The 110,707-nt window shown below is 69.7% G+C and carries 114 protein-coding genes, 1 tRNA gene and 1 pseudogene (1 of these 116 running past the window's edge); 70 read left to right on the top strand and 46 right to left on the bottom strand.

Annotation, left to right across the window (positions count from 1 at the left end):
- The 5 genes in view from BLW00_RS04005 to BLW00_RS03985 are tightly spaced (at most 49 nt apart) and all read left to right on the top strand, a layout consistent with a single transcriptional unit that may run on beyond the window.
- Window positions 1-760, top strand: partial view of an aldehyde dehydrogenase gene (locus BLW00_RS04005; RefSeq protein WP_092549493.1) — the end only. Its footprint begins 788 nt before the window's first position; the window shows 760 of its 1,548 coding nt (coding positions 789-1,548); its start codon lies off the left edge, out of view; it ends in the stop codon at window positions 758-760.
- Between the two features lie 36 nt (window positions 761-796).
- On the top strand, window positions 797-2,167 hold the full coding sequence (locus BLW00_RS04000) for an MFS transporter (protein WP_092549490.1): 1,371 nt from the start codon (window positions 797-799) through the stop codon (window positions 2,165-2,167).
- 3 nt (window positions 2,168-2,170) lie between these two features.
- The gene (locus BLW00_RS03995; RefSeq protein WP_092549487.1) at window positions 2,171-3,406 is read left to right on the top strand and encodes an FAD binding domain-containing protein; all 1,236 of its coding nucleotides are present in this window, start codon (window positions 2,171-2,173) and stop codon (window positions 3,404-3,406) included.
- 49 nt (window positions 3,407-3,455) lie between these two features.
- Window positions 3,456-3,881 (top strand): cupin domain-containing protein, encoded by a 426-nt coding sequence (locus BLW00_RS03990; RefSeq protein WP_217634276.1) that lies wholly within the window; start codon window positions 3,456-3,458, stop codon window positions 3,879-3,881.
- The gene (locus tag BLW00_RS03985; RefSeq protein ID WP_092549484.1) at window positions 3,878-4,873 is read left to right on the top strand and encodes an amidohydrolase family protein; all 996 of its coding nucleotides are present in this window, start codon (window positions 3,878-3,880) and stop codon (window positions 4,871-4,873) included. Before BLW00_RS03990 ends, BLW00_RS03985 begins: the two co-directional genes overlap by 4 nt.
- A gap of 274 nt (window positions 4,874-5,147) precedes the next feature.
- On the opposite strand, the gene BLW00_RS03980 is transcribed toward BLW00_RS03985, so the two are convergent.
- The 5 genes from BLW00_RS03980 to BLW00_RS03960 form a co-directional block, all read right to left on the bottom strand.
- Window positions 5,148-6,473 (bottom strand): MFS transporter, encoded by a 1,326-nt coding sequence (locus tag BLW00_RS03980; RefSeq protein WP_092549481.1) that lies wholly within the window; start codon window positions 6,471-6,473, stop codon window positions 5,148-5,150.
- Window positions 6,470-7,210: a VOC family protein gene (locus BLW00_RS03975; protein WP_092549478.1), complete on the bottom strand. Its 741-nt coding sequence runs from the start codon at window positions 7,208-7,210 to the stop codon at window positions 6,470-6,472. Before BLW00_RS03975 ends, BLW00_RS03980 begins: the two co-directional genes overlap by 4 nt.
- Window positions 7,211-7,388: 178 nt before the next feature.
- A complete protein-coding gene (locus BLW00_RS03970) occupies window positions 7,389-7,886 on the bottom strand; it encodes a MarR family winged helix-turn-helix transcriptional regulator (protein ID WP_092549475.1) in 498 nt (165 codons plus the stop codon).
- Between the two features lie 134 nt (window positions 7,887-8,020).
- A complete protein-coding gene (locus tag BLW00_RS03965; RefSeq protein ID WP_092551936.1) occupies window positions 8,021-9,205 on the bottom strand; it encodes a 4-hydroxybenzoate 3-monooxygenase in 1,185 nt (394 codons plus the stop codon).
- Between the two features lie 114 nt (window positions 9,206-9,319).
- The gene (locus tag BLW00_RS03960) at window positions 9,320-10,072 is read right to left on the bottom strand and encodes an IclR family transcriptional regulator (RefSeq protein ID WP_092549473.1); all 753 of its coding nucleotides are present in this window, start codon (window positions 10,070-10,072) and stop codon (window positions 9,320-9,322) included.
- A 108-nt stretch (window positions 10,073-10,180) separates the two neighbouring features.
- Between BLW00_RS03960 and pcaH the strand changes: the two genes are divergently transcribed.
- Genes pcaH through pcaC form a run of 5 tightly spaced genes read left to right on the top strand, consistent with a single transcriptional unit; the run spans window position 10,181 to window position 14,072 of the window.
- Window positions 10,181-10,990 (top strand): protocatechuate 3,4-dioxygenase subunit beta, encoded by an 810-nt coding sequence (gene pcaH, locus BLW00_RS03955; protein ID WP_092549469.1) that lies wholly within the window; start codon window positions 10,181-10,183, stop codon window positions 10,988-10,990.
- 2 nt (window positions 10,991-10,992) lie between these two features.
- Window positions 10,993-11,553, top strand: a complete 561-nt coding sequence (gene pcaG, locus BLW00_RS03950) for a protocatechuate 3,4-dioxygenase subunit alpha (RefSeq protein WP_092549466.1) — start codon at window positions 10,993-10,995, stop codon at window positions 11,551-11,553.
- Entirely contained in the window at window positions 11,543-12,874 is a 1,332-nt protein-coding gene (locus BLW00_RS03945; protein WP_092549463.1) for a lyase family protein, read from the top strand. Before pcaG ends, BLW00_RS03945 begins: the two co-directional genes overlap by 11 nt.
- Window positions 12,871-13,650, top strand: a complete 780-nt coding sequence (locus BLW00_RS03940) for an alpha/beta fold hydrolase (RefSeq protein WP_092549460.1) — start codon at window positions 12,871-12,873, stop codon at window positions 13,648-13,650. The genes BLW00_RS03945 and BLW00_RS03940 overlap by 4 nt, the downstream gene beginning before the upstream one ends.
- Window positions 13,647-14,072: a 4-carboxymuconolactone decarboxylase gene (gene pcaC, locus BLW00_RS03935; protein WP_092549457.1), complete on the top strand. Its 426-nt coding sequence runs from the start codon at window positions 13,647-13,649 to the stop codon at window positions 14,070-14,072. The genes BLW00_RS03940 and pcaC overlap by 4 nt, the downstream gene beginning before the upstream one ends.
- A gap of 223 nt (window positions 14,073-14,295) precedes the next feature.
- On the opposite strand, the gene BLW00_RS03930 is transcribed toward pcaC, so the two are convergent.
- Entirely contained in the window at window positions 14,296-14,724 is a 429-nt protein-coding gene (locus BLW00_RS03930) for an Hsp20/alpha crystallin family protein (RefSeq protein ID WP_092549454.1), read from the bottom strand.
- 149 nt (window positions 14,725-14,873) lie between these two features.
- Here BLW00_RS03930 and BLW00_RS03925 point away from each other — a divergent pair, with 149 nt between their 5' ends.
- From BLW00_RS03925 to BLW00_RS03905, 5 genes are all read left to right on the top strand, one after another.
- Window positions 14,874-15,929, top strand: a complete 1,056-nt coding sequence (locus BLW00_RS03925) for an alpha/beta fold hydrolase (protein WP_092549451.1) — start codon at window positions 14,874-14,876, stop codon at window positions 15,927-15,929.
- 70 nt (window positions 15,930-15,999) lie between these two features.
- Window positions 16,000-16,680, top strand: a complete 681-nt coding sequence (locus BLW00_RS03920) for a class I SAM-dependent methyltransferase (protein ID WP_092549448.1) — start codon at window positions 16,000-16,002, stop codon at window positions 16,678-16,680.
- A gap of 10 nt (window positions 16,681-16,690) precedes the next feature.
- On the top strand, window positions 16,691-17,053 hold the full coding sequence (locus BLW00_RS03915) for a PadR family transcriptional regulator (protein ID WP_245741255.1): 363 nt from the start codon (window positions 16,691-16,693) through the stop codon (window positions 17,051-17,053).
- A 60-nt stretch (window positions 17,054-17,113) separates the two neighbouring features.
- Window positions 17,114-17,299 carry a hypothetical protein gene (locus BLW00_RS03910; protein WP_092549445.1) on the top strand — a complete coding sequence of 62 codons (186 nt, stop codon included), beginning with the start codon at window positions 17,114-17,116 and terminating at the stop codon, window positions 17,297-17,299.
- 91 nt (window positions 17,300-17,390) lie between these two features.
- Window positions 17,391-19,928 (top strand): LuxR family transcriptional regulator, encoded by a 2,538-nt coding sequence (locus tag BLW00_RS03905; RefSeq protein WP_092549441.1) that lies wholly within the window; start codon window positions 17,391-17,393, stop codon window positions 19,926-19,928.
- Window positions 19,929-19,942: 14 nt separating this feature from the next.
- Here the strand turns inward: BLW00_RS03905 and BLW00_RS03900 are convergent, their stop codons facing one another.
- The 3 genes from BLW00_RS03900 to BLW00_RS03890 all read right to left on the bottom strand — a co-directional run bounded on the left by BLW00_RS03900 (window position 19,943) and on the right by BLW00_RS03890 (window position 22,743).
- Window positions 19,943-20,623: a hypothetical protein gene (locus BLW00_RS03900; RefSeq protein WP_092549438.1), complete on the bottom strand. Its 681-nt coding sequence runs from the start codon at window positions 20,621-20,623 to the stop codon at window positions 19,943-19,945.
- On the bottom strand, window positions 20,620-21,366 hold the full coding sequence (locus tag BLW00_RS03895) for an alpha/beta fold hydrolase (RefSeq protein ID WP_139256612.1): 747 nt from the start codon (window positions 21,364-21,366) through the stop codon (window positions 20,620-20,622). The genes BLW00_RS03900 and BLW00_RS03895 overlap by 4 nt, the downstream gene beginning before the upstream one ends.
- 456 nt (window positions 21,367-21,822) lie before the next feature.
- The gene (locus BLW00_RS03890) at window positions 21,823-22,743 is read right to left on the bottom strand and encodes a helix-turn-helix transcriptional regulator (RefSeq protein WP_092549433.1); all 921 of its coding nucleotides are present in this window, start codon (window positions 22,741-22,743) and stop codon (window positions 21,823-21,825) included.
- 102 nt (window positions 22,744-22,845) lie between these two features.
- Between BLW00_RS03890 and BLW00_RS03885 the strand changes: the two genes are divergently transcribed.
- Window positions 22,846-23,889 carry an NAD(P)-dependent alcohol dehydrogenase gene (locus BLW00_RS03885; protein ID WP_092551930.1) on the top strand — a complete coding sequence of 348 codons (1,044 nt, stop codon included), beginning with the start codon at window positions 22,846-22,848 and terminating at the stop codon, window positions 23,887-23,889.
- 83 nt (window positions 23,890-23,972) lie between these two features.
- Here BLW00_RS03885 and BLW00_RS03880 read toward each other — a convergent pair whose 3' ends face one another.
- Together BLW00_RS03880 and BLW00_RS03875 are read right to left on the bottom strand one after the other, a co-directional pair.
- Complete coding sequence (locus BLW00_RS03880) at window positions 23,973-24,956, bottom strand: aldo/keto reductase (RefSeq protein ID WP_245741254.1); 984 nt, start codon at window positions 24,954-24,956, stop codon at window positions 23,973-23,975.
- 70 nt (window positions 24,957-25,026) lie between these two features.
- Window positions 25,027-25,371: a cupin domain-containing protein gene (locus tag BLW00_RS03875; protein ID WP_092549427.1), complete on the bottom strand. Its 345-nt coding sequence runs from the start codon at window positions 25,369-25,371 to the stop codon at window positions 25,027-25,029.
- A 295-nt stretch (window positions 25,372-25,666) separates the two neighbouring features.
- On the opposite strand from BLW00_RS03875, the gene BLW00_RS03870 reads away from it, so the two are divergent.
- On the top strand, window positions 25,667-26,098 hold the full coding sequence (locus BLW00_RS03870; protein ID WP_092549424.1) for a hypothetical protein: 432 nt from the start codon (window positions 25,667-25,669) through the stop codon (window positions 26,096-26,098).
- 64 nt (window positions 26,099-26,162) lie between these two features.
- On the opposite strand, the gene aqpZ is transcribed toward BLW00_RS03870, so the two are convergent.
- The 3 genes from aqpZ to BLW00_RS03855 all read right to left on the bottom strand — a co-directional run bounded on the left by aqpZ (window position 26,163) and on the right by BLW00_RS03855 (window position 28,049).
- The gene (gene aqpZ, locus BLW00_RS03865) at window positions 26,163-26,945 is read right to left on the bottom strand and encodes an aquaporin Z (RefSeq protein WP_407650944.1); all 783 of its coding nucleotides are present in this window, start codon (window positions 26,943-26,945) and stop codon (window positions 26,163-26,165) included.
- 139 nt (window positions 26,946-27,084) lie between these two features.
- Window positions 27,085-27,360, bottom strand: coding sequence for a hypothetical protein (locus BLW00_RS03860; RefSeq protein WP_092549418.1), 276 nt, complete (start codon window positions 27,358-27,360; stop codon window positions 27,085-27,087).
- A gap of 185 nt (window positions 27,361-27,545) precedes the next feature.
- Entirely contained in the window at window positions 27,546-28,049 is a 504-nt protein-coding gene (locus BLW00_RS03855; protein WP_092549415.1) for a tetratricopeptide repeat protein, read from the bottom strand.
- A gap of 207 nt (window positions 28,050-28,256) precedes the next feature.
- Between BLW00_RS03855 and BLW00_RS03850 the strand changes: the two genes are divergently transcribed.
- Together BLW00_RS03850 and BLW00_RS03845 are read left to right on the top strand one after the other, a co-directional pair.
- The gene (locus BLW00_RS03850) at window positions 28,257-28,421 is read left to right on the top strand and encodes a hypothetical protein (RefSeq protein ID WP_245741253.1); all 165 of its coding nucleotides are present in this window, start codon (window positions 28,257-28,259) and stop codon (window positions 28,419-28,421) included.
- A 142-nt stretch (window positions 28,422-28,563) separates the two neighbouring features.
- Entirely contained in the window at window positions 28,564-28,827 is a 264-nt protein-coding gene (locus tag BLW00_RS03845; protein ID WP_217634275.1) for a hypothetical protein, read from the top strand.
- A gap of 94 nt (window positions 28,828-28,921) precedes the next feature.
- On the opposite strand, the gene BLW00_RS03840 is transcribed toward BLW00_RS03845, so the two are convergent.
- The 4 genes from BLW00_RS03840 to rlmC all read right to left on the bottom strand — a co-directional run bounded on the left by BLW00_RS03840 (window position 28,922) and on the right by rlmC (window position 31,827).
- The gene (locus tag BLW00_RS03840) at window positions 28,922-29,218 is read right to left on the bottom strand and encodes a hypothetical protein (protein WP_092549406.1); all 297 of its coding nucleotides are present in this window, start codon (window positions 29,216-29,218) and stop codon (window positions 28,922-28,924) included.
- 133 nt (window positions 29,219-29,351) lie between these two features.
- Entirely contained in the window at window positions 29,352-29,717 is a 366-nt protein-coding gene (locus BLW00_RS03835; protein WP_245741252.1) for a tryptophan synthase subunit alpha, read from the bottom strand.
- Window positions 29,718-29,783: 66 nt separating this feature from the next.
- Window positions 29,784-30,656: a KPN_02809 family neutral zinc metallopeptidase gene (ypfJ, locus tag BLW00_RS03830; protein ID WP_092549403.1), complete on the bottom strand. Its 873-nt coding sequence runs from the start codon at window positions 30,654-30,656 to the stop codon at window positions 29,784-29,786.
- 40 nt (window positions 30,657-30,696) lie between these two features.
- A complete protein-coding gene (gene rlmC, locus BLW00_RS03825; RefSeq protein WP_092549400.1) occupies window positions 30,697-31,827 on the bottom strand; it encodes a 23S rRNA (uracil(747)-C(5))-methyltransferase RlmC in 1,131 nt (376 codons plus the stop codon).
- A 223-nt stretch (window positions 31,828-32,050) separates the two neighbouring features.
- Here rlmC and BLW00_RS03820 point away from each other — a divergent pair, with 223 nt between their 5' ends.
- The 7 genes from BLW00_RS03820 to BLW00_RS03790 all read left to right on the top strand — a co-directional run bounded on the left by BLW00_RS03820 (window position 32,051) and on the right by BLW00_RS03790 (window position 39,961).
- Window positions 32,051-33,430: an ATP-binding protein gene (locus BLW00_RS03820; protein WP_245741251.1), complete on the top strand. Its 1,380-nt coding sequence runs from the start codon at window positions 32,051-32,053 to the stop codon at window positions 33,428-33,430.
- A gap of 219 nt (window positions 33,431-33,649) precedes the next feature.
- Window positions 33,650-34,357, top strand: a complete 708-nt coding sequence (locus BLW00_RS03815; RefSeq protein ID WP_092549397.1) for a GntR family transcriptional regulator — start codon at window positions 33,650-33,652, stop codon at window positions 34,355-34,357.
- Complete coding sequence (locus tag BLW00_RS03810; RefSeq protein WP_092549393.1) at window positions 34,354-35,862, top strand: MmgE/PrpD family protein; 1,509 nt, start codon at window positions 34,354-34,356, stop codon at window positions 35,860-35,862. Before BLW00_RS03815 ends, BLW00_RS03810 begins: the two co-directional genes overlap by 4 nt.
- Window positions 35,862-36,767, top strand: coding sequence for a methylisocitrate lyase (gene prpB, locus BLW00_RS03805; protein ID WP_092549390.1), 906 nt, complete (start codon window positions 35,862-35,864; stop codon window positions 36,765-36,767). The genes BLW00_RS03810 and prpB overlap by 1 nt, the downstream gene beginning before the upstream one ends.
- 51 nt (window positions 36,768-36,818) lie before the next feature.
- The gene (locus BLW00_RS03800) at window positions 36,819-37,937 is read left to right on the top strand and encodes a bifunctional 2-methylcitrate synthase/citrate synthase (RefSeq protein ID WP_092549387.1); all 1,119 of its coding nucleotides are present in this window, start codon (window positions 36,819-36,821) and stop codon (window positions 37,935-37,937) included.
- Window positions 37,938-38,054: 117 nt separating this feature from the next.
- On the top strand, window positions 38,055-39,275 hold the full coding sequence (locus BLW00_RS03795) for a cation:proton antiporter (RefSeq protein ID WP_092549384.1): 1,221 nt from the start codon (window positions 38,055-38,057) through the stop codon (window positions 39,273-39,275).
- A gap of 161 nt (window positions 39,276-39,436) precedes the next feature.
- On the top strand, window positions 39,437-39,961 hold the full coding sequence (locus BLW00_RS03790) for a nucleoside deaminase (RefSeq protein ID WP_092549381.1): 525 nt from the start codon (window positions 39,437-39,439) through the stop codon (window positions 39,959-39,961).
- Between the two features lie 55 nt (window positions 39,962-40,016).
- Here the strand turns inward: BLW00_RS03790 and BLW00_RS03785 are convergent, their stop codons facing one another.
- Window positions 40,017-40,544 (bottom strand): gluconokinase, encoded by a 528-nt coding sequence (locus BLW00_RS03785; protein ID WP_245741249.1) that lies wholly within the window; start codon window positions 40,542-40,544, stop codon window positions 40,017-40,019.
- A 20-nt stretch (window positions 40,545-40,564) separates the two neighbouring features.
- The gene (locus BLW00_RS03780) at window positions 40,565-41,086 is read right to left on the bottom strand and encodes an Lrp/AsnC family transcriptional regulator (RefSeq protein ID WP_092549375.1); all 522 of its coding nucleotides are present in this window, start codon (window positions 41,084-41,086) and stop codon (window positions 40,565-40,567) included.
- A 142-nt stretch (window positions 41,087-41,228) separates the two neighbouring features.
- Between BLW00_RS03780 and ald the strand changes: the two genes are divergently transcribed.
- Window positions 41,229-42,350 carry an alanine dehydrogenase gene (gene ald / locus BLW00_RS03775; protein ID WP_092549372.1) on the top strand — a complete coding sequence of 374 codons (1,122 nt, stop codon included), beginning with the start codon at window positions 41,229-41,231 and terminating at the stop codon, window positions 42,348-42,350.
- Here the strand turns inward: ald and BLW00_RS03770 are convergent.
- Window positions 42,311-43,183 (bottom strand): hypothetical protein, encoded by an 873-nt coding sequence (locus BLW00_RS03770; RefSeq protein ID WP_092549369.1) that lies wholly within the window; start codon window positions 43,181-43,183, stop codon window positions 42,311-42,313. The genes ald and BLW00_RS03770 overlap by 40 nt on opposite strands.
- Before the next feature lie 272 nt (window positions 43,184-43,455).
- Here BLW00_RS03770 and BLW00_RS03765 point away from each other — a divergent pair, with 272 nt between their 5' ends.
- The 5 genes from BLW00_RS03765 to BLW00_RS03745 all read left to right on the top strand — a co-directional run bounded on the left by BLW00_RS03765 (window position 43,456) and on the right by BLW00_RS03745 (window position 46,228).
- Window positions 43,456-43,989, top strand: coding sequence for an NADPH-dependent FMN reductase (locus tag BLW00_RS03765; protein WP_175494116.1), 534 nt, complete (start codon window positions 43,456-43,458; stop codon window positions 43,987-43,989).
- Window positions 43,986-44,519 carry a flavin reductase family protein gene (locus tag BLW00_RS03760; RefSeq protein ID WP_092549366.1) on the top strand — a complete coding sequence of 178 codons (534 nt, stop codon included), beginning with the start codon at window positions 43,986-43,988 and terminating at the stop codon, window positions 44,517-44,519. The genes BLW00_RS03765 and BLW00_RS03760 overlap by 4 nt, the downstream gene beginning before the upstream one ends.
- Window positions 44,520-44,654: 135 nt before the next feature.
- Complete coding sequence (locus BLW00_RS03755) at window positions 44,655-45,182, top strand: RNA polymerase sigma factor (protein WP_245741247.1); 528 nt, start codon at window positions 44,655-44,657, stop codon at window positions 45,180-45,182.
- Window positions 45,183-45,311: 129 nt separating this feature from the next.
- On the top strand, window positions 45,312-45,689 hold the full coding sequence (locus BLW00_RS03750) for a YybH family protein (protein WP_092549360.1): 378 nt from the start codon (window positions 45,312-45,314) through the stop codon (window positions 45,687-45,689).
- Window positions 45,690-45,721: 32 nt separating this feature from the next.
- Window positions 45,722-46,228, top strand: coding sequence for a hypothetical protein (locus BLW00_RS03745; RefSeq protein ID WP_092549357.1), 507 nt, complete (start codon window positions 45,722-45,724; stop codon window positions 46,226-46,228).
- A 1-nt stretch (window position 46,229) separates the two neighbouring features.
- Here the strand turns inward: BLW00_RS03745 and BLW00_RS03740 are convergent, their stop codons facing one another.
- Together BLW00_RS03740 and BLW00_RS03735 are read right to left on the bottom strand one after the other, a co-directional pair.
- A complete protein-coding gene (locus BLW00_RS03740; RefSeq protein WP_092549354.1) occupies window positions 46,230-49,232 on the bottom strand; it encodes a DEAD/DEAH box helicase in 3,003 nt (1,000 codons plus the stop codon).
- A 49-nt stretch (window positions 49,233-49,281) separates the two neighbouring features.
- The gene (locus BLW00_RS03735; RefSeq protein WP_092549351.1) at window positions 49,282-49,671 is read right to left on the bottom strand and encodes a VOC family protein; all 390 of its coding nucleotides are present in this window, start codon (window positions 49,669-49,671) and stop codon (window positions 49,282-49,284) included.
- 220 nt (window positions 49,672-49,891) lie between these two features.
- Here BLW00_RS03735 and BLW00_RS03730 point away from each other — a divergent pair.
- A tRNA-Arg gene (locus BLW00_RS03730) sits at window positions 49,892-49,965 on the top strand.
- 57 nt (window positions 49,966-50,022) lie between these two features.
- Here the strand turns inward: BLW00_RS03730 and BLW00_RS03725 are convergent.
- From BLW00_RS03725 to BLW00_RS03705, 5 genes are all read right to left on the bottom strand, one after another.
- The gene (locus BLW00_RS03725) at window positions 50,023-50,661 is read right to left on the bottom strand and encodes a DUF5701 family protein (protein ID WP_217634274.1); all 639 of its coding nucleotides are present in this window, start codon (window positions 50,659-50,661) and stop codon (window positions 50,023-50,025) included.
- A gap of 145 nt (window positions 50,662-50,806) precedes the next feature.
- Complete coding sequence (locus BLW00_RS03720) at window positions 50,807-51,145, bottom strand: hypothetical protein (RefSeq protein ID WP_092549348.1); 339 nt, start codon at window positions 51,143-51,145, stop codon at window positions 50,807-50,809.
- Between the two features lie 46 nt (window positions 51,146-51,191).
- Entirely contained in the window at window positions 51,192-51,398 is a 207-nt protein-coding gene (locus BLW00_RS03715; RefSeq protein WP_092549345.1) for a hypothetical protein, read from the bottom strand.
- 75 nt (window positions 51,399-51,473) lie between these two features.
- Window positions 51,474-52,694 carry an alpha/beta fold hydrolase gene (locus BLW00_RS03710; RefSeq protein WP_217634273.1) on the bottom strand — a complete coding sequence of 407 codons (1,221 nt, stop codon included), beginning with the start codon at window positions 52,692-52,694 and terminating at the stop codon, window positions 51,474-51,476.
- Between the two features lie 79 nt (window positions 52,695-52,773).
- The gene (locus tag BLW00_RS03705; protein WP_245741245.1) at window positions 52,774-53,205 is read right to left on the bottom strand and encodes a YchJ family protein; all 432 of its coding nucleotides are present in this window, start codon (window positions 53,203-53,205) and stop codon (window positions 52,774-52,776) included.
- Between the two features lie 126 nt (window positions 53,206-53,331).
- Between BLW00_RS03705 and BLW00_RS03700 the strand changes: the two genes are divergently transcribed.
- The gene (locus tag BLW00_RS03700) at window positions 53,332-54,087 is read left to right on the top strand and encodes an alpha/beta fold hydrolase (protein ID WP_139256610.1); all 756 of its coding nucleotides are present in this window, start codon (window positions 53,332-53,334) and stop codon (window positions 54,085-54,087) included.
- 12 nt (window positions 54,088-54,099) lie between these two features.
- On the opposite strand, the gene BLW00_RS03695 is transcribed toward BLW00_RS03700, so the two are convergent.
- On the bottom strand, window positions 54,100-54,840 hold the full coding sequence (locus BLW00_RS03695) for a GntR family transcriptional regulator (protein ID WP_092549337.1): 741 nt from the start codon (window positions 54,838-54,840) through the stop codon (window positions 54,100-54,102).
- A 61-nt stretch (window positions 54,841-54,901) separates the two neighbouring features.
- Between BLW00_RS03695 and BLW00_RS03690 the strand changes: the two genes are divergently transcribed.
- Complete coding sequence (locus BLW00_RS03690) at window positions 54,902-56,161, top strand: MFS transporter (RefSeq protein ID WP_245741243.1); 1,260 nt, start codon at window positions 54,902-54,904, stop codon at window positions 56,159-56,161.
- A 6-nt stretch (window positions 56,162-56,167) separates the two neighbouring features.
- On the opposite strand, the gene BLW00_RS03685 is transcribed toward BLW00_RS03690, so the two are convergent.
- Window positions 56,168-56,791 carry a TMEM175 family protein gene (locus BLW00_RS03685; protein WP_092549331.1) on the bottom strand — a complete coding sequence of 208 codons (624 nt, stop codon included), beginning with the start codon at window positions 56,789-56,791 and terminating at the stop codon, window positions 56,168-56,170.
- A 96-nt stretch (window positions 56,792-56,887) separates the two neighbouring features.
- On the opposite strand from BLW00_RS03685, the gene BLW00_RS03680 reads away from it, so the two are divergent.
- On the top strand, window positions 56,888-58,414 hold the full coding sequence (locus tag BLW00_RS03680) for an MFS transporter (RefSeq protein WP_281242374.1): 1,527 nt from the start codon (window positions 56,888-56,890) through the stop codon (window positions 58,412-58,414).
- A gap of 36 nt (window positions 58,415-58,450) precedes the next feature.
- On the opposite strand, the gene BLW00_RS03675 is transcribed toward BLW00_RS03680, so the two are convergent.
- Window positions 58,451-59,383, bottom strand: a complete 933-nt coding sequence (locus BLW00_RS03675) for an aldose 1-epimerase family protein (RefSeq protein WP_245741241.1) — start codon at window positions 59,381-59,383, stop codon at window positions 58,451-58,453.
- 148 nt (window positions 59,384-59,531) lie between these two features.
- Here BLW00_RS03675 and BLW00_RS03670 point away from each other — a divergent pair, with 148 nt between their 5' ends.
- The 6 genes from BLW00_RS03670 to epsC all read left to right on the top strand — a co-directional run bounded on the left by BLW00_RS03670 (window position 59,532) and on the right by epsC (window position 63,701).
- On the top strand, window positions 59,532-59,990 hold the full coding sequence (locus tag BLW00_RS03670; protein WP_092549325.1) for a DUF4190 domain-containing protein: 459 nt from the start codon (window positions 59,532-59,534) through the stop codon (window positions 59,988-59,990).
- Between the two features lie 129 nt (window positions 59,991-60,119).
- Complete coding sequence (locus BLW00_RS03665; protein WP_092551909.1) at window positions 60,120-60,710, top strand: NADPH-dependent FMN reductase; 591 nt, start codon at window positions 60,120-60,122, stop codon at window positions 60,708-60,710.
- A 35-nt stretch (window positions 60,711-60,745) separates the two neighbouring features.
- Entirely contained in the window at window positions 60,746-61,300 is a 555-nt protein-coding gene (locus BLW00_RS03660) for a YbaK/EbsC family protein (RefSeq protein WP_092549322.1), read from the top strand.
- A gap of 119 nt (window positions 61,301-61,419) precedes the next feature.
- A complete protein-coding gene (locus BLW00_RS03655) occupies window positions 61,420-62,022 on the top strand; it encodes a hypothetical protein (RefSeq protein WP_092549319.1) in 603 nt (200 codons plus the stop codon).
- A gap of 85 nt (window positions 62,023-62,107) precedes the next feature.
- Entirely contained in the window at window positions 62,108-63,046 is a 939-nt protein-coding gene (gene cysK / locus BLW00_RS03650; protein WP_092549316.1) for a cysteine synthase A, read from the top strand.
- A 55-nt stretch (window positions 63,047-63,101) separates the two neighbouring features.
- A complete protein-coding gene (gene epsC / locus BLW00_RS03645; protein WP_092549313.1) occupies window positions 63,102-63,701 on the top strand; it encodes a serine O-acetyltransferase EpsC in 600 nt (199 codons plus the stop codon).
- On the opposite strand, the gene BLW00_RS23320 is transcribed toward epsC, so the two are convergent.
- The 3 genes from BLW00_RS23320 to BLW00_RS03635 form a co-directional block, all read right to left on the bottom strand.
- Window positions 63,692-63,853 (bottom strand): hypothetical protein, encoded by a 162-nt coding sequence (locus BLW00_RS23320; protein ID WP_175494114.1) that lies wholly within the window; start codon window positions 63,851-63,853, stop codon window positions 63,692-63,694. The genes epsC and BLW00_RS23320 overlap by 10 nt on opposite strands.
- Window positions 63,843-64,250: a hypothetical protein gene (locus tag BLW00_RS03640; RefSeq protein WP_092549310.1), complete on the bottom strand. Its 408-nt coding sequence runs from the start codon at window positions 64,248-64,250 to the stop codon at window positions 63,843-63,845. The genes BLW00_RS23320 and BLW00_RS03640 overlap by 11 nt, the downstream gene beginning before the upstream one ends.
- Window positions 64,251-64,354: 104 nt before the next feature.
- Window positions 64,355-65,014, bottom strand: a complete 660-nt coding sequence (locus tag BLW00_RS03635; RefSeq protein ID WP_092549307.1) for a TetR/AcrR family transcriptional regulator — start codon at window positions 65,012-65,014, stop codon at window positions 64,355-64,357.
- Window positions 65,015-65,139: 125 nt separating this feature from the next.
- Here BLW00_RS03635 and BLW00_RS24360 point away from each other — a divergent pair.
- The 3 genes and pseudogenes from BLW00_RS24360 to BLW00_RS03625 form a co-directional block, all read left to right on the top strand.
- Window positions 65,140-65,355 (top strand): annotated as a pseudogene (locus tag BLW00_RS24360) (SDR family NAD(P)-dependent oxidoreductase); the annotation flags it as partial.
- A gap of 1 nt (window position 65,356) precedes the next feature.
- Complete coding sequence (locus BLW00_RS23935) at window positions 65,357-66,100, top strand: SDR family NAD(P)-dependent oxidoreductase (RefSeq protein ID WP_407650943.1); 744 nt, start codon at window positions 65,357-65,359, stop codon at window positions 66,098-66,100.
- Between the two features lie 20 nt (window positions 66,101-66,120).
- Window positions 66,121-66,696, top strand: a complete 576-nt coding sequence (locus BLW00_RS03625; RefSeq protein ID WP_092549304.1) for a GNAT family N-acetyltransferase — start codon at window positions 66,121-66,123, stop codon at window positions 66,694-66,696.
- Window positions 66,697-66,726: 30 nt separating this feature from the next.
- On the opposite strand, the gene BLW00_RS03620 is transcribed toward BLW00_RS03625, so the two are convergent.
- Both BLW00_RS03620 and BLW00_RS23315 read right to left on the bottom strand, forming a co-directional pair.
- Window positions 66,727-67,557 carry a hypothetical protein gene (locus BLW00_RS03620; protein WP_092549301.1) on the bottom strand — a complete coding sequence of 277 codons (831 nt, stop codon included), beginning with the start codon at window positions 67,555-67,557 and terminating at the stop codon, window positions 66,727-66,729.
- Between the two features lie 154 nt (window positions 67,558-67,711).
- A complete protein-coding gene (locus BLW00_RS23315; RefSeq protein WP_092549298.1) occupies window positions 67,712-67,909 on the bottom strand; it encodes a hypothetical protein in 198 nt (65 codons plus the stop codon).
- A gap of 207 nt (window positions 67,910-68,116) precedes the next feature.
- Between BLW00_RS23315 and BLW00_RS03610 the strand changes: the two genes are divergently transcribed.
- Window positions 68,117-69,616 (top strand): FAD-dependent oxidoreductase, encoded by a 1,500-nt coding sequence (locus BLW00_RS03610; RefSeq protein ID WP_245741239.1) that lies wholly within the window; start codon window positions 68,117-68,119, stop codon window positions 69,614-69,616.
- 92 nt (window positions 69,617-69,708) lie between these two features.
- On the opposite strand, the gene BLW00_RS03605 is transcribed toward BLW00_RS03610, so the two are convergent.
- From BLW00_RS03605 to BLW00_RS03595, 3 genes are all read right to left on the bottom strand, one after another.
- Window positions 69,709-72,117 carry a glycoside hydrolase family 2 TIM barrel-domain containing protein gene (locus BLW00_RS03605; protein WP_092549292.1) on the bottom strand — a complete coding sequence of 803 codons (2,409 nt, stop codon included), beginning with the start codon at window positions 72,115-72,117 and terminating at the stop codon, window positions 69,709-69,711.
- Window positions 72,118-72,180: 63 nt separating this feature from the next.
- Window positions 72,181-72,801 (bottom strand): TetR/AcrR family transcriptional regulator, encoded by a 621-nt coding sequence (locus BLW00_RS03600; protein WP_092549289.1) that lies wholly within the window; start codon window positions 72,799-72,801, stop codon window positions 72,181-72,183.
- Between the two features lie 10 nt (window positions 72,802-72,811).
- The gene (locus tag BLW00_RS03595) at window positions 72,812-73,444 is read right to left on the bottom strand and encodes a TetR/AcrR family transcriptional regulator (RefSeq protein WP_092549286.1); all 633 of its coding nucleotides are present in this window, start codon (window positions 73,442-73,444) and stop codon (window positions 72,812-72,814) included.
- A gap of 93 nt (window positions 73,445-73,537) precedes the next feature.
- Between BLW00_RS03595 and BLW00_RS03590 the strand changes: the two genes are divergently transcribed.
- On the top strand, window positions 73,538-74,143 hold the full coding sequence (locus tag BLW00_RS03590; RefSeq protein ID WP_092549283.1) for a TetR/AcrR family transcriptional regulator: 606 nt from the start codon (window positions 73,538-73,540) through the stop codon (window positions 74,141-74,143).
- Here BLW00_RS03590 and BLW00_RS03585 read toward each other — a convergent pair.
- Window positions 74,140-75,177, bottom strand: a complete 1,038-nt coding sequence (locus tag BLW00_RS03585; protein ID WP_092549280.1) for a Gfo/Idh/MocA family protein — start codon at window positions 75,175-75,177, stop codon at window positions 74,140-74,142. The two genes, BLW00_RS03590 and BLW00_RS03585, sit on opposite strands and share 4 nt — an antisense overlap.
- 110 nt (window positions 75,178-75,287) lie before the next feature.
- Between BLW00_RS03585 and BLW00_RS03580 the strand changes: the two genes are divergently transcribed.
- The 13 genes from BLW00_RS03580 (at window position 75,288) to BLW00_RS03520 (ending at window position 93,380) form a co-directional block, all read left to right on the top strand.
- On the top strand, window positions 75,288-75,755 hold the full coding sequence (locus BLW00_RS03580; protein ID WP_092549278.1) for a heme-degrading domain-containing protein: 468 nt from the start codon (window positions 75,288-75,290) through the stop codon (window positions 75,753-75,755).
- Entirely contained in the window at window positions 75,755-76,654 is a 900-nt protein-coding gene (locus BLW00_RS03575; protein ID WP_092549275.1) for a TolB family protein, read from the top strand. Before BLW00_RS03580 ends, BLW00_RS03575 begins: the two co-directional genes overlap by 1 nt.
- An 83-nt stretch (window positions 76,655-76,737) precedes the next feature.
- Complete coding sequence (locus BLW00_RS03570) at window positions 76,738-78,267, top strand: ABC transporter substrate-binding protein (RefSeq protein ID WP_245741237.1); 1,530 nt, start codon at window positions 76,738-76,740, stop codon at window positions 78,265-78,267.
- 71 nt (window positions 78,268-78,338) lie between these two features.
- Entirely contained in the window at window positions 78,339-79,280 is a 942-nt protein-coding gene (locus BLW00_RS03565; RefSeq protein WP_092549269.1) for an ABC transporter permease, read from the top strand.
- On the top strand, window positions 79,277-81,109 hold the full coding sequence (locus BLW00_RS03560) for a dipeptide/oligopeptide/nickel ABC transporter permease/ATP-binding protein (protein ID WP_092549266.1): 1,833 nt from the start codon (window positions 79,277-79,279) through the stop codon (window positions 81,107-81,109). The genes BLW00_RS03565 and BLW00_RS03560 overlap by 4 nt, the downstream gene beginning before the upstream one ends.
- Complete coding sequence (locus BLW00_RS03555; RefSeq protein WP_092549263.1) at window positions 81,106-81,966, top strand: ATP-binding cassette domain-containing protein; 861 nt, start codon at window positions 81,106-81,108, stop codon at window positions 81,964-81,966. Before BLW00_RS03560 ends, BLW00_RS03555 begins: the two co-directional genes overlap by 4 nt.
- A 52-nt stretch (window positions 81,967-82,018) precedes the next feature.
- Complete coding sequence (locus BLW00_RS03550; RefSeq protein WP_092549260.1) at window positions 82,019-84,484, top strand: glycoside hydrolase family 3 protein; 2,466 nt, start codon at window positions 82,019-82,021, stop codon at window positions 84,482-84,484.
- Window positions 84,481-85,971, top strand: a complete 1,491-nt coding sequence (locus BLW00_RS03545; protein WP_092549257.1) for a glycoside hydrolase family 43 protein — start codon at window positions 84,481-84,483, stop codon at window positions 85,969-85,971. Before BLW00_RS03550 ends, BLW00_RS03545 begins: the two co-directional genes overlap by 4 nt.
- Entirely contained in the window at window positions 85,968-88,778 is a 2,811-nt protein-coding gene (locus BLW00_RS03540) for an alpha-L-rhamnosidase (protein ID WP_092549254.1), read from the top strand. Before BLW00_RS03545 ends, BLW00_RS03540 begins: the two co-directional genes overlap by 4 nt.
- Complete coding sequence (locus BLW00_RS03535; RefSeq protein WP_092549251.1) at window positions 88,771-90,522, top strand: DUF5605 domain-containing protein; 1,752 nt, start codon at window positions 88,771-88,773, stop codon at window positions 90,520-90,522. Before BLW00_RS03540 ends, BLW00_RS03535 begins: the two co-directional genes overlap by 8 nt.
- Window positions 90,519-91,283, top strand: a complete 765-nt coding sequence (locus tag BLW00_RS03530; RefSeq protein ID WP_092549248.1) for an SDR family NAD(P)-dependent oxidoreductase — start codon at window positions 90,519-90,521, stop codon at window positions 91,281-91,283. The genes BLW00_RS03535 and BLW00_RS03530 overlap by 4 nt, the downstream gene beginning before the upstream one ends.
- 36 nt (window positions 91,284-91,319) lie before the next feature.
- Entirely contained in the window at window positions 91,320-92,903 is a 1,584-nt protein-coding gene (locus BLW00_RS03525) for a carboxylesterase/lipase family protein (RefSeq protein WP_092549246.1), read from the top strand.
- Between the two features lie 27 nt (window positions 92,904-92,930).
- Entirely contained in the window at window positions 92,931-93,380 is a 450-nt protein-coding gene (locus BLW00_RS03520) for a VOC family protein (RefSeq protein WP_092549243.1), read from the top strand.
- Between the two features lie 82 nt (window positions 93,381-93,462).
- Here the strand turns inward: BLW00_RS03520 and BLW00_RS03515 are convergent, their stop codons facing one another.
- Window positions 93,463-94,482: a LacI family DNA-binding transcriptional regulator gene (locus tag BLW00_RS03515; RefSeq protein WP_175494113.1), complete on the bottom strand. Its 1,020-nt coding sequence runs from the start codon at window positions 94,480-94,482 to the stop codon at window positions 93,463-93,465.
- Window positions 94,483-94,589: 107 nt separating this feature from the next.
- On the opposite strand from BLW00_RS03515, the gene BLW00_RS03510 reads away from it, so the two are divergent.
- The 7 genes from BLW00_RS03510 to BLW00_RS03480 all read left to right on the top strand — a co-directional run bounded on the left by BLW00_RS03510 (window position 94,590) and on the right by BLW00_RS03480 (window position 103,509).
- Window positions 94,590-96,119: an MFS transporter gene (locus BLW00_RS03510; RefSeq protein ID WP_092549237.1), complete on the top strand. Its 1,530-nt coding sequence runs from the start codon at window positions 94,590-94,592 to the stop codon at window positions 96,117-96,119.
- 27 nt (window positions 96,120-96,146) lie between these two features.
- Window positions 96,147-97,145 carry a Gfo/Idh/MocA family protein gene (locus BLW00_RS03505; protein ID WP_175494112.1) on the top strand — a complete coding sequence of 333 codons (999 nt, stop codon included), beginning with the start codon at window positions 96,147-96,149 and terminating at the stop codon, window positions 97,143-97,145.
- Window positions 97,142-99,604 (top strand): glycoside hydrolase family 2 TIM barrel-domain containing protein, encoded by a 2,463-nt coding sequence (locus BLW00_RS03500; RefSeq protein ID WP_092549231.1) that lies wholly within the window; start codon window positions 97,142-97,144, stop codon window positions 99,602-99,604. The genes BLW00_RS03505 and BLW00_RS03500 overlap by 4 nt, the downstream gene beginning before the upstream one ends.
- Before the next feature lie 89 nt (window positions 99,605-99,693).
- Window positions 99,694-100,362, top strand: a complete 669-nt coding sequence (locus tag BLW00_RS03495) for a trimeric intracellular cation channel family protein (protein ID WP_092549228.1) — start codon at window positions 99,694-99,696, stop codon at window positions 100,360-100,362.
- Window positions 100,363-100,542: 180 nt separating this feature from the next.
- Window positions 100,543-101,046: a hypothetical protein gene (locus BLW00_RS03490; RefSeq protein ID WP_092549225.1), complete on the top strand. Its 504-nt coding sequence runs from the start codon at window positions 100,543-100,545 to the stop codon at window positions 101,044-101,046.
- A 13-nt stretch (window positions 101,047-101,059) separates the two neighbouring features.
- Window positions 101,060-102,001, top strand: coding sequence for an FAD:protein FMN transferase (locus BLW00_RS03485; protein ID WP_092549222.1), 942 nt, complete (start codon window positions 101,060-101,062; stop codon window positions 101,999-102,001).
- Window positions 101,998-103,509, top strand: coding sequence for an FAD-dependent oxidoreductase (locus tag BLW00_RS03480; RefSeq protein WP_092549219.1), 1,512 nt, complete (start codon window positions 101,998-102,000; stop codon window positions 103,507-103,509). The genes BLW00_RS03485 and BLW00_RS03480 overlap by 4 nt, the downstream gene beginning before the upstream one ends.
- Before the next feature lie 4 nt (window positions 103,510-103,513).
- On the opposite strand, the gene BLW00_RS03475 is transcribed toward BLW00_RS03480, so the two are convergent.
- A complete protein-coding gene (locus BLW00_RS03475; protein ID WP_092549216.1) occupies window positions 103,514-104,425 on the bottom strand; it encodes a DMT family transporter in 912 nt (303 codons plus the stop codon).
- An 87-nt stretch (window positions 104,426-104,512) separates the two neighbouring features.
- The gene (locus BLW00_RS03470) at window positions 104,513-105,940 is read right to left on the bottom strand and encodes a cryptochrome/photolyase family protein (RefSeq protein ID WP_092549213.1); all 1,428 of its coding nucleotides are present in this window, start codon (window positions 105,938-105,940) and stop codon (window positions 104,513-104,515) included.
- 173 nt (window positions 105,941-106,113) lie between these two features.
- On the opposite strand from BLW00_RS03470, the gene BLW00_RS03465 reads away from it, so the two are divergent.
- On the top strand, window positions 106,114-107,019 hold the full coding sequence (locus BLW00_RS03465) for a DMT family transporter (RefSeq protein WP_092549210.1): 906 nt from the start codon (window positions 106,114-106,116) through the stop codon (window positions 107,017-107,019).
- Window positions 107,020-107,021: 2 nt separating this feature from the next.
- On the opposite strand, the gene BLW00_RS03460 is transcribed toward BLW00_RS03465, so the two are convergent.
- Window positions 107,022-107,465 (bottom strand): MarR family winged helix-turn-helix transcriptional regulator, encoded by a 444-nt coding sequence (locus tag BLW00_RS03460; RefSeq protein WP_092549207.1) that lies wholly within the window; start codon window positions 107,463-107,465, stop codon window positions 107,022-107,024.
- Between the two features lie 63 nt (window positions 107,466-107,528).
- Complete coding sequence (locus tag BLW00_RS03455) at window positions 107,529-109,139, bottom strand: amidohydrolase (RefSeq protein WP_092549204.1); 1,611 nt, start codon at window positions 109,137-109,139, stop codon at window positions 107,529-107,531.
- Between the two features lie 99 nt (window positions 109,140-109,238).
- Here BLW00_RS03455 and BLW00_RS03450 point away from each other — a divergent pair, with 99 nt between their 5' ends.
- The gene (locus BLW00_RS03450) at window positions 109,239-109,433 is read left to right on the top strand and encodes a hypothetical protein (protein ID WP_092549201.1); all 195 of its coding nucleotides are present in this window, start codon (window positions 109,239-109,241) and stop codon (window positions 109,431-109,433) included.
- Window positions 109,434-109,671: 238 nt separating this feature from the next.
- Here the strand turns inward: BLW00_RS03450 and BLW00_RS03445 are convergent, their stop codons facing one another.
- The gene (locus BLW00_RS03445) at window positions 109,672-110,235 is read right to left on the bottom strand and encodes a TetR/AcrR family transcriptional regulator (protein WP_092551906.1); all 564 of its coding nucleotides are present in this window, start codon (window positions 110,233-110,235) and stop codon (window positions 109,672-109,674) included.
- Between the two features lie 87 nt (window positions 110,236-110,322).
- Here BLW00_RS03445 and BLW00_RS03440 point away from each other — a divergent pair, with 87 nt between their 5' ends.
- Window positions 110,323-110,631 (top strand): YdhR family protein, encoded by a 309-nt coding sequence (locus BLW00_RS03440; protein WP_092549198.1) that lies wholly within the window; start codon window positions 110,323-110,325, stop codon window positions 110,629-110,631.
- Window positions 110,632-110,707: the final 76 nt, after the last annotated feature.

Here is a 110,707-nt window from a genome sequence, read left to right as displayed (position 1 = left end):
CGACGACGTCGAGGCCAAGGAAGCGGCCGAGGGTGCCGCGTTCTCCGCCTTCGTCGCCGCGGGCCAGTCCTGCGTGGCCGGCTCTCGCTTCCTCGTGCAGCGCGGCATCTACGACGAATTCGTCGAACACCTCACCGCGCGGGCGAAGGCGATCCGGGTCGGCGACCCGACGCATCCCGAGACGCAGATGGGCCCGCTGATCAGCGCCCGGCAACGCGACAAGGTCTCGGCCCTGGTGGAGTCAGGTCGCGAGGAGGGTGCAACGGTCACGGCCGGCGGCGGCGTGCCCGAGTTCGGCTCCGACGCCGCGACGGGCACGCCGGATGCCGCAGGCAGCGACGCCCTCCGCGGTGGCTACTTCTACGAGCCCACCGTGCTCGCCGACGCGAGCATGGACATGCGCGTCGCCCGCGAGGAGATCTTCGGCCCCGTCGCCGTCGTCATCCCCTTCGACGACGAGGAGCACGGCATCGCGATGGCCAATGACAACCCCTACGGCCTCGGCGCCGGCGTCTGGACACGGGATGTCGCCCGCGCTCATCGCGTCGCCGACCGCATCAAGGCCGGAATGGTCTGGATCAACGACCACCACCGCCTCGAGCCCTCACTCCCCTGGGGCGGAATCAAGGAGTCGGGCATCGGGAAGGATGCCGGGGTCGAGTCGTTCGACGAGTTCTCCTGGCTGAAGACCGTGGTCACCCGCATCGCGCCCGACTCCGTCGACTGGTACGGCGGCGCGGGCACGGAACGCCTCAACTGAGAAACCCGCACCACCTAAACGAAGGAGAGTACGTCGATGGTGACGCAGACTCGTAACACGCGCAACGAACTCCGTTCGGGTTGGCGCCAGGAGATCACGAAGGCGCAGTGGCTCGTGCTCACCGGCACCATGCTCGGCTGGGGACTCGACGGCTTCGCCGGCAGCCTCTACACCCTCGTGCTCGGGCCGGCCATGACCGAATTGCTTCCGCACAGCGGCATCGAGGTGAGCCCGGCCGCGATCGGGCTCTACGGCGGCCTGACCGTCGCCCTGTTCCTCGGTGGCTGGGCGCTCGGCGGCATCGTGTTCGGCGTGCTCGCCGACTATCTCGGGCGCACCCGCATCTTGGCCATCGGCATCCTGACCTACGCCGTGTTCACAGCGGCCGCCGCGTTCGCGGACACCTGGTGGCAGCTCGGCATCCTGCGCTTCATCGCCGGCCTCGGCTCGGGCGTCGAGGCGCCCGTGGGGGCCGCTCTCATCGCCGAGAGCTGGAAGAACCGGTACCGGGCCCGCGCGGGCGGTGTGATGATGTCGGGCTATGCGGCGGGATTCTTCGTGGCCGCGATCGTGTTCGCGCTCGCCGGCGGTTTGGGTTGGCGGTTCATGATGTTCCTCGCGGTCATCCCGGCCATACTGGTCTGGTTCATCCGCCGGTTCGTGAAGGAGCCCCCGGAGTCGGCCGAGGCCATCCGCGCCCGCCGGGAACGCAAGCGGGAGGGCCGAGCCCTCGCCCACGACGACTTCGTGTTGAAGCGCCTGTTCCGCAAGCCCCTGCTGCGACCCACCCTGGTCTGCACCGCGATCGCGACGGGGGCCCTGATCGCCTTCTGGAGCGTGACCACCTGGTACCCGCAGATCATCCGCCAGATGGGCGCCGCCGAGGACTGGGCACCGGATCTCATCGCCTCACGCGTGGCCCTCGCCTCCATCCTGTTCAACGCCGGCGGGATCGTGGGCTACGCGGCCTGGGGCTTCATCGCCGACAAGATCGGCCGGCGCCCCACCTTTCTCATCACCTTCGGCGTCGCGGCGGTGGCGATCGCATTCCTCTTCCCCTTCCAACGCGACTTCACCACCTACATGATCGTGATGCCGGTGCTCGGCTTCGCGCTGTTCGGCTCGCTCTCGGGGGCGTTCATCTACAGCCCCGAGGTCTTCCCGACCAGCGTCCGTGCCTCGGCGATCGCGTTCTGCAACAGCGTCGGCCGCTTCATCACGGCCGCCGGGCCGCTCGTGGCCGGCGTGATCGCGGCCTCGGCGTTCGGCGGCGACCTCGGCATCGCCACCGCGGTGATCTCGGCGATCGGCCTGATCGGTCTCGTCGGCGTCGCCTTCGCCCGCGAAACCAACGGCCGGGCGCTGCCGACCGACGAATCCCTCGCCGCATCCACCGGAAAGGCCTGATCCATGAACGACTCCTCCTCCCGCTACCGAGGCTCGCGCGCCCTGGTGATCGGCGGCTCGATCGGCGGCCTCACGGCGGCCCTGGTGCTGAAGGACCTGGGCTTCGAGGTCGACGTCTACGAGCGCACCGCCACCCCGTTGCACGGGCGCGGCAGCGGAATCGTGCTGCAACCCGACACCCTTCGCTGGTTCGTCGAGCGCAGTGACACCGACCCCACAGGCCTCTCGACCTCGACCTCGTGGGTGCAGTACCTCGACCGCGAGAATCGCGTCGTCTCGCGAGACGAACGACGTTGGGGCTACACCTCGTGGGGCACCTTCTACCGGGCGCTGCTCCACGACTTCGGCACCGAGCACTACCACCTGGGGGCGTACGCCTGCGGCTTCGACGACTCCGGCGAACGCGCGACCGTGCGCTTCGCCGACGGCAGCACCGAGACCGCCGATCTCGTGGTGTTCGCCGACGGCATCAACTCGCCGGCGCGTGAGCGCTTCGACCCGGATGCCGTGCCGTCGTACTCCGGCTACGTGGGATGGCGCGGCACGGTGCCGCTCCGCGACCTGAGCCCGGTCACGCGCCGGATGATGGGCGACTCGATCACCTACTCGGTGGCGCCGAACTCGCACATCACCCTCTACCCGATCCCGGGCGAAGAGGGGGTGGATGCGGAGCACCAGCTGATGAACTACGTCTGGTACCGAAACGTGCCCAAAGGCCCCGAGCTCACCGAACTCCTCACCGGAAAGAACGGGTTCGTGGGTGCAGTGTCGCTTCACCCCGGCCAGGTGCAGGACCGCTTCGTCGCCGAGATGCGCGAGACCGCCGTCGCCACGCTCGCGCCGGCCGCCGCCGAGGTGGTCCTGGCCACCGAGGAGCCGTACCTCCAGGTCGTGCTCGACGTGCGGTCGGACAGAATGGCGCTGCACCGAGCAGCCCTGATCGGCGATGCGGCTTGCAGCGCGCGCCCGCACGCGGCCGCCGGAACCGCGAAGGCCGCGGCCGACGCCTGGGCCCTCCGAGACGCGCTCCTCGCGGCCGACGGCGACATCCCGGCCGCACTCACCGCGTGGGAGCCGGGTCAGCTCGAACTCAGCCGTCAGCTACTCGACCGGGTGATGGAGATGGGGGACCGTTCGCAATTCCTCAACACCTGGCTGCCGGGCGACCCGTCGTTGCGCTTCGGGCTGTACGGTCCCGGCGTGCTGTATCCCGAAGACCGGCGGCCGGTTGTCGCCTGAGGCGCCCGATCCGCACCCCGACACCATTCCGAACGAACGGAGAATCACCATGAGCAACTTCCTCGCCGACCTGCCCCTCGCCGGCGCCTTGGTCGGAACCGATTTCGAAGGCTGGAGCGATGCACTCAAGCAGGAGTTCGCCGATCACGCCTTCGACGGCGCGGTGGGCTCACGTCTGCTCAGCGAGAACGACCGCGTGCGGGTGTGGGAGATCCGGCTCGCACCGGGAGAGCGCTGGCACGCGCACCGTCACGTGCTGGACTACTTCTGGACGGCGGTCAACGCCGGTACGAGCCGGCAGCACACCTTCGACGGCACCACCCGCGACGTCGCGTACGATGCGGGGGAGACCCGCCACTTCCACTTCGGACCGGGAGAATACCTTTTGCACGACATCGAGAACGTCGGCGAGACCGACCTGGTGTTCACCACCGTCGAGCACCTCGACAGCGACAACGGCGCGTTGCCGCTGTGAGCTGGGAACTGCGCCGCGGTCCGATCGACGTGCACGCCCACTGGCTGCCGCGCGAACTCTTCGGGTTGCCGCCGGGCGCTCCGTTCGGCGGAATCGCCGACCGCGACGGGCGGATGTTCATCGGCGACACGCCTCTCTCGATCGACACCCGTCTGATGAGCGATGTCGGCGCCATCCGCGCCGACATGGAGCGGGCCGGAGTCGGCGCACGGGTGCTCTCGGCACCGCCGTTCGCGTTCGCGCTCGGCACCGCGGAGGGAACGACCGACTACGTCGAATCGTTCAACGCCCAACTCACGCAGGTCGTCGCCGACGGCGAGGGATGGTTCGCCGGTTTCGGCTGTGTCAGCCTCGCCGATCCGGATGCCGCGGGCCGGCAGCTGCAGGAGCTCGCGGCCACTCCGGGCATCCTGGGCGTCGCCATCCCACCGCTGCTCGGGGCCGGCTCGCTCGATTCGGAGCCGCTCGAGGGCGTGCTGCGCCGGGCCTCCGCGCTCGGGCTCGCGGTGCTCGTGCACCCGATGCAGCTGCCGTCGCCTTCGCTCGCGAAGCACTACCTGGTCAACCTCATCGGCAACCCTGTCGAGTCGGCGACGGCGATCGCATCGGTGCTGCTCGGCGGTGTGCTCGAGCGCATCCCGGAATTGCGCATCTGCTTCGTTCACGGCGGCGGCTGCGCGCCCGACCTGCTCGGTCGCTGGAGTCACGCCTGGCATGCCCGCCCCGACGTCTCGGCAGGTTCCGGCGTGCCTCCCGAGGAGGCTTTCCGCTCGCTCTGGCTCGACACCGTGACGCACGACGCCGATGCTTTCGACCTCCTTGCGAAGAAGGCCGGTGCGGGTCGTGTGCTGCTCGGCAGCGACTACCCCTTCGACATGGCTGACCCCGACCCCGTGGTGCACGCGATCGAGCGGGGCCTGAGCGCTGAGAGCCTCGACCACGACGCGCGCGGCTTTCTCGGACTCGACGCACCCCACCAGGATGCCGCCTAGCCGCCAATGGTCTCGGTGTGGGTGTTGTGATCTGAGGCGAGCGCGGCCTGCTGGCCGGACCGAATGGTCTGAGGAGCGAGAAACGTCGTAGGCCGAATCCGCGCAGATCGGGAACAACCACATCGGTTCCGCTTGCCGCGAGCAGAGAGGCTACGTCGTCGTAGCAGCGAGGATCGTGGGGGAATCGGTCCGCTCGGGCCGGTGCACGGTCCGAGCGCCGTGACACCGGGACGGTCACGCCTCAGGCTCCCACGATCCACCTCTCGCACCCCGTTCAGCCCTGGAGGCGCCGCTCGCCGAGCAGCTGCTTCGAGACGCGGAAGGTCTCGGGTGCGAACACGGCTACCGCGGAGGAGATCAGCGATGCCGCCCCGCAGAGCACGATGGCGGGCAGCCAGTTCGTGCCGCCGGCCCCCAGCCCCTGGGCCACCGCCGGCGCGAATCCCGCGAGCAGGATTCCGAGCATCAACCCCACGGCCATTCCCGTGTAGCGGCACCGGGCCGGGAACTGCTCGGGGTACCAGGTCGCCCCCACCGTGATCGGGATGCAGTAGAAGACGCCGATTCCGACGATTCCGCTGAGATAGATCATCGGGATGTCGCCGGCATCGATTGCGATGAAGAGAAGGGTGATGAACACGCTCGCCCCGAGCGATCCGATGATGAACAGCGGGCGCCGGCCGAATCGGTCGGAGAGCCGGCCGGAGACCGGCGCCATCACGACGGCGACGAGGTTCCCCAATGAGACGACGGCGAGCATCACGGCGCTCGGAACGCCGTTCTGCGTGCCGTAGGCCAGGGCGAACACGTTGAAGATGGTGCCGACGATGTTGATGGTGCTGAGGAACAGCACCCGGATCGTCGTGCGCCAGTGATCCTTCAGCAGGACCGCGATGGGAAGCTTCGCGCGGGTGCCTTCTGCTTGCATCTCGGTGAAGGTGTCGGGCTCGTCGAGCTTGCGACGGAGCAGGTAGGCGATGATCGTCAGAACGCCGCTGGCGAGGAACGGGATGCGCCAGCCCCAGCTGAACAGCGCCTCCTCCGGCAGCAGGGCCACCGGTATGAACACGAGACTGCCGAGTGCGATGCCGAACTGCATCCCGCTCATCGTGAAACTCGTGTACCAGGCGCGATGGCGATCCGGGGCGTGCTCGACGGTGAGGGAGGTCGAGCCCGGCGACTCGCCACCCGCAGAGAGCCCCTGCAGCAGTCGCAGCAGCACCAGCAGAACGGGTGCCACCCAGCCGATGGTCGCGAAGGTCGGCAGCAATCCGATGCAGAACGTCGCCACACCCATCAGGGCGATGGTGAGCACGAGGGCGAGCCGGCGGCCGAATCGGTCACCGATGTGGCCCCAGAGCACGGCTCCGAGCGGGCGCACCACGTAGGCGACGCCGAAGGTCGCGATGGAGAGCAGTGTGCCGGCAGCGCCCGTCTCCGCGAAGAAGAGCTGGCCGAAGATGAGGGCCGAGGCGGAGCCGTAGATGAGGAAGTCGTAGTACTCGAGTGCGCTGCCGAAGAAGCCCGAGACGGCGGCACGCCGCACGCGGCGGCGCGAAGCCGAATCGGTGCCGGCCTGGGTGGTGGCGATGGTGGTCATGAGGTCTCCGAGAGAAGGGTCTGCGCCGCTCGAGAGCGCGCGGCCGGAAGGGTGATGGGAGGGAGGCGGATCTCCTGCGGGCCCGCTGTCGAGTCGAAGCCCACGGCGTAGAGCCCGTCGGCGAGCCCGTTGTAGCGGATGTCGAGACCGAGTTCGGCCGGATCGAGTTCGCCGAGCCAGGAGCGCAGCGATGCCTCCGAGCCGCCGAGCTCGATCGAGGTCACGCCGAGGCCGACGACGTCGCCGGTTCCGGGCTGAGGAGGAAGGATGCTCGAGTGGTTCTCGAGACCCTCGACGTAGTAGATGTTCGGCTTGCCTTTCAGCCACGAGTTGAGGAAGTCGGGGGCGTGCGCGGCCCGGCCTCGCTTCTGGCCGGGCACCATGAGTGCTTTGCCGCCCGCGATCTCCGCCGAGACCTCGACGCCGCGGTGCGCGGCGAAGGCTTCGATCTCGGTGAGTTCATCGCTGCGCAGGCACAGTCCGGCAAAGCAGTCGCCGGAGTCGGTCTGCCGCTCGAGTTCGAGCGCGACCGGATCGCGCTCGAGGATCATCCGGTGATCGACGATGCTCTCGATCTCGAGGTACACGCCCCCGCCGAGCGAGATGATCTTCTGTCCGAGTCCCAGCCCCGGGAAGTAGCCGCCGTCGGCGCTGCCGATGCCGGTCAGCCGGCTGAGCTCGATGGTGGTCCGGTAGAGATTTCCGGACCAGATGGCGATGTGGTCGAGTGCGATCATCCATGCTCCTCACGGCAGCGGAAGTCGCGGGATTCCGGCACGTGGCCGACCTCGAGCACTCGAGGGCGCCGTCGCCCGGAACCTCGGACTTATTACAAATTCGAAGTTATATCGGGCACATTACCAGCAAGGGCGCTATTTGTTTCAAATTTGTAAAACTCGAGAGGAGGTCGATCGATCAGGGATCGATCCCGCCCGGTGCATGGTCGGGAAGGATCCCGCCGGTCTCCTCGCCCCGGAGGTGCAGCTGTAGAGCGCCGAGGGCTCGGTGGGTGGCCTCGACCTGACTGCGTGTGAGGGGTTCGATCGTCGCAGCGCGGATCATGTCGTTCTGGGCCTGTGACACGTCGCGGAGGAGTTGCCGGCCGGCGTCGGTGATGCGAGCCAGGACTCCACGCTCGTCGCCCGGGGCGACGACGCGCTCCACCAGAGACGCCTTCTCCAGCTGTGCCACCTGATAGGTCAGGGCGCTCGGAGTGCTGACGAGTTTGTTGGCGAGCTCCGTCATGCGAATCTCGCCCCCGGCGTTGCGCAATCGGATCAGCACCTCGTATTGCGTGTACTTGATTCCGGTGTGCTCTCGTGTGGCACGGTCGGCGCGTCGCTCGAGGAGCTTTCCCACATCGATCAGCCTCTCGAAGAGCGCGAGCTCCGTGGAATCGAGTTTCTCGGACATCCGCACTCACCTCCCGATCGACGAACCATCAGACATGGTATCCAATGGGTGTCGGGTATCGACCGGGCCCTGCTGCGCCCAGCTGCGCAATCGGTTCGGTTCGGCCGTCTCAGCTCGCGGTCTGCCGTGCTGCGCTACCGCCCGGGCATCGGCCACCCGGTGTAGCCCTCGGCGAGGTAGGCCCGCCCCGCCTCCGACTCCACCACCGACCGCAGCTCGCCGAGCTGGCGGCGGCGGTCGAAGTCGCTCGCACCCGGCGCGACGTGGAGCATGTTCGTCATCCACCACGAGAAGTGCTGCGCCTTCCAGATGCGCGACAGGGCGCGCTCCTCGAAGCTGTCGAGCGGACGTTCGTCGGAGACGCCGAACAGTGCTTCGAGCGCATCGGCGAGCAGCACGACGTCGGCGATGGCGAGATTCATGCCCTTCGCCCCTGTGGGAGGCACGGTGTGCGCGGCATCGCCCACGAGTGCGGTGCGGCCGGCCCGCAGCCGACGCGCCACGGAGCTGCGGAAGCGCAACACGTCGCGTTGGAAGATCGGGCCCTCGTGCAGCTCCGTGCCCGGCACGCGGGACTGCAGGGTGCGCCAGATCTCCGCGTCGTCGAGGGCCGCCGGATCGGTGTCGGGATCGCACTGGAAGTACATCCGCTGCACCTCGGGGCTGCGCTGGCTGATCAGAGCGAAACCCTCGGCCGAGTTGCTGTAGATGAGCTCGTCGGCACTCGGGGGAGCTTCGCAGAGGATGCCGAACCAGGCGAACGGGTACTCGCGGAAATACCCGCCGTCGCGCGCTCCGCTCACCGTCGCGCGCACGACGCTGCGCGATCCGTCGGCGCCCACCACGAACCCTGCGACGATCTCGAGGGGCTCGCCCTCCGCATCCGTCGCGAGCACCCGCGGCGACTCGCTCTCGGCGTCGTCGACCCGATCGGCCGTGACTCCGAAACGGATGTCCTGCCCGAGCGAGAGGCGGAGCGCCAGCAGGTCCTTCAGCACTTCGTGCTGCGGGTGGAGCCAGACGCTGCGGCCGACCAGTGCGGAGAAGTCGATGCGATGCCCTTCTCCGTCGAAGCGCAACTCGATGCCGTCATGGCGCTGACCCACCGTGTCGACCCGGGTGGCGGGATCGATGCGTCGCAGCAGCTCGACGGTGTTCTGCTCCAGGATGCCGGCCCGGATGGTGGACTCGATCTCCTCACGGGTGCGCCGGTCGATCACGATCGACTCGATGCCCGCTTCTGCCAGCAGATGGGAGAGTACGAGGCCCGCGGGTCCGGCGCCCACGATGGCGACCTGGGTGTGGACGGTGGTGCTCATGGCGTCTCCTTCGACGGTGCATCGGTGCATCGGTGCATCGGTGCGTCGGTACGCCGCCAGTGTGCGGTGCAGCGGGCCCTGCACGGCCGAGGTTCCCGATGAACGGGAATCTTCTCAGTGCCGGAAGCCGAGAGAACGCGCGATGTCCTGGGCGGCGCGATGCAACTCCACGACGGCGAAATCGGTCTCGGCGTCCCGGGGGAGCACGACCGAGAGCGCCGCCACCACGCGGCTGGTCTCGTCGCGCACCGGAACCGCGATGCCCGTCGAGACCTCCTCGATGTAACCCGGCGCGATGGCATGCCCGATCGCTCGCACCTCGGCGAGTTTGCGCCGCACGGCCGCGGGGTCGGAGAGCGTGGCGCGGGTGAGCGGCGCGAGCGGAGACGACAGCACGCGCTCCTGCAGATCGACGTCGCCGAAGGCGAGCAGGACGAGGCCGGAGCTCGAGGCGTGCAACGGCAGCCTGCCCGCGACCCGGGTGATGTTGGCCCCGGAGTCGGGGCTGCTCAGACGCTCGAGGAAGAGCGCCTCGTCTTGCTCCAGGATGGCCAGTTGCGTGTGCTCGCGCACTCGCGACTGCACCCGCTCCATGAACGGCATCGCCGCCTGCCGCAGGCGGAGCGCGTGCGACGACCGCGTGGCGAGCTCCCACAGTCGCATGCCGATCCGCACCCGGCGGTCCTCGTCGCGCTCCAGCAGACCGGCCTCGACCAGCTCGGTGACGATGCGATGCGCCGTGGAGCTCGGCAACCCGGAGCGACGGCCGATCTCGGTGGCCGTCTGCACGGTTCGGGTGGGGGTGAAGGTGTCCAGGATGCGCACCAGCCGGTCGGTCGCGGAGTCGCCGGTGGGGGAGTTGGCCATGACCCATCATCCCACTCCGCCGATCGGATTCCCGTTGAACGGGAGCACTGCACCACGGTCGGTTCTCATCTCGCAGCATGGAGGACAGGCCCCGTCGAAGGAGACACCGTGACAGTACCGACCGCTACGGCGCCGGAGACGCTGCTCGCCGCGCCCGATCAGGCGAGTCAGCGACAGATCACCGGCGAGATCGAGTCCCTGCACGCCGAGCTCGCGCGTCGCGAGCGCGCCGGCGAGGACCTGCCGGCCACGGTTCACGATTTCCCGCCCTACCGCTCCAGCATCCTGCGGCATCCGACGAAGAGCCCGAAGCTCGTCGACCCGGAGACCATCGAACTGCTCTCGCCCGCGTTCGGGCAGCGCGACGTGGCGGCCGTCGAATCCGACCTCACCATCCAGCATGCCGGTGAGCCGCTCGGCGAGCGGATCACGGTGCAGGGGCGACTCACCGACTCCTGGGGCCGCCCGGTGGCGAACCAGCTGATCGAGATCTGGCAGGCCAACTCGGCCGGACGCTACATCCACCAGCGCGACCAGCATCCCGCTCCCCTCGACCCCAACTTCACCGGGGCCGGACGAGCGATCACGAACGAGGCGGGTGAGTACGCCTTCACCACCATCAAGCCCGGCCCCTACCCGTGGAAGAACCACCTGAACGCCTGGCGGCCCGCGCACATCCATTTCTCGGTCTTCGGCAGTTCGTTCACGCAGCGCCTCGTGACGCAGATGTATTTCCCCGGCGATCCGCTGTTCGCGCTCGACCCGATCTTCAACACGATCTGGCGCCAGAAAGACCGCCAGAGCCTCATCGGCGTCTACGACCACGAGCTCACCGCGCCCGAGTGGGCCACCGGCTACCGTTTCGACATCGTGGTCGACGGCCCCGACGCCACCTGGTTCGAGAACGAGAGCGAGTGACCATGGCCGTTCCCCCGCGCACCCTGCGCGCGACACCCGGGCAGACCGTCGGGCCGTTCTTCGCCTACGGCGTCGGCTACGACCGGATGCACCAGGTCGCGCACCCGCACGCCCCCGGCACCGTATTGCTCGGCGGAACCGTGTACGACGGCGTGGGAGCGCCGGTGCCCGATGCCTTCGTGGAGATCTTCGGCGCGGATGCCGACGGGGTCGTGCCGCGGCGACGCGGATCGTTCCGGCGCGACGACCACACGTTCACCGGCTTCGGGCGGGCGTTCACGAACGACGACGGACACTTCGAGTTCTTCACCCGCGACCCCGGAGCGCGGCCCGGGCGTGCAGCCTTCTTCGCCGCCATCGTCTACGCCCGAGGGCTGCCCGATCGCCTCCACACCCGCATCTACCTGCCCGACGACGCCGCAGCGCTCGCCGCCGACCCGCTCCTGCGCGACCTCGCGGCCGACGACCGGGCCACCCTCGTCGCGGAACGGATGCCCGACGGCTCTCTCCGGCACGACATCCGGCTGCAGGGGGAGAAGGAAACGGTGTTCCTTGTCTTCTGACGCATTGCTGTCGCCGCTCACGGTGGGGCAGGTGGACGCGGTCTCCGAGGAGGCCGTGCTCGAAGCACTCGTGCGCGCCGAGATCGGCCTGGTGCGGGCGTGGGCCGAGGTCGGCGCCTTGAACGACGACGCCGCCGCCTCGATCGCCGTCGCCTTGGGCTGGAACGCGGGTGCCGGGCGAGCCGGCGACCACGGGATCGATGCCGCCGCGCTCGCCGAGGACAGCGTCGCAGGCGGCAACCCCGTCATCCCGCTCGTGCCTCTGCTGAAGAGGAGACTTCCGCCGGAGCAGCGGAGCTGGGTGCATCGCGGCGCCACGAGCCAGGACATCGTCGACACGGCCCTCATGCTCCTGGCACGCGCCGCCGTCGATCAGGTGCTGGCCCGCGTCGAGGCCACCGAAGCGGTGCTCGGCGCCTTCGCGCGCGAACACCGCGATCTCGTCGGCGCGGCCCGCACGCTCGGCCAGCACGCGGTGCCCACCACCGTCGGGCTGCGTGCGGCCGTGTGGCTGGCGGGACTGCGCCGCGCGAGTGCCCGGCTCCGCGGGCTCGTGCTCCCGGCCCAGCTCGGCGGCGCGGCGGGAACACGCGCCTCCTTCCATGAACTCGGCGGCGGCGACGCCGCTGCAGAGCTTCCCGCCCGCTACGCCCAGGTGTTGGGGCTCGACGACGCCGGAGCCCCGTGGCACACCACTCGCTGGCCCGTCACCGAGCTCGGTGACGCCCTCACCCAGGCGACGGATGCTCTGGGCGTGTTCGCGACCGACGTCGTGACGCTCACGCGCACGGAGATCGCCGAACTCGCGGTGAGTGACGGCGGAGGATCGTCGGCGATGCCGCAGAAGCAGAACCCCGTGCGGGCGGTGCTGATCCGCTCCGCAGCATTGCGGGCGCCCCAGCTTGCGGCCACGCTCCATCTGGCCGCAACCGATGCCGCCGACGAGCGGGCCGGGGGTGCCTGGCATACCGAGTGGCCGACCCTGCTCGACCTGCTCCGGCTCGCTCTGGGCGCCAGTGCCCACGCGGAACGGCTCGCGTCGTCGTTGCGCGTCGACAAGCAGGCCGTGAAGCGCAATCTCGCTCTGTCGCGCGGGCTGATCCTGGCCGAGCGGCTGTCGCTCGTGCTCACCCCGCTGATCGGCGGTGACCGGGTGTCGCAGCTGGTCGCCGCTGCGGCGGCGGGCGCCGATCTGGGCGAGCTCGTGCGAGCGCTCCCGGAAGCGCGCTCGCTCGACGTCGATGCGCTGCTCGATCCTGCCGCGTACATCGGCGAATCCGGTGCGATCGTCGACCGGCTCACGCGTGAGGATCCGGCATGACCGTCCCTCCCGTCGCCGTGCGTGCTCTGGGCGGGGCCGAGGGCCTCCCGCTTCTCGTGCTCGGGCCGTCCCTCGGCACGTCGAGCATCCTGTGGGAGAGCACGGCTCCCCTCCTCGCCGACCGCTTCCGGATGCTGGCCTGGGATCTGCCCGGACATGGCGCATCGGCGCCGGCAACGGAGCCGTTCGGGGTGGCGGAACTCGCCGACGCCGTCGCCGACGCCGTCGACGCTTCCTCCTTCTTCTACGCCGGCGTCTCCCTCGGCGGAGCGACCGGACTCGAGCTCCTGTTGAGGCATCCCGCCCGGGTGCGGGCCGCGGCGATCCTCGCCTCGGGAGCGCAGCTCGGCGATCCCGACGCCTGGCGTGACCGAGCCGCTCAGGTGCGGGCCGAGAGCACGTCGAGCGTGATCATCGGATCGGCGCAACGCTGGTTCGCCCCCGACTCGATGGCGCGGCATCCGGATCTCTCCGGTCGCCTGCTGCATGCCCTGCAGGACGCCGACGACGAGTCCTACGCCCTCTGCTGCGAGGCGCTCGCCCGGTTCGACGCGCGCGATCAGCTCGGCGGCGTCGAGCCGCCCGTGCTGGCGCTGTGGGGCCGACACGACACGGTGGCCCCCGAGTCGAAGGCCGATGAGGTGGCGGCAGCGGTCAGGCACGGTTCGATCGGTGTCATCGAGGGCGCCGCGCACCTTCCGCCGGCCGAGCAGCCCGAGGCGACGGCGGCCGCAGTACGGGACTTCTTCACCCGGCTCGAAAGGACCAGCCCATGACAGAGCCTCAGGACGACCTGACCGACGCCGACCGGCGGGAACAGGGGTTCCGCGTGCGCCGAGCTGTGCTCTCCGACGAGCACGTCGACCGCGCCATCCGCTCCACTACCGCGCTGACCGCCGACTGGCAGGACTTCATCACCCGCACGGCGTGGGGAGACGTGTGGTCGCGACCCGGCCTCGACCGCCGTTCGCGCTCGATCGCCGTGCTGACCTCCCTCATCGCCCACGGGCATCTCGAGGAGCTGGCGATGCACCTGCGAGCTGCCGTGCGGAACGGGCTCACCGTCGACGAGATCGGCGAGGTCATCCTCCAGTCGGCGATCTACTCCGGCGTGCCGGCCGCCAATGCCGCCTTCCGCGTCGCCGGCGAGGTCTTCGCGGCCGACGACCGCCCGCATGACCACGATAACAAGGAGTGACGATGCTCCTCGCGCGCGCTCGGGCTCCCGTCGTCGGGCGGGGAGGGCGCGCGCAGCCGGTTGTCACTACTGGGGGCCGCGCAGGGCGCGGCAGCCGTCGGTCGGCATCCGCCATCCACCGGCTCTCCTCGTGGGGAGTGTCGCCTGTACGCGTGCCCTCACCCCGCCCGGGAGACGCCGTCGGCCGCCCGCTCGAGCCAGGCGGCCGACGGGGTCTCGGGCGTCAGGCGCTGATGGTTCTCTGTTCGTCGGCTTTCGCGGAGCCGATCGCGATCTTGCGCGGCTTGGCGCGTTCGCTCACCGGCAGCACCACGCTCAGCACGCCGTTGTCGTAGCTGGCGGTGATCTTCTCCGAATCGATGCCCTCACCCACGCTGAACTGCCGGAGATAGCTGCCCGCCGGCCGTTCCTGGCTGAGCCACTTCACACCCTCCGCGGATGCGGTGGTGCGTTGAGCGCGGATGGTGAGCAACTGCCCGTCGACATCGATGTCGATCGAACCCGGGTCGGCCCCGGGGAGATCGGCCGTCAATACGTAGCGGTCGCCTTCGCGATAGAGATCCACCGGCATCAGCCGCGGCCCCGGACGGGACTGCAGCATGGTGCTCGCGAGTCGGTCGAACTCGCTGAAAGGATCAAAAGACATCGCCATAATGAATCAATCTCCTTCCGAATCATGAGAGTTGAGCGGCTTCGACTCAACTACCAATAATTTAGCACTCGGCTCAGTGGAGTGCCAACCATGACGCCTGCTTCAGGTGAACGCGTCGTGAGGCAGGAGAACGCGACGACAATGGGGGTATGCAGCAGCGCATCGGTCGGGTGACGACGGGCGACGGCACCGAGCTCGCGGTCGCCGAGATCGGCGCGGGCCGGCCCCTGCTCTACGTCTCCGGATGGCTGGGCCATCTCCAGCTGAGCGCGGAGGTGCCCGAGGAGCGGGCCTTCATCGACATGCTCGGCCGGGGCTGTCGGCTGGTGCGCTACGACCGGGCCGGATGCGGGCTCTCGGCGCCATCCGATCGCCCGCCGTCGCTGGCCTTCGAGCTCGAGCAGGTCTCGGCGGTCGCCGACACCCTCGGCTCGGAGCCCTTCGATCTGGTGGGGGCCTCGCTGGGGGCTGTGGTCGCGGTGGCGTGGGCCGCCGAGCACCCCGACCGGGTGCGGCGGCTGGTGCTCTACGGGGGCTGGGTGTCGGGTGCCGCCCTCTCGCCGCGCAGTGCCCAGGAGCACATCCTCGGACTCGTCGAATCGCACTGGGGGATCGGATCGGATGTGCTCACCGACATCTTCGCGCCCGACGCCGACGCCGCCTCCCGGCAGGCATTCGCGCGCTACCAGCGGGCCAGCTCGAGTGCTGCGACGGCCCGCGCCCTTCTGGCGATGGGCTACCAGCTCGACGTCGGTGACCTGCTCGCCCGGGTGCGCACGCCGACGCTGGTCGTGCATCGCGATCGCGACCGCGCGACCCCTCTCGCCCAGGGGACGGCTCTCGCGGAGGCGATCCAGGGCGCCCAGCTGGTGGTGCTTCCCGGGCGCTCCCACCTGCCGTCGTTCGGCGACACGGCAGCGCTCGTGGCGACGATCCGCCGTTTCCTCGGCCTGCGCGCGGCCCGGGCCTCCACCGGAGTGCTGACCGCTCGGCAGAAGGAGGTCGCCGCGCTCGTCAGCCGCGGATGCTCGAACCGCGAGATCGCCGCCCGGTTGGGCATCGACGAGCGGTCGGCGGAGGGCCACGTGGAACGCATCCGGCTGCGGCTCGGCTTCCGTTCCCGGGCTCAGATCGCGGCCTGGTACGTCGCGCAAGCGGGTCGCGCGAGTGGCGACGCCGATGCGCGACGGCGCGAACTGAGGTAGTTCCCCGCCTGACACGACCGGCCGCTCTGCCGCACGCTGGGGAGATCCACGACCCCCTGCTGGAGCGACCATGAGCGACACGACAGAAACCACCTCCACACCGAGCGGAGGCTCGGCGGCCGGATTCGAGCTGCACAGCGGCCGAGGCCCTTTCAACGCCGCGTTCTTCCGCGCGGTCGGCCCGTACCTGGAGCGGAGCCTCCGCGGGCAGAAGCGGCGGGTGTTCGCCGGGCTCCCCCGCGAGGTCGTCGAGATCGGCCCCGGGGTCGGCGCCAACCTCCGCTACCTGCCGCGGGGCGGCGTGCTGGTCGCCATCGAACCGAATCGCTACATGCACGGGCGGCTTCAGGACTCGGCGCGCGGGCACGGCGTGCGCCTCGACCTGCGGGAGCGGATGGCCGAGAGCACGGGGCTGCCCGATCACAGCGTCGACACCGTCATCTCCTCGCTCGTGCTCTGCTCCGTGGGCGATCCGGACGTCGTGCTCGCCGAGATCCGCCGCATCCTGCGACCCGGCGGAACCTTCCGCTTCGTCGAGCACGTGGCGGCCGCGGCCGGCACGCCGACCCGGCTCGCGCAACGCCTGCTGCGCCGGCCATGGGCCTGGACCTTCGAGGGCTGCTCGTGCGAACGCGACCTCGAGGGCGCCATCCGTTCCGCCGGATTCGGGCGCGTCGCGATCGAACGCTATCGCGTGCACACGCCGTTCCTCCCGTTCAACACCCAGATCGCGGGTGTCGCTCGGGTGTGAGGTGCGGCGCTTGTCGTATCGTGCACGACAGCATCTGCTGCAATGCACGACAAGCGATGTGGGTGCCCAGTTGCGGAAGGGTGTCGTCGAGTACTGCGTGCTCGGCATCCTGCGCCGGGCACCCGCCTACGGCTGGAAGATCTCCGAGCACCTGGTCGAACAGGGGCTGATCGGCAGCATCGGCACCCTCTACCCCTTGCTCGGGCGGCTGCGCGATCAACGCCTGATCGTCGCGCACGCCGACGAGTCCGACTCCGCGCGGCCGCGCAAGTACTACACGCTCACCGAGGCGGGCCGCGATCAACTCGACCAGTTCCGCCGCCAGTGGGAGCCGTTCGCGTCGGCCGTCGACCGTGTCACCGGCCCCGACTGACGAGCGGCAGGAATCACCCACCGAACCGTCTCGACGAGAGAAGAACGACATGACGCGGCGGTGCGGCGTCGCGCGACACTCACCTCGATCGGCGGCGGGGTGCTGGCGGCCGCGGCACTGCTGTTGTTCCGCACCACCGACGACGGATCGGTCGGACTCGCGATCTTCTTGGTGGTGCCGCTCATCGTCAACGTCTTCGTGGGCTCCTTCCTCCGGGCGCGGTGGGGAAGCACCCAGGCGGCCTGAGCCTCCTCGCGCGCCGAGCGGTAGTGGAAACGGCCTCTGATCCGTAGTAGAAAGAGGACTTGTGACGGGGATGACCGCAAGGAGCGCCTAGGTGAGCGGCCGTCGCGAGGCCGACGACAGTCTGGCGATCGCCCAGAGGGCGCTCGAGAGCGGGGTGGGGGTGTTCATCCGGGGCGCCCGCGGCTCGGGTCGCACCACGCTCATGCGCGCCGTGCTGGCCCGCCTCGACGAGAAGACGCGGCAGCGGGTGCGCGTCGGCGGCGCGATCGACGAACTGGACGATGATCAGGCCGAGCGCCTGGCTCGCGCCATCGCGAGCGGGTCGATGGTGCCCCTCGCCGCCGTCACCGCCCACGCCCCGCTCACTCGCCCCGTGGAAGCCCTGTGGAACGACGGCTCCGTGGTGCTCATCGATCTGCCCGAGCGCACGGCTGTCGACCTGCTGAGCATCGCCGAGAACCACCTGGGTGGCCCCTTGGACGTCGAGGCCGTCGCGCAGTTCATCCCGAGCCGCGGAGGATCGGACCTGGTCGCGTTGCTCCTCTCGCTCGACGACGCGCGTCGCGACGGGTATCTCGAACGGCCGGATCCCGGCCGGCCGTGGCGCACCGCCGCGCGCGCGTGGCAGCCGAGCGTGCACGTCCACCGCGCCCTCGTGAGTCGCGTGAGGAGGGGTGACGAGCGCTCTTCGGTCGCCGAGACCTTGACCGACGTCATCGCCCTGACCCCGGACAGTACGCAGCAGACTCTGGCGGAGATCCTGCGGTCGCTCGACGTGGAGGGTTCCGTCGAGCTCGAACTCGAAGCGCTCGAAGACGCGGGCACGGTGGAGGGGCGCGACGACGACGGAGTGCGCATCCGGTTGCGCGACGGACTGCTCGAACTCCTCCTTCCTGCGTCGCTCGGAGTCATGCGGCGGCGTCGGCTGACCACGGGCATCGTCGACGTCTTGGGCGCGGTGCCGCCGGCGAGGCTGCGGCCGGCCGAGTGCGTCACGTTCGCGAAACATTCGCTCGCCCTCGGCCGGCCGCTCGATGGCGAGGTGCTCACGCGCGCGGCCCGTGCATCCCTCCGCTCGCCCGACATCGCCCTCTCGCACCGGATCGCGACCGCCGCCGTCGAGCGAGGCGGTGGCTTCGACGCGGAGACCGCGCTGGCCGCGGCCGAGATGCAGATCGGCGACACCGAGGCGGCCCGGGCGCGGCTTCAGCGGATCGCCGTGATGGCAGAAGACGACCTCCAGCGGGGGGAGATGCTCGCGGGTCTGCTCTGGCACGCGGTCGGCCACGTCGACGACGTGCCGGATCTCCTCGCGTCGATCGTCCGTGCCGACACGGCCTGGGCATCGGCGCGGCGCGGCTTCCTGCTCTTCGCCCTGAACGACCTGGTCGGTGCCGCGCATCTCCTGCGGCCGGCGCTGGACGTGCTCGACGGCGAAGAACGCGCCCAGGCGGAGTGCGTGATCGCCGGGGCGGTGATGTTGGAGGGCCGCCTCAGCGAGGCGCGGGAGGGATTGGACTCGGCGGAGCGCATCCTGGTCGGGCTCGGAGCGGACACGTCCCGCATCCAGCACGCCCGGGCCTACCTCTGCGAGTGGGACGGTCGGGTGATGGACGGAATAGCCCTCATCAGAGCCTTCAAAGACGCGGCGGGATCGTTCGGGCAGTGGGAGGCGCAGGCGATCTGCGGGTGGACGATCGGGGGCTTGCAGATCACGGCCGGCCATGTGCCGGAGGCCATCGCGGAATTGCAGAACGCGATCGAGATCATGCGGCGGATCGGGCGCACCCGGTCGGCCCTGGTCATCCACACCGACCTCGCGACGGCTCTGGCGCACCAGGGCGACGAGGCCGCCGCCTGGGCGGCGCTCGCGCCCGCACTCGACGCATCCGTCTCCATGATCGGGCTGACCGGCAAGGTCCGGCAGGCCGAGGGCTGGATACACATCTCGTCGGGGCGCACGGAGGAGGCCGCCGAGAGCTTCCGGAGGGCGGTCGAGGAATTCGACGCCACCGGATACGTCACGGCCTCGCTCGGCATGCTGGTCGAAGCCGCTCGTGCCGGCAACGCCAGGGCCATCGTGCCGAGGATCGACGAGCTCGCCGAGCGCGTCGAGGGCGTCTACTTCTCGCTCCTCGCGCGGAACGCTCACGCCGTCGCCGATCTCGAAGACCTCGAAGCGGCCGGCTGGACCGAAGGATCGGCGGTGGCGCGGCAGCTGGCGGCAGAGTTCGACGAGATCGCCCTGGCCGCCGCCGGCATCGACATGCACATGGTCGCGGCGGAGGCGTTCGCCCGTGCCGCGCGGATCGACGCCGCGACGGGCGAGCTGCGGCGCGCGGCGGCCTCGGCGCGGTTGAGAGACGATCAGCTCGCGCTCTTCGGCATCGACCGTCTGCCGCATCTGTCGTGGCAGGAGGAGTCGCCGGAGGAGCCGTTGTCGGAGCGGGAGGCCGAGATCGCTCGGCTCGCCGCATCCGGCCTCTCCAATCGCGGCATCGCGGAGCGGCTCGTGCTCTCCGTTCGCACGGTGGAGACGCACCTCCAGCGGGTGTACAAGAAGCTCGGAATCAGGATGCGGTCAGAACTCGAGACCGCGCTGCAGCCGGCGTCGCTGCGGAACGACTGACGGCGCCGCACCGATCACGCGGGGGCCGCCGCAGCGGCGACGGCGATCGCGATCGTGCGCGGGTGGCGGAGCACCTGGAAGTGGCCTCCGCTCGGCAGCTCGATGTTCCGAGCGCCCGGCAGCACGCTGCTCTCCGGGATGATCGGGTCGAACACGCCGTAGACCGAGGTGATGCGGTCGTTCACCGCGTCTTCGGCCGCCAGTGCCGACGTGATCGGGTCGCTCGCCCGGAACGCGCGCAACGTGCGGTTCGGGGCCCACTCGGCGTAGCGACTGCCCGAGAAGGGGGTGGCGATCGCGACCATCCGCACGAGCCGGCGATCGGGATCGAGCTTCAGCATCGCGTACTTGCCGATCAGGCCGCCCTTGCTGTGGGCGGCGACGAACACGTCGTCGAGCCCGCGCTCGGTCACGAACCGGGTCACGAGTTCGGCGCTGTCGAGCACCGGACGGCGGTTGTGACCGAGATCGGTGACCACGAAGACCGGATGCCCGCGGTCGTGCAACGCCTCGACGATCGGCCGCATGAAATGCCAGGTCTCGTACACGCCGGGGATGACGACGCATGGCCGCCCCGTGCCGGAACGGTAGTCGCGCGGGTCGTCGCGCGAGGTGATACCGCCGAGGAGGAGGCCGGTCGCGGTGAGGTAGTCCCTCATCCACCATCCGGCGCGATCCCGCCAGCGGATCGTCATCGCGGTGCGCTGTACGCGTCTCGAGCGGTGAACGCCAGGATGGCGCGGGCGACGTGGTGCGTCGCGGTGTGTTGCGGCACGTGCGCGGCCTTGTCGATCTCGACCAGGCGGCCGTCGGCGGCCCGGTGGGCCAGGTCGTAGCACCAGCCGCGGCGGGCGATCGGATCGTTCTCGCCGCGCATCACGAGCACCGGGCAAGCGACCCCGGCGATGGCCTCCTCGGTGCGGTAGGCGAGGAGCGCCCGCACCTCGGCGAAGAACCAGCGCGGGCCGGTGCGCAGGTAGTCGGCCGTGACGATCGCGGCGGCCGACGGCGTCTCGAGCACGAGGTCGTGCAGCAGATCGAGGCTCTGCTGCAGTGTGGTGCGGCGGTGCGGATCGGCGACCGGTGCCACGAGCACGAGCCGTTCCACGAGACCCGGCCGCCGGCGTGCCAGCTCGACGGAGAACTGTGCTCCCATCGAATGGCCGATGAGTACCACGCGGCCGGTCTGCCGGTCGTCGAGGGCTTGTGCGACGACGCGGGCGTAGTCGGGCACCGACATCGGGCCGGCCGGCTTCGGCCGGTCGCCGAATCCGGGCAGATCGAGCGAGAGCACGGTCGCCGTGCGCGCGAGCTCGTCGTGCAGCCGGATGCTGTAGCGATGCGACATCCCGATGCCCGGAACGATCACGAACGGCGCGTCGTTGCCGTGCTCGCGGCCGGCGTGCACGACTGCCTCGGTGGCGTCAGGACGTGTCATCGTTCCAGCATCGGCCTCTCCGGCCCCCACCGCATCGGCTGAACGAGGATCGGTGGCGGATTCGCGAGTCGCGCGAACCTCGGACTACTGGCGCCCCGGAGAGTCGCGGCGGAACAAGAAGAGGTGGGCGAGGCTCAGAACCGCGCCGCCGACGGCGAGCATCACGCCCACGATGAATCCTGCCGACGTTCGGCCCGCCGTCGACCGCATCGACGAGGGGGATGTCGTGGAGTGACCCGGCCTCGGCGGTCAGGGTCAGGAACGTGCGTGTCGGCCAGCAGCCGCAGTCGTGTCCCTCATCCGACCGGCTCAGTGCTTGAACGCGTCTTTGACGTTCTCGCCGGCTCGAAACCGCCGATCGCGGTACTTGGCCGTGTGCTCCGGTCGCCGAAAACGGCCACCCCCGTTCGGCAACCTCCAGTGCGGGGTTCGCGGCGTGGTGCGGCCGGGCGCCGCTCAGGCCTGGGTCTCGGCAGCGGTCGAGGCATCCGTGCCCGCCGACGACGACACTGATGACGACGACCGCTCGCTGCGCTGCGTCGCCGCCCAGGTCGCGAGCAGGTTCAGCGCGTCCGCCGACGGTGTTCCCGGCTCGGCGCTGTAGGTGAGCAGGGTCAGCCCCGGGTCGGCGGTCAGGTCGAACCCCTCGTAGGCGAGTTCGAGCTCTCCGACGACCGGATGGTGGAACACCTTGGTGCCGCTCCGGTGGAACTGCACATCGTGCGCCGCCCACAGCATGCGGAACAGCTCGCTGCGCGTCGACAACTCGCCGATCAGGTCGGTGAGCCCGCGGTCGTAGGGGTCGCGCCCCGCCTCGGCCCGCAGGACGGCGACCGTGTCGCGGGTCACCCGCTCCCAGTCGCCCCAGAAGGAGGGCGCGTTCGGGTCGAGGAAGATGTAGCGCGCGTGGTTCACCGGCCGCTCCGGGCTCTCGTTGAGCGGGGCGTAGAGCGCACTGCCGAGCGCGTTCTCGGCCAGCACGTCGAATCGCCCGTTGCGGATGAACGCGGGCGCTTCGGTGATGGCGTCGAGGATGCGCTGGATGCTCGGCCGCACGTGCGGCTGCGGCTTGCGTCGCGCGCGCATCGGCCCGGCGCTCGCGGCTCTCGCCAGATCGAACAGGTGCGCTCGCTCGGCCTCGTCGAGCGAGAGGGCTCGCGCCACGCCTTCGAGCACGTTCTCGGAGACTCCGGCGAGATTGCCGCGCTCGAGTCGCGTGTAGTACTCGGGGCTCACTCCGGCGAGCATCGCCACCTCGGTGCGGCGGAGGCCCGGCACCCGGCGCGTGCCGCCGAAGGTCGGCAGCCCCGCCTGCTCGGGCGTGATCCGCGCGCGGCGCGACCCGAGGAACTCGCGCACGTCCTGCTGATTGGTCACCGCACCACGGTACGCCCGTGGCCCGGGCGCAGGGAGGTACTGCCGTTAACCGTCACGACAGTGTCTCCCAGCATCCTTCTCGACACGGTTGAATGGATGTCGATGCTTACTGTGAACGCCTACGCCGCGCCCTCTGCCACCGAACCCCTCATCCGCACCACCATCCAGCGCCGCGACCTCGGTCCGAAGGACGTGCTGATCGAGATCGCCTACGCCGGGATCTGCCACTCCGACATCCACACGGTGCGTGGCGACTGGGGGCCTCAGCAGTACCCTCTGACCGTCGGCCACGAGATCGTGGGCTTCGTCACCGAGGTCGGCTCCGAGGTCGCCGGCCACGAGGTCGGCGACCGCGTGGGCGTGGGCTGCATGGTGAACTCCTGCCGGGAGTGCGTGAACTGTCTCGCCGGCCAGGAGCAGTACTGCCTGAAGGGCAACACCGGAACCTACGGCTCGGTCGACCGCGACGGCACCATCACGCAGGGCGGCTACTCCACCCACGTGGTGGTCGATGAGGACTTCGTGCTGCGGGTGCCCGAGAACATCCCCTTCGAGGCCGCCGCGCCGCTGCTGTGCGCCGGCATCACCACCTACTCGCCGCTCGCCCACTGGAACGCAGGCCCCGGCAAGAAGGTCGCCGTCGTCGGCCTCGGCGGCCTGGGCCACATGGCCGTGAAGATCGCCCACGCGATGGGGGCCGAGGTCACCGTGCTCTCGCAGACGCTCAGCAAGAAGGACGACGGCCTGCGCCTCGGCGCCGACCACTACTTCGCCACCAGCGACCCGGCCACCTTCGAGCAGCTCGCGAACAACTTCGACCTCATCATCAACACGGTGAGCGCGGTCATCGACCTCGACGCCTATCTCTCGCTGCTCGCCCTCGACGGCACCCTGGTGAACGTCGGCGCGCCGCCCGAGGCGCTGCCGATCCACGTCTTCACGCTGTTCGGCAACCGTCGCTCGTTCGCCGGATCGGGCATCGGCAGCATCGGCGAGACCCAGGAGATGCTCGACTTCTGCGCCGAGCACGGCATCGCCCCCGAGACCGAGCTCATCGGCGCCGACGACATCAACGCGGCCTATGAGCGCGTGCTGGCCTCCGACGTGCGCTACCGCTTCGTGATCGACATCACCACCCTGCGCTGAGCCCCTTCGGGGGACCGCGGGGTAGCGCAAAAGAGACCTGAAGGCCTGCTGGGTAGCCCAAACCGGCTACCCCGCATCGCGCCTCAGGCCCACTCGCGCGCGGCGCGCTCCGCCCAGTACCGCTCGGGCGGCTCAGCGAGGGTCCCGAGCTGCTCCTCGGAGACGGCCGGGGCCTTCGCGGCGAGGTTCTCGCGCAACTGCTTGCGAGTGACGGCCCCGCTCAACACGATGTCGGCCCACGGATGCGCCACCGCGGCGCCGATGGCGAGGCCCTCGAGCGGCTGCTCGTCGCGCGCGGCGAGAGCGGCGGCATCGGGTTCGCCTCCGCTTTCCGTACCCTCCGTGCTCAGCCGGCCGTTGGCCAGCACCTCTTTCACCACGACGAGCCAGCGCGCGTCGTTGGCCCGCTCGAGGGCAGGAGCGGCCGACTGCTCGAGCAGGTTCCAGGTGCTCTGCACGGCCGAGAACGGGGAGTCGCGCAGGGCGAGCGCGGCGTCGATCACGGCGCCCTGCTCGGGGCCGCTGGTGGAGAATCCGATGCGCACCCCGCCGGCCGCGAGCTCGCGCAGGCGGTCGAGCAGCGCCTGGTCGCCGAGCACCGGGCTGTCGGGGGTGAGCGAGTGCACGAGGTAGACGTCGGGCACCGTGCCGAGCGCCTCCTGCGTTTCGGGCCACTGCCGGTCGAGCATCGCGAGACTGTGCTCCTTGCGCTCGTGCACCGGAGCATCCATCCGCCAGTCCCCGACGTAGGCGTAACCCCATTTCGAGCCGATGGTGAGTTCGTCGCGGCGACCCGGATGCGCGGCGAGCCAGGATCCGAGGAACTGCTCGGCCAGGCCGTACGAGCGTGCCGCGTCCACATACCGGATGCCGAGCCACCAGGCGGCGTCGAGCAGCGCGTGGGCGCGCTCGCGCAGGGCGTCGACGCTGCGCTCCTCGCCCGCCCCGAGGTCACCGTCGCGGCCCACCGTGATGTATGCGGGGCGGCCGACCGCCGCGAGTCCCAGCCCCAGCCGCGAGGCCAGATCGCTCGCGCCTTCGTCGTGGTGTTCCTGTGCGTCGCTCACGCTTCCGACTGTATCGCCGTCGCCCTCGGGCCGCCCAGGCATCCGAACGGAGCGGCTGGCACCAGCCGTCTCAAACCTCCGGACCGAGACTCCCGCCCGAGGGGTCGCCGGCGGCCGCGCCCTTGAGTTCGACGAGGATGGTGTGCGTCGGCGTGGAGCCGGTGTTCTCGCCCGAGTGTCTCTGCGCGGGCAGCCACACGGCCTGCCCCGCGGGGAGCTCCGTGGTGAACTCCCGCCCGCCGGCCGAGAGGGTCCGGGCGAACGCGCTGAGAGTCACCATCACGCTGTTCGGATGCTCGTGCGGCGTCGTGCTGTCGCCGGCCTCGTCGCGGTATTCGAGCACGCGCACGAATTCGTTCTCCCAGAGGGTGCGGTAGTGCTCGGGGTTCGTCTGCACGGGGTCGTCGGTGACCATGGCGTGACTGTACGCCCGGTGGCCCGTCCCTGGCTAGGGGTGGAATCGCTCCCGCGGGGCAGGCGACGGGTGAGAGCTGCCGGCGACACGCAGCGCGGTTTCACCCGGGTCGGCGCTCCGACGCCCGCGATCGGCCGTTTTCGAGAAGTCGCGTCATGAATCGGCCAAGGCTGCGTCTCTTCGGGTGAGAGGCGCGGCACGGCGTGTACCCCATCCCCCCACCCGACGCGCTGCGCCTCTCCGCGAGCTGACGAGCGAGCGAACCGACGAGATTCGATGATGGCGATGGGCGGCGATGGTGAACACCCGAGATCAGAACCCCGAGAACACCCCGTGCGACCCCGAGCCCGAACGCGAACCCGAGCCCTGGCTCGAGGCGAGCACCGGGGCGGGAACGGGGGCGAGCGGGAGCTCCCGCGGCGGCACCACCTCCACGCGGGTGTTCGCGGCGAGCCCGCTGCGGTTGCTGCCCTCGGCGCTGGCGGGTCTCTTCCGCGATGAACGCGAGACCATCACGCGGCTCGAGATCAGCGATGTCTGGGTCTACGCCACGATGGGCTGGCACCAGACCTTCCTCTGGCACCGCGGGCAGGTGCGCTTCACAGTGTCGCCGGAGCGCCGCACCATCACGGTCGAGAGCTTCGGTGAATCCGTCCGGCTCTCCTGCCCGTATTTCTCCCGCGCGCTCATGGCGGAGTTGCAGGAGCGGCTGACCGACCGGTTCTGACGACCGATCGACGTGCCGCATCCGTCCGGCAGACCGGGCCCGATGGCCTGCCGGACGGATCGCGTCAGTTCTGCGCCGGCAGCTTCTTCACGCTGTCGAACAGGAACTTGTAGGTGAAACCGGCGATCAGCGCACCCACGATCGGGAACACGATGAACACCCAGAGCTGCGCGAGCCAGTCGCCGCCGCCATAGATCGCGGTGGCGATCGAGCGCGCCGGGTTGAGCGAGGCGTTGTCGATCGGGATGGTCACGAGCAGCATGATGGTGAGCGTCAGGCCGATGGCGATGGGGGCGAAGCCGTGCACCGCGCGCACGTGGGTGACGCTCAGGATCACCAGCAGGAACACGAAGGTGATGATGATCTCGGCCGCGATGGCGGAGCCGAGGCCGAAGCCGCCGGGGGAGTGCTCGCCGAATCCGTTGGACACGAATCCGCCGGCGACGGCCTTGTCGAGGAAGCCGTCGGGGCCGCCCGACGCGAGCGCGAAGACCGCGGTGGCGCCGAGGATGCCGCCCACGAGCTGGGCCACGATGTAGCCGATCGTGTCCTTCCAGGCGAAGCGGCCGCCGGCGGCGAGGCCGAGCGTCACCGCCGGGTTGAAGTGGCCGCCCGAGATGGGGCCGAAGGCGTAGGCGCCGATCATCACGGTGAGGCCGAGCGTGAGCGCCACACCGAGGAAGCCGATACCGAGCGGGTTGGAGTCGCCGCCGAAGACGGCCGAGAAGGTCGCGGCGCCGACCAGGGCGAACACTAGCAGGAAGGTTCCCGCGACCTCGGCGATCAGTTTCGCGGCGAGGGAGGGCTCTGTGGGCTCGGGGGCAGCAGGATATGACATTGGTTCCATCCGATTCTTCGACGGTGAAAGAGGGCGACTCGAAGCCGCCGGGGCGCGGCTCGAACGGCCGGTTGTCTCCGACCCTATCGGCTGGGCGTTTGCTGAGCATGTCAGATGTCGACGTGTGTCGCCGACGGATGCCGCCGGCTCAGCGGCCGAGCGCCACCACGACGAGCACAGCCGTGCCCGCGAGAAGGGTCGTGCCCGACGCGGCCTGCACCATGCGGTTGCGCGATAGGCGCTCCCAGCGGGACTCGAGCTCGGGGCGGTGGAATCGGCCGCGCCTCGGAGGCTTCGCGGGCTTGCGGCTGCGGGCGCCCCCGGTCCGGGGTGCCTTGTCCTGCGGCGCTTGGGCCCGGGGCACCTCGGCCACCAGACGTGCCGAGGCCGACGACTCCTGCGAGTCCAGGCGCGCCGTGGTCACGTCGAGCTCCCAGAGGAGGTCGTCGAGTGTCGGCTCGTCGGCGTGGGTGTCGCATGGAGTCCTCGTTCGTCATGATGTGGCGCTTGTCGAGAGTAGGCGAGCTGCGTGCGGGCCGCGATGGGGAGGTCTCCCCATCGGCGGTCGCAGCGGTGCGGGAGGCCCGTGCGGCGCATCCGACGCGGTGATCAGGCGAGCTCGGAGGCGTAGGCCGTGAGCGATCGGCGATACCGGGTGAGGTGGCCGGAGAGTGCGGTGAGCGCCACCGCGAGCGCCTCCCGCTCGCGGCCGGCATCCGCCAGTGCGAGGGCGAGGAAGCCGGTCACCGCGTCGTCCAGCTCGTCGGACGGCTGGCGGCTCTCCGCAGCCAGCAGCTCGACGCTCTCCTCCGCGTGGCCGAGGGCGCGCAACGAGCTGGCGAGCTGGATGGTGGCCTGCCGGCGACGCGAAGGGTCGAGCGCTGCGGCATCCGGACCCGTTGCGAGGGCGGCTCGGTAGAGCGGTATCGCCTCGGCGGTGCGCCCCGTCGAATCGCGGGCACCGGCCCGTTCGAAGGCCGCGACGGTGCTGTCGTCGGGCAATTCTGCAGCCAGTTCGTCGACGGCCGCTACGAAGGCCTGCTCGTCGAACTCGTCGAAGCGTTCCCAGAGCCGTTCGACGCGGGTCGCCCATTCGGGGGTGATCGGTTCCATCCGACCAGTGTCGCATCCGGATCACGGGCCGGCCGCGCCCTCCCCCGACCCCACCCGCAACAGCGCGGCGAACCAGTCGCGACTCGCCTCGAGCGAGAGTCATGGGCGCACGGCCGTGGGCGCGGCATCGGATGGGCGCGCCCGTGGAAACGGGGTCTTGCGGCGTGGGCGCTTCCAATGTCGGTGGTGCGGCGCACAATGGGCCACATGAACAACATGGAGATCTGCGAACGCTGTGAGGGGTCAGGAGCCGACCCGATGCAGGCCCTCGTCGACGATCTGGTCGAGCTGTGCATCGAGTGCCGTGGAGACGGCGTCGTGGTCGGTTTCGACGTCATCGAGCACGAGGAGTTGCTGCGCCTCTCCGCGTGATGCCGTCGCGCTGAGCTGCGGTGCTCGTCGGGCGATGGCGCGCGGCGTTTCGTGCTGTACACATGAAACGAACTGGTAACGAATCGAAGCGTGTGGTGCGAAATGCCCCCGAACGCGGGACGATTCTCGTAGGAGGATTGGGATGGGCAGACACTACCGACGTAGCGTTTCGTCTCAGCCTGCCGTGGTCGCCGAACAGGACTCGTCCGATCCGTATGCCGCGTATCTCAGTTGGGTCGAGCGCGGCAAGCCTTCGTTGAGCGGCGGCGGCGCGGCAGCGGTGCGCCCCGAGGCCGGAACGGTGCTCCTCACCGAGCACGTGCAGGTGCAGGAGCTCTCGGGCCTGCTCCCGGCACCCGAGAAGCCTTCCCCCTGGCAGCGCCTCGTCGGCGCCTTCCGTCGCTGACCTGCCTCACGCATCGCGACCCGCCAAAATCTGCCCCGAAATGGTGTGGAAGGGGGCGGATTATGGCGGGTCGCGAGGGGTGTGGCGGGGTGGGCTACTGCACGCCGAGGGTGAAGTGCACCGATCCGTTGGCGTCGACCTGGGCGTCGAGCACTTTGTCGCTCAGCGCATCCGCCGCCTCCGGTTCGAGATAGACCCGGGCGCCGGAACTCTCCACGACCTGATCGGTCGGATGCGGACGCGGCGCGACGGCCACCTCGAAGTTCTCGCGCTCGGCGGTGGAGATGCGCAGTCCACCTTCGGTCGCGGTGTCGACGTCGCCGGATGCGGCGAGCGTGCGGTCGGCGAGGTTCTTGACCACGGCGCCGGCGTTCTCGGTGAGGGTGAGCATCGGGCTCTCCTTCCGGTTGGGAGCTCCCCACCCTTCCGAGAACGGGCGCCCACCACCACCCCGAATCAGGGAGCTCTGCGGCGATTCACACCGAACTCGGATACCCGCCGACCACGGCGGCGGGCGGGGTGGATCAGGCGGCGCCGGTGCCCCCGGTGCGGCGCCCGGCTGACGCGGCCGAGCCCTCCGGATGCGCGCCCTGCGTGCCGATCAGCCGCCACACCGCGCGGGTGAGGCCCGGGTGGTCGAGCGCGATCTGGCGCAGCACGCGGTAGTCGCGGGCCGATCCGGGTCGACGGCCGCCGTTCTCGTTGATGTTGTCGGCGCGCAGCAGGTAGACCACCAGTTCGTCGACGGTGGGCAGGTCGTCCATGAAGTCCCACGGATCCTCACCCGCCAGCAACCGCTCGTGCACGATCGTGTCGAGTTCGTCGGCCGCCTCGGCGCGCAGCACCTCGAGGCTCGCCCGCCCGCGGGGAAGGTGCTCGTTCGTGCTCACCCCATCGAGCCTAAGCACGCGCCGGGCCGCCCGCCAATCGAGCGCGCCTCACGATTCCGGGCGGGGTCAGAGCTGCGCGGCGGGCACGCTGAAGGTGTCGCAGGCGCCGGGTCCGCCGGTGAGACCCGTCTCGAACCAGTGCTGCCGCGACGCGCTCGATCCGTGGGTCCAGCTCTCCGGGTCGACCTGACCGCTGCTCTGCTGCTGGATGCGGTCGTCGCCGATCACGGAGGCGGCGTTCAGCGCATCCGCGATCTGCTCGCGGGTCACCGGTTCGAGGAAGGTGACGCCGTTCTCGTCTTCGATCGTCGAGGCGGCCCCGGTCCAGGCGCCCGCGAAGCAGTCGGCCTGCAGCTCGGTGCGCACCGAATCGGAGGCCGGTCCGGTGAGCGAGTGATCGGTGCTGCTCAGGATGCCCGCGAGCTGCTGGATGTGATGCCCCCACTCGTGCGCCACGACGTACATCTGCGAGAGGGTTCCGCCCGACGCTCCGAACCGGCTGCGCAGCTCGTCGAAGAAGGAGGTGTCGACGTAGATCGTCTCGTCGGGCGGGCAGTAGAAGGGGCCGGTCGCGCTCGAGGCCTGGCCGCATCCGGTGCTCGTGGCCTGCTCGAAGAGCACGAAGTCGGCGGGCGAGCGGTACTGCACGCCGAGGGCAGGCGCAGTGTCGGCCCAGTAGACGTCGAGCGAGTTGGCGGCGCCCACCATGAGGCAGTCGGTGCTGGCGTTGGCGTCTGCGCCACTCTCGCAGTCGAGGGTCTCCTCGGTCTGCGTGCCGCTGCCCGCGCCGCCCGCGAACCCCGTGAGGTCGACGCCGAGCACCTGCGACAGGATGAACAACCCCACCACCACGATCGCGCTCCCGCCGCCGATGGCCACGTTGCGCCCGCGCTTGGAGACCTTGCGCGAGTCGAGCTTCGAGTCGTCGTTGAAGGTCATGGCCTGACGCTACTGCGATCGGCGCGCGCCGGAAAGGGGTTCAACGGCGCTCGAGCAGCGTGACCACCTCGAGGTGCGCGGTCTGCGGGAACATGTCGAGCACCCGCGCCCGCCGCACCGCGAACGACGGCATGGCCGCGAGGTCTTTCGCGAGCGAGACGGGGTTGCAGCTCGAATAGATCACGGTGCGGGCTCCGGATGCGTCGAGCCGGGCGGCCAGGTCGGGCCCGATGCCGCGGCGGGGCGGGTTCACGATCACGAGGTCGGGGGACCGGTGGACGTCGGGCTCACCCAGGTCGGCCGTCGCATCGCCCACCTCGAAGCGCACGTCGGTCAGTCCCGCCTCCTCGGCGCTCAGCCGTGCGCTCGCCACCGCATCGGCGCTCGTCTCGATGCCGAGCACTCGCCGACCGGGCGCCGCCACGTGCAGCGCGAAGCCGCCGACCCCGCAGTACAGGTCCCAGACCGACGCGGGTGCCTTCTCGTCGACCCACTCCCGCGCCTGTGCGTAGAGCTGCTCGGCCACGGCGGTGTTGGTCTGGAAGAAGCTCTGCGGGCGCAGGTGCAGCGCCACATCGCCGAGGCGCATCGTGAGGGTGGCGCGCTCGGTCAGTACGATCTCGCGGTCGCCCTCCACCACCGCCTTGTGCTCGGGCAGGAGGTTCACCGAGACCACCACGGCCCGCGGCAGCCGCTCCTGCAGCCACGGGAGGTGCTGACGGATGCGCGCGACCGACTCCTCGCTGCGCACCACGAACCGCACCATCAGCTCCCCGCTGGGCGCCTCCGTGACGAGCACGAACTTCAGCTCGCCATGCCGGTTCGGCACGTCGTAGGGCACGAGACCGCTCCTCGTGACGAACGCAGCGAGCGTCGGCAGCGCATCCTGGATCCCCGGCTCCAGGATGCCGCAACCCTGCAGGTCGACCCCGCGGCCGCGGCCGTCGAGGATGCCCAACGTGGGTTGCTCGACGGAGCCGCCGACGACCATCTTGGCCTTGTTGCGATAGCCGCTCTCGTGGCTCGCCACGGGGGGCAGCCATTCGATGGGCCCGAACCCGGCCAGCAGCTCTCGGCAGCGGTGGTCTTTGGCGGCGAGCTGCTCGGTGTAGGGCTGCCCCATCTGCGTGCACGAGCGGCAGAGCCCGGCGTCGAAGTAGGAGCACTGCATGGGTACATTCTCGCGCGCGGCTGGCCTGCGGTCAGTCGCGCGCTTATTGCCGGCGCCGCCGCCACTGCGGCGCCGGGCGACATGTTCGGCTGAGGTCGGAGAGCCCGGCCTGCGGTCGGACCCTCCGGCCTCGGCCTCACCGCGGGTCGGGCGAGGGAAAGTGCGAAGCGGTACCCTGATTTCCTGCCCGCACCGGCATCGGTGCCACGCTGAGGAGCACCGAATGACACAGGGATCGTCGCTGGATGGACGTTCGTTTTACTTCGACGATCCGGACGGGACGCCGTTCGTGGCCGGCAGCTTCGTCGCGTTCACCGAGCCCGGTGAGGGCGTTCAGCTCGGGCAGGTCGACGCGGTCGAGGTCACGGCCGACGGCGGGCACTCCGGCACCGGTCGTCTGCTCGGCCGACTGAGCGCCGACGGCGGGATGGTCAGCCGGGTCGGCGCCCCGTTCCGCAGCGCCGAGATGGCCGAAGCCGACGACGACGCGATCGACCGCATCTTCGCCGACGCCGGCGCCACCCTGGCGATCGGCCGCCTGAACGAGTCGCCCGAGGTGGCCGCGCGACTCGTCCCGGGCCGCTTCAACCGGCACACCTTCTGGTGCGGGCAGAGCGGATCGGGCAAGACCTACGCGCTCGGCGTCGTGCTCGAGCAATTGCTGGTGTCGACCCGGCTGCCGATCGTGGTGTTCGATCCCAACGCCGACTTCGTGCGTCTGCAGGAGCTGCGGGAGAGCACCGAGACGGCCACCGACGAACAGGCCGCCCTCGCGAGCCGGCGCATCCGGGTGCTGCGCCCCGAGCACGCCGGCGGAGATCCGCTCCGGGTGCGCTTCACCGAACTGGGCATGCGCTCCCGCGCCGCGGTGCTCGGCATCGATCCGCTGACCGACCGCGCCGAGTACAACGCACTCATGCACCTCGAACGCGAGTACGGCATCGAGGAGCAGGACCAGATCATCCCGCGACTGCGCGCCACCGGCGAGCCGGCTGCGGTCGCGCTGGCTCTGCGCATCGAGAACCTGCGCCTGCTCGACTGGGACCTCTGGTCGGGCGAGACCGAGGCGGTGACGGATGCGCTCGAGGAGCGCCCCGACGCCACCGTGCTCGACATCGGCGGCTTCACCTTCCCCGACGAGCACCTCGTGGTGGCGCTGTCGGTGCTCGACGACCTCTGGGCCAAACGGGAGAGCCGACGCCCGATCCTGATCGTGATCGACGAGGCGCACAACCTCTGCTCACCGGATGCGGAGAGCCCGCTCGCCCGCGCCGTGCGCGACCGCATCGTGCAGATCGCCGCCGAGGGGCGCAAATTCGGGCTCTGGTTGCTGCTGTCGACGCAACGGCCGTCGAAAGTGCATCCGAGCATCCTGTCGCAGTGCGACAACCTGGCGTTGATGAAGATGAGCTCGCCCGTCGACCTGGCCGAGCTCGCCACCGTCTTCGGCTTCGCGCCGGCCGCTCTGCTCGAGCGCTCGCCGGCCTTCCGCCAAGGAGAGGCCCTGTTCGCGGGCGGATTCGTGCCCGCACCCACGGTGGCCCGTCTGCGCACCCGCCTCACGGAAGAGGGCGGCGTCGACGTGCGGGTGCCGCTGCGCTGACGAGTCCGCACCCGCCTCCATGACGTTTCGGGAGGAGGAGAAGAGAAGTGACCCCGTATCCGGCCTCGGTTCGGCTCTCCTCCTCCCGAAACGCACGGGCGACCGGCATCGCGCCGACACGTGGGAACGCACGACTATCTTGTGTATACACAGTTTCTTGTGCGAGCGGTTCTTGCGGCGTAGAGTGGCCTCAATGTATACACAGAAGGTGTGCCCCTGATGGCGCGGGCGAGCGAGACGGCCTACGCCGCGCTTCGCGAGGAGATCCTGTCGTGGGATCTCGCGCCCGGCACCGTGCTCGCCGAGGTCGAGCTCTCCGGCCGCTTCGGCATCTCCCGCACCCCCGTGCGCGAAGCCCTCGCCCGGCTCGTGGCCGATGGTCTCGCCGAACCGCAGGGTGGCCGTGGCCTGGTGGTCAGCCCGGTCGAAGCCGAGAACGTCACCGAGCTGTTCGAATTGCGCCAGGCTCTCGAGGCGCAGGCGGCCTCGCTGGCTGCCGAGCGGCGCGAGCTGGCCCCGTTCCGCGCGCTGCAGGATCAGTTGCGCGAAGTGCCTGCGCTCCTGACCGACCCCGATCCCGGCCGACACGCCTACTACGACCTCGTCGCTCGATTCGACGACGCGGTCGACGAGGCGGTGCAGAATCCGTTCCTCGTCTCGGCCCTCTCCGCGGTGCGCACGCATCTGGCGCGCCTGCGCCGGCTCTCGCGCGACAACCCGGCCCGCCTGCTCGAAGCCGCGCGGGAGCACCTGCTCATCGTCGACGCCATCGTCGACGGCGACGCCCGGCTCGCCGCCGACGCGACACGGGTGCACCTGTACCGGAGCCTCCGCTCCACCCTGGGCTCGCTCGACCGTTCACTCGGCGGCAACCCGACCCTGATAGACAGCACGGCAGTGCGAGAAAAGGATGCGACACCGCGATGAATCTGCACGAGGTACGAGTTCACCCGAGCGACGAGAACCTCCCGCGCGAGGAGCAGCTGGCATGGAAGATCGCCGAGGTCGCCACCGATCCCGTCGAGGTCACGCCCGAGGTCACCGAGATGGTGATCAACCGGATGATCGACAACGCCGCCGTGGCCACCGCGTCCATCACCCGCGCGCCCGCCGTCGCCGCTCGAGCGCAGGCCCTCGATCACCCCTACGCGCCCGGATCGACCGTCTTCGGCGTCGACGGCCGCTTCGGCCCCGAGTGGGCCGCATGGGCGAACGGGGTCGCCGTGCGCGAACTCGACTACCACGACACCTTCCTCGCGGCCGAGTACTCGCATCCGGGCGACAACATCCCGCCCATCCTGGCGGTGGCGCAGCACGCCGGGCGCACCGGCGCCGAGCTGGTGCGCGGCATCGCCACGGGCTACGAGATCCAGGTCGACCTGGTGAAGGCGATCAGCCTGCACGCCCACAAGATCGACCACGTCGCCCACCTCGGGCCGTCGGCAGCAGCCGGCATCGGCACCCTGCTCGGCCTGTCGACCGAGACGATCTTCCAGGCCATCGGCCAGGCTCTGCACACCACCACGGCCACGCGCCAGTCGCGCAAGGGCGAGATCTCGACCTGGAAGGCGTACGCCCCCGCGTTCGCCGGCAAGATGGCCGTCGAAGCGGTCGACCGGGCGATGCGCGGCCAGACCAGCCCCACGCCGATCTACGAGGGGGAGGACGGCGTGATCGCCTGGCTCCTCGACGGCCCGGAGGCGCGCTACCAGGTGCCGCTGCCCGCCAAGGGCGAAGCCAAGCGCGCCATCCTCGACAGCTACACCAAGGAGCACTCGGCCGAATACCAGGCGCAGGCCTGGATCGACCTGGCCCGCAAGCTGCACAACGAGCATCCGGAGCTCCTCGACCCGTCGGCCATCGGCAGGGTCACGATCCACACCAGCCACCACACGCACTACGTGATCGGATCGGGCGCGAACGACCCGCAGAAGTACGACCCCACGGCGAGCCGCGAGACACTCGACCACTCGATCCCCTACATCTTCACGGTGGCGCTGCAGGACGGCGCGTGGCACCACGTCGACTCCTACGCGCCCGAGCGGGCCGGCCGCCCCGACACGGTCGAGCTGTGGCAGAAGGTGCGCACCGTCGAAGACCCGGAGTGGACCCGCCGCTACCACTCCACCGACCCCGCCGAGAAGGCGTTCGGTGGCCGGGTGGAGATCATCCTGACCGACGGATCGACCGTCACCGACGAGATCGCGGTGGCGGATGCGCATCCGCTCGGCGCCCGGCCGTTCGCCCGGGCCGACTACGTCCGCAAGTTCGAGACGCTCGCCGACGGCGTCGTGGAGGACGCCGAGATCGCGCGCTTCCTCGCTCTGGTCGAGCGCCTGCCCGAGCTCGACGCCACCGAGCTGCCGGGCCTCACCGTGACCGCTCGACCCGGGCTGCTCGAGTCGATCCCGCTCCCGAAGGGACTGTTCTGATGCTGTACTCCACCGTTCCGGCCGCCGAGAAGCGCGCCGCCTTCCGGGCCGCGCTGAACTCCGGTGAGCTGCTCCGGATGCCCGGCGCCTTCAACCCGCTGTCGGCCCGCCTGATCGAGGAGAAGGGCTTCGAGGGCGTCTACATCTCGGGCGCCGTGATCGCGGCCGACCTGGGATTCCCCGACATCGGGCTCACCACGCTCAGCGAGGTCGCCGGCCGCGGCGCGCAGATCGCGCGGATGACGAACCTGCCCACCCTGATCGACGCCGACACCGGATTCGGCGAGCCGATGAACGTGGCGCGCACGGTGCAGACGCTCGAAGACGCGGGCATCGCGGGCCTGCACATCGAAGACCAGGTGAACCCGAAGCGCTGCGGGCACCTCGACGGCAAGGCCGTGGTCGACGCCGACACCGCGGTGAAGCGCATCCGTGCCGCCGCCGACGCCCGGCGCGATCCGAACCTGCTGATCATGGCCCGCACCGACGTGCGCGGGGTCGACGGACTCGGTGCGGCCATCGACCGTGCGAAGCAGCTGGTGGATGCCGGCGCCGACGCGATCTTCCCCGAGGCGATGGCCGACCTGGGCGAGTTCGAGGCGATGCGCGCCGCCGTGCCGGTGCCGATCCTGGCCAACATGACCGAGTTCGGCAAGAGCGAGCTCTTCTCGACGCAGCAGCTGAAAGACGTGGGTGTGAACCTCGTGATCTACCCCGTTTCGCTGTTGCGCATCGCCATGGGCGCGGCCGAGCGCGGTCTCGACACGCTGGTGGCCGAGGGGTCGTTGAAGAGCGAGGTGCCGGCGATGCAGACTCGCGCGCGGCTCTACGAACTGCTCGACTACGCCGCCTACAACGCCTTCGACACGTCCATTTTCGATTTCGATGTTCCGGATGCGCGCTGAACGGCGCATCCTGGACAACGCGCGCACTGAACCGAAGCACGAAGGAGTGAGATGACCGATCCATCCGACATCCGCAAGGGGCTCGCCGGCGTAGTCGTGGACTACACCGCGATCTCGAAGGTCAATCCCGAGACCAACTCGCTGCTCTACCGGGGCTATCCGGTGCAGGAACTCGCGGCGAACTGCACCTTCGAGCAGGTGGCCTATCTGCTGTGGAACGGGGAGCTGCCGAGCGACGAGGAGCTGGCCGCCTTCGAGCAGTCGGAACGGTCGCAGCGGGCGCTCGACCCGGCGGTGAAGCGCGTGATCGACGAGTTGCCGGTCACGGCGCATCCGATGGACGTGCTGCGCACGGCCGTGAGCGTCGTCGGCGCCCTCGACCCCTCGTGGGACGACGCGTCGCCGGCCGGCAACCTCGCCAAGTCGGTGACGCTGCTGGCGAAGATCCCGGCGATGGTGGCCTACGACCAGCGGCGGCGGCGCGGGCAGGAGCTGGTGGAGCCGGATGCCTCGCTCGGCTTCTCGGCGAACTTCCTGAAGATGACGTTCGGTTCGGTGCCCTCGGATGTCGTCGTCGACGCGTTCGACGTGTCGATGATCCTCTACGCCGAGCACTCCTTCAACGCCTCCACCTTCACCGCGCGCGTGGTGACCTCGACGCTCGCCGATCTCTACTCGGCGGTGGTCGCGGCGATCGGTGCGCTGAAGGGCCCGCTGCACGGCGGCGCCAACGAGGCCGTGATGCACATCTTCGACGAGATCGGATCGGCCGACCGGGCCGAGGCCTGGCTCGACGAGGCGCTCGCCGGAAAGCGCAAGATCATGGGCTTCGGGCATCGGGTCTACAAGAACGGCGACTCGCGTGTGCCCACCATGAAGGCGGCGCTCGACACCCTCATCGAGGAATACGACCGGCAGGATCTGCTCGACCTCTACACCGCGCTCGACGACGCGATGCAGGCGCGCAAGAACATCAAGCCCAACCTCGACTACCCCTCAGGACCGGCCTACCACCTCATGGGCTTCGACACCGAGATGTTCACGCCGCTGTTCGTCGCCGCCCGCATCACGGGCTGGACGGCGCACATCATGGAGCAGCTCGCGTCGAACGCGCTCATCCGTCCGCTCTCGGAGTACAACGGCCCCGACGAACGGCACCTCACCGCCTGACCGCGCCGGTTCCAAACCGCAAACGTCGCGGCGCTCGCCGCCCCTGAGAGGCCGGATGCCGCGACGTTTGCGATTTTCGACGAGGGACACCCGGCCGCGATACGCCAGAATGGCGGCATGGAGGTCAATCCTGTCGCCCTGGTGATGGTGCCGCTGCTCGCCGTGCTGGCACCGCTGATCGCGGCCGCGGTGGGGCGGGTGGCGAAGGTGCCGCTCGTGGTCTTCGAGATCCTGCTCGGCATCCTGGTGGGGCCGAGTGTGCTCGGCTGGGTGCCGGCCGACGAGTTCATCGCCGTGCTCGCCAACCTGGGTCTCGCGATGCTGTTCTTCATGGCCGGCAACGAGATCGATTTCGGCGCGATCACAGGGCGCCCGCTCGGGCGGTCGAGCCTGGGCTGGGTGATCTCGCTGGCCCTCGGGCTCATCGTGGGGCTGGTGCTCGCGCCCTCGGTCGAAGCGGGCATCTTCATCGGCGTCGCCCTGACGTCGACCGCGCTCGGCACGATCATGCCGATGCTGCGCGATGCCGGCGAGCTGTCGACGCCCTTCGGCCGTGCCGTCACCGCGATCGGGGCCGCGGGCGAATTCGGCCCGCTGATCGCGATCTCGCTCTTCCTCAGCGGGCGGAAGCCCCTCGTCGCGGCACTGGTGCTGATCGGGTTCGTCGTGATCACGGGCCTCGCGATCTGGCTCGCCTCGCGCGGGCCGCACACTCGGCTGCACGCGATCATCACGGCCACCCGGCATTCCAGCGGACAGTTCGCGGTGCGCCTGGTGCTGCTGTTCGTCGCGGCGCTGGTCTGCCTCAGCATCGCCTTCGGCCTCGACATGCTGCTCGGCGCGTTCGCCGCGGGCGTGCTCTACCGGGTGCTGCTCTCGGGGGCGCCCGAGGCCGACAAGGAGGTCATCGAGTCGAAGCTCGAGGCGGTGGCGTTCGGGTTCCTCGTGCCGATCTTCTTCGTCTACACCGGCGTCACCTTCGATCTCGCCTCCCTCATCAGCTCCCCGAACGCGCTGCTCCTCGTGCCGGTCTTCCTCGTCCTCTTCCTCGTGGTGCGCGGTCTGCCCGGGATGCTGGCAGCACCGCTCGGCGCATCCGGCGACGACCGCGCGGCGATCGCCCTGTTCAGTGCCACGGGGCTCCCGATCATCGTGGCGGTCACCGACATCGGCCTCGAGGAGGGTGCACTGCAGCCCGGCACGGCCGCGGCGCTCGTGGGAGCCGGAATGCTCTCGGTGCTGCTCTTCCCGCTGATCGCCTTGGCGCGCCGCCGCAAGACCTTGCACGGGCAGACCCTCCCGCCCGACGAGGGCGTGCACGTGCCCGTCGAGGGCTGAGCGCCCGCCCGACCCACCACAAACGGGCCGAATGCGCTGAGGCCGGTTCAGAACCGCACCTCTGGAGCCGATCGCGCCCGTATACGGCTCGGTCGGCCGCACGTTTGCGGAACTGAACCGGGCCGGCGCGGCCCGGCGCGCATCCGTGGGAAGGTGGTGGCATGGCCGCATCCGAAACCGCCGCATCCGTTCCTTTCGCCGATGAGTCCGTCGCGCTCGACTCGGGCGATCGTGCGCACCTCGAGCGGGCCGTGGCGCTCGCTCAGGCCGCCCGTGACCGCGGCGACCATCCGTTCGGCGCCCTGCTCGTGACAGCCGACGGCGTTGTCATCGAGGCGATGAACACGGTCAACACCGGCCACGACCCCATCGGGCACGCCGAGACGAACCTCGTGCGCGACTCCGGGCAGCGCCTCGAGATGGCCGAGCTCGCCGGCAGCACCCTCTACACGAGCACCGAGCCGTGCGCGATGTGCAGCGGAGCGATCTACTGGGCCGGCATCCCGCGCGTCGTGTTCGCCCTCTCGGAGTCGGAGCTGCGCGAACTCGTGGCCGCCCAGGAGGGCGTGCCCACGATGGCGCTGCCTTGCCGCGAGGTGTTCGCCCACGGCGGCCGCGACGTCGAGGTGGTGGGCCCCGTCGCCCTCGCGGAGGCCACCGAGGTGCATCGCGGCTTCTGGGTCTGACCCTCACTGCCCTCGCGCTTCCCACGCGACCGAGCAGGAGCGAAGGGGCCGGCGGTCAGATGACGGGCGGGCGGGGAGTCACGGCGGCGTCGACACGAGCCAGCACCTCCGCCGGCGGTCCGTCGATGCTCACGATGACGCCCGCTTCGTCGGGGGCGAGCGGCTCGAGGGTCGCGAGTTGGGAGTCGAGCAGCGACGCGGGCATGAAATGGCCGGGGCGCGCGGTCATCCGCTCCCAGAGCAGCTCCCGCGAGCCGGCGAGCTCCACGAAGACGGCGTCGGGAGCGGCGGCCCGGATGCGGTCGCGATAGACGCGGCGGAGCGCCGAGCAGGCGACCACGATGCCTCCGGGCGACCCCGCCAGGGTCGCGGCCACGGCATCGAGCCAGGGCCACCGGTCGGCGTCGGTGAGCGGGATGCCGGCGGCCATCTTCGCAACGTTGGCCTCCGGATGCAGGTCGTCGCCGTCGACGAACACCCACCCGTGCCGAGCCGCGAGACCCGATCCGATCAGTGACTTGCCCGAACCCGAGACTCCCATCACGACGACGCGGAAAGGGTGGGGCGACGCATCCGTACTCACCCGTCGAGCCTAGGGCGTGCTCAGGGCAGCGCGCGGGCCGGCGGAGCGGCGACGGCTTCGCGCACCTGGCTCCAGCTCGACCCCTCCTGCATGTGCTCGACGCCGATCAGGTGGTCGAAGACGATGTTGGTCTGCGTCGACGCGACCGAGTTGTCCATGCTGAGCTCGGTCGCCACGAAGTCACGGAGCTGCCCGGTGGAGGTGCAGGCCACGTGGATGAGGAAGTCGTCGGCGCCGCCGAGGAAGAATACGTTCAGCACGTTCGGCAGCGTGATGACGCGCTGGGCGTAGGTCTTGATCTGGGCCCGGGCCTGGGCTTTGAGCCGCACGGCCACGATCGCCTCGATCGGCAGTCCGAGGGAGGCCCAGTCGGGCTGGGCGTGGAAGGAACGCAGCACGCCGCTCTGCTGCAGGGCCCGCACGCGCACGAGACAGGTGGAGGGCGCGATGCCCACGCGCTCGGCGAGCTCCTTGTTCGGAAGCCGGGCCTCGCGGCAGAGTTCCCAGACGATGCGCTCGTCGATTTCGTCGATGGTGGCCATCCGCTTCCTCTTCCGAACTCACGCGGGCAATATTTCCCGCGCACCGAATTATATTCGGAGATAGTGACAACCATACAAATCGGTTCGATAATTTCGATGCAGAAAGCGAAGAAGCCGTCCCGCGTGGAGAAGGAGAACGACCGTGATCATCGGTGTTCCGAAAGAGATCAAGAACAACGAGTTCCGTGTGGCGATGACGCCGTCGGGGGTCTTCGAACTCGTCAAGCACGGTCACCGTGTGATGGTGCAGGAGGGCGCGGGCCTCGGCGCCGCGATCGCCGACGCGGAGTACGAAGCGGCCGGCGCATCCGTCGTCGACCTCGACACCGTGTGGACCGCGGAGATGATCGTGAAGGTCAAGGAGCCGATCGCCCCGGAATACAGCCGGATGCGCGAAGGCCAGCTGATCTTCACCTACCTCCACCTCGCCGCGGCCGAGCCGCTCGTGAACGCACTGCTCGAATCGAAGGCCACCTCCATCGCCTATGAGACCGTGCAGCTGGCCGACGGGTCACTGCCGCTGCTCGCCCCCATGAGCGAGGTCGCCGGACGGCTGAGCGTGATGGTCGGGAGCTACCACCTGATGGGCTCGCAGGGCGGCCGTGGTGTGCTGCTCGGCGGGGTTCCCGGGGTGCGCCCGGCCAAGGTCACCATCATCGGCGCCGGCATGGCGGGCGAGAACGCGCTGGCCCAGGCGCTCGCGGCGGGAGCCGACGTCACGGTGCTCGACCTCTCCATCCCGCGGCTGCGCCACATCGACGAGGTGTTCGGCGGCCGCGCGAAGACCGTGGTCTCCAACGCCTACGAGATCGAGCGCAGCGTGCTGGAGGCCGACCTCGTGATCGGCGCCGTGCTGGTGCCGGGGGCGAAGGCTCCGAAGCTGGTGTCGCACGAGCTGGTGAGCCGGATGAAGCCGGGCTCGGTGCTCGTCGACATCGCGATCGATCAGGGCGGCTGCTTCGAGGACTCCCGCCCCACCACGCACGACGAGCCCACCTACCGTGTCGAGAACTCGATCTTCTACTGCGTGGCGAACATGCCCGGATCGGTCTCGTCGACCTCGACCTACGCGCTCACGAACGCGACCCTGCCCTACGTGGTGCAGCTCGCCGATCGCGGCTGGCGCGACGCAGTGGCACGTAACGCGGCACTCGCACCCGCCGTCTCGACCGTCGACGGTCACCTCACGCACGCGGGCACAGCGGATGCCTTCCCGCACTTCGGCTACACGCCGCTGGTGGAGCTGGTGGAGCTGCCCGCCTGACCGGGCCCGTCCGCGACGCCGATCGCCTCACGGATGCGATCGCGTTGCTCCGCGAACGGCGGGAAACCGTCGAAGAAGCGGACCTTCTGCGACCACTCGGCCGTGCCGGTCGCGTCGCGGTAGGAGAAGCCGGGCGTGTCGGAGAGCACATAGTCGGCCCAGCTCTCTGCGAGGTCCTCGACGACGCCCGTGGCGGCGTACTCGGTCACGAAGGTGTCGAATCCGCCATGCGAGTCGAAGAAGTCGGCTACCGCGGCGTCCTCCGTCCCCATAGCCTCGGCACGGGGCGCCTCCGCGCCGTATCGCTTCCAGAATGCCGATTCGAAACCGGCGATCACCGAGTCGGCGCGCGCGCAGCCCCCGACCACGCGAAGAGTGGCACACGCTCCGGCGACGGGTGAGACCTGGCCGTCGGAGAGGCTCAGCATGTGCCCGTACTCATGGATCATCGTGTGCAGCAGCTCGTTCGCGTCGTCATTCCAAGCGGTGTTGACGGTGAGATCCCAGAAGGCGTCGTCGGCGTCGTCTCGAGAGACCGATGCCGACGACGAGTCGTCAGGGTCGTGGTAGACCTCGAAGACGGCAATGTGCTCGGTGTCGACGCCGGCCACTGCGGTGAACACGGTCCAAGCGCGAACGATGTCCTCGTCGGGCGAGACGCCCTCGGCGGTGCTGCCGAGCGTGCCCTCCTCCACGAGGAAGCGGTGCGCATCGTCGATCGTGCGGAAGTCGCTGTCGGGGCCGTCGAGGCCCACGACGAAGAACAGGGCACCGGCTGCGATGAGCAGCCCGGCCAGAACCGCCCCGAGAACCACGAACGGATTGCGCGACATTCTGAAACCGTAGCGAGGCAGCCGGCATCGCGCTGTCCACCTGTGTTACCGCCTGGTTAAGAAGCGCCGGGGGCCTGGCCGGCGCTGCATCCGCTGCCGCCCGGTTGTGACGGAAAGTTACCCACGAAATACGGCTGAAACCGAGCCGGGCGATACTGGAAGAGCAACGTGAGCCGTTGCGGGCCCACCGGGCCACAAGATCTCGGTGGTGTGTGAGCGATGCTGCGTTGCCGCATCCTCATCTCCTGTCAATCGGTCAGAAGTGGGAACACATGACAATCACCGTCACCGTCGTTGTCGGAAATCCGAAACCCCAGTCCCGCACCCGCACGGTGGCGGAGACGCTCGTCGCGAAGCTGCTGGAGCCCGGCTCCTACGACCTCGACGTGATCGACCTCGCCGATCACACCGCCGAGATCTTCGCGTGGCCGTCGGAGCAGATGGCGGCGCTGAACGCCCGCGTCGCGTCGAGCGATCTCGCCGTGTTCGCCTCACCCACCTACAAGGCCACCTACACGGGCCTGCTCAAAGCCTTCCTCGACCGGTATCCGGCCAACGGGCTGGCGGGCGTGACCGCCATCCCGGTGCTCACCGGCGCCGACCTCACCCATTCGATGGGTCCGACCGTGAACCTCGCGCCGCTGCTCGTGGAGCTCGGCGCGATCGTGCCGGGTCGTGGCTTCTACTTCGTGGCCGGGCAGATGGACCACCTCGACGAGATCGTGGGCGCCGCGGCCGAGGAGTACGCGGCGAACCTGGCCCGGCTCGCGAGTGTCGCGGCAGTGACTCAGGGGGTGTCGGCATGACGATCACCCAGACGACCGGCGCCGCCATCGACCCGCGCGCCTTCCGCGACGCACTCGGGCACTACGCCTCCGGCATCACGATCATCGGCGGACTCGAGGAGGGCCCGAACGGGCCGGAACCGGTCGGTTTCACCTGCCAGTCGTTCTACTCGGTGTCGACCGAGCCGCCGCTGGTGTCGTTCAGCGTGATGACGAACTCCACGACCTATCCGCGCATCCGGGAGACCGGCAAGTTCTCGGTGAACGTGCTCTCGCATCACCAGCACACGGTGTCGAACCAGTTCGCGCGCAAGGGCACCGACAAGTGGGCGGGCATCGAGTGGACGGCCACCGCGAACCGCAACCCGGTGATCGCCGACACCCTGATGTGGCTCGACTGCGACATCTGGGCCGAGCACGAGGCGGGCGACCACTCCATCGTGATCGGTCGGGTCAACGAGATGAGCCCGACGGAGTGGCACAAGCATGAGCCGCTGCTCTACTTCAAGGGCCAGTACCGGCACCTGCGCGACGGCGGCATCGAGCGCTGAGGCCCGGGCTGCGGCTCGCCGCCGACAACGGCCAGGTTCAGCTCGGCCCCGGCTCGGAGCGGCTCGCCTTCGTCGATGTGATTGGATGATCCGGCGCCCATCGGGGCGTTCGATCACGGGTGACAAGGCGGGGCGGTGGCAATTCCGATGCGGATGGAGCGTTCGACACGGCATGCATCTCTGGAGGCGATGATCGGCAGCGATCCGCAGCGGCTGCGGCGCCGCGCCATCTCGCTCGGCGTGCGGCCGGATGACGCCGACGACATCGCGCAGACCGCGGCACTGCGGGCGTGGAGATCCGTCGACACGCTGCGGTCGGCCGACGCCGGCCCGCTCTGCGCCTGGCTCGACACGATCGCCCGCAACACGGTCATCGACGCCCAGCGCGGGCGCCGGCCCGTGCTCGTCGCGCTGGACGACGTGATCGCCGATCCGAACGACGTGGTGGCCGACGTGGAGATCCGGGCCGCTCTCGACGAGGCGCTGGTGCACATCAACGCCCTGCCCGACGGTCTGCGCGTGCCGTTCCTGCTCACCGTGATCGAGGGACGATCGGCGGCCGAGGTCGCGGCCATTCTGCACATCTCGCCGGTGACCGTACGGCAGCGCGTCGCCCGTGCCCGCAGGGCCATCGCGCATCTGTCATTGGCCCGCACGGCGTAGTTCCCGACATCCGATCGGCGTGGTTTGTCACATCTTTGCTCGATGTGCGTCCTTCTCCTTAGGCGCGACCGATCGCGACCGGGCTCACGGTGGGCCCGGCCGGCCCGCCTGACGAATGAAGGACGTTCCATGACTCTCGTGACCCAGCTCGACCAGCTCCCCCTCGCGTTCGCCGAGCGATTCAACGCCGGAGACGTCGACGGCCTGCTGGCCCTCAATGCACCCGGGGCGATCTTCGTGCCGGCACCCGGACAGCCGGTGCACGGCGAGGCGGATGTGCGCGCGGCGCTCGAGGGGTTTCTCGCCCTGCGCCTGCCCATCGGCATGACCGTTCGCCGCGCCTTCGCCGCCGGCGGTACCGGACTCGTGGTGGCCGACTGGTCGCTCAGCGGAACCGGCCCCGACGGCTCGCCGGTGTCGCTCGGCGGCAGCACCGCCGACGTGGCCGTGTTCGACGAGGCGACCGGCTGGCGCTACCTCATCGACAACCCCTTCGGCACGGTCTGACCCGCCTCCATCGAACACGAAAGGATCATCACATGCAGGACTACACGGCACTGAGCGCGCAGCTCACCTCACCCGAGCAGCTGCTCGCACTCTGCGACGAGCCCCAGGTGTTCGGCGCCAAGAAGCAGGCGCAGGCCGCCTACGCGCTGTGGAGCCGAGCCGAGGAGCGGTTCGTCGGCGCCTACCAAGGGGTGCAGGCACCGGGTGGAACCGGCACAGGGTTCGTCGTGCGGGTGTTCTGGAACCCGGCGGAGGTCACTCCCGACCTCGGCGCGGTGGTGGAGGCGATCCAGTCGGAGTTGCCCATCGCGATGATCCGCGACGACGAGAAGGCCACCTACAAGGGCCGCGACAAGAAGCAGGGTGTCTTCTTCGTCTGGCAGGGCATCCGTTCCCGCCCGCTCTCGCAGTGGCTCCACGAGCGATTCGGCGTCTACGGATGCGTCACGCAGCTCTTCGCGAAATCCGACCTGACGCAGAACGTCGCGGTGGTCGCGGTGGTCGGCGGGGTCGATCACCTCTGGACGCTCACCGCCTGAACTAGGCCAGGAGGCCGCGGATGTCGTCGGCCGTGAGCGCTTGGGAGAACAGCGCGTCGTCGTCGAGCACGGCGTCGAAGAGTTTCGCCTTGTGCTCCTTCAACGCCATCACCTTCTCCTCGATCGTGCCGGAGGCCACCAGCCGGTAGACGTTCACCGGATGCGTCTGCCCGATGCGGTGCGTGCGGTCGATCGCCTGCGTCTCGCTCGCCGGGTTCCACCACGGATCGAGCAGATAGACGTAGTCGGCCTCGGTGAGGGTGAGGCCGAAGCCGCCGGCTTTCAGGCTAATGAGGAACACCGGCGCGTCTCCCTCCCGGAACCGGCTGATCACCTCGGCGCGCCGGCGGGTGGAGCCGTCGAGGTATTCGTAGGCGATGCCCTCCGCATCCAGCCGTACCGCGACCTTCGTCAGATACGACGTGAATTGGCTGAACACGAGCGAGCGATGCCCCTCGGCCACCACCTCGCCGAGGTTCTCGACCAGCACCTCGAGCTTCGACGACGGCACGGAGGCGTGCGCCTCATCGATCAGCGTGGCGTCGAGACTGAGCATCCGCAGCAGGGTCAGCGACCGGAACACGATGAAGCGATTGCGATCGAGATCCTCGATCAGGCCGAACAGCTTCTGCCGCTCGCGTTGCAGCACCGTGTCGTAGAGGTGCCGGTGGGCGGGCGCGAGCTCGACGTGCAGCACCTGCTCCTGCTTCTCGGGCAGTTCGGGCGCCACCGCCTCCTTCGTGCGCCGCAGCAGGAACGGTCGGATGCGCCGCCGCAGCCGCGTGAGCAGGCGCGGGTCGATCCCGCGCTCGATCGGCCGCTGGTAGTGCTCGGCGAAGCGCACGTGGCTCGGGAAGAGGCCCGGAGCCACGAGATCGAAGAGCGACCAGAGCTCCATCAGGTTGTTCTCGAGCGGGGTGCCGGTGATGGCGAGCGTGAAGTCGACGTCGAGCTCCCGGGCGCGGGCGTGCAGCTTCGAGGCGTGGTTCTTCACGAACTGCGCCTCGTCGAGCACGAGTCCCGCCCAGCCGAGGGATTGGTAGGCCTCGAAGTCGAGGCGGAAGAGGGTGTAGCTCGTCACGACGACGTCGGCTCCGCGGGCGACCTCGCTCAGCGACGTGGGGCTCTTCGCCTGGGTCGCGGTGACGGGGCGCACCGTCAGGCCGGGGGTGAAGCGGGCCGATTCGTCGGCCCAGTTCGACACGACCGACGTGGGGGCCACCACCAAGAAGGGGCGGGATGCGACATCCGGTTCGGCCGTCGCTGCGGACTCGCGGGCGTGGGCGATCAGGGCGAGGGTTTGCAGGGTCTTGCCGAGGCCCATGTCGTCGGCCAGCACGCCGCCGAGCCGGTGGCGCCAGAGGAAGGCGAGCCAGTCGAATCCGGCCTTCTGGTAGGGGCGGAGCACGCCGTTCACGCCGGCCGGCAGGGGCGTGGGCTCGACGGACTCGACGTCGCGCAGGCCGGCCACCGCCGCCCGCCAGCTCTCGGCCTCGATCGATTCGTCGGCGAGATCGTCGAAGTCGCTCCAGAGGCTCACCTGGTGCTTGCTGAGGCGGACGCCGGTCTCCCACTCGTCGAGGGTGCCGGCCTCCTCGAGCAGTTCGCGCAGGCGGTCGAAAGCGGGGTGGTCGAGGCGCAGGTAGGTCTTGTTGACCATGAGCAGCTTCTTCTGGCCCTTCGCGAGTGCCTTGAACAGCGGGCCGAAAGGGATGCGGTAGCCGTTCATGTTCACCACGATGCCGAGGTCGAACCAGTCGCGTTTCAGCGACTCGACCATGGTGATCGTGACATCGGGATGCCCGTCGAGCTCGCGGTAGGACGGCCTCGGGCCGATCACGTCGACCCGCACGCCGTCGAGCGCGTCGAGCATCGGCAGGGCGCGCTCGGCGAAGGCGGCGGCCTCCACACCGCGCAGCGTGAGGGAGGGGGAGAGCGGGTCGATGCGCGGCGGGAAGCGCACGAGTACGGCATCCAGCTCGACCGCCGTCGTCGCGAGGATGCGCTTCTCGGCTGCCGGGTCGCGCTGGCCCACCCAGTCCCAGTCGAGCTGCAGCACGTCGCCCGACCGGAAGCGCGCCGTGAGCACCAGCACGGGCGGCGGCACCTCGGGTAGCTCGAGCGAGCCGTCGGGGCTCGTGATGGTGACGCCCTGCTGCAGGCTCGGGTAGTACTCGTCGAAGAATTGCGCCGTCTCGGCCGAGGGGATGCGCAGGGTCGGCTGGCCGAGCAGGCCTTGCTCGCCAGGTGTGAGCGGCGCGGCCGTCGGCGCGAGCACGATCTCGGGGCGCTCGCCCAGGCGCGCGTAGCCGTAGACGCCGTGGTCGCCGATCGGGCCGGTGTCGGTGGCGGGCCAGTCGGTGGGGGCAGGGGCGTCGGCCGCCGGTCCTGCGCCTTCGCCCGCGCCTGTGCCGAACGCGACCGTCGGCGTGAGCTGGAGCGCCCCGCCCGGCCGCAGTCGCGCATCCAGGCCCACGGATGCGCGGCCCAGCACTCGCACGGAGCCGCCCTTCGCCGAGGTGAGCAACTCGATTCCGCGGCGCTCGCCCTCGGCCAGCAACTGCCAGAGCAGGGGGCTGGCGAAATCGTCGAGGTTCAGCCAGTCGGTCTCGGGCGGGGTGAGGCCCTCGCGGGTGGCGCGGTGCAGGGCGGCGAACTGGGCGAACCAGCGGTGGTGCTCGGGATCGAGGTTGAGGCGGTTGAGCTGGTGGGCGAACGAACCCCAGGTGACGTTCGCCTTGACGTAGGAGCCGGATGCCGCCCGGATGACCGGCCGCACCCCGAGCCGCCGGGGCGGGCGGGTCGTGGGGTCGGCCTCGGCATCGGTCGCGGTCTTGGCGGTGGGGCCGCGCCAGCGGTCGTGGGTGCGAGGGGAGAGCTCACGCACCTCGAACTGGAGGCCCATCGGGGTGGTGGGCTCGTTCTCGCGAGGATCGGCGGACGTCAGCGCGCCGACGACGGACTGCCAGCTGCTGCCGCGGGAGGCGGGCGAGGCGTCGGGCATGCGTCCATCGTCTCACCAGCCCCCGTCACTGCGGTTCCGGCTGCCCGATTCAGCCCCCCATCCCAGGGGCCCGCTGCGACACGCAGAGGAAGTTCCCCTCGCTGTCGCGGAACCACGCGGCCATCGATCCGTCGGGCATCGTCACGATCCCGTCGACGGTCTTCATCTCGGGGAAGTCGTATTCCTCGAAGACCACGCCGTGGTCGCGCATCCGCTGCATCTCGGATCGCAGGTCGTCGGTCATCCAGCCCATCTGGGTGTTCTGGGCGGTGCCGGCGTTCTCGGTCTCGTAGAGCTCGAAGCCGGAACCCTCGTTCTGCCGGTAGATGAGCACACCCTCGTGCTCCTCGTTCGGGTCGAGTTCGAGCTTGTCGTGGTAGTAGCCCCGTGCCCGTTGCAGGTCGCTCGCGGGCAGGACGGTGTGTTGTTCTTTCAGCATCGCAATCGTCTCCTCGTCATTGAGTGGATGACTCGGACAGGAGCGCCGAGAGGCAAGTCGCGGCAGGCACGTTCGGGCGTCGTGAATCGCGGGTCGGTGTCCCCGCTTCGTCGTGATCCCAGGGTACGCGCCTGTCGGGCGCAGAGCCAGGGGCCGACTTTGACGCCCATTCCCGGCATGCTAGGCTCTGATGTTCGTGCGGAGAAGTCGTTCGCACACTGCGCCCTTAGCTCAGCTGGATAGAGCGTCTGACTACGGATCAGAAGGCCAGGGGTTCGAATCCCTTAGGGCGCACAGAACGAAGACCCCGAGTCGATGACTCGGGGTCTTCGTCGTTTCGGTGCAGGTCGTTCACCGTGGGGTGGAGGCGAAGCCGAGCCAGGTGTGACGGTTGCCGGCCCAGCACCAGCCGAGCTTCGGGGCGCCGCGGCGGGCACGGCCGTCGCGGCCGGTTCCGCCGCTGATCCAGATGGCGGGAGTGCGGGCATCCAGTGCGCCGTCCCGGATGAGGCGCGATCCGATGGTCATGAAGCACTTGCCGGGCTGCAGCTGCTCCGGCTGCTGCAGCAACCAGCTGATGCCCTCGTGCACGGTGAGCGGTCGCCGACCGCGCGCCGTGATCTCGGGCAGGGCCTCGGCGGGGCTCCAGTTCGACATGTCGTCGCCGCGGTCGATGGCGTGGACGAGGTAGAGCGGGCGATCGGGCAGCTCGACGCCATCGATGGCGGTGAACTCGTCGAGATCGGTCAGGTCGCCGACCACGAATCCGCGCTTGCCGTTGCGGCTGAGCAGGGGCGCCAGCGCGCTCGCCGCGGCGAGCCGTGGGTGCACTGCGAGGATCGAGTCGGGTCCGGCGCGCAGACCCGAGGCGAGGCTGCGGAGTTCTTCGGCGCTGACGCCGGCTGCGGCGGGGAGACCGGCCTCGATCAGGCGGTCGACCTGCTCGCGCACGGTGGGGGTGGGGGTCATCGAAACGGGCGTGATGGTCATGACGGCAGCACCTCTTCGTCGCGGGGAGTGCTGGAGGCAACCGCCGGCGCGCGCCGAATCTTCCCGTCGACGCTAGTAATTGCGCAAATAGCGAAGACCGACGCGCTATAGGCGTCGGTCGCGCCTATATGCACATATTCTCGCGTCAGTCGCCGTCGATGAGGTGCAGCAGGCGCTTCGCGGCCTTCGCGATGTCGTCGTGGTCGTTCTGGGCGGCGCGACCCTCCGCCGAGATGACGCCACCGCGGCGCACCTTCGCGAAGTCGCCGTAGGGAAAGCTGTAGCGGCCCTTCGTCTCCTCCGACTTCTCGGAATCGACGCCGAGGAACCACTTCGCGTACTCCCCGAAGCCGTGCTCCTCGATGAAGGCGTTCTCGTCGGCGGCACTCGCAGCGGCCTCGCTCCAGTCGTCGCGCACCACGGCACCCGATTCGATGAGCGAGCGCGCGTGCGAGACGCCGGCCCGGTTCAGCTTCACGGTCATGCTTCTCCTCCTCAGCAGATCTCCGGCGCTCAGTCGGCGTCCGGGCTCAGTCGGCGTCCGGGTCGATCACGCCGGACGTGTCGTCGGGCGCCGCCGGGTCGGTGACGTCGCCGTCGGCGTCCGGATGCGGGTTGTCGGCGTGCTCGTCGGCCGACGCGCTGTCGTCGCCCGGCCCGTAGTCGTCGTCGATCCGGTGCTCGTAGGCGTACTCGTCGAGGTTGGGATCTTTGTCGCGATCGCTGGATGCGGTCATGGGTCGCTCCGCTCTGTCTCGGTGCCTTCCATCGTGCGCCTCTCGCGCGCATCCGCAACCCGTTCGGCCGACGGATCAGCCGGCCGGTGCGGTGGAGGGTGCCGTCGAAGACGCCGGAGCGGCCGTCTTCAGCCAGTCGACGAGCTTCGGCACCGCGCGCAGGGCGACGAGGCCGTGGCCGGTGTCGGCGATGGTCTCGAAGGTCACCTCGGTGCCGAGGGCACGCTCGCCGGCCACGAACTGCGCCGTGATCTCGGGGCGCACCAGCTGATCGGCGTCGCCCTGCGCCACGAAGAGCGGAACGGGCAGACGCACGCCGCCGGGCGTGTTCTGGGCGAGCAGGGTGGCCCACGGCTCGGTGGTTCCGGGGTCGCCCGCGAGGTACTTGCCGATCAAGGGCGTCGCGATGTCGTGGAGCTCCCTGTTCTGGCCGAACAGGCATAGCGCTGCCATCTCGTCGGTGACCGCCGCCCCCTCGGGAGTCAGGATGCTCTCGAGCGTGGCCCCCGGAGTCGTCGGCTCGTAGACGGAGGAGTAGGCCGCGAAGGCGTACGACCCGATCGTCACGCCCGAGACATCTCCGACGTCGGCCTTCAGGAGTTCCGCGAGGTTCGTGGCCGGAGCCGCCACCGCGACCGCCTGCAGGTGCAACTCGGGAGCATAGTCGGCCGCCCGCTGCGCCGCGAACAGCACGGCCTGGCCGCCCTGGGAGTGGCCCCAGAGCACGAGGCGGGTGCCGGCGCCCGTGCCGTCGAGCGCGCGGGCGGCCCGCGCCGCGTCGAGCACGTTGTTGCCCTCGGTGTCGCCGATCAGGTAGGAGTCCGGCCCTGCAGCGCCCATGCCGGAGTAGTCGGTGGCGACCACGACATAGCCCGCATCGAGGAGTTGCGTCAATCCCTCGATCACGTCGAAGGGCGCGATCCCGAGCGACGGCGCACAGCGCTGGGCGGCGCCCGTGGTCGGGTGCCCCCAGGAGACGATCGGACGCCCACCCGGCGGTGCCGGCGAATCGGGCGCCACGACGACGCCCGACACGAGAATGTCGCTGCCGTGCACATCGGTCGAATGGTAGAGGATGCGCCAGGCCTTCGAGCCGTTCGGTGCGCTGAGGAGGGGTTCCTCGCGCAGGAGGGTTCCCGGTGCGGCCGCCGGCACCGGATCGGGCACCTGGTAGAACGACTCCTCGGTGGCCTCCTCGGCAGTGCCCTCCGCGAGCCGGCGGTCGGTGGTCCAGTAGCCGGAGGCGATCGCAAGTCCGAGCCCGATTGCGGCGAGCAGTCCGACTCCGATCAGCACGCGGCGGACGCGGTGCCCACGGCCGCTCCGGGCTGGGCGGGCCGGCTGGGTATTCGGCGGCGGTTCGGCCGGGCGCGGATCAGACGGCGTCGACATAGAACCACCGACCGTCGAGGCGAGTGAAGCGGCTGTTCTCGTGCTGCGTGCCGGTGGTGGAGGAGACGTCGGGCGTCGCGGGGCGCGTCCGGTAGTGGGCTTCGAACTCGACCGTGCCCTCGGAGTCGAGCACGCCGCCGCCCGTGCGGCCGAGGATGTCGAGCCGGAACCAGCGGAGGGCCGGGTCGAGTTCGAGGTCGCCGGGACGGGTGCGCGGATGCCAGGTGTCGAGCAGGTAGCCGGCATCACCGACCGCGAACGCCGAGTAGCGCGAGCGCATCAGCCGCTCGGCGGTGGGCGCGTGCGCCTGGCCCCGGTGGAACGGACCACAGCACTCGCCGTACACCTCCCCGCTCAGGCACGGGCAGCGCACCGAGTCGGCGAGGGTCTGGATGGGGTCGGATGTGGGGGTCACGCGTTCATTATCGGCCACGGATCGAGCGCCGGGTGGGTGCCGGAGCGCGCGGCCGACCGGCGACAGCGGGCCGACGGGAGGGAGCGCGCGGCCAGCCACCCGGCGTGGGCCGCATAGGCTCGAGGTGTGCCTGTCGTCATGTCGCAGGGCGTGCGGATCGCCTACGAGCGCTTCGGCGACCCCGCTCATCCGCCGGTGCTGCTCGTGCACGGCTTCGCCTCGAGCCGCGACGGCAACTGGCTGAGGGCCGGATGGGCGCGGCCGCTCATCGAGGGCGGCTTCTCGGGCGTCGCCGTCGATCTGCGCGGCCACGGCGAGAGCGACCGGCCGCGGGCCATCGGTGCCTACGGGCCGGCGCGCTTCCACGCCGACCTGGTGGGGGTGCTCGACGAGCTCGGCCTCGACAGCGCTCACCTGCTCGGCTACTCGCTGGGCGCCCGCCTCTCCTGGGAGCTCGCGCTGCGGCATCCGGCCCGCGTCCGTTCGCTCGTTCTCGGCGGGATGCCCGTCTCGGGCTCGTTCGTCGGCTTCGACCTCGCGCAGGCGCGGGCGGCGGTCGAGCACGCCGCAGGGGTCGACGACCCGACGACCGCCCGCTACCTGGCCATGATGCGGGCCGATGCCGGCAACGATCCGCAGGCGCTGCTGCGACTGGCCGAGGCGGTGCGGCGGCGGGAGTTCCGGCCACGCGAACGGATTCCGCATCAGGACATGCTGATCGTGGCGGGCAGCGACGACGACATCGCCGCCGAATCAGAGCAGCTGGCCGCCGTCATCCCGCACGCGGCGTTCCTGGCCCTGCCGGGTCGCAACCACATCAACGCCATCACCTCACGCGTCTTCAAGCAGGCGACGGTGGAGTTCCTGCGCTCCCACGCCTGAGCGCGAGTGGGCTCACGACGCCGGGCGAGTCGGAGACTCCACGATCGAGAGACCGCGCGCGCGGAGGCGACGGCGTTCGCCGGCCAGGTGCTCCACCAGGCGCTCGTTCGTCGAGCGGATGTGCGTCGCCAGCAGCTCCGACGCGAGCGACGCGTCCCGTGCCCGCAGTGCGGCGACGACCGCCCGATGCTCATTCCACGCGTGCTCCCGCGAATCGGGGGTGCGCACTTCGAGCCAGCGCGTGCGGGCGAGCCGTGTCATCGCGCCGCGCACGGCATCGGTCATCGGCGCGTTGCCCGCGAGCGACGCGAGTTCGACGTGGAAGTCGCCGCCGGCCCGCACCACCTCCTCCTCGTCTTCCGTCGGCCGTGCGGTCTCGAGCAGTTCGGCGAGACCGGCGATGTCGGAGTCGGATGCGCGCTGCACCGCCAGTCGCACCGCCGCGGTCTCGACCGCTTCGCGCAACTCGGCCAGGGCGCGGATCTCGTCGATGTCGATCGGCGCCACGATCCAGCCGCGGCCGTCGCGCTGCGCCAACCCCTCGGTCTCCAGGCGCATCAGAGCCGCGCGCACGGGGGTGCGGGAGGCGTGGTAGGCGGCCTCCAGCCCCCGCTCGGTGAGGCGCTCGCCCGGCATCAGGTCGAGGTTGAGCACGGCCGACCGCAGGCGCTCGAACAGCTGGAGCGTCTGCGACCCGGCGTCGGCCCCGGCACGGGCAGAGGCCGCGGACGGTGGAGGGCTGGGAGCGGTCATGGAGTCCTGTCGACTTGTGGTGTTGCAATTAGGTATACCAACTTGGTGTACCGTCAGGATAGTGCACAGCCGACTCCGAACTCCAGCACCCCACGCCGTACGCTCGGCGCGCGCTCCGTTTCCACGCGCCGGCCGCGCCTGGACCGTGCTCTCGCTCGGCCTCGGCGCCCAGATCTCCGGCACGGTGTTCGTCAGCGCTCCCGCCTTCCTCATCCCCCTCCTGCACACCGAGCGCGGCCTGACGCTCGCGGAGGCCGGGTTCCTGGCCGCGACCCCCACCATCGGCATGGTGCTCACGCTGATCGCCTGGGGTGCGCTGGCCGACCGCATCGGCGAGAAGTGGGTGATCGCGGGCGGCCTGGGCCTCACCGCGCTCGCCGCCCTCGGCGCCCTGCAGGCGCAGGGCTACGTCGCGCTGGGCCTGTTCCTCCTGCTCGGCGGCGCGGCATCCGCCAGCACCAACGCAGCGAGCGGGCGCGTGGTGGTGGGCTGGTTTCCGAAAGACCGCCGCGGTCTCGCCATGGGTGTGCGGCAGATGGCGCAGCCGCTCGGCGTCACGATCGCCGCACTGCTGGTGCCGACGCTTGCGAGCACGGGCGGAGTGGGGGCCGCGATGGCCGTTCCGCTCGTTCTGACGGCCGTGTTCGCCGTCGCGTGCGCGATCGGGGTCGTCAACCCGCCGCGCGCCGCCGCTCCCGCATCGAGTGCAGCGGATGCGTCGACCCGCCGCACCGACAACCCCTATCGTGCCAGCGGCTTCCTCTGGCGGATCCACGCCGTGTCGGTGCTGCTCGTGGTGCCGCAGTTCACGCTCTCGACCTTCGGTCTGGTCTGGCTCATCACCGAAGTCGGAGTGGATGCGCTGACCGCCGGAGTGCTGGTGGGTGTCGCACAATTCGTCGGCGCGATCGGGCGCATCGCGGTGGGCGTGCTGAGCGACCGGATGGGCAGCCGCGTGCGGCCCCTCGCCTATGTCGCGATCGCGGCTGCGGCGGCGATGCTCGTGCTCGCCGGCCTCGACGTGCTCTCCGCTCCCTGGGCGGTGGTGGCCGTGATGTTCGTGCTCGCCACCACGATCACCGTGGCCGACAACGGGCTCGCCTTCACCTCGGTGGCCGAGGTCGCGGGCTCGGCGTGGGCGGGCCGAGCGCTCGGAGCCCAGAACACCGCGCAGTTCATCGGGGCCTCGGCCGTGGGGCCGGCTGTGGGCGCTCTGATCGGGCTGCTCGGCTTTCCGCTCGCGTTCGTGGTGGTGGCGCTCTTCCCGGCGGTGGCGGTTCCGCTCATCCCGCGCGCATCCGCCGAGCACGACCGGCTCTGAGCGGGATCAGGCCGCCGGAGTCTCCGCGCGGCGGACGATGCGCTCGACGATCGACTGCACGGGCCCCGTGAGGAGGAGGCCGAACAACGCGAACAGGCCGACCTGCGGAAACACCACCACCACGAGGAAGACGAGGAGCATCATCGACGACGCCACCAGCGACGTGATGGGCGAGAGCGTTCCCCGCACCTCGGGCGCCTGGAGCTCGGGGTGCCGGAGGATGATCATCATCTGCGCCGTTCCCGCGAAGCTCGACAGCACCATCGTGCCGATGTAGAGCGCCGAGGTCGCGGGCGAGCCGTCACTGTCGCCCGTCGCGATCAACTCAGTGGGGAAAGGAAGGAAGACGATGGTGAGCAGCCAGAACAGGTTCGTCAAGAGCAGGGCCTTGTCGTAGCCGACGATGTTCTCGTACATGCGGTGATGGGCCAGCCAGAACCGGCCGATCACCGCGAAGCTGATGACGAAGACGAGCAGTTTGAGCCAGTTGTCGGCGAGCAGCTCGGACACCGTCTTGTCGTTCAACTCGGTCGCCGTGTCGACCAGTGGGAGGATCAGCAAGGTGATCGCGATCGCGACCACCGCGTCGCTGAAATTGACCAGCCGATCGAAGCCGCGCTCTGTGTGCATGGCCCTAATTATCGCGATCCCTGGATCTGCGGTGGAATACTGCTGAACGAGGCGCGGTTGACCCCGGTGACTACTTGACTGAGGGCAAATACTTTCTTGACTGACACGACACACGACGACACTTCCGGCCACTGGCTCAGCGACGCCGAACGCGCCCGCCTCCGCAGGCCCGTCAACCAGCGGGCGGTGGTGTTCACCCTGGCGTTCACCGGCCTGGTGGCGGCGTTCATGATGACGCTGCTCACCCCGCTGGTTCCCGAGCTCCCCGCGCTGCTGAACGTCTCGGTCGAGGATTCGCTCTGGGCCGTCACCGTCACCCTCCTCTCGGCGGCGGTCGCGACCCCCATCGCGGGCCGCCTGGGCGACCTCTACGGCAAGCGCCGGATCGTGCTCGTGCTGCTCGTGCTGGTGGTGGCCGGATCGGTGATCGCCGGGCTCTCCTCCAGCCTCTTGCCGCTGATCGTCGGGCGCGCCCTGCAGGGGGCCGGGATCGGCGTCATCCCGCTCGGCGTGAGCATCCTGCGCGACGTGCTGCACCGCGACCGTCTCGGTGGGGCGGTCGCCCTGGTCAGCGCCACCCTCGGCGTCGGCGGAGCGATCGGGCTGCCGATCTCGGCCGTCATCTCGCAGTACCTCGACTGGCACTTCCTGTTCGTGGTGTCGGGTGGGCTCGCCGCGATCGGTCTCCTGTTGGTGTGGAGGTTCATCCCGGTCAGCACGCTGCGCAGCGAGGGCACGTTCGACGGGCTCGGCGCGGTGGGTCTCGGGATCGGCCTCGTGGGCATCCTGCTCGGCGTCTCGAAGGGCGGCAGCTGGGGCTGGGGCAGCCCGGCCACGCTCGGCACCATCGTCGGCGGCGCCGTGGTGCTCCTGCTCTGGGGGTGGTTCGAGCTGCGCACGAAGAGCCCGCTGATCGACCTGCGAGTGGCGGCTCGCCGCACCGTGCTGCTCACCAACCTCGCTTCGGTGACCGTGGGCTTCGCCTTCTTCGCCAGCACCGTCGTGCTGCCGCAGCTGCTCGAGGCGCCCACCGGAACGGGCGTCGGACTCGGACAGACGATGCTCATCGCGAGCCTCTGCCTCATGCCGAGCGGCCTGATCATGTGGGCGATGTCGCCCGTAGCCGCCCGGCTCACCCGCGCTCGCGGGGCGCGGACGAGCCTCCTGCTCGGCATCGCGATCATCGCCGTGGGATACGTGGTGGCGATCTTCCTGATGAGCGAGGTCTGGCACACCATCGTCATCGCGACCGCCATCGGCTTCGGCGTGGGCTTCGCCTACGCCTCCATGCCGAACCTCATCATGGGTGCCGTTCCCGCCACCGAGACCGCGGCCTCCAACGGCCTGAACTCCGTGATGCGCACCCTCGGTTCCACGATCGCCAGCGCCGTGCTCGGCGTCGTGCTCTCGTCGAACCTGGTGACCGTCGGCGAGGTCACCACCCCCAGCGCCTCCGCGTTCCAGCTGGCTTTCGTGATCTCGGCGATCGCGGCGGTGGTGGGCGTGCTGTTCACCGTGTTCATCCCGCGCCACCACAAGGCCTATCGCCAGGCCAGCCTTCCGGATGCGGATGACGCTGCGGCCGACATCCAGCCGGCCGGCTCTGTTACGAAGGCCGCCTGAGCCGGACCCGATCGCGCGTGGCGCGGCAGCTCGGGTCTAGCCGATCGCCGAGATCGTCCAGCTCGCCGACGCGCTCTGCTCCGGAGCGATGACGATGAGGTCGTGACCGGAGTTGAACGCATCCGGTGGGCAGGTCATCGGCTCGACGGCGAGCCCGGTGCGGCTGACGGCGGGGTCGGGGGTGTCGGCCGTGTGGATCTGCACCCACTCGCAGTCGGGTCCGAAACTCATCGCCACGCCGGTGCCCTCCGGCGACGTCACGGTGACCGTGGCGATGCCGTCGGCGTCGCGCCGCAGCGTCGTGAAGGCGTGGTCGATGAACGTGTCGCCGATGGCTCGCGCCTCGCGGAAGTCGAAGGCGCCGCCGTCTTCGACGGCCACCTGGGAGAGGCCGATCGGGATGAGCCGCTCGGGGGTGACGGTGAGCACCTCGTCGGCGGGCAGAGAGAGGGTCCAGTCGTCGACGTGGCCCGGGCCGGCGACGAGATACGGATGCGGTCCGGTGCCGAAGGGGGCCGGCTCCGTGCCCGGGTTGCGCGCCGTGACCGTCTGGTGCAGGCCGCTCTCGTCGAGGCGGTAATCGACCCGCAGCTCGAGGCGATGCGGATACCCCGTCTGCGCCTCGATCACGGCCACCAGGGCGACGCTCTCCGGCGTGCGCTCGGCCACCGCGAAGTCGAGCCAGCTGACCAGGCCGTGCAGCGCGTGGTGGCGGGAGGGTTCGGTGAGGGGGAGCTGCTGCTCGACCCCCGCGAAGGTGTAGCGGCCGTCGACCACCCGGTTCGGCCACGGGGCGAGCGTCGCACCGCGGTAGGCCGGGCGCAGCTCGTCGACCTCGAAGGGCACGACCAGGTTGCGGGCGCGGTGCTGCAGCACGCGCAGGGTGGCGCCGATCGATGCGATCGAGGCGCGGTAGTCGCCCGCCTCGAGATCGATGCGGGCGCCGGACAGGGGGCGGACTGCGGCCACGGGCGGGTTCTCCTTCAGCGACGGACGTTCGCCCTCAACGCTAGCGCCTCGGCGGAATCGCGCCGACCCGCACAAAACCGCGACGCGGATGCGGCGAAGCGGTACTGTTCGAAGCATCTTGGTTCGACCAGAGAAGGGAAATCCGCTCATGACCGACGAGAATCAGCCGTCGTCGGGCGCTCCGGTTCCTCCGCAGCAGCCTGTTCCCCCCGCACCTCCCGCCCCTCCGGCAGCGCCGCAATACCAGGCAGCGCCACCACCGCCGCCGGCCGGTGCTCCGGCCTACCAGCCCCAGCCCGGCTACGGGGCCGCGGCCGCCCCTGTTCCGGGCAAGACGCTCGGCATCGTGGGTCTGATCCTTGCGATCGTTCTTCCCTTGGTGGGCCTGATCATCAGCATCGTTGCGAAGGTGCAGTCGCGCAAAGCGGGAGTCAAGAACGGATTCGCGACCGCGGGCATCATCGTCGGCGCGGTTCTGACGGTGATCGGAATTATCGTTACGATCGTCGCGATCGCGGGTGCTGTGGCCCTTGTGAGCCAGTGCGCCGACCTCGGTCCCGGCGAGCACGTGGTCAACGGTGTGCTGATCACCTGCGGATACAGTTGATTCACATTTCCTGAACCCCCGCCGCCTCCGAAAGTCCTGCTCGAGGGAATTCCTTCCCACCCGATGTCGTTCACACCGCTGAACGACATCACATCGAGCCGGGTGACCGGAGGCGACGGGGGTTTTTGCATGACACGCATCATGGTTGTGGTCGGGAGCGTCCGCCCGGGCCGGATCGGGCTGCCGATCGCCGAGTGGGTGAGCGTCGCCCTCGCCGGACACGAGGGCGTCGAGGTCGATCTGGTCGACCTCGCGGAGTTGTCTCTGCCCTTGATGGACGAGCCGAATCATCCGCGTCTGCAGAACTACACCCACCAGCACACCCTCGACTGGAGCGAGCGCGTCGACGCGGCCGACGGCTTCGTGTTCGTGACGCCGGAGTACAACCACAGCTTCTCGCCCGCGCTGAAGAACGCGATCGACTTCCTGCACAACGAGTGGTTCCGCAAGCCCGTGGGCTTCGTGAGCTACGGAGGCATCTCGGCCGGCACGCGCGGCGTGCTCGCGCTGAAGCCGGTGCTCGCCGCGGTGGGCCTGGTGCCCGCGTCGGTGGCCGTCGAGATCCCGTTCGCCGCCCGCCAGCTCGACGACGAGGGGCAGTTCCAGCCGATCGAGGCACAGGAGCGGAACCTCGCAGCGGTCGCCGAGGAGCTCGTCGCGCTCGGATCGGCCCTCGAGCCGCTGCAGCGCCGACGCGTCGCGCAGCACGCCGCGGCGTAGCGTCGGCGCCTCCGCACCGGGGCAGAATCGTCGGTATGGCCGTCTTCACGCTCGGTGCGCTGACCACCGTTCCCGTCTCCGCCCGCCCCGACCTGGTCGCACCGCCCGTGTGGGAGGCGCTCGTCGCATCCGGAATCCAGGATGCGGTGGGCGTGGTCGAGATCGATCCGTCGGTCTCCGACACGGCAGCGACCCGGGCGACCTACGGGCTCTCGACCGACACCCTCGCGAATTGCGTGGTCGTGGCCGGCAAGCGCGAGGGTGAGGAGCGGATCGCGGCCTGCGTCGTGCTCGCCACCACACGCGCCGACGTCAATGGCGCCGTGCGGCGGCGGCTCGACGTGCGGAAGTCGTCGTTTCTCGCGATGGACCGCGCCGTGGGGCTCACCGGCATGGAATACGGCGGGATCACGCCGATCGGCCTGCCCGCGGACTGGCCGGTGCTCGTGGATGCACGGGCGGCGGCCAGTGCGGCGATCGTCGTGGGCAGCGGCATCCGGCGGTCGAAGCTGATCCTGCCTGGTGCCGTCCTGGCGATCGTGCCGGGGGTGGAAGTGCTCGACGACCTCGCGAAGCCGCTCGAGGGCTGAGCGCGGAAGGCTCGTGTGGGCCGACCGGCCCGGCAGGTTCGCGTCAGGATCGAGCCGGTGCACGCGAGGGAATCGTGAGGATGCGGTGTCCCGTCGCTGACCGGCGGTGAGATGGACGGGTGAGTCTCTCCCATTCGATCCGGTGGTATCAGCGGCGGCAGTCCCGGCAGCCGGATCTCGCGGCGTGGCCCGAATTCACCTGGTTCACCGCGACCGACGTGCTCGCAGCAGGCGAGTCGATGGTGACCGCGGCGGTCGCGACTGGAACGCCGAGCGTGCGGATCGGCCGGCGGCGGACGCTCGCGGAGACGGGCGCAGCCGCCGGTCCGACGCATCCGGAGGGCGGGTCGCCGGCCTATTGCGCGATCGTGGTGTGCGCCGTGGAGGGGGTGTTCGACGGGCGGCCGGATGAATCGGTGGCGGCTGAGGGTGCCGGGCGCACCGACGCGCCGCACCCTCGCGAGGTCTGGCTCGACGCCGAACTCGACGCGTGTCGCCCGATCGGCAGCACGATGCGGGTCATCGGTCGGACGGTGCCGCCCGTGCGGGAGATCGTCACGGTGCGGCCGACATCGCGCGTGGAAGAGACCCGCGCCTGGCTGCCGCACGACATCCGGGCCGGGGATCTGGTGGCCTTCGCATGCGCCGAGCCGGTGTCGCTGCAGGATCTCCGTCGACGGGCCCACCATCCGGAGCGGCTCGACGACGGTCGCTGGTCGTAACGCACGGGCGGACAGCAGTCGCCCGGAACTAGAGTTGGCAGGGACGCTCCATGACCCTCTCCCGCCTCCAGAAAGCCGAACGCACATGTCTGCTCGTATCTACAACGACGTCACCGAGCTCGTCGGGCACACCCCGCTGGTCCGCATCAACCGCCTCACCGAGGGCATCGACGCCACCGTGCTCGGCAAGCTCGAGTTCTACAACCCCGCCTCCAGCGTGAAAGACCGGATCGGCGTCGCCATCGTCGACGCGGCCGAGAAGTCGGGCGAACTGAAGCCCGGCGGCACCATCGTGGAGGGCACGAGCGGCAACACCGGCATCGCGCTCGCGCTCGTGGGGGCGGCCCGCGGATACAAGGTCATCCTCACCATGCCCGAGACGGCGTCGACCGAGCGCCGCGTCGTGATGCGTGCCTACGGTGCCGAGATCGTGCTGACCCCGGGGCCGGAGGGCATCCGCGGAGCACTGGCGAAGGCGAACGAGATCGTGGCGGCGACGCCGAACTCGATCCTGGCGCGGCAGTTCGAGAACGAGGCCAACCCGGCCATCCACCGTGCCACCACCGCCGAGGAGATCTGGGCCGACACCGACGGCGCGGTCGACATCTTCGTGGCCGGCATCGGCACGGGCGGCACGATCACGGGTGTCGGGCAGGTGCTCAAGGAGCGCAAGCCCGGTGTGCAGGTCATCGGCGTCGAGCCCATCGATTCGCCGCTGCTGACGCAGGGCGTCGCCGGCCCGCACAAGATCCAGGGCATCGGCGCGAACATCGTGCCCGACATCCTCGACCGCACCGTCTACGACGAGATCATCGACGTGACGCTCGACGACTCGCTGCGGGTGGCGCGGGAGCTCGCGAGCGAGGAGGGCATCCTGGCGGGTATCTCCTCGGGTGCCATCATGTGGGCGGCGCTCGAGGTGGCCAAGCGGCCCGAGAACGCGGGCAAGACCGTGGTGGCCGTGGTCTGCGACTTCGGCGAGCGCTACATCTCGACCGTGCTCTACGCCGACCTCGTCGACTGACGGCGACCCCTCCGTGAGTTCTGAGCCGGGTCGCGCCGAGCGGTCGTCTGCGCCCGTGAGGGCCGGTCTCGTGGTGCGGCTGCGGGAGGACGTGCATGCCGCGCGCACCCACGACCCCGCCGCGCGCAGCGCGCTCGAGGTGGTGCTCGCCTACCCGGGCGTGCACGCGGTGTGGGCGTATCGGGTGGCGCACCGCTGGTGGCGGAGCCCCGGTCTCAAGCTGCCGGCACGGTTGCTCTCGCAGTTCGCGCGGTTCCTCACGGGCGTGGAGATCCATCCGGGGGCCCGCATCGGGCGGCGGCTGTTCATCGACCACGGCATGGGCGTGGTGATCGGTGAGACGGCCGAGATCGGCGACGACGTGATGCTGTATCACGGCGTCACCCTCGGTGGGAAGAGCGAGCGCCGGGAGAAGCGGCATCCGACGCTCGGCGATCGGGTCGTGGTGGGGGCGAATGCCACCATCCTCGGACCGGTGTCGATCGGCGCCGACAGCAGCGTGGGGGCGGGCGCAGTGGTGGTGAAGGATGCTCCGCCCGGAGCGATCCTCGTGGGCATCCCGGCTCGCGATCTCACCCGGCTGCCCGAGGGCACCGAGGCGCGGAGCCCGCTCACCGACCCGGCCTTCTACCTCGACCCGGCCATCTACATCTGAGTGGTCTCTCGCCCGTGGCGACTCGGCTTCTCCATGGCTGCGAGCGCCACGATCCGCGGATCGGTCACCAGCTTGCGGTTCTTGTCGAGCCTGACAGTCAGGCGCGCCCAGGCGATCTGCTCGCGCAGTACGGCGATTTCTTCATCCGTCATCTCCGCGGATGTCCGGTGGGCCGTGTGACTGGTCATCACTAATTCCTCCCTCCGCCAATGATGGTACATGAGGAGAAATCAGTTCGGTCGATTTCTTCACCTCGAGACGATCTTTCGCGGCAGCGATGACGTCATCCTCGTGCTCGCCCTTCCACTCGCTTTCCGAAAGCGCCTCGAGCATGCCCAACCCGAGCTCCCGCAAGGAGGGGTCGTCGCTCTCCGCGCGCTTCCACCACTGCTCCTTGCGTTGCGCCGCCCGCTGTACCCGCGCCTGGTAGCGCGCCGCGGCGAACGCGATCGTGGCCGCGAGGACCGCTGCGACGCCGCCGAAGCCGGGCGTCTGCGCCCAAGGGATGAGCCAGGATGCGGTCCAGTCGATGGGGGCGAGCGCGTGCATGCCACGACGGTAGTGATCGCGAGCGGCGAGGAAAGGGCCCTCGACGAGGTGGCGGAGTGGGAAGGTTGCGACGCCGGATGTGGAGGAGGGGTGCGCGGCTGAGGTCAGAGGCGAGGGCGGAGGGCGTCGAGGAGGTAGGCGAGGAGGCGATCGGCCTGCGCGGGGGTGAGCGCCGCCAGCGCGATGCCGTTACCCGCCACCAGCACGTCGAGCGGCTCGACGTCGGCCCGCACCGAGCCGGTCCGCACGCCGGCCGCGAGCAGCCGGCCCACGGCGTCGAGCGCCAGGGCGCGCGCCCCCGGGAAGGCGACGCCGCTTCCCCGATGCGGCACCGCGGTGGCGGACGCGTCGGTCGGGTGGGCCGCCCCCGCCCGCCCTGCCGGATCGCGGGATGCATCCAGGTGCGGTGATGCCCCGGCCGTCGCTCGGAGGGCGCGGGCCAGCCCGTCCTTCGCGCGAAGGTACTCGATCCAGTGGCCGAGCCAGGTCCGCAATGCCTCCTCGGGCGTGGCTGCGGAGTCGAGCAGGGTGTCGACCGACCCGCAGAGCTGGGTCAGTTCGCTCTCGTGCGCCGCTTCGATGAGTGACTCTCGGGTCGGGAAGTGGCGGTAGAGGGTGCCGATGCCCACGCCCGCCTCCTTCGCGATGTCCTTGAGCGACGCCGCGGGCCCGTCGGCCGCGAAGGCGTGAGCGGCGGCTTCGAGGAGGCGCTCGCGGTTGAGGCGCGCGTCGGCGCGAGGTGCGCGCTGCTCTGTGGCGTCCATCGAGGCGTTCCTTCCGTAGCGCAGAGTCGGCCCTTGCAACCGGAGTCGGCTCCGCTTACTATTAAGCGGACTCGGCTCCGCTTAACCTTACAGCGGATGCGACCCTCCCCGAAAGAAGGACCTCCATGCCCGTAGAACGCATCACCACCCCCTTCGGAGCGACCTCGACCGCGGCCGAGGTCGCCGCTGGAGTCGACCTCTCCGGGCGCCGCGCGATCGTCACCGGGGCCTCGTCCGGCATCGGCGCGGAGACGGCCCGCGTTCTCGCCGAGGCCGGTGCCGAGGTGACGCTTGCGGTGCGGAACATCGCCGACGGCGACCGCGTGGCGGCGGAGATCACGAATGCGAACACGACCACCGGAACCGTCACCGTCGCTCCCCTCGACCTCGCCGACCGCTGCCTTCGTCGCCGCGTGGCGCGGTCCGCTGCACATCCTGGTCGACAACGCCGGCGTCATGGCCATTCCCGAACGCCGTACCGCCGAGGGTTGGGAGATGCAGTTCGCCACGAACCACCTCGGTCACTTCGCCCTCACCCTCGGTCTGCACGACGCGCTGGCGGTCGGCTCGGCACCCGAGCGGCACTCCCGCGTCGTGGTGGTGAGTTCCGTCGGGCATGTGAACGGCGGCATCCGATGGCACGACGTGAACTTCGAGCACGACCCCTACGACGCGTGGCAGGCCTATAGCCAGTCGAAGACCGCGAACGTGCTGTTCGCCGTCGAGGCCGCGCGGCGGTGGGCCTCCGACGGCATCGATGTGAACGCCCTGAATCCGGGCCGTATCTGGAGCACGGGCCTCTCCCGCCACATGTCCGACCCGCCTGCCGCGTTCGGAGCCGCCTCGAGTGACGGCGTCTCCGAGAAGGACATCCCGCAGGGCGCGGCGACCTCCGTGCTTCTGGCCGCATCGCCCCTGGTCGAGGGAGTCATCGGCCGCTATTTCGAAGACGCCCAGGAAGCCGGCCCGCATGCCGAAGCGCTGAGGAGGGGGGTTGCCGACTACGCGCGTGACCCAGCCGATGCTGCCCGGCTCTGGGAGCTCTCGCAGACGCTCCTCGACACCGCGCCGTTGCCGCGAGGCTGACGCGGTGGCATCGTAGCGGCATGACCATCGAGGTGAGCCCGGCGACGTCGTTCGCCGACGTGGCCACGATGGTCGGTCCGAAACGACCGGGTGCGACGGTGTGCTGGTGCCTCAGCTACCGCATCCCGTCCAGGGAGAATCTGGCGCTGCGCGGCACCGACCGCGGCGATCGCGTGAAGGAACTGGTGCGCCAGAAGCCACCGCCCGGCGTGCTCGCCTACGACGCCGACGGGGAGGTGGTCGGGTGGGCGGCCGTGCATCCGCGAGCCGACACGAGCTTCGCGGGCAACCGGAAGATCCCGCACGTCGACGACCTCGAGGTGTGGTCGGTCTGGTGCATCCGGGTGCGGCCCGGCCACCGCGGCACCGGCATCTCGCACCACCTGCTCCGCGGTGCCGTCGAGTTCGCGCGCCAGAACGGCGCGCCCGCCATCGAGGGCTATCCGGTCGACAACGGCGGCGAGAAGGTGGATCTCACGATGGCCTACGTCGGCACCCGCGCGCTGTTCGAGAAAGCCGGATTCACGATAGCGGCCGACACCGCCTCCGTGCTGAACGGCTTCCCGCGCGTACTCATGCGACTCGACCTACGGTGAGCCCGGCCGGTCGAACCGGTGAACCAGCGATCAGCCGACGCAGTCCTCGCGAGCGCGGAAGCTCAGGTTCGAGGCGCAGCCCGCCGCCACCAGGCGGTCGAGCTCCTCGCCGACGACCTCGCGGAGGCCGCCGGTCGGCCCCCACACCAGCGCACGCGTGGCCTCGGCGGTGGCGCTCGACTCGAGCTCACCCGAGGCGGTCTCCGTGAAGAACAGAGCGACGCCGAGCCGGTCGAAGTCAGCCCGGAGCGCGCAGTTCGTGGTGGAGGAGTCGAGCCGGTCGCTGCCCAGAAATCCCGTGAGACAGACGCCCTCCTGCGGGTCGGCGGGATTGTGGAAGGTGTCGCCCACGAGAGCGGCGAACACCCGCACGCCGTGCTGCTCGCCCAGGTAACGCACGGGCCCTGCGCCCATCACTCCCTGCAGCAGCACCTGGTTCACGAAATCCGATCGTCCTTCATCCGCCGGTTCGGCGGCCTGTGCGAACACCTCCAGAGAGGAGGGCGGAACGGATGCCTGCACCACACCGACGGCGACGGCCACGACCGCGACGAACCCCACCGCGGCGATCAGGATGCGCGACCGCGTCCACCAGCGGGGTGCGGGGCGATCCCCCACCGACACCGACACCGGAACCGGCGGGGCCGGCGAGTCCGGGTGCGTCGTGATGACGGGCTGACCCGATTCGCCCGGGTCGAGCATCCCGCTCGCCTCCACGGCTCGGTCGAGTGCGTCGTGCTGAGCGTGCAGGCGCGCCAACAACGCCGAGAGCTCGGTCTCCGCGTCGACGGAAGCTCCGGGCCGGTAGACCGCGTGCTCGAGCGCCCGCACTCGTGCCCGGTCGGCGTGGGTGCCCAGCACGCCGTCGCGGCGCTGTTCCAGGAGCGACCGGGAGTCGCATCCGGGCGGTAGCAGGGCATCGAGGCGCGCGGCGAGCCGGGCGTCGGCCTCGATCAGGCGCAGGAGCTCGCGAGCTCCAGCCGCCGTGAGAGGTCGCCCGGCCCGCGCCTCGCCGCTACTCCTCGTAGCCGAGGTTGTCGTTGAGCACTTCCTCGTCGTCGTCGAAGATCGGGTCGACCGAGTCGGCCTCGACGTCTTCGACCTCGTCGAGTTCCTCGGTGTCGTCGAGATCGACGTCTTCGAGGTCCTGATCGGAGAGCGAGAACTCTTTCGTCTCGTCGGGCTCGTCGATCCGTTCGTTCAGGTCGGACATCACTGCTCTCATTTCTTGCCGAGGGTGGTGCGGAGTCACGTCGATCCGCAATTCCCACCGTAGGCATCAGGAGACTCCGCTGTCGAGCTATGCGCGAAACCACAGAGCTTGCCGTGCACGGGGTCGACGGACCAGTCGCCGGTGTGTACTGGAGGAATGCAGTCGTTGTGGCTCGATGGACGTCGGCCGATTCCCACGCATCCGTTCATGGCCGACGAAGAATACGATGACGTCGTCGTGGGCGCGGGGATCACCGGCCTGTCCACCGCGCTCATGCTCGCCGAGGCCGGCCGCCACGTCGTGGTGCTCGAGGCCCGGGAGATCGGCGCGCTGGCCACCGGCAACACGACGGGCAAGATCTCCTTGCTGCAGGGGAGTCGGCTCTCCACGATCCGCGCTCATCATTCACGGCGCATCGTGCAGGCCTACGTCGACTCGAATCGCGACGGCCAGGAATGGCTGCTCGATTTCTGCGAGCGCGCAGGCGCTCCGGTGCAGCGCCGCACGGCCTACAGTTACGCCCAGCATCGCGCCGGCGCCGCCGACGTCGAGGCCGAGTACCGCGCCGCACGCGAGGCCGGGCTGCCGGTGTCGCTCGTGGAGCGGGCGGATGTGCCGTTCCCCTTCGCGTTCGGAGTGGCGCTGGCCGAACAGGCGCAGTTCGACCCCATGGATGCGCTCGACGCCCTGGCCCGCGAGCTGATCGCCGCGGGCGGCACCATTCACACCCGGGTGCGGGTCACCGGCGTGCGGGCGAGCTCTCCCGCGCTCGTCACGACCTCGGCGGGAGAGGTGCGCGGTCGCACCGTCGTGCTCGCCACCGCGACCCCGATCCTCGATCGCGGACTCTACTTCGCCAAGACCCACGGCCAGCGGTCGTACGGAATGGCGCTGGAACTGCGCGACGCCGGTCCCGGCGACCTGCCCGAGGGCATGTTCCTCTCGATCGGCGACTCCTCGCACTCCCGCTCGGTGCGCACGGCGCCGCGAGACGGGCACGATCTGCTGGTGATCGGCGGCAACGGGCACGAGGTCGGGCGCCCGGGTGCGGAATCCGAGGCCGAGCTCGTCGACGACCTGCGCGACTGGGGTCAGACCTTCTTCCCGGGCGCGCGGATGACGCATGCCTGGTCGGCTCAGGACTACGAGTCGCACAACCTCATCCCCTTCGTCGGTGCTCTGCCCCGAGGGCGCGGACGCATCTATCTCGCCACCGGCTACGCGAAGTGGGGCATGACCAACGCAGTGGCCGCGGGCATCCGCATCTGCGCCGAGATATTCGGCGACCCGTGGCGCGAGCGGCGGCACTGGCACCAGGTGCTCGGCAGTCGCGCGACCCGGCCGGCCGACCTCGCGCGGGGGGCCCGGGCAGGCGTGCAGGTGGGCGCCGCGGCGCTCTCCGGCTGGTTGGGCGCCGAGGGCGAGTCGACGCCCATCGCCCGGCCCGGCGAGGGCGAGGGTGTGGTGGCGAACGCCAAGGGACGCCCGGTCGGCATCTCGACGGTCGACGGCACGACCTGCGCCGTCAGCGCCGTCTGCACCCACCTCGGCGGCGTGCTGCACTGGAACGACGCCGAGCGATCCTGGGACTGCCCGCTGCACGCCTCCCGCTTCGCCGCCGACGGCACGCGCCTCGAGGGCCCGGCGCTCGCCGACCTCGAGCGGATGCCGCGGCGCACCCATCCTCCGCGCATCGCCGGCACCTGAACGGAGCCGAGATGACGGAATGGACGAGCTGCTGCTGGCGATGATCGGCCAGAGCCGGACCGGAAGTGGAGAGGCGTCGCGTCGGGTGTGTTCTACGCCGCCGTCACCAGGGCGGTGGCCGGTGCGCATCCGTCCGCCGTCACCGACACGGTGATCTGGCCCCCTCCCGTCGGACGGATGACGGCGAGGGCGCGCCCATCGAATGTGCGGTGCCGTGACTCGAGGTAGGACTCCTCCGTGGCCGGCCGTGCGCTTCCCAATCCCAGCAAGACGCCTGGTCCAGCGACCTCGACCGAGACGGTCCGATCGTCGTCGGGGCGAACGATGCCGTCGGGTCCGGCGAGTGTGATCGTGACGAAGGCGAGGTCGTCGTCGGAGGCGCGGATGATCGATCGATCGCTCGTCGCCGACAAGACGAGTTCGCCGATCGAGGAGTGCAGCTCGAAACGCCCCGTCTCGACTCCTGACCGGCGTGCCACGGCGACGAGAACGCCGGGGCGATAGCCGACGGTGAAGGCCGCGCGGAACCCGGAGACCGGCGTGTTGCCCAGCGATTCGCCATCGAGCAGCAATTCGATCTCCTCGGCGTCGCTGTAGACCTCGACGGCCACGGGTGTGCCGTGAGCGATCGACCAGGTCCACGACGACACGGTGTCCGACCACGACCAGGGTCCGGCGGCGGGGAGCAAACCGTCGCTCCGGGGGCGCCGCACGGCGATGTACGGGTCGGAACGCAGCCCGAACACGACCTCCCGGTAATAGGATGCCGGGCGCCGATGACCCGTGATGTCGATGTCGCCGCACCAGGCGAGCAGCCACGGGAACGGACCAGCGGTCCCGTCGAATGCCCCGCCGGTCTCGGTGTAGTCGACCCGCCCGATCCCCGCTTCGCCCAGGTAGTCGAATCCGGTCCAGGTGAAGTCACCGATCACGTGGTCGTTCGCCAGCACGAGTGGCCAGCCGACGTCGATCCGCGTGTTGAACGTCTCCGTGCCCACGATCATCCGGTTGGGGAATTCCGCAGCGTCGGACACGTACCGGCTGTCGCCGTAGTTAAGGCCGGCGACGTCGACAGCCGCGAACGACTCTTCGGTGCGGTCGGTGACGAGCTCAGAGGCGATGAGCTCGGTCATGGTCGAACCCATGTCGGTCATGGCGTCGTTCACATCACCCACCGCTTCGGCTTCGCCGCCGCCGAGGGCCGGTAGTTCACGGATGACCGAGACGAGACCATTGATGCTGTTCGTGGTGAACCGGGTCGGATCGAGTGACCGCACCTTCTCAGCGAGCAATCGGCCGAGCCGTGAGCCGTGCGGACGCCCGGTCTCGGGGATCTCGTTGCCGATCGAGTAGAAGATCACGGATGGATGATTGAAGTCCTTCGCGACCATCGACTCGAGGTCGCGCTCCCACCATTCCGGGAAGGCGAGCGAATAGTCGAACGGCGACTTCGCTTCGTGCCACATGTCGAACGACTCGTCCATCACCAGCATGCCGAGGCGGTCGCAGGCATCGAGCAGCTCGGGGCTCGCCGGGTTGTGCGCGCTGCGGATCGCGTTGAAGCCGGCCTCCTTGAGCAGCTCGATCCGGCGCTCTTCCGCGCGCGCGATCGAGCGGGCGCCGATGATGCCGTTGTCGTGGTGGATGCACGCCCCGCGGAGCTTCACCGTCGTGCCGTTGATCCGCAGCCCGTGCCGCGGGTCGAGCTGCAGGCTCCGGATGCCGAAGGCCACCGTGCTGGTGTCGCCGTCGTCCAGTGCCACCGTGGCGCTGTGCAGGGCCGGGCTGTCCGGGCTCCACAGAGCGGGTGAGGCGACCCACAGGCGCTCGCGCACAACCCCGCTCTCGCCGGCCAGGAGGGTGATCGGGCTGCGTCCGGTGGCGATGACCGTGCCGTCGGGCGCGGAGATCGCCGTGGTGACGGCGACGGTGCTGGTGCGCAGGCTGTCGTTGGTGACGGTGGTCTCGGCCATGATCATCCCGCCGGCTTCATCGATGTCGGGGGTCGACACCCGCACGCCGTCGAGGGCGATGTGCACCAAGGGGCCGGTGACGAGTGCGACGTTGCGGTGGATGCCGAGACCGGAGTACCACCGAGAGTCCTTGTGCGCACGTGCTTCGACCCGGATGACGTTGGGTGCGTCGAAGCGCAGGAACGGGTCGAGTCGCACGGAGAAGCGCGAGTAGCCCGAGGGACTCTGAGCCGCGAAGTGGTCGTTCACGAAGACCATGGCGTCTCGGTACACGGCGTCGAAGACGAGGGTGTGCACCGTGTCGATCTCCCCGGCCTCGAGCTGGAGCGACCGCGTGTACTCGACCGCGCCGCCGGGGAAATAGGCCCCGTGCGATCCGGCCGGCGCGTCGGCAGACCGCTCGAGCGACAGCATCGCGTCGTGCGGCAGCGTCACGGTCGAGGCCGCGACCGGCTCGCCCGAGATGCCGTCGAACAGACCGCGCTTGGCGGTGACGGACCACCCGTCGTTGAACGGAGTGGATTTCATCGTGCACCTTCGCGTCGACCAATATTCAATGCTTGTTGGATTTTGGAGACTGTAGCACGGTAATCAGGGGTTGTGCACGCGAGTGATGAGACGAAGATGCCGGCGGAGTGTCTCGGGAACGCTGACGGCGTCGGGTTCGATCAGCCAGTGGATCTGGATGCCGTCCCAGATCGCGAACGTCGAGGTCGCGGCATAGTCCACGTCGACGCCGTCAGCCAGGAGACCGGCATCCGCCATCCGCTGGAACAGCAGACGGAAGTCGCGCCGGGTGCGCTCGGAACGTTGGCGGAAATAGTCGGCACTCGGATGTCCCGCCGTCGTCGACTCCGCCGAGAGGATGGCGTAGAGCGCGATCATGTGCGGAACCCGGGAGTTGCGCTCGGCGAGCTCGAGCATGGCTCGCGGAACGAGGTGAGGGTCGACGTCGTCGAGCGCGGGCAGCACTTCGAAGTCGTGCTTCTCCTTGTCTTCGAGCACGGCCTCGAGCAGTGCTTCTTTGGTGGGGAAGTGGTGGAGGATCGACGAGGGATCGATACCGGCCACGGTGCCGATGTCGCGCAGTGACCCGGCGCGGTAGCCGGTGCTCGCGAACACCTGCTGGGCGGCGGCGATGATGTCCCTGCGGCGCGCCTCGGTCTTGCGATAGGGCCCGCGCCTGCGGGAGGTCTCATCGATAGCCGCCATACGGGTCGCGCTACAGCTCGTAGCTGACGATGGTGCGGAAGAAGTTCCGCAGCTCCTCCGTCATGTCGAGTACGTCGCGGTCGAGCAGCCACTGCACCTGCAGGCCGTCCATCATCGCGAGAGTGCGTGCGGCGGCGCTCGCCGGAGTGACACCGGGCCGGAGGTCGCCCTCGGCCTGGATGATGGTGAACGCTCTCTCGATCATCCCGCGCGACCACTCGTAGCGATCGATGAAGTACTGGTGGGCCGGGTGGTCGGGCGATGTCCCCTCCGCCGACAGGGTGCAGTAGAGCTCGACGACGCCGGGCTCGGAGGCGTTGTAGCTCGCCAGTTCGAGCAAGCCGTTCACCGTGGACCGCCCGCCGAAGTTCTCGTCGAGCGGGATGAACTGCACGGCGCGGTCGTCGCGGCGTTCGAGCACGGCCGCCAGCAGCGTGCTCTTGTTCGGGAAATGGTGCAGCAGCCCCGCCTCGCTCATCCCGACCCGCTCGGCGATGTCTCGGATCGAACCGGACCGGTAACCCGACTGCGCGAACACCTCGAGCGCGGCATCCAGGATCGCTCGGCGCTTCTCATCGGTCTTCGCGTACGAGCCCCGCGGTTTGCCGACGCGCCTTCGCGTGCCGGACGTTGTCGTTGCCATTGTCTGTCCTTCAGCCTGGTGTGGCGTTCAGCATAATCCGTGCCGTGCAAGGCAACCCCGCTCGCGCACGAATCCGACCCTAGACTCGAATCCATGGCGCGGCTGGGGAGTTCGGCGAAGGGCGTGGCCCGGCGAGAGCAGATCCTGCTCACGGCGATGGACGTGCTCGGCCATGACGGCTACCGGAACACTTCGCTCCGCGGCATCGGACGGGCTCTCGACATCGAGCCCGCGCACATCCTGTACTACTTCGACAGCCGGGAGGAGCTGTTGCAGAAAGTCGTCGAGCGTTGGGACGCGAACACGGTCGCCGAGTACGGGCATCCGGTCACGCCCGAGGTCGCGCTCGACTTCTACGTGCGTGCGATCCGCGACAATCTGAGGATCCCGGGCATCGTGCACCTCTACCTCACCCTGGCCGCAGAAGCCGTGCATCCCGACCACAGCGCGCACGCCTTCTTCGTGGCTCGCTTCCGCCGCGTGCGCGAACTGCTGCGCGACGGCATCCGTCACGAGCAGGCCCTCGGCCACATCGATGCGGCACTCGACGCCGACCGGGAGGCGCGCCGGCTCATCGCGCTGGCCGACGGCTTGCAACTCCAGGCGCTGGTCGACCCCGAGATCGACGCTCCCGGCGACCTCGAAGCGGCCGTCACCGCGTTGCGCGGCGGAGCCGCGGGCGTCGTGCCCGGCGGCTAAGCCGACGCGGCCACCTGCCGGAGCGCTACATCGATGGTCTCCAGGATCGACACCGTCTCGTCGAGCGTGTGCAAGGGCGACTCGCGGCGACCCTCTCCGACATAGCGGGCCAGTGCGGTGGCCTCCCAGGCGAGGCCGTCCATCAGGCGCACGCCGGTTGGGTCCTCCCAGATCTGTCGCGGCTCGAACAACCCGGTGCCGGCGAGGGTCAACGTCGTCGGGATATGGAACGGCCCCGCCATCTCGAGGCGCCCGTCGGATCCGGCGATGACGGCCGTGGTCGGTGTTCGCGTGATCATGGACGTCGTCAGCGTCGACTGCACCGCGTCTCCGTGGCCGAGCACGATCGTCGAATACGCGTCGACGCCGGTCTCGGTCATGGCTCCCACCGCCGTGATCGACGTCGGAGCGCCCAGGACCATCGAGTCGAGCTGGATCGGGTAGATGCCCAGGTCGAGCAGCGCTCCGCCACCGAGGTCGCGCCGGTACAGCCGGCTGTCGTGATCGACGGGTATCGCCTGGCCGTGATCGGCGGAGACCGATCCGATCTCGCCCAGGATTCCGTCCGAAACCAGGGTACGGATGACGGATGCCTGTGGCTGGTAGCGGCTCCACATCGCCTCCATCAGCAGAACGTCCGCCTCGGCCGCGGCGGCGACGAGAGCCCGGGCATCGGCGGCGTTCGTGGCGAGCGGCTTCTCGATCAGCACTTGCTTGCCCGCGGCGATCACGAGAAGTCCCAGTTCCAGATGCTCGCTCTGCGGCGCCGCGATGTACACGACATCGATCGCGGGATCTTCCACCAGTTCGCGATAGGAGCCGTAGGCGCGTTCGATCCCGTGCTCGGCGGCGAACGCCTCTGCGCGCGACTGTGTGCGGGAGGCGACGGCGGCGAGCTTCTGCCCGGTGTGGCGGTTCACCGCGCCGGCGAAGAATCCTGCGATCCAGCCGGGAGCGAGGATGCCCCAGCGCAGCGCGGGCTCGCCCCGATCGGGGAAGAAGATCTCGGGCTCGGGGAAGGCGGAGGGGATCATCGGGCTCCTTTGCGAGGTGTTCGAGAAGAGTAACAGCAAAACTTACCAGTGATAAGTTATGCCCGAGCTGCGTCGCTCCCTCGGGCGGCGCGCGGTAGCGAGAGGACACCATGACCACCGAACGAATCGCCGAATTGGAGGCGCAGCACGAGGAACTCGTGTTCGCCTCCTTCGACCACAACGACGCCTGGCGGCTGGGCAGCGCCATCACCGCCGCCGCCCTCACGGCCGGTCATCGCGTCGCCATCGACATCCGCCGGCCTGGTCTGGTGCTGTTCCGCGCAGCCCTCGCGGGGACGACCCCCGACCAGGAGGCCTGGATCGGCGCGAAGGCGCAGACGGTGTTCCGGATGGAGTCGAGCAGCGCTCTCGTGGCGGAGCGCTTCGCCGAATCGGGGCTGCAGCCGGCGGCCATGGGCTGGCTGCCCTTCCCCGAATACGCGCTGGCCGGCGGCTCGGTTCCCGTGCGAGTGACCGGCGCTGGGGTGGTCGCCGCGGTGACCGCATCCGGACTCTCCTCCGACGACGACCACGCCCTCGTGGTGGCCGGCCTCCGAGAACTGCTGGCGGTCGGTTGATGCGGTATCTGCGCGAGCTCGTCGCGGGTCAGGTCTGCCAGATCATCGTGATCGATACGGTCACGGGCCTCGGCGAGGTGATCCACGAGAGCGCCGAGATGCTCTACGAGGCCCCGAACTGGACGGCGGATGGGCGATTGGTGCTCAACGGCGACGGCCGGCTGTGGCAGTTGCGCCCTCAAGCCGGAGCGGTTCCGGAACTCATCTCCCTCACAGGCGTTCCCGATCTCAACAACGACCACGTGCTCTCGCCGGTCTCCGACGAGGTGTTCGTCTCGGCGAACGACTGGCAGATCTACGTGGTGCCGCTGGCGGGCGGAGCGGCCCGACGGCTCACGCCCGACGACGACGGCCGCATGCATTTCTTGCACGGCGTGAGCCCAGACGGCGCCACCCTCGCCTACATCGGGGTGCAGCCGGCGGCGGAGCCCGGCGGCGCCTGGGGTCACGGCGTGGTCTACGTTCTGGAGACCGGCGGCGTGGAGTCGGTGGCGCTCACCTCGGACTCGTGGTCGTCGGACGGATGCGAGTACTCGCCCGACGGAGCCTGGCTCTACCTGAACACCGAGGCGTTCTCGAGCCAGGACGGCCATGCCCAGATCGCGCGGATGCCCGCCGGGGGTGGGGATCTGGAGCAGCTGACCTGTGATGAGCGGGTGAACTGGTTTCCGCACGTGTCTCCCGACGGTCGCTCGATCGTCTACTTGAGCTACCCGTCCGGCACCGTCGGACACCCGGCCGACCTCCCGGTCGAACTCCGCCTGGTGCGCGACGGTGACTGGGAGGCCGTCGAGACCCTGGCGACACTGTTCGGCGGACAGGGCACCATCAATGTCAACAGTTGGGCGCCCGATGGCCGTCGGCTGGCGTTCGTGGCGTATCCGATTCGTGATATTTGAAAACCACACAACCACTCGGATTTTATGCTATCGTCCAACTCCAGACGGCCCGCGGACGGGTTGCACAGCTCGAAAGGACAATGATGTTCCATTGGAAGAAGGCGGTTGTCATCCTGACCGCCGCCGCACTCGCCCTCACCGGCTGCACGGCTGCCGGCTCGGCAGACTCCGCCGATTCGTCGGGCGGAACACTCACTCTCGGCCTGATCACTCCGGTCTCCAGCTTTTCTGCTCAGGGCGCCAACTGGGCCAATCAGTCGCCCTACATGCAAGCGGTCTACGACTCCCTGCTGAAGGCCGACGCCGACGGGACCATCGAACCGAACCTCGCCACGGAGTGGTCGTACAACGACGACAACACCGTGCTCACGCTCACTCTCCGCGATGATGTGAAGTTCACCGACGGCACCCCGTTCAACGCCGACGCCGCCGCACAGAACCTCATCCGTTTTCGTGACGGCACGTCGCCGAACGCCTCGTTCCTCGTGAATCTCGCCGATGCCAAGGCGATCGATGACACCCATGTCGAGCTCACCCTCTCCGCGCCCGACCCGGCGATGCTGACCTACCTCACCCAGAACGCCGGACTGCAGGAGAGCCCCGCGGCCTTCTCGAGCGCCGACGTCGAGACCGTGCCGGTCGGCTCCGGCCCGTACACCCTGAACGTGGGCGAGACCGTGGCCGGCAACAGCTACGTGTTCGACAAGAATCCCGACTACTGGAACCCTGACGATCAGCACTACGACAAGGTCGTCATGAACTACTACGCCGACAGCACCTCGCTGCTCAACGCGATCCAGGGCGGCCAGGTCAATGCGTCCACGACGATCGACAACACCACCCTCGATCAGATCTCGGCCGCCGGCTACACGCTCAGCCCGATCGAGAACAACTGGTGGGGCCTCATCATCGGCGACCGCGACGGCACCCTGAGCCCGCCGATCGCCGACCCGAAGGTCCGTCAGGCGCTCAACTACGCCTTCGACCGGAATGCGATGCTGCAGGCCTTCGCCGACGGGAACGGCACGGTGACCGAGCAGATCTTCCCGACGACCTCCCCGAGCTACGACGAGTCGCTCAACGAGACCTACGACTACGACCCGGCCAAGGCGAAGGAACTGCTGGCCGAGGCGGGCTACCCCGACGGATTCGATCTGACGATGCCCAGCTCAGCGGGCTTCGGGGCGTCGAACTTCGCGCTCATCCAGCAGCAGCTCGCCGATGTGGGCATCCGCGTGACGTTCGAAGACCTGCAGGTCAACGACTACATCACCGCGCTGGTCAGCGGCAAGTACCCGGTGGCTTTGATGGCGCTGCAGCTCGATCCGACCGACTGGCAGCTCGCGCAGTTCTCGATCGACAAGAGCGCGACGTTCAACGGCTTCCACACCGACGACCCGACCGTGCAGGGCTACATCACCCAACTGCAGACCGGAACGCAGGAAGAAGCCGAGACGGCCGGCAAGGAGCTCAACAAGTACATCGTCGAGCAGGGCTGGTTCGCCCCCTGGTTCCGCCCCGAGCTGAACTTCGTGAGCGACGCCAACACGGATCTGACGGTCCAGGTGGGCAACTCCTACCCGTACCTCTGGAACATCACGCCCAAGGGCTGATTCCGACCCGGTGCCGAGCCGCGCTCACGCCGGCTCGGCACCCCCGCTTCCCCTGATCGATAGGACCGCCGTTGCTCCGCTTCACCGTCCGCCGCCTCGTGAGCGGTGTGATCCTCCTCTTCGTCATCTCGAGCGTGGCCTTCCTGCTCTTGAACCTCGGTGCCGGCGACGTCGGCCGGCGCATCCTCGGACCGGCGGCGACCGCCGACACCGTGGCCCTCAAGAACGAGCAGCTCGGTGTGAGCGAGCCGGTGATCGGCCGGTACTTCGACTGGCTCGGCCATGCCCTCACCGGTGACTTCGGCACATCGTGGTTCACCAGCCAGTCCGTGGAGCAGGCCATCTTCTCGCGCCTCGCAGTCACCCTGTCGATCGTGATCGGGGCGACGGTCGTCAGTGGTGTGATCGCCACCGTGCTCGGCGTCTGGGCCGCACGGCGCCGGGGCTGGGCCGACAAGCTCGTGCAGGTCATCGCCGTGCTCGGCTTCGCGATCCCGGGCTTCCTCATCGCGATCTTCCTCGTCAACGTCTTCGCGCTGAACCTGCATTGGTTCAAGCCCACCGGGTACGTACAGATGAGTGCCTCATTCACCGGATGGCTGAGCTCGGTCACCCTGCCGATCGCAGCGCTGTCGATCGGCGCCATCGCCGCCATCGTTCAGCAGGTGCGCGGATCGGTGATCGACGCCCAGCGGCAGGACTGGGTGCGCACACTGCGCAGCCGGGGGCTCTCGGAGAACCGGATCGTCTACAAGCACGTGCTGCGGAACGCCGGCGGCCCCGCACTCGCCGTACTGGCGGTGCAGTTCATCGGCCTGGTTGGCGGCGCGGTCATCGTGGAGCAGATCTTCGCGATCCCGGGCCTCGGCCAGATATCGGTGTCGGCAACCGCCCAGGGCGACGTGCCCCTGGTGATGGGCCTGGTGGTGGTGGTGGGTGCGCTCGTCGTGATCGTCAACCTTCTCATCGACCTGATCCAGGGCTTCCTGAACCCGAAGGTGCGTGTCTCATGACCGAATCGATCACCAACGTCATGCCGGACACGGCCACCGAGGAGCGGGCCGCCCGATCGCACCTGGCCCGCCGTCTCCTCCGCAACGGAGCCGCCCTCTTCGCCTTCATCGTGCTCGGGCTCATCGTGCTCGCGGCGATCCTGGCACCCCTCCTCACTCCGCAGGACCCGAACTTCGCGAACATCCAGAGCCTGCTCTCCGCCCCGAGTGCCGAGCACCCTCTCGGCACCGACGGCGCGGGCCGCGACGTTCTCGCCCGCCTGCTGTACGGCACGCGCTACAGCCTTGCCGCAGCCCTGCTCGGAACGGCGATCGCCGCCATCCTCGGCGTGGTCGGCGGTCTCATCGCCGGGTACTACGGCAGATGGTTCGCCTCCGTCTCCTCATGGGTGATCTCGCTGATCATGGCGCTGCCCGGCATCGTCGTGCTGCTCGCCGCCCGAGCCGTACTCGGCCCGTCGCTGTGGATGGCGATGGCCGTCTTCGGTGTGCTGCTCGCCCCGGCCTTCTTCCGTCTCGTCTACACCGCGGTCGTCAACGTGCGCGGCGAGTTGTTCGTCGACGCGGCCCGGGTGTCGGGCGTGGGCGACTTCAGCATCATCGGCCGTCACATCCTGTCGGTGGTGCGAGCCCCGATCATCATCCAGTTCGCCTTCGTCATGGGCATCGCCATCGCCATCCAGGCCGGCCTCGACTTCCTAGGCCTCGGCGACACCTCGGTGCCCACCTGGGGCAACATGCTGAACGACGCGTTCGCCCGGATGTACAAGAACCCGGTGCTCCTGGTCTGGCCGAGTGTCGCGATCGCCCTCACCTCGGTGGCCCTGGCGCTGTTCGCCAACGCGCTGCGCGACGAACTCGAGCGCAGCGGCCGGGTTCGGGTGCGCCGGCGTCGCGTGCGCGGCACCGCCCCGGCACCCGCCGTCGTGCTGCCGGCCGACGTGGTCGTGCACCCGGAGACGACGGCGGACTCCCGCGAGAAGCTGCTCGTGGTCGACTCGCTCGTGGTCGGCTACGACCAGCCCGACGGAAGCCTGAAGCAGGTCGTCAACGGGGTCTCGCTCACGGTGCGTCAGGGCGAGGTGCACGGACTGATCGGAGAATCCGGCTCGGGCAAGACCCAGACGGCCTGGTCGATCCTCCGCCTCCTCCCGGAGGGCGGTCGCATCGTCGGCGGCAGTGTGGTGTTCGGAGGGACCGACCTCGCCTCCCTGAGCGACACCGAGATGCGCAAGGTGCGTGGGCGCCGCATCTCCTACATCCCGCAGGAGCCGATGTCGAACCTCGATCCCTCGTTCACCATCGGCAGCCAGCTGGTCGAGCCGATGCGCATCGCGCTGGGGATCTCGTCGGCCGATGCCAAGAAGCGGGCCCTCGAGCTGCTGGCACGGGTGGGCATCCCGAACCCGGAGCGCACCTACGCGGCCTATCCGCATGAGGTGTCCGGGGGTATGGCGCAGCGTGTGCTGATCGCCGGGGCTGTCTCGTGCGAGCCCGACCTCGTGATCGCCGACGAGCCCACCACCGCCCTCGACGTGACCGTGCAGGCGGAGATCCTCGACCTGCTCCGTGGCCTCCAGAAGGAACTCGGGGTGAGCATCTTGATCGTCACCCACAACTTCGGCGTCGTCGCCGACCTGTGCGACCGTGTCTCCGTCATGCGCGACGGCCTGATCGTCGAGACCGGGCCGGTGCGGGCGATCTTCGCCGATCCGCAGCATCCGTACACCAAGTCCCTGTTCGACGCGATTCTCGAGGACGGCGCTGCGCGCGGCCACCTGGAGCACGCCGCCGACCGGCACGCCCCTGCAGGAGGTGCAGCGTCATGACCGAGCCGCTTCTCGTGGTCGAGGATCTCCACGTCGACTACCCCGTCAAGGGCTGGCGCCGAAAGCCGTTCAAGGCCCTTAACGGGGTGTCGCTCGACATCCTGCCCGGCGAGTGCGTCGGCCTGGTCGGCGAGTCCGGATCGGGTAAGACGACCCTGGGCCGCGCGGTGCTGGGCCTTGCCCCGGTGACCGGCGGGAGCATCCGGTTCAAGGGCGCCGAGATCGGGACCCTCTCGCGACGGGAACGCCGCCGCCTGTCGGAGGAGATCCAGGTCGTCTTCCAAGACCCGTACTCCTCGCTCAACCCCTCGCTCACGATCGAGCAGTCGCTCACCGAGCCCCTCCGGGTGAAGAAGGTGTCGGCTGCCGACGCCTCCCGGCGGGTGCGCACTCTGCTCGACCAGGTGGGGCTGCCCTCGAACGCCGCCGGCCGCCTGCCGCGGGAGTTCAGCGGCGGGCAGCGGCAGCGCATCGCGATCGCACGGGCGCTCGCGCTGTCGCCGCAGCTGATCGTCTGCGACGAGCCGGTCTCGGCGCTCGATCTCTCGACGCAGGCCCGGGTGCTCGACCTGTTCAAGGACATCCAGGAGGCCACCGGAGTCGCCTACTTGTTCGTCTCGCACGACCTCGCCGTGGTCAGGCATCTGAGTCACCGGGTGGCCGTCATGTACCACGGCGAGATCGTCGAATACGGGCCGGGCGACAAGGTGACCTCGGACCCCGAGCATCCCTACACGCAGAGGCTGCTGCTGGCCGCGCCGGTGCCCGACCCGGCTCTGCAGGAGCAGAGGCGTGCCGACCGCCGGCGCCTGCTCGACGCGCAGAACGAGATGGCGCTCCAGTCCGGCGCGCTCTGATCCCGCGACTTCACCACGACCGGCGGCATCGCGCCGCCAGGAAGAACCACGCATGACTGACATCACCACCGACAGCGAGCTCGAGCGCGAACTCGACGCCGCCATCGATCGCCTCACCCTCGAGGAGAAGGTCGCGCTCCTCACCGGGCGCGACTTCTGGAGCACCGTGCCGATCGAGAGCATCGGCTTGCGCAGCATGGTGCTCTCCGACGGGCCGTCGGGGGTGCGCGGACCGGAGTGGGACGAGCGGTCGCCCTCGCTCAACCTGCCGTCGGCCTCGGCTCTCTCGGCCGCCTTCGATCCGGCGATGGCGCACCGCTACGGCGCCGTCGCGGCGTGCGAGGCTCGTCGCAAGGGCGTCGACGTCGTGCTCGGCCCGACCGTGAACCTGCACCGCTCGCCGCTGGGCGGGCGTCATTTCGAGGCGTTCAGCGAAGATCCGGTGCTCACCGGCGAACTCGCTGCCTCGTACGTCAACGGACTGCAGGACAACGGGGTCGGCGCCACTCCCAAGCACTACATCGCCAACGATTCGGAGACCGACCGCTTCACCGTCGACGTGCGGGTGAGTGATCGCTCCCTTCGCGAGCTCTACCTGCTCGCCTTCGAGAAGGCGGTCGTGGAGTCGCGGGCCTGGCTCGTGATGAGCGCCTACAACTCCATCAACGGTGTCACCGCGACCGAGAGCGAACTCCTGGAGACGCCTCTCAATTCGGAGTGGGGGTTCGACGGCGTCGTGGTCAGCGACTGGACGGCCGTGCGGTCGCTGGCATCGGCCGGAGCGGACCAGGACCTGGTGATGCCCGGACCGGACGGCCCGTGGGGCGACGCGCTCGTCGCCGCTGTCGAGCGCGGCGAGATCGCGCAGGGGGTTGTCGACCGCAAGGTGCGCCGGATACTCCGCCTCGCCCAGCGGGTCGGAGCACTCGGCACGCACGGCCCGACGCCGCTCGTGCACGTCGAAGACGGCCTCCGGTTCGCTCGCGAGGCGGCAGCGGAAGGCGCCGTGCTCCTGGAGAACCGCGGGGAGCTGCCCTGGACCGCCGCGGAGCTGCGCCGGGTCGCGGTGCTCGGCAACAACGCCGACGTGGTGCGAACCCAGGGCGGCGGGAGCGCGACGGTGCTGCCCGAACACACGATCTCGCCGCTGGAAGGTCTTCGTGCCGCGCTGCCCGGTGCCGACGTCGTGTACTCCGTCGGTGCGATCAACCAGGTCGGCCTCGCCGGCATCCCGCGAGAGCGGATGACGAACCCCGTGACGGGCGCTCCGGGTGCCCGGGTGAGCTTCCGAGACGGCGACGGCGAGGAGATCTTCCACGAAGACCGGCTGGCCACCGAGCTCGTGTGGTTCGGCGGAACCGCCCCGATCGCGCGGGCACGGGAGGTCGAGGTGGCGTTCCGCTACCTGCCTGCCCAGAGCGAACGCGTCGACATCGGCTTCGCGGCCACCGGTCACGGAAGGTTCTGGATCGGCGGAGAACTCGTGATCGACGAGGTGGTCGTGCCCGAAGGCGAAGACCTCGGCGCGGCATTCCTCTCGCCGGCGAACCGGGTGGTGTCCGCCGACTTCGTCGCCGGCCAGCCGGTCGACATCCGCTTCGTCTACGAGTCGCCGGCTCGAGACGACGCCCTGGCAGGGGCGCTCTCACTGAACGTCGGCACACGCCCGACGGTCGTCGACGACGATCTGCTCATCGCCGAAGCAGCAGAGACGGCCCGCGCCGCCGACGTCGCACTCGTGGTGGTGGGCACCAACGCCCGTGTCGAGTCGGAGGGCTTCGACCGCGTCGATCTCGCACTGCCCGGGCGGCAGGACGACCTGGTGCGTGCGGTCGCCGCGGCCAACCCGCGCACCGTCGTGCTCGTGAACGCCGGTTCACCCGTGCTCATGCCCTGGCGCGACGAGGTCGCCGCCGTTCTCGTCGGCTGGTTCGGCGGTCAGGAGTTCGGTCATGCGGTCGCGGATGTGCTGCTCGGCGTCTCGGAGCCCGGCGGACGCCTGCCCACCACCTGGCCCGCCGAACAGGCCGATGTGCCGGTTCTCGACACGCTCCCCGTCGACGGCGCGCTCGTCTACGACGAGGGTGTCCACGTGGGCTACCGCGCCTGGCTCCGCTCCGGTGCGGCACCCGCGTACTGGTTCGGGCACGGTCTGGGCTATGCGCCGGTCGACCTCGTCGGGGTCACGGCGCCGGCCTCGGCGATCGCCGGCGAGACCGTCGTCGTGACCGTCGAGGTCGTCAACCGCGGGGAGCGCGACGGGAAACAGGTCGTTCTCGTCTTCGCCGAGCGGCCCGACTCGAGCGTGGAGCGCGCTGTGCGCTGGCTGGTGGGCTTCGCGCCCGTGCGCGTCGCCGCCGGCGGGACGGCGTCGGTCGACGTCTCCGTGCCCACACGCCTGCTCGCGCACTGGAACGACGGCTGGCAGTACGAACCCGGTTCGTACGCCTTGCGGATCGGCACCTCCGCAGTCGAGCTGCCGCTCGCATCCGCTCTCGAGCTGGAGGTCGAGGTATGACGCTCCCCAACCCGCTGCTTCCGGGTTTCAACCCCGATCCGAGCGTCGTGCGGGTGGGTGACGACTTCTATCTCGCCACCAGCACCTTCGAATACCTTCCCGGCGTTCCGATCTACCACTCCCGCGACTTCGTGACGTGGACCCAGGTGGGCGCCGTCGCCACCCGGGTCGGGCAGCTGGCTGTCGAGGACACCCCCACGGCCGGCGGGGCGTGGGCGCCGACCATCCGCTACCGTGACGGGCTGTTCCATCTCGTCATCACGGATGCGTTCGGCCGCGGCACCCTGCACTTCACCGCGGAGCGGGCGGAGGGCCCGTGGAGCGACGGCATGGTGTTCGACGGCATCGACGGGATCGACCCCGATCTGGTCTGGGACGACGAAGGCAACGCCTACCTGACCTTCTCGGGCCTCCGCGTGAATCCGGCCCTGCCGACCTTCATGCAGCACCGTGGGCTCCTGCAGGCGAAGGTCGACCTCGTCGAGGCCCGGGCTCTCGAGACGCCGCGCAGCATCTGGTCGGGTGTCGGCGGACAGTTCCCCGAGGCTCCGCATCTCTACCACATCGGCGACTGGTGGTATCTCGTGATCGCCGAAGGCGGCACGGAACGCGGGCACGGGGTGAGCGTCGCGCGGGCGCACAGTCCTGAGGGTCCCTTCGAGGCGGCGGCCGGAAATCCTCTTCTCACCGCTCGCGGAACAGACCGTCCCATCCAGAACACCGGTCACGGCGATCTGGTGCTCGGCCCCGACGGCGAATGGCTCCTCGTGCTGCTGGGGGTGCGCCCGCGCAGCATGACCCGGGCGTTCTCGGCGCTCGGCCGGGAGACGTTCGTGACGACGGTCGAGTGGGCCGACGGCTGGCCGTCGTTCGAGCCCGTCCAGCTCACGCCGCGCGAGGGGGTCGTCTCGTTCCGCGACGACTTCGACGCGCCGGAGCTCGATCCCGCCTGGATGGCGGTACGCCGCACCCCGGAGTCGACGTGCGCGCTCTCCGGCGGATCGCTGGTCGTGCGGGCCGACGGCAGCACCCTGAGCGATCTGGTGCCGGCCTTCGTCGGCCGCCGACAGCTCCACCAGACCGCGAGCGTGCGCGCCCGGGTCGACGTCTCCGCAGGCGCGGGCGGACTCGCGGTGCGTTACGACGAGAGATTCCACTACTCGATCGTCGCCGGGGCGGGGCAGATCGTCGCCCGCGGTGCGATCCCCTCTTTCGAACGGGTGGTCGGGCTGCCGTACGAGGAGGCGATCGTCGAACTGGAGATCCGGAGCCGCCGTCCCGACGGCGAGGCGTTCGAGGCTCGTACGTCCGACGTCATCGAGCTCGCCGCCGTGGTCGACGGGCGCCGCACGGTGCTGCTCGAGCTCGATGGTCGCTACCTCTCCTCGGAGACCGCGGAGTCGTTCACCGGGCGGGTGGTCGGCCTGGTGGCCCTCGAGGGCTCCATCGCGGTGGAGTGGTTCGATTACGAAGGGACGGATGCGTGAGCGCCGTCGTCGAGAGGCTGCGGGCCGAGCTCCGTGACGACAGCGCCGGTGTCGCCACGCCGGCTCCCCGCCTGACCTGGACCGTCGCGAGCGACGAACCCGGCTGGGTGCAGGCATCCGCGGAGCTGCGCAGCAACGATCGCACCGTTCTGCTCGACGGCTCCGACAGTGTGCTCGTGGCGTGGCCCTTCGCCCCTCTCGAGGCGGGGGCGTCCTGTGAGGTCGCCGTGCGGCTTACCGCCGAAAATGGCCAGCGCACCGGATGGAGCGCCCCGCTCCGCATCGACGCGGCGTTCACGGATGCCTGGCAGGGCGTGCTCATCGGCCTCGCCCAGCCCGATCGCGCGGCCCAGCCCGCGCTGCTGCGCCGGGAGTTCCCGGTCGGCGCAGGACTGCGCCGAGCCCGGCTGTTCTTCACCGCCCTCGGCGCCGCGGAGGTCGAGCTGAACGGCGAGCCCGTCGACGCCGGCGTCCTCGCCCCCGGCTGGACGAGCTACCGTGACCGTGTGGTGCACGAGACGATCGACGTGACGGATTCGCTCCACGAGGGCGACAACACGATCGGAGTGCGGCTGGCCGGCGCCTGGTACACGGAGAAGTACGGCTTCCACGGGTTCGCGGAGCGCGTCTACGGGGATCAGCCCAGCTTCTCGGGTCATCTCGAGCTCGAGTTCGCCGACGGATCGACCCGGATCGTCGCGACCGGTCAGGAGTGGCGCGCCTCCGGCACCGGCCCGGTCACCGACAGCGGGATCTATGCGGGGGAGCATCACGACCTGCGGCTCGACCGGCCGGGCTGGTCGCGCACCGGCTTCGACGACACCGGCTGGAGCGCCGTACGAGTGGTCGATACCGAGCTGCCTCGCCCGGAGGCGCGGATCGCTCCGCCCGTGCACCGCACCGGCGAGCTGCCGGTCGTCGATCTCACCGTGTCGCCGTCCGGGCGCACGATCCTCGATTTCGGTCAGAACCTCGTGGGCCGCCTGCGAGTGACCGTCGACGGGCCGGCCGGCACCCGGATCGTGCTGCGGCACGCCGAGGTGCTCGAGCAGGGTGAGCTGGCCGTCGGGCCGCTCCGCGCGGCCGAGGCCACCGACAGCGTCATCCTCGATGGCAGCGGGCCCGTCACCTGGGAGCCGGTCTTCACCTTCCACGGCTTCCGGTACGCCTCGGTCGAAGGTTGGCCGGGAGAGGTCGACCCGGCGGCGGTGACCGCCGTGGTGCTGAACACCGACCTGACGCGCACCGGCTGGTTCGCGTCATCCGACCCTCTGCTCGACCGGTTCCACGAGAACGTCGTGTGGGGAATGCGCGGCAACTTTCTCAGCATCCCCACCGATTGTCCCCAGCGCGACGAGCGGCTGGGCTGGACCGGAGACATCCAGGTCTTCGCGCCGACCGCGAGCTTCCTGTTCGACTGCGAGGGGTTCCTCGCCTCGTGGCTCCGCGACCTCGCTCAGGAGCAGCGCCGCCGCCACGGGGTCGTTCCGGTGGTCGTCCCCGCGGTGCTGGCTGGGCCCTTCATCGGTACGATCGCCGGCTGGGGCGACGCGGCCACGGTCGTCCCCTGGGTGCTCCACCAGCGCTTCGGCGATCTCGGGGTGCTCCGTGAGCAATACTCCAGCATGCGCGACTGGGTTGATGCGGTGCTCGCCGAGACCGGCGACTCCGGACTCTGGGCGGGGACCTTCCAGCTCGGTGACTGGCTCGACCCCTCGGCGCCCCCCGATCGCCCCGACAAGGCGCGGGCGGATGCCGACATCGTCGCCACGGCCTACCTGGCGCGGTCGCTGCAGATCGTCGCCGACTCCGCAGCGCTGCTCGGCGAGACGGCGGACGCCGAGCGTTACGCGGCAGCCGCCGAACGCACCCGCGCCGCCTTCCGGAGCGAGTATGTGACACCGGCCGGCCGGATGCTCTCCGATGCGCCCACCGCCTACGCCCTCGCCCTCGAATTCGGACTGGTGACGGATGCGGCGGTGCGTGAGAGACTGGCCACGCGCCTGGCCGTGCTGGTGCGCCGGGACGGTTACCGCATCGGAACCGGCTTCCTCGGAACCCCGCTCGTCACGGATGCGCTCGCCGGCGGAGGCCACCTGGCCGCGGCCGGCCGTCTCTTGCTGCAGACCGAGAACCCCTCGTGGCTGTACCCGGTCACGATGGGTGCGACCACGGTCTGGGAGCGGTGGGATTCGCTGCTCGAAGACGGCACCGTGAACCCCGGTGAGATGACCTCGTTCAACCACTACGCGCTCGGCGCCGTGGCCGACTGGATGCATCGCACGGTCGCCGGCCTCGGTCCCGAGGAGCCGGGCTACCGCCGGCTGCGGATCGCGCCCCGCCCGTTGAGCCAGCTCGACTTCGCGGAGGCCCGGCACCGCACGCCCTACGGCGAGGCTTCGGTGTCGTGGACGCGCACAGGCGATCGCATCACCGTCACCGCCGTCGTTCCCGCCAACACCTCGGCGGTCGTCGCTCTTCCGGGGCGGGACGAATTCGTCGTGACCGCGGGACGGCACGAGTTCGTGTTCGACGACACGGCCGGCCAGGCGCGCCTTGCGCGACCGTCGCTCTCGCTCGAGTCGTCCACGGCGGAGATCATCGACGACCCGGCCGCGTATCGCGCCACCCTGGCGGCAATCGCCTCCGTCGACCCGGGCCTCGCCGACGGCTTCCGCCGGCAGACCGAATGGGTGCAGGGCCGCACTCTCCGGCAGTCGATCCTGTTCGCGCCGGCGGAGGTCTACTCCGCCGTCGGCGACGCGCTCGCCGCCCTCACCTCCACCGATAGGAGCACGGATGTTTGACCGGGGTTCGGAACTGGGCGCTGCCCTCGCGAGCGCGGAGGCGCGAGCGGTGCTGGAACGCCACCTCCCGGGGCTCGTGAACTCGCCCATGCTGGGCCAGCTGATGGGCGTCCGTCTGGGCCAGGTGGTCATGATCAACCCGGCGACCCGCGACGACGAGCAGCTGCTCGCCGCCCTCTGGTCGGACCTCGCTGCGGTCGTCGACGGCACGGTGGCCCGCGAGTACCCCTCGGCGATCGTGCCGGATGCCGCCTACGAGGGCGACGAGGTGGCGCGTGGTTCGGCAGCCGTCGTGCTCCCTGGCCCGACTCCGCGCTGGGCCACGGCCGAGGTCGTGATCCACGGACCCGCTCACGGGAACCCCTTCGTGGACGTCGAACTCACGGCCGTGTTCCGGCACGGCGATCGGGCGCTCGAGGTGGGCGGGTTCTATGACGGAGACGGCCGCTACCTCCTGCGCCTGCTGGCAGAGGAGGAGGGCGAGTGGTCGTTCGAGACCCGGTCGACCGCCCGGTCGCTCGACGGCATCGGCGGAACGCTGACGATCGTGGCGCCCGAACCGGGCGAGCACGGGCCGGTGCGAGCCGACGGATTCCACTTCGTGCACGCCGACGGCACCCGTCACCGCCCACTGGGTACGACCGCGTACGCCTGGACGAACCAGGAGCGCCGGCTCGAGGAGGAGACGCTCGCGACGCTGGAGGCCGCCCCGTTCACGAAGATGCGGATGTGCGTCTTCCCGAAGTCGTACCTCTATAACGCGAACGAGCCGGAGATCTATGCGTTCGAGGGCTCGCCCGAGGAGGGGTGGGACTTCACCCGCTTCGACGTGCGGTTCTTCCAGCACCTGGAGCAGCGCATCGCCGACCTCGGGCGACTCGGCATCCAGGCCGACCTCATCCTCTTCCACCCCTACGACCGATGGGGCTTCGCCGACATGGGGCCGGCCGTCGACGACCGCTACCTCTCCTACATCGTGCGCCGCCTCGCCGCCTCCGCGAACGTGTGGTGGTCGATGGCGAACGAATACGACCTGCTCTGGGCGAAGACCGTCGACGACTGGGAGCGCCTCGCCGCGGTCGTCGGAGCGAACGACCCGCACGGGCACCTGAACTCCATCCACAACTGCCTCGCCTTCTACGACTACTCCAAGCCGTGGATCACCCACTGCAGCACCCAGCGTCTCGACGTCTACCGCACGGCCGAGAACACGGACGCCTGGCGGGAACGGTGGGGAAAGCCGATCGTCATCGACGAGTGCGCCTACGAAGGCGACATCGATCAGGGCTGGGGAAACGTGACGGGCGAGGAGCTGACCCGGCGGTTCTGGGAGGGCGCGGTGCGTGGCGGCTACGTCGGCCACGGCGAGACCTACCTCAACGAGGCCGAGGAACTCTGGTGGTCGAAGGGTGGCCGGCTCATCGGATCGAGCCCGGAGCGCATCCGCTTCCTCGAGGAGGTGCTCGCCGCCTCGCCGACGGGAGTCCTCGATCCGCTGCCGTCGGAGTGGGACGTTCCGTGGGGCGGTGTCGCCGGGAAGTACCTCATCGGGTACTTCGGATTCAACAGACCGAGTTTCCGCAACGTCGTCATGCCGGAAGGACGGTTCCATGTCGACATCGTCGACACCTGGAACATGACGATCGATCGGATGCCCGGCACGCATACCGGCGTCGTCCGGGTTCCGTTGCCGGCACGCCAGTACATGGCGGTACGACTTGTCGCAGTGGAGGAGAGCGCATGACCCCGCGCCAGCGCCTGGAAGGCAAGACGGCTCTCGTGACGGGGGCGGCGACCGGAATCGGCCGGGCCATCGCCGACCGGTACGTGGCGGAAGGCGCGCGGGTCGTCTATGCCGACCGCGACGCGGATGGTGCGGCAGCCGCTGTCGCTGCGATCGGGGCGTCAGCGAGGGCGGTGACGATGGACATCTCGCTCGAAGCGAGCGTGGCCGCCGCCTTCGCGGAGCTCGCGGAAGCAGGGTGGACGCCCGGCGTGGTGGTAGCCAACGCGGGTGTACAGCTCTTCGGCCACGACGCCGAGATCGCCGACCTCGACCTCGAGGTCTGGCAGCGCACGATCGACGTCAATCTCACCGGCACCTTCCTGACCGTGAAGCATGCCGTGCGAGGAATGCTCCAGATCGGGGGTGGATCGATCATCCTCACCGGATCTCCCACCGCGGTGCGGGGAGAAGGCTCTGATTTCACGGCGTACAGCGCCTCGAAAGCGGGGATACACGGGTTGGGCCGTACCGTGGCCGCGGCATATGCCCGTCGAGGCATCCGAGTCAATACCGTCGGCCCGGCCTACACCGAGACAGGTCTCGTGTCGGCGATCGTCGATGACCCGGAGGCGCGCGCGGCGATCATCGGGCGCATCCCGATGGGCCGTGCCGGTTCCCCCGCCGATCTCGAGGGCATCATGGTATTCCTCGCCAGCGAGGAGTCGGCATTCGCCACCGGCGCCGTGTTCGCGGTCGACGGAGGAATGACGACCTTGTGACGGATGTCCTCGGCCGAGGGTACTAGCATCTGGCGTATGACGCTCGTGGGGCAGGAGTCGCTGATCCGGCAGACGGCGGTCGGAGCGGTGCGCGGCCGCCGCGAGGGCGGCGTGCTCAGCTGGAAGGGCATCCCGTTCGCGGCGGCGCCCGTGGGTGACCGGCGTTTCCGGCGGCCGATCGCGCCCCCACCCTGGCACGAACTCCGCGATGCCACGCGCTACGGGCCGATGGCGCCGCAGAAGGTGCTGCGGTCGATGGAGGTCGATCCGAGCATCCCGATCAGCGAAGACTGCCTGAGCCTCAACGTCTGGGCGCCCCGGGGCGCGCGGCCGGGGTCTGCTCGCGACGGCGGCGGCAAGCCCGTGATGGTCTGGATTCACGGCGGCGGCTACTTCCAGGGCTCCACCGGGCAGCGCTATTACGACGCCCGGCACCTCGCCGAGAACGGCGACGTCGTGGTGGTGACCGTGAACTACCGCCTCGGCGTGCTCGGCTTCGTCGACTTCTCGAACCTCTCGGCCTCGGCCGGCGGCTCGAGCTTCGGCCACGGCTTCGACTCCAACGTGGGGCTGCGCGACCAGATCTTCGCCCTCGAGTGGGTGCGCGAGAACATCGCAGCGTTCGGCGGCGACCCCGGCAACGTGACCCTGTTCGGCGAGTCGGCGGGTGGCGCATCCGTCATCGCGCTGATGGCCTCGCCGCTCGCGACCGGGCTGTTCCATCGGGCCATCGCCCAGAGCGCACCGGTCACCTCGGTCTACGGACAGCCGCGCGCGGCATCCGTCGCCCGCCGATTTCTCGAGATCGTGGGCATCGAACCCGAGCACGCGCAGCGACTGCGCGACCTCGATCCGCTCGACCTGGTCGAGGCGGGCGCCGAGCTCGTCCATGAGGTCTCGGGTGGGGTGCCCGGAACGCTCGCGATGGCCCCGGTGCACGGCGACGACGTGCTGCCGGATGCGCCGCTCGCCGTCTTCAGCGAGGGCCGCGCCCCGCGCATCCCGCTCATCATCGGCACGAACCACGACGAGTCGTCGTTCTTCAAGCTGATGCGCTCGCCGCTGCTGCCGATCACCACGGCGTCGGTGGAACGGATGTTCGTCGAGATCGCCGCCGACCGCCCCGAATTCGAGGGTGCGGGCGCGCGCATCACGGGCGCGTACCCGGCCTACCCCCGTCGCCGCACCCCCGCCGAGGTCTCGCGCGATGCGGGGTTCCGAATGCCGTCGATCTGGCTCGCCGAGGCGCACAGCCGATTCGCCCCCACCTGGATGTACCGCTTCGACCACGCCACGCCTCTGCTGCGGGTGACGGGCATCGGAGCCACGCACGCCGCCGAGCTCGCCTACGTGTTCGGCTCGTTCGCGCCGCGCGGCAAGGAGATCGTGTTCGGGCTGGGCGGCCGCCCTGAGGCGCTGCGGGTGTCGAAGCGGATGCAGGCGCGCTGGCTGGCCTTCGCCAACGGCTGGGCACCCGACGTCGAGTCGGCCCCGGAGTGGCCCCGCTACGATGAGGGCGAGCGGCGAACGCTCATCATCGATCGCGACGACGCCGTGGTCGACGACCCCGACGCCGAGATCCGCGAGGCCTGGGGGCCCGAGGTGCTGTCGTTCCGCTGAGACGCGCGTTCGCGTAGTGTCGCGGGCATGAACGGCGAGACGAATCCGGTCGTGCACTTCGAGATCATCGGTGCGGATGCGCCGGCCCTGCGCGAGTTCTACGGCGCGCTGTTCGGCTGGCGGTTCGACACCGCGTCGCCCGTGGCGCCCGAGATCTCCGATGCGGGGCAGTACGGTTTCATCGACCCGCCCACCGCCCCGGTCGCGAGCAGCGACGACGACGGCGGAGAGGCGGGCGACGACACGGATACGCCGCGGCCGACGGGCATCCCCGGTGGCGTCGGCGGCGGGCCGGGCCGGGCGCCGCACGCGCTCTTCTACGTGGGAGTGCCCGACGTCGAGGCCGCCCTCCGGGAGGCCGAGCGCCTCGGCGGCACCCGCGTTCTGGGCCCGGCGGCGAACCCGAACGGCATGCTCGTGGTCGGCCAGTTCACCGATCCCGAGGGCACCCTCGTCGGTGTCGCGGGCCCAGCCTGAACCCGCGCCGCCGCACTCATCCGCACGTTTCGGCGTTGTCTTCTCGTCGTATTCCGCGAATACGTGCGGATGAGCCGCGCTGCTAACTCGTCTCGCCGCGCACGACCTGCACCAGCGCGGCCAGGTCGGCCTGGAGCAGCGACGGCGCGGGCTCGCCACGGCCCCCACGGGGCTCGGCGAGTTCGCGCATCATCGTGTCCATCAGCGCCGGCTGGTCGATGGAGACCGTGCTGAGCCGGGGCGAGATGAGCTGCCCCACGTCGGTGCGGTCGACGCCCACGAGGGCGAGCTGCTGCGGCACGGCCAGACCGATCGTGCGGGCTGCCGACAGGAGAGCAATCGCGACGTCGTCGTTGTAGCAGCAGACCCCGAGGGGCGAGTCGTCGACGACGAGGGGCTCCAGCACGGCGAGGGCGCCGCGCGCTTCGAGCGGCACGCGCACCGAGAGGGGCGTCGGCAGCCCTCGAGCGGATGCCTCCCGCGTGATCCCCTCGAACCGCGGCGGCCCGAAGGGGTCGAGCCGTCCGTCTTCGAGTGCCGCGTAGACCAGTCGGCGCACGCCCGTGCGGAGGAGTTCGGCCACTTGCAGCCGGCCGATCAGGATGTCGACCGGGTCGAGGTCCTCGCCCGGGTTCAGTGGCGTGCGGTTCGGCACGACTCTCGTGCCGGCGGCGGTGAGCCGGGCGCGCTGTGCTTGCGTGAACACACCCATGTCGACGACCGCGGCGGGGCGAAGGTCGAGCATCGACAGCAGGGTCCCCTCGTCATCGGGTGCCGCGAAGCGCACGACCACGCTCATCCCGGCCGTGGCCGAGGCGTTCGTGACGCGATCGACCGAGTCTTGCAGATGCGGCCCGTAGGTGGCGTTCGGCACCACGACCACGACGATGTCGCTGAGCCCCGTGACCAGAGCGCGGCCGGCGCGGGAGGGGCGGTAGTCGAGCGCGGCGGCGGCGGCCATCACTTTGTCGCGCGTCGCGGCGGGAAAACGGGCGTCTTCCCCGTTGAGGATCTGGCTGACCGTCGAGCGCGAGAATCCAGCCTTCCGGGCCACGTCGGCGCTCGTCGCGCGGCGGGGGGACGGCTGGATCTCGGTGGTCACGCATCCAGTCTGGCACAGTCGTGTTGACACGCGACAGCATCCGCTCTACCGTAGCTGTCACGTGTTACTGACACGTGACAGCAGACCCATGACAAGGGAGTCACACGATGGCGAAAGATTCCGCCCGCACCGCCGCGGAACAGACGAGGGCAGCGGTCGCCCTCAGCACCGAGGATTCGGCGACCGCCTCCTTCGCGGCCGCCGCGGTCGGCGAGGCCGTGACCGCCCCGGGCAACAAGCCCGGCACCGGCAGCGGCCAGAAGCTGAAGGTGCGCGAACGCCTCGCCTACGGCGTGGGCGACATCGGCGGCAACCTCGTTTTCGCGCCGATCTCGGCGTTCCTGCTCTTCTACTTCACCGACACCGTGGGCATCGGCGCGGCGATCGCCGGAACCCTGCTGCTGTTCGGCCGTGTGCTCGACGGCACGATGGATCTCGTGCTCGGCTCGTTCATCGACCGCACCTCCACGCGCTGGGGCAAGGCCCGCCCGTGGATTCTCTTCAGCACTCCTGTGGTGGTGATCTCCTTCGTTCTGCTGTTCAACGTGCCCTCGGGCCTGAACGAGACGGGCAAGGAGATCTACGCCTTCATCATGTACTTCCTCTGCCTCGGCGTGGGCTTCGTCGGCTCGAACCTGGCGTACCACACGTTGCTCTCGGTGATCACGAGCAACAGTCGCATGCGCGTCTCGCTCACCGTCATCCGCACGTTCTTCGCGCTGTTCACGACGCTCGTGGTGCAGTTCATCACGATCCCGATCATCACCTCGGCCGGTGGCGGGCAACAGGGCTGGACGCTGATCTCGATCGTCTACGGTGCCATCGCGGCCATCACCTTCCTGATCGTCTTCTTCGGAACGAAGGAGCGCGTGAAGACCAGCATCCGGGTGGCCGACGGCGACAAGCTGCCTTTCGGCAAGACGGTGCGCATCCTGGTGAAGAACCCCTACTTCTTTCTCGTCTTCGGTTTCTTCCTGCTGAACTATCTGCTCACCGGCACCGCGGGCGTGGGCATCTACTTCGCCTCCGACGTGCTCGGCGAGGCGAATCTCTACAGCTTCCTCGGTCTCATCTCGATCGCGCCGCTGCTCGTCGGCATGTGGTTCATGCCGGCGCTGATCGGGCGGTTCGGCAAGCGGCGGCTCATCCTCATCGGCGTGGTGATCATCATCGCCGGTGTGCTGATCTCGCTGATCGACCCGTCGAACTTCACACTCGTGCTGACCGGTGGCCTGGTACGCGCCATGGGCGGCATTCCGGCCGCTGCCGCCCTCTTCGCCCTGGTGGCCGACGTCGTCGACTACGGGGAGTGGAAGAGCGGAGTGCGCCTCGACGGTATGACCTACGCCGCGGCGACAGCGGGCCAGAACTTCGGCGCCGGCCTGGGGGTCGCCCTGGTGGGCTGGCTGCTGGCGGCCGCGAACTACGACGGGCAGGCCGCCTCGCAGCCCGCGTCAGCCGTGAACATGGAGGTCTTCCTCTTCCTCTGGCTGCCTCTCATCGTGGCGGTGCTGATGGGTGTGATCATCTTCTTCCTCAACATCGACAAGAACCTCTCGACCATCCAGCGCGACCTGGCCGCACGCCGGGCGGCGAGCGAGACGGATGCGACGCCCGCCGCACGGGTGGAGGGCTGAGGGCTGCTCTCCGACCTGGGCTGGGCGGTGGTCGGCACCGGCACGGTGTCCGGCCACGTCGCCGCCGATCTCGCCCTGGTGCACGGTGTCCGACGGGTCGCCGTGCACTCCCGCTCCGCCGAGCGCGGGGCGGCGTTCGCCGAGAGTCACGGCTTCGAGCGCGTGTTCGACGACGTCGACCGGATGCTCGCCGACCCCGGCATCGACATCGTCTACCTCGCGACACCTCACGCGCTGCACGCGAGCCTGGCGATTCGGGCTCTGGAGGCCGGCAAGCACGTGCTGGTGGAGAAGCCGATCGCTGTCGACGCCGCCGAGGCGCGCCGCATCGCGGAGGCCGCGGCGGTCGCCGGTCGGTTCGCGATGGAAGCGATGTGGATGCGCTTCAGCCCGCTCTACCAGGCCGCCCTCGCCGAGCTGCGGGCCGGGGTGATCGGCGAGGTGCGCAGCGTGCGCGCATCTTTCGGGCTCCCGTTCGGCCCGCCCGATTCCGAACGGTGGAGCGCCGAGCGGTCCAGCAGCACCCTGCTCGACCAGGGCGTCTATCCCGTCACCCTGGCGCTCGACGTGCTGGGCGTGCCCGACTCGGTGCAGGCGCGGGGGCGCATGCGCGCCGACGGCGTCGACCTCGCCGAGCACGTGACGTTCGAGTACGCGGCCGACCGCTTCGCCCAACTCGGCGCCTCGATGGTCGAATATCTCGAGCCCACCGCCACGATCAGCGGAACGGCGGGCTGGCTCACGATCGCCGCGCCGTTCTGGGCGGCGACCTCGTTCGAGACGCGCTCGGGCGGGCTCGCCGACGCGCTCGGGCGGTCGCCGCGGCGCACCGAGCGCGAGCGGCAGGGCTTCGGCTACCTGCCCATGCTCCGGGCCGTCAGCGACGCGGTGCTCGACGGGTGGCTCGAGCATCCGCTGCACCCGCTCGCGTCGAGCATCCGCACGCTCGGGGTGCTCGACCGCATCCGCTTCGCCCTCGCCCTCGGGGGCTCGCACCACGAAACACACACGAAGGAGATCCGATGAAGCGCACGTTGTTCACCGACGGCTGGCAGTTCCGCGAGAAGGTCAATCCGTTCGCCGAGATCGGCGGGCAGTCGGCGCCCTATCAGGATGTGACGCTGCCGCACGACGCCCAGATCGGCCGGCAGCGCGACCCTCAGGGGGAGGGGGCGACCGCTTACTTTCCGAGCGGCGCCTACCAGTACCGCAAGACGTTCGAGCTGCCACCGGAGGCGGGTGACGATGCGCACGTCGAGATCGCGTTCGAAGGAGTGATGCGCGATGCCGTGGTGACGATCAACGGCGGCTTCGCGGGCCAGCGGCCGTTCGGGTACTCCTCGTTCACGGTCGACGCGACGCCGTTCCTGCAGCCCGGGGCGAACGAGATCGTCGTCGAATGCCGTACGCACCGCGACTCGCGGTGGTACACGGGGGCCGGCATCTACCGCGACGTCTGGCTGCTCGCTGGTGGCATGGTGCACGTCGCCGCCGACGGTCTGCGGATCTCGACCCCCGACGTCGAGCACGATGCCGCAGTGGTGGAGGTGGCGACGACGCTGCGCAACAGTGGTGCCCGGGCGCGCACGGTCGACGTGGATGCGGTACTGACCGATCCGTCAGGCCACGAGGTCGCCCGGGGAACGGCCCCCGTCACGGTGCCGGCAGGCGCGAGCGCGGTGAGCCGGCAGCGGCTCCGGGTGGCCGACCCGGCACTGTGGAACGCCGAGACACCCGTTCTGTACGAGGCGACGCTCGTGGTGTCGGCGGCCGGGAAAGACGAGACGCTCGATCGGGCGTCGTCGCCGTTCGGCATCCGTCGTCTGCAACTGGATGCGGTGAACGGGCTGCGGGTGAACGGCGAGACGGTGAAGCTGCGCGGCGCGTGCGTGCACCACGACAACGGCATCCTCGGTGCTGCCACCTTCCCCGCGGCCGAGGAGAGGCGGGTGCGCATCCTCAAGGACGCCGGGTTCAACGCCATCCGCTCGTCGCACAATCCGGCGAGCCCCGCGCTGCTCGATGCCTGCGACCGGCTCGGGATGTACGTGCTCGACGAGACCTTTGACGTGTGGACGTCGGGTAAGTCGGAGTTCGACTACGCGCTGCACTTCGCCGACTGGTGGGAACGCGACGTGGAGTCGATGGTGGCGAAGGACTTCAACCACCCGAGTGTTGTCATGTACTCGATCGGCAACGAGATCCCCGAGACGGGGTCGACGGCGGGCGGCGTGGTGGGCCGGCAGCTGGCCGAGAAGGTGCGGTCGCTGGACCCCACTCGATTCGTGACGAACGCGGTGAACGGGATGCTCGCGGTGCTCGACGAGGTGAAGGTGATGGCGTCGTCGGCCGGTGCGGAATCGGCCGGCCCGGAGTCGGCCGGCTCCGCCGGTGACGACACTGCGGGCATCAACACCCTGATGGCCGGCCCGGGCGAGTTCATGAACGCCATCGGTGCGTCGGAACTCGTGACCGGGCGCACCGCCGAGTCGTTCGCGCTGCTCGACGTGGCCGGTATGAACTACCTCGACAGCCGCTACGTGATGGATCGCGAGCTCTTCCCGAACCGCGTCATCCTCGGCACCGAGACCTTCCCCACCCGCATCGACGACAACTGGGCGCTGGTGCAGCAGAACGGTCACGTGATCGGCGACTTCACCTGGACCGGGTGGGACTATCTCGGCGAGGCGGGCCTCGGGCGAGCGCAGTGCCTCTCCGACGCCGAGCCGACGCCGTCGCTCTCGGCGCCGTATCCGTGGATCGCCGCGTGGTGCGGAGACGTCGACCTGGTCGGCTTCCGACGCCCCGCCTCGTATTATCGCGAGATCGTGTTCGGCCGGCGTTCGGAACCGTACATCGCGGTCGTGCGGCCGCGGCCCGAGGGCGAGACACTCTACGCCGGGCCGTGGACCTGGAGCGACAGCATCGGCAGCTGGACCTGGCCCGGCGCCGAGGGCCGAACGCTCACGGTGGAGGTCTACAGCGACGCCGACGAGGTGGAGCTGCTGCTCGACGGGCAGTCGGTCGGGCGCGCGCCGGCCGGGCCGGAGCACCGCTTCCGGGCCGAGTTCGCGGTGCCGTACGCGGCCGGCGAGTTGACGGCGGTGGCGCTGCGCTCTGGAGCGCCGGCGGAACGCTTCACCCTGCTGACGGCGGCGGAACCCGCCGGATTGCGACTGTCGGTCGATCGCTCCTCCGCTCTCGCCTTCGTCGAGATCGAACTGACGGATGCCGACGGCACGCTCTTCACCGCCGCCGATCGGCCGGTCACGGTGTCGCTGACAGGCCCCGCGGTGCTGCAGGCTCTCGGCAGCGCGAATCCCGCGCCCGATCAGAGCTACGCGACCGACACGCATCCGACCTTCGACGGCCGCGCGCTCGCGGCCGTGCGTTCCACGGGCCCCGGCGAGATCGTGGTGAGGGTCGCCGCCGAGGGCTGTGGCGCCGCCGAGCTGGTGCTCGACCAGGAGGGCGACATCCGCTAGCCGGTCTCGAGGGCGGGGGCGGCGCGCCGGCCGCCCTCGCCGCAGAGGACTGCGCCAGCCGGTCTCAGCAGGCGTGATATGACTGGGGGATGGTCGCCGAACAGTTCGAGATACCCCTGTGGCTCGATCTCGGCGCCACCGCTCTCGGCAGCGTGCAGGGCGCGATGTTCGCGGCCCAGTTCAAAGACAAACGCCTCGATCTGCTCGGCGTCGGGCTCATCGGCGTGGTCACCGGATTCGGCGGTGGTGTCATCCGCGACCTGCTGCTCAACCAGGTGCCGGCCGCGCTCGAGTCGAATTGGTACATCCCGGTCGCCATCGTCGCCGCGCTCCTCGGGATGCTGCTCGAGCGGTTGTTCTCGCGGCTGAACGTCGCCATCACCATCCTCGACGCGGTGAGCCTCGGGCTCTTCTGCGCCATCGGCGCGAGCAAGGCGCTCTCGGTCGGCTTGCCGGTGGTTCCGGCCGTCTTCGTCGGTATCGCGGCGGCGGTGGGCGGAGGCATGCTGCGCGACATCCTGCTCGGCATGCCGATCGGCGTGATGCACGTCGGATCGCTCTACGCCGTCGCCGCCGCGGCCGGAGCCGTCTTCCTCGTGGTGGCGGTGGCGACCGGCGCGAACATCACCGTGGCGGGCATCGGCTGCGTGATCGTGACGACACTCATCCGCGTGCTGGCGGTGCGCTTCGGGTGGAGCCTGCCGGAGCAGCGCACCATCAGCACCCTCCGGCGATTGCGCCGGCAGAAGTCCGAATAACGGATTGAACGAAACCGGTCGCGCATCCGTTGAGTCATAGATGAGGCCGACGGGCGCCCTCGGGAGCCGCCACCTCAAAGAGAACGCATTGAAGGCTCAAAGAGGCCTGCCAGCCTCGATCGATACGTTCGAATCAGTCGCCACCGTCGCTGACGAACCGCCATACGACAGGGAGATCGCATGAACATCCGCCAGAAGAAGCTCGCACTCGCCACGATGAGCGGTGTCTCTCTCACCGTCGCTCTGGCCGGATGCGCCACCGACACGAACGCGTCGCCGGCCGATGCCGAGACGGTCGCGCCGAGCACGTCCGCCACCTCCACCCCGTCGGCCACCTCGTCGGCCGGCGGCTCCGCCACCGCGGAGGCGGGCGCGTCGTCGGGGAGCTCGACGTACACCGACGGCACCTACGACGCCAAGGGCAACTACATCTCGCCGAACGGCAAGGAAGAGGTCGACGTCTCGGTCACCCTCGCCGGCGACGTCATCACGGCCGTCACCGTGACCCCCGAGGCCACCAACCCCACGGCCATCCAGTACCAGACCCAGTTCGCCGACGGCATCGCCGCAGTGGTCGTGGGCAAGGACATCGACGAGATCGACGTCTCGCGCGTGGCCGGCTCGAGCCTCACCAGCGGCGGCTTCAACGAGGCGATCGAGGCCATCAAGGCCGACGCCTCCTAGGGCCGTGGTCAGCATGACCGAGGCAGCCGGAGCGGCCGGCGCACCTGCGGCATCCGCGGTGACACATCCCGGCGCCCCCGCGCACGCCACGTTCGACTTCGAGGCCATCGGCACGCACTGGCAGATCGAGACCCCTGAGCCGCTGCCTGCAGCCGTTCGTCAGGCCGTGGTCGAGCGCGTCGAGACGTTCGACGCGGTCTACTCGCGGTTCCGCGCCGACTCGCTCGTCACCGCCGTGGCCGAGCGGCCGGGTCGCCACGAGTTCCCGGATGACGCACCAGCCCTCTTCGACCTGTACGACCGGTTGGCTGCCGCCACCGACGGCGCGGTCGACCCGCTGGTGGGCCGTGATCTCGAGTTGCTCGGCTACGACCGCGAGTACCGCCTGCGGCCGTCCGCCTCCCTCGGCTCGACGGATGCCGCGACCCGCCCCTCCTGGAACGCCGACGTCGTGCGCGATGGCCGGGTCGTCATCACCCGACGCCCCGTCGTCATCGACGTCGGTGCGGCCGGCAAGGGCTACCTGGTCGACCTCGTCGCGGGCCTGTTGCGTGCCTCCGGCATCGATCGGTACGTCGTGGATGCCAGTGGCGACCTCGTGCAGGCCGGCCTGGCGCCGATCCGCGTGGGCCTCGAGCATCCGCTCGTCGCCGGCCAGGCGATCGGCGTCGCCGAGGTGCAGAACGCCTCGCTCTGCGCGTCGGCCAGCAATCGGCGGGCGTGGGGAGACGGGGTGCACCACATACTCGACGGGCGCACCGGCAACCCGGCGCGGGAGGTGGTGGCCACCTGGGTGGTGGCGGCCGACACCGCCCTCGCCGACGGCCTCGCAACCGCTCTCTTCTTCACCGGCGCGCACCGCCTCGCCGAAACATTCCATTTCAGCTATGTGCGTCTCTACGCCGACGGACGCGCCGAGCGCTCGCGCGATTTCCAAGGGGAACTGTTCACATGAAATCCCGTCTCGACACCCTGCTCGGCCGCGTGACGATGTATCGGCTGATGATCGTCGTGCTCGGCGCGATCGCCCTCGTCGCGCTCATCGCGAGCGCTCTCGGGCAGCTCTTCTACACCCCGCTCCAGCTCGTGCTGAGTCTCGCGGTCGCGCTCGTGGCCACCGGGTTCTCGGGCTGGATCTTCGCGCTGCTCTTCCGCACACGCGCGCACCTCGAGTCCTCCGTGATCACGGGCCTCCTGGTCTTCATGGTGTTCCTCCCGACCGATGCCCCGGCGGGCCTCGTCCTGCTCGCCCTGAGCGGTGTCGTGGCCTCCGCGTCGAAATACCTGCTCGCCATCCGGGGCCGGCACATCCTCAACCCGGTCGCCGCCGCCGCGGTCGTGATGACCGTCACCACGCTCAACCTCTCCGGGTGGTGGGTGGCGAACCCGGTGCTGCTCCCGTTCGTCGCCGTGGGTGCCCTGATCGTGCTCTACCGCACCCGCAAGCTCGCGATGGGGCTCACCTTCGTGGTCATCGCCACCGCGATCGTCACCGTGCGGCTCGTCGTGCTCGGCCAGCCCGTGCTCGATTCGCTCTCGCTCGCCCTGGGGTCGTTCCCGATCGTCTTCCTGGCCGGATTCATGCTGAGTGAGCCGTTGACCCTGCCCCCGCGACGCCGGCAGCAACTGCTCGTCGCCGCGATCGTGGCGGTGGTGTTCTCGATTCCCTACCAGTTCGGGCCGGTCTACTCCTCACCCGAGATCGCGCTCGTGGTGGGCAACGTCGTGGCCTTCGCCTTCGGACAGCGGCGGGGCATCCGGATGCGTTTCCTCGGCAGCCGCGACCTCACGCCCACGAGTGCGGCCTTCGACTTCGAGCCGCTGCAACCGGTGCGCTTCCGCCCGGGTCAATACCTCGAACTGACGCTGCCGCACCGCGGCGTGGACAGCCGCGGCTCGCGACGGATGTTCAGCATCACCTCGGCGGCCGACGACGGCTCGCGGCTGAGCGTCGGCGTGAAGCTCGCCCAGCCGTCGAGCTCGTTCAAGCGCACGCTCGCCACCCTCGAGCCCGGCGCGACCGTGCGGGCGACCGGGGTGGCGGGTGACTTCCTGCTGCCGGCCGATCCGGGTGTGCCGCTCGTCTTCGCCGCGGGCGGCATCGGCATCACGCCGTTCGTGAGTCAGCTCGCCGAGCGCTCGCGCGGGGTGGGCCGGCCGGTCGACGTGGTACTGGTGTATGCGGTGTCCTCGCCCGAGGAGCTGGCCTACGCCGAGGAGCTCGTGGCGGCGGGCATCCGCGTGCTGGTGAGCGCTCCGGATGCGCCCGACGACCTGCCCCCGGGCTGGGACTATCTCGGCCCGGGCCGTGTCTCGGCCGAGGCCCTCGCCGCCGCCATCCCCGATCTGCACGGCCGGTGGGCGTATGTCTCGGGTCCGCCTGGTTTCGTCGACCACGTGGCGCACGAGTTCCGTCGCGCCGGCGTGCGGGGCCTGCACCGCGACGCCTTCGCGGGCTACTGAGCCCTCACTCCGTCGCCGCCGCCTCCTCGGGGCCCTCGGCCGCGATCGGCATGCGGGTGCGGCGCTTCAACGTCACCAGGTACGAGCCCGCGAGCACCACCGCGAAGCCGACGATCGTCCACACCGTCACCCGTTCGCCCAGCACCAGCGCGCCTGCGATGATCGCGACCGCGGGATTGACGTAGGTGATGGTCGTCGCCTTCACCGGCCCGATCTCGCCCACCAGCGCGAGCATGAGGATGAAGGCGAGCGCGCTGCACACCACGGCCAGCACCACGATCGCCCCGATCACCGACGCTGAGGGCCACGCCGACGGCCACGCGCCGGTGAGGAGCACGAACGGGATGTAGACCACAGCGGTTATCGCGAGCGAGAGCGATACCACGCCCACGCCGGGCAGCTCCGACATCCACCGGGCCAGGATCGCGGGACCCACCGCATAGCCGACCACCACGACCGCCATCTCGGCCACGCCGATGAGGTCGGAGCCCGCGAGATCGAAGCCGACGAGGATGGCGACACCCGCCATGCCCGCGGCGAGCCCGAGCCAGTTCAGCAGCGAGAGCTTCTCCGGCCGCCCCAGCACGAACGCCACCGCGACGCCGGCGAGCGGCACGGTCGCCAGCAGCAACCCCGCGGTGGAACTCGGAATCCGCTGCTCGGCGGAACTCAGGAAGTACCACGGCAGGATGATCTCGGCGACCGTGTAGGCCAGCAGAGGCTTCCAGTGCCGCAGCACGCGGCCCACCTCGCGGCGGTAGAAGGCGAGCGGCAGCAGCAGGATGGCGGCGAGCCCGGCGCGGGCCAGCACCACCATCGCGGGTTCGAGTTCTCCGACGGCGACCTTGATGAAGAGGTACGGGATGCCCCAGGCGATCCCCAGCGCCGCGAACAGGAACAGTCCGCGTCGAGTCATCCGCCCATTATGGCCTTCCCGCACCGACCCGTCACTTGATGTCGCAATAGACCGTCCAAAGCGACCGTAACTGCCGGCTCGGCGGGGTCAGCGGATCGTGGCGTAGGCGTCGAGGGCAGCGCGGCGCGATTCGGCGAGGTCGACCATGGGCTCGGGGTAGGCATCCGTGCCCGCTTCGGGCACGTAGCGCGCGATGTAGGAACCGTGCTCGTCGAACTTGCGGGCCTGCAGTTCCGGGTTGAACACCCGGAAGTAGGGCGCGGCATCCGGCCCCGACCCGGCGACCCATTGCCAGTTCAGGGCGTTCGATGCGGGATCGGCGTCGACCAGCGTGTCCCAGAACCAGGCCTCACCCACCCGCCAGTCGACGCGCAGGTTCTTCACCAGGAACGACGCCGCCACCATCCGCACCCGGTTGTGCATCACGCCCGTCTGCCAGAGTTCCCGCATTCCCGCGTCGACGAGCGGGATGCCGGTGCGCCCCTGCTGCCACCGCTCGAGTTCCGCGGCATCCGGTTCTTCCCACGGAAAGCGGTCGAACTCGGGCCGCATGTTCTCCGTCGTGATCGAGGGCAGGTGGAACAGCAGGTGGTAGGCGAATTCGCGCCACACCAGCTGACGGAGGAACGCGGATGCGCCACTCGCGTCACCGGGAACGCGCGCCCGGTGCTGCTCCACGGCGTGCCACACCTCGAACGGGCTGATCTCGCCGAAGCGCAGATGCGGGGAGAGGCCCGAGGTGCCGTCTTCGGCGGGGAGGTCCTGCTCGTCGACATACCTGCCGAGGCCGCTGCGCAGAAAGGAGCGCAGGCGCTCGTGGGCTCCGGCCGATCCGGGTTCCCATCGCTCGCGCAGGCCGGCGGCCCAGTCGGGGCGGGTGGGGTGCAGGGCCCAGGAGTCGAGATCGTCGGAGTCGACGCGGCGGTGGCGGAGCGGTGGAGCGTCTGCGTCCGCCTCTGTGACAGCGCCGGTCGCGACACCGCCGCGGGCCACGGAGACCGCAGGTGCGGGCACCGGATGTCGCGGGGGCGGCCCCGAGGTCACCGAGCGCCAGAACGGGGTGAACACTCTGTAGTAGCCGCCTTGACCGGTGAGCACGGTCCACGGTTCGAACAGCACCGAGGCCTGGAAGCTCTCGACCATGAGGCCGTCGTCGCGCAGGGACGACTTGAGTGCGGCGTCCACCGCACGCTCGGCCTCGCCGTAGCGGCGGTTCCAGAGCACGGCGGTCGCCTCCGTCTCGCCGACGACCGCGCGCACGACCGCCTCGGCGGGCCCGCGACGGAGGGTGAGCGGCAGCCCGAGCTCGCGCAACTCGCCGGCCAGCGCGGTGAGGCTGCCATGCAGCCACCAGCGCGACGCCGCGCCGAGCGGCCGGATGCCCGCACTCTCGTCGTCGAGCACGTACAGACACACGATCGCGTCGCCCCTGGCCGCGGCGGCGTGGAGCGCAGGGTTGTCGCGCACCCGCAGGTCGCCGCGGAACCAGACGATGGTGGTGCCGTCGGTGCTCATGCTCTCATTCAACCCTGCCCCCACCGTTTCGCCCCTGGCGCACCCCACCGCACCCCGGATCCGTCACTTTCGGCCCCCCAATCGCGTGGGAAGGGCCGAAGGCGACGGATCTGGCGGGGGGCGCGGCGGCGGTATCGTGGGCGGATGCGGGTGACGAGCAGCCGGGACGTGGCATGAGCCGCAAACCCGTCATCGTCGCCACGCTCTCGCTGCTCGCCGCCACCCTGTTCTGGGCCGGCAACTACGTGGTGGGCGCGGCCGCCGTCGCCGAACTCGATCCACTCAGCCTGGTCTTCCTGCGGTGGGCCTTCGCGGCCGTGCCTCTGCTCGTGCTCGCCCATCTCATCGAGCGCCCGCGGTGGCGTGACGTCATCCGTGCCTGGCCGTGGCTCATCGCCCTGAGCGCCACCGGCGTGGTGGGCTACACCCTGCTGCTCTACACCGCCCTGCAGTTCACCGATGCCTTCAACGCCTCGCTGATCAACGCCTTCAACCCGGCGCTGATCAGCGTCGCGGCGGTGCTGTTCCTCCGCGAACGGCTCTCGCCCACGGCGATCATCGGCATCCTGCTGGCGCTCCTGGGCGTGCTGATCGTGCTCTCCCGTGGCTCGCTCGACGGCTTCTTCGACGGTGGTTTCGGGCTCGGCGACGTGTTCATGGTGGGCGCGATCGTGGCCTGGACCGCCTACACGATCCTCGGCCGGCGCGGTCCGCGCATCCCGCCCATCACGTCGACGGCATTGCAGGTGGTGATCGCGGTGGTCGCGCTCGCGCCGCTCACGCTGCTCACCGGCGGGCCGGCGATCCCGCAGACGCCGAGCGTGTGGTGGGCGCTCGCGTTCATCGTGGTGTTCCCCTCGGTGCTCTCCTACCTGCTCTGGAACCGCGCGCTCGGCGTCATCCCGCCCGCCCGCGCGGGCGTGTTCCTCAACCTCATCACCGTGTTCACGGCCGCGCTCACGCTGCTGCTCGGTCAGCCCTTCACCGTGGCCCAGGTGGTGGGTGGCGTGATCGTGCTGGGCGGCGTCGCCCTGGCGAACCTGCAGGCGTTCCGGCCGGCCAAGTCGCCCGCGACCTAGCCCTACTTGGCGCTGACGCCTTCGCGCAGCTTGTCGCAGAGTCGCGCCAGCTCGTCCAGCTCGTCGGGCGAGAGGTGTCCGGTCATGTGCGCGCTGATCGACTCGGCATGGATGACGGCCGCCTGGCGGTAGACCTGCACTCCGTGCTCCGTCAGCCCGACGAGCGTGCCGCGCCCATCGGTGGGGTCGTCGTTCTTCTCCAGGATGCCGCGCGCCACCAGGCGATCCACCAGCCGGCTGATGCTCGGCTGCGTCAGCAGCACCTTCTCACCGAGGTCGCGGATGCGCAGCACCTTGCGCGGCTGGATGAAGAGGTTGAACATCACGTCGTACTCGTTCAGCGACACGATGTCGGTGGGGAACTCGCTGGCGAGCTGCCGCATCACGGTCACCTGGGCGCGGAAGAGCGATTCCCAGGCGGCGACAGGGGAGACTTCCGGTGCCATTCCCGCTCCTGACGCTCGTCGACTCAGTTCGTGGAATTCATTCTGACACGGTGCCGTGCCGGGTCAGCCTCCGTGCACCCGTGCGCCCGCGAGATAGGTCTCGACCACGGTGAGGCCCGGCAGGTCGTCCGGAGTCACCGAGTAGGGATCGGCCGAGAGCACCACGAGGTCGGCGAACTTGCCCACCTCGAGACTGCCCACTTCGTGCTCGGAGAACAGCTGCCACGCGGCGTCGATGGTCTCGGCCCGGATCGCCTCGTCGAGGGTGACCCCGGCAGCGCCCTCGAGATGCCGGCCCGACCGCGTGGTGCGGGTCATCGCCACCGCCATGTTGCGCAGCGGCTCGGCGGGCGTGACGGTGCCGTCGTTGTGGAACGAGATCCGCAGCCCCGCGTCGAGGGCGGCCCGCGCGTTCGCCCACGGGCCACCGTGATCGGGCCCGAACAGGTCGTCGACCAGCACCTCGCCCCAGTAGTACACGTGGTCGATGAGGATGCTCGCGGTCACCCCGAGTGCGGCTGCCCGCTCGAACTGGGCGGGGGTCATGGCGCCCACGTGCTCCATCCGCAGCCGGTGGTCGGTGCGCGGATGCCGCTCGAGCAGGGCCTCCCAGCAGTCGAGCACGCGGTCGACTGCGAGGTCGCCGTGCACGTGGCAGGCGAGCTGCCAGCCGTCGGGGAAGTATCGCTCAACCACCTCGTCGAGTTGCTCGCGGGTGTAGTTCGCCGAGCCGTGCGATCCGGGTTCCACGCCGATCGAGCGGGTGGCCGGGGTGTCGAGGTAGGGGAAGGAGAGGAGGATGTTGCCGACCCAGGGTGACCCGTCGGCCCAGGTCTTGATCCCTACCTGGCGCACGAGTTCGTCGCCGTTGTGCAGGGGGACGGATGCGACGACCCCCGGCCCCGACATCTCGTAGAGGCGCAGACGCGCGCTGAGGCCGCCGGCTGCGAGGGCAGCGTCGAGTGCGGGCCGCTTCTGAGCATCCCAGCTCATGTCGCTCACGGTCGTGATGCCGACCGCGTTGAGCGAGCCGAGATAGGTTGCGAGGAGTTCCGGCAGGTCGCGTTGCGCGGTCGCCAGCGTCTCGCCGAGCAGGGCGAGCACCGTGCCCACTTCGAATCCCTTGCCGGTGAGCTCGCCCGCGGCATCCTTCTCCCAGTGCGAGCCCACCGGATCGGGGGAGTCGCGATCGATGCCGGCCCGGCGGGCAGCGGCGGAGTTGAAGTACACGACGTGGCCCGAGTTGTGCAGGATGACGACGGGCGTCTCGCCGCCCCAGTCGTCGAGCTGCTGGATGGTGGGGTCGCTCAGCCCGGTCTGCAGCAGACCGTCCCACCCGTTGAACACGGCGCCGTCGGGCCGGGCGGCGATGCCGGCGTGGATGGCCTGCATCACCTCGTCGGCGGTGGCGAGCACGACGGGGCGGATGTCGATCATGTACCGGCTCAGCGCCACGGCCGTGTCGGTCGGATGCCCGTGCGCCTCGACGAAACCCGGGAGCAGGGCCCGCTCGCCCAGCTCGACGACCCGTGCATCCTGAGCGGCTTCGGCGCGCACGTCGGCGGCGTCGCCGACCGCCGCGATGCGGCCGTCGCGCACGAGCAGCGCTTCGGCCCGGGGGCGGCTCTCGTCGACCGTGATGATGGTGCCGAGAAAGAGGATCTCCGTGCTCATGGCGCAACTGTACCGGCTCGCGGAGAGCCTGGTGCCGCGCGGTTTTCCGTCCTACGCTCGGGACTCAACCGATCCCGAATCCACCCAGAAGGGACTCCCATGACCAGCGAAACCCCCTCGACGCCAGACGATCTGACGGGCACGCCGGACGAGCGGGCGAAACAGCTCGCGCAGCTCGCCGACGCGGCGCTGAGCGCCGAATGGCTCCGGCGTCAACTCGACTCGGCCTTGCGCGACTGGGCCGCCGACGAGAGCGAACTCGACATCGTGAAGGACTCCCGCGCCGACTACTGACCGTCGTGCCCGCTGCCGCAGGTTAAATGATTGAGGGCCCGTCGTAGAGGCTAACGACGGGCCCTCTCCCTTGCACCAAGAGTGTCCTGCAATCACATTCCGCGTTACCTGCCACAGCAAACAACTAACGCTCTATGAATATATAACGGTCCGGTAACGGAGCGCTAGTTATCAAAACGTTATTTTTCTGAGAATTCGCTGTGTGCCTCGAATGGGGGGTGCCGCCCGACTCGTCGTCTTAGTGCAGCATTCGACGAAGGGCGGCTGCTGCGGACTCGAATGGCTCGAGCGATCCGGCTGCCCGGCTGAGCGTATGCGAACCTTCCAGCGTCACGACGAGGAGCGCCGCGAACTCCGCGGACCTTTCCGGCTCCATTCCAGCGCCTTCGAACTTCTCTGCCAGCACCTGCTGCCAGCTTGCAAACGCAGCATTCGCGACGCGACCGAGCGCCACCTGTCCTTGCTGGTCGGTGGCGCCGTTGACGGTGATCGCGGCCACTGCGCACCCGGCACCACGAGTTGATTGCTCGACGGCGGGCCGGATTCCCTCAAGGAATGAATCAAGCACCTCGAGTGGGTTGGAGCCGGTCAATGCCCGCATGTAGCCCGCAATCTGCTCGCCGTTCCATCGTGCCGCTTCTTCCGCGAGCTGCAGCTTGCCACCCGGAAAGTGGTGATAGATCCCTCCTCGGGCAGCGCCGCTCGCGGCCAGGACGTCGGTGAACGACATGGCGGCCAGTCCCTTTCGCTCCAAGAGCGGGATCGCCGCGTCGATCATTCGCTGTCGCGTTCCATCCGTCATGTGTTCCCTCATTTTGACTAGTACGACCATCCTAGTCTAGGGTGCAGATTGTCTAGTACGCCCGTACTAGAGAGTCGGGAGAGTTACATGGTCAAAGCATTTCTCTACACAGAAGTTCACGCTTCCGTGCCGTTCGAGCACCTGGATTGGAAGTCGATCAACCCCAGCATCAAGGCGGCACCCGGCTTCATTCGAAAGACCTGGCTGTCCGGGGTGGGGACTCAGACGATCGGCGGCTTCTACGAATTCGACACCATCGAGAACGCGCTTGCCTTCGCCCAAGGGCCCTTTGCCGACGAAGCGCGATCGAATGGAGCCACGTCGACGACGAAGGTGTTCGACGGCGACGTGACGCGCGACGCCTCGGTGGACATGAATTCGCCATATTTCGAGTAGCGAGACGTCGAGGGCCGGTCACATACGACCGGCCCTCGGGGATCTGAATCGAGGAAAGTTGATCAATTGCACGAGC

Source organism: Herbiconiux ginsengi (genome assembly GCF_900107435.1).
In the GTDB taxonomy this organism is placed as follows: Bacteria; Actinomycetota; Actinomycetes; order Actinomycetales; family Microbacteriaceae; genus Herbiconiux; species Herbiconiux ginsengi.
The sequence above is the reverse complement of the archived record's forward strand: the minus strand, read 5'-3'. Positions and strand labels throughout refer to the sequence as shown.

Bases quoted from the DNA above. Each gene is read 5' to 3' on its own strand.
- BLW00_RS04000 (WP_092549490.1), top strand. From the start codon at position 797: ATGGTGACGCAGACTCGTAACACGCGCAACGAACTCCGTTCGGGTTGG.
- BLW00_RS03995 (WP_092549487.1), top strand. From the start codon at position 2,171: ATGAACGACTCCTCCTCCCGCTACCGAGGCTCGCGCGCCCTGGTGATC.
- BLW00_RS03990 (WP_217634276.1), top strand. From the start codon at position 3,456: ATGAGCAACTTCCTCGCCGACCTGCCCCTCGCCGGCGCCTTGGTCGGA.
- BLW00_RS03980 (WP_092549481.1), bottom strand. From the start codon at position 6,473: ATGACCACCATCGCCACCACCCAGGCCGGCACCGATTCGGCTTCGCGC.
- BLW00_RS03975 (WP_092549478.1), bottom strand. From the start codon at position 7,210: ATGATCGCACTCGACCACATCGCCATCTGGTCCGGAAATCTCTACCGG.
- BLW00_RS03970 (WP_092549475.1), bottom strand. From the start codon at position 7,886: ATGTCCGAGAAACTCGATTCCACGGAGCTCGCGCTCTTCGAGAGGCTG.
- BLW00_RS03965 (WP_092551936.1), bottom strand. From the start codon at position 9,205: ATGAGCACCACCGTCCACACCCAGGTCGCCATCGTGGGCGCCGGACCC.
- BLW00_RS03960 (WP_092549473.1), bottom strand. From the start codon at position 10,072: ATGGCCAACTCCCCCACCGGCGACTCCGCGACCGACCGGCTGGTGCGC.
- pcaG (WP_092549466.1), top strand. From the start codon at position 10,993: ATGGCCGTTCCCCCGCGCACCCTGCGCGCGACACCCGGGCAGACCGTC.
- BLW00_RS03940 (WP_092549460.1), top strand. From the start codon at position 12,871: ATGACCGTCCCTCCCGTCGCCGTGCGTGCTCTGGGCGGGGCCGAGGGC.
- pcaC (WP_092549457.1), top strand. From the start codon at position 13,647: ATGACAGAGCCTCAGGACGACCTGACCGACGCCGACCGGCGGGAACAG.
- BLW00_RS03930 (WP_092549454.1), bottom strand. From the start codon at position 14,724: ATGGCGATGTCTTTTGATCCTTTCAGCGAGTTCGACCGACTCGCGAGC.
- BLW00_RS03925 (WP_092549451.1), top strand. From the start codon at position 14,874: ATGCAGCAGCGCATCGGTCGGGTGACGACGGGCGACGGCACCGAGCTC.
- BLW00_RS03920 (WP_092549448.1), top strand. From the start codon at position 16,000: ATGAGCGACACGACAGAAACCACCTCCACACCGAGCGGAGGCTCGGCG.
- BLW00_RS03900 (WP_092549438.1), bottom strand. From the start codon at position 20,623: ATGACGATCCGCTGGCGGGATCGCGCCGGATGGTGGATGAGGGACTAC.
- BLW00_RS03895 (WP_139256612.1), bottom strand. From the start codon at position 21,366: ATGACACGTCCTGACGCCACCGAGGCAGTCGTGCACGCCGGCCGCGAG.
- BLW00_RS03885 (WP_092551930.1), top strand. From the start codon at position 22,846: ATGCTTACTGTGAACGCCTACGCCGCGCCCTCTGCCACCGAACCCCTC.
- BLW00_RS03875 (WP_092549427.1), bottom strand. From the start codon at position 25,371: ATGGTCACCGACGACCCCGTGCAGACGAACCCCGAGCACTACCGCACC.
- BLW00_RS03870 (WP_092549424.1), top strand. From the start codon at position 25,667: ATGGTGAACACCCGAGATCAGAACCCCGAGAACACCCCGTGCGACCCC.
- aqpZ (WP_407650944.1), bottom strand. From the start codon at position 26,945: ATGGAACCAATGTCATATCCTGCTGCCCCCGAGCCCACAGAGCCCTCC.
- BLW00_RS03855 (WP_092549415.1), bottom strand. From the start codon at position 28,049: ATGGAACCGATCACCCCCGAATGGGCGACCCGCGTCGAACGGCTCTGG.
- BLW00_RS03850 (WP_245741253.1), top strand. From the start codon at position 28,257: ATGAACAACATGGAGATCTGCGAACGCTGTGAGGGGTCAGGAGCCGAC.
- BLW00_RS03845 (WP_217634275.1), top strand. From the start codon at position 28,564: ATGGGCAGACACTACCGACGTAGCGTTTCGTCTCAGCCTGCCGTGGTC.
- BLW00_RS03840 (WP_092549406.1), bottom strand. From the start codon at position 29,218: ATGCTCACCCTCACCGAGAACGCCGGCGCCGTGGTCAAGAACCTCGCC.
- ypfJ (WP_092549403.1), bottom strand. From the start codon at position 30,656: ATGACCTTCAACGACGACTCGAAGCTCGACTCGCGCAAGGTCTCCAAG.
- rlmC (WP_092549400.1), bottom strand. From the start codon at position 31,827: ATGCAGTGCTCCTACTTCGACGCCGGGCTCTGCCGCTCGTGCACGCAG.
- BLW00_RS03820 (WP_245741251.1), top strand. From the start codon at position 32,051: ATGACACAGGGATCGTCGCTGGATGGACGTTCGTTTTACTTCGACGAT.
- BLW00_RS03815 (WP_092549397.1), top strand. From the start codon at position 33,650: ATGGCGCGGGCGAGCGAGACGGCCTACGCCGCGCTTCGCGAGGAGATC.
- BLW00_RS03810 (WP_092549393.1), top strand. From the start codon at position 34,354: ATGAATCTGCACGAGGTACGAGTTCACCCGAGCGACGAGAACCTCCCG.
- prpB (WP_092549390.1), top strand. From the start codon at position 35,862: ATGCTGTACTCCACCGTTCCGGCCGCCGAGAAGCGCGCCGCCTTCCGG.
- BLW00_RS03800 (WP_092549387.1), top strand. From the start codon at position 36,819: ATGACCGATCCATCCGACATCCGCAAGGGGCTCGCCGGCGTAGTCGTG.
- BLW00_RS03795 (WP_092549384.1), top strand. From the start codon at position 38,055: ATGGAGGTCAATCCTGTCGCCCTGGTGATGGTGCCGCTGCTCGCCGTG.
- BLW00_RS03790 (WP_092549381.1), top strand. From the start codon at position 39,437: ATGGCCGCATCCGAAACCGCCGCATCCGTTCCTTTCGCCGATGAGTCC.
- BLW00_RS03780 (WP_092549375.1), bottom strand. From the start codon at position 41,086: ATGGCCACCATCGACGAAATCGACGAGCGCATCGTCTGGGAACTCTGC.
- BLW00_RS03770 (WP_092549369.1), bottom strand. From the start codon at position 43,183: ATGTCGCGCAATCCGTTCGTGGTTCTCGGGGCGGTTCTGGCCGGGCTG.
- BLW00_RS03765 (WP_175494116.1), top strand. From the start codon at position 43,456: ATGACAATCACCGTCACCGTCGTTGTCGGAAATCCGAAACCCCAGTCC.
- BLW00_RS03760 (WP_092549366.1), top strand. From the start codon at position 43,986: ATGACGATCACCCAGACGACCGGCGCCGCCATCGACCCGCGCGCCTTC.
- BLW00_RS03750 (WP_092549360.1), top strand. From the start codon at position 45,312: ATGACTCTCGTGACCCAGCTCGACCAGCTCCCCCTCGCGTTCGCCGAG.
- BLW00_RS03745 (WP_092549357.1), top strand. From the start codon at position 45,722: ATGCAGGACTACACGGCACTGAGCGCGCAGCTCACCTCACCCGAGCAG.
- BLW00_RS03740 (WP_092549354.1), bottom strand. From the start codon at position 49,232: ATGCCCGACGCCTCGCCCGCCTCCCGCGGCAGCAGCTGGCAGTCCGTC.
- BLW00_RS03735 (WP_092549351.1), bottom strand. From the start codon at position 49,671: ATGCTGAAAGAACAACACACCGTCCTGCCCGCGAGCGACCTGCAACGG.
- BLW00_RS03725 (WP_217634274.1), bottom strand. From the start codon at position 50,661: ATGACCATCACGCCCGTTTCGATGACCCCCACCCCCACCGTGCGCGAG.
- BLW00_RS03720 (WP_092549348.1), bottom strand. From the start codon at position 51,145: ATGACCGTGAAGCTGAACCGGGCCGGCGTCTCGCACGCGCGCTCGCTC.
- BLW00_RS03715 (WP_092549345.1), bottom strand. From the start codon at position 51,398: ATGACCGCATCCAGCGATCGCGACAAAGATCCCAACCTCGACGAGTAC.
- BLW00_RS03695 (WP_092549337.1), bottom strand. From the start codon at position 54,840: ATGACCGCTCCCAGCCCTCCACCGTCCGCGGCCTCTGCCCGTGCCGGG.
- BLW00_RS03685 (WP_092549331.1), bottom strand. From the start codon at position 56,791: ATGCACACAGAGCGCGGCTTCGATCGGCTGGTCAATTTCAGCGACGCG.
- BLW00_RS03670 (WP_092549325.1), top strand. From the start codon at position 59,532: ATGACCGACGAGAATCAGCCGTCGTCGGGCGCTCCGGTTCCTCCGCAG.
- BLW00_RS03665 (WP_092551909.1), top strand. From the start codon at position 60,120: ATGACACGCATCATGGTTGTGGTCGGGAGCGTCCGCCCGGGCCGGATC.
- BLW00_RS03660 (WP_092549322.1), top strand. From the start codon at position 60,746: ATGGCCGTCTTCACGCTCGGTGCGCTGACCACCGTTCCCGTCTCCGCC.
- cysK (WP_092549316.1), top strand. From the start codon at position 62,108: ATGTCTGCTCGTATCTACAACGACGTCACCGAGCTCGTCGGGCACACC.
- BLW00_RS23320 (WP_175494114.1), bottom strand. From the start codon at position 63,853: ATGACGGATGAAGAAATCGCCGTACTGCGCGAGCAGATCGCCTGGGCG.
- BLW00_RS03640 (WP_092549310.1), bottom strand. From the start codon at position 64,250: ATGCACGCGCTCGCCCCCATCGACTGGACCGCATCCTGGCTCATCCCT.
- BLW00_RS03635 (WP_092549307.1), bottom strand. From the start codon at position 65,014: ATGGACGCCACAGAGCAGCGCGCACCTCGCGCCGACGCGCGCCTCAAC.
- BLW00_RS23935 (WP_407650943.1), top strand. From the start codon at position 65,357: ATGCGAACACGACCACCGGAACCGTCACCGTCGCTCCCCTCGACCTCG.
- BLW00_RS03625 (WP_092549304.1), top strand. From the start codon at position 66,121: ATGACCATCGAGGTGAGCCCGGCGACGTCGTTCGCCGACGTGGCCACG.
- BLW00_RS23315 (WP_092549298.1), bottom strand. From the start codon at position 67,909: ATGTCCGACCTGAACGAACGGATCGACGAGCCCGACGAGACGAAAGAG.
- BLW00_RS03610 (WP_245741239.1), top strand. From the start codon at position 68,117: ATGGCCGACGAAGAATACGATGACGTCGTCGTGGGCGCGGGGATCACC.
- BLW00_RS03605 (WP_092549292.1), bottom strand. From the start codon at position 72,117: ATGAAATCCACTCCGTTCAACGACGGGTGGTCCGTCACCGCCAAGCGC.
- BLW00_RS03600 (WP_092549289.1), bottom strand. From the start codon at position 72,801: ATGGCGGCTATCGATGAGACCTCCCGCAGGCGCGGGCCCTATCGCAAG.
- BLW00_RS03595 (WP_092549286.1), bottom strand. From the start codon at position 73,444: ATGGCAACGACAACGTCCGGCACGCGAAGGCGCGTCGGCAAACCGCGG.
- BLW00_RS03590 (WP_092549283.1), top strand. From the start codon at position 73,538: ATGGCGCGGCTGGGGAGTTCGGCGAAGGGCGTGGCCCGGCGAGAGCAG.
- BLW00_RS03585 (WP_092549280.1), bottom strand. From the start codon at position 75,177: ATGATCCCCTCCGCCTTCCCCGAGCCCGAGATCTTCTTCCCCGATCGG.
- BLW00_RS03580 (WP_092549278.1), top strand. From the start codon at position 75,288: ATGACCACCGAACGAATCGCCGAATTGGAGGCGCAGCACGAGGAACTC.
- BLW00_RS03575 (WP_092549275.1), top strand. From the start codon at position 75,755: ATGCGGTATCTGCGCGAGCTCGTCGCGGGTCAGGTCTGCCAGATCATC.
- BLW00_RS03570 (WP_245741237.1), top strand. From the start codon at position 76,738: ATGTTCCATTGGAAGAAGGCGGTTGTCATCCTGACCGCCGCCGCACTC.
- BLW00_RS03560 (WP_092549266.1), top strand. From the start codon at position 79,277: ATGACCGAATCGATCACCAACGTCATGCCGGACACGGCCACCGAGGAG.
- BLW00_RS03555 (WP_092549263.1), top strand. From the start codon at position 81,106: ATGACCGAGCCGCTTCTCGTGGTCGAGGATCTCCACGTCGACTACCCC.
- BLW00_RS03550 (WP_092549260.1), top strand. From the start codon at position 82,019: ATGACTGACATCACCACCGACAGCGAGCTCGAGCGCGAACTCGACGCC.
- BLW00_RS03545 (WP_092549257.1), top strand. From the start codon at position 84,481: ATGACGCTCCCCAACCCGCTGCTTCCGGGTTTCAACCCCGATCCGAGC.
- BLW00_RS03535 (WP_092549251.1), top strand. From the start codon at position 88,771: ATGTTTGACCGGGGTTCGGAACTGGGCGCTGCCCTCGCGAGCGCGGAG.
- BLW00_RS03530 (WP_092549248.1), top strand. From the start codon at position 90,519: ATGACCCCGCGCCAGCGCCTGGAAGGCAAGACGGCTCTCGTGACGGGG.
- BLW00_RS03525 (WP_092549246.1), top strand. From the start codon at position 91,320: ATGACGCTCGTGGGGCAGGAGTCGCTGATCCGGCAGACGGCGGTCGGA.
- BLW00_RS03520 (WP_092549243.1), top strand. From the start codon at position 92,931: ATGAACGGCGAGACGAATCCGGTCGTGCACTTCGAGATCATCGGTGCG.
- BLW00_RS03510 (WP_092549237.1), top strand. From the start codon at position 94,590: ATGGCGAAAGATTCCGCCCGCACCGCCGCGGAACAGACGAGGGCAGCG.
- BLW00_RS03500 (WP_092549231.1), top strand. From the start codon at position 97,142: ATGAAGCGCACGTTGTTCACCGACGGCTGGCAGTTCCGCGAGAAGGTC.
- BLW00_RS03495 (WP_092549228.1), top strand. From the start codon at position 99,694: ATGGTCGCCGAACAGTTCGAGATACCCCTGTGGCTCGATCTCGGCGCC.
- BLW00_RS03490 (WP_092549225.1), top strand. From the start codon at position 100,543: ATGAACATCCGCCAGAAGAAGCTCGCACTCGCCACGATGAGCGGTGTC.
- BLW00_RS03485 (WP_092549222.1), top strand. From the start codon at position 101,060: ATGACCGAGGCAGCCGGAGCGGCCGGCGCACCTGCGGCATCCGCGGTG.
- BLW00_RS03480 (WP_092549219.1), top strand. From the start codon at position 101,998: ATGAAATCCCGTCTCGACACCCTGCTCGGCCGCGTGACGATGTATCGG.
- BLW00_RS03475 (WP_092549216.1), bottom strand. From the start codon at position 104,425: ATGACTCGACGCGGACTGTTCCTGTTCGCGGCGCTGGGGATCGCCTGG.
- BLW00_RS03470 (WP_092549213.1), bottom strand. From the start codon at position 105,940: ATGAGCACCGACGGCACCACCATCGTCTGGTTCCGCGGCGACCTGCGG.
- BLW00_RS03465 (WP_092549210.1), top strand. From the start codon at position 106,114: ATGAGCCGCAAACCCGTCATCGTCGCCACGCTCTCGCTGCTCGCCGCC.
- BLW00_RS03460 (WP_092549207.1), bottom strand. From the start codon at position 107,465: ATGGCACCGGAAGTCTCCCCTGTCGCCGCCTGGGAATCGCTCTTCCGC.
- BLW00_RS03455 (WP_092549204.1), bottom strand. From the start codon at position 109,139: ATGAGCACGGAGATCCTCTTTCTCGGCACCATCATCACGGTCGACGAG.
- BLW00_RS03450 (WP_092549201.1), top strand. From the start codon at position 109,239: ATGACCAGCGAAACCCCCTCGACGCCAGACGATCTGACGGGCACGCCG.
- BLW00_RS03445 (WP_092551906.1), bottom strand. From the start codon at position 110,235: ATGACGGATGGAACGCGACAGCGAATGATCGACGCGGCGATCCCGCTC.
- BLW00_RS03440 (WP_092549198.1), top strand. From the start codon at position 110,323: ATGGTCAAAGCATTTCTCTACACAGAAGTTCACGCTTCCGTGCCGTTC.